We start from the raw sequence: 110,051 nt of genomic DNA, 5'->3' as shown, positions 1-110,051 counted from the left end.
CCCGGCGGCCGTTTCGCGATTCGGTCGGTGGAATGGTGCCCCTGGCCGGACTCGAACCAGCATGCCTTGCGGCGTTCGATTTTGAGTCGAATGCGTCTACCATTTCGCCACAGGGGCAGCGGTGCCGGGCCTAGGCGATGACGCCGGGCGCGGCAAGCCCGTCAGCGAAACGCCTCGGCCAGGTCCTCCTTGGGATCGGGGCCATAGCGGTTGGGGCCAGGGGTGCCCGGCAGGCAGGTGATGACGAGGAACCCCACCGACAGCAAAAAGCCGAGTACCGGCACCCACGACAGCAGATAGACGCCGAGCAGCAGCCAGCCCGACAGGTTGCGATCGTGCAGGCGGCGCACCTGTACCGCGATCGAGGGCAACAGCATCGCGAGATAGAACAGGCCGAACGGCGCGAGGCCCAGCAACGCCAGCGGCGAGCGCTCGCCCGATCGGCCGAATCCGCCGGTCAGGATCGCCCCGAGGAGCACGAGGCCGACGCCGACGATCGTGATGCCCAGCAGGAACATCCAATACTCCTTGCGGCGTGAACGTCCCTTGAAGTCCGTGTAACGGCGCAGCGGCATCAGTGCCCAATTCATCGGCAGCGCTCCCTTTTCGGCCGTAATCTGCACAGGTGCAAAGTGACGCGCAATCAGCTTCGCGGCGCCGTGCGGCGATAGGAGAGGGCCTCGGCCACGTGCAGTCGGCCAACGCGCTCGGCGCCCGCCAGGTCGGCGATGGTGCGCGCGACGCGGAGCACGCGGGTATAGCCGCGCGCGGACATGCGAGTGGCCTCGGCGGCTTGCGCGAGCAGCATGCGGCCCGCCTCGTCGGGGGTCGAATGCGCATCGAGCAGCGGCCCCTCCGCCTCGGCATTGGTGCGCGCGGGGCTGCCCCCATATCGGTGGGTCTGGATCGCGCGCGCGGCGGCGACGCGGGCGGCGACCTCGGCCGATCCCTCCGAAGGCGGCGGCAGGACGAGGTCGGCGGCGGTGACCGGCGCGACCTCGACATGGAGGTCGATGCGATCGAGGAGGGGACCGGAAACCTTGGCCTGATAGTCCGCCGCGCATTTTGGCGCACGCGCACAGGCGAGCGCCGGGTCGCCGAGATGGCCGCAGCGGCACGGGTTCATCGCGGCGACGAGCTGGACGCGCGCGGGAAAGGTGACGTGGGCGTTGGCCCGCGCGACGCTCACCACGCCGCTTTCGAGCGGCTGGCGAAGCGAGTCGAGGACTGCGCGCTGAAACTCGGGCAGTTCGTCGAGGAACAGGACGCCAAGATGCGCCAGGCTGACCTCCCCGGGTTTGACCCGAAGGCCGCCGCCGGTAAGCGCCGCCATCGAGGCCGAGTGATGCGGGCTACGGAAGGGACGGGTGCGGGTCAGCCGACCGCCCGAAAGCGTGCCTGCGACCGACTGCACCATCGACACTTCCAGCGCCTCGGCCGCACCCAGCGGCGGGAGGATGCCGGGCAGGCACGCGGCCATCAGCGACTTGCCCGCGCCGGGCGGCCCCACGAACAAAAGGTTGTGGCCGCCCGCCGCGGCGATCTCGAGCGCGCGCTTGGCGGTTTCCTGCCCCTTGACCTGGCGCAGGTCGGGGCCGTGACCGGCTTCCTCGACCTCGCCAGGGCGCGGCGTCGGCAGCAGCGCTGAACCCTTCAGATGGTTGATGAGGCCGATCAGGTCGTCGGCGGCGATCACTTCGATCCCGCCGGCCCATGCCGCCTCCGCGCCTTGCGCCGAGGGACAGATCAGCCCCTTGCCGATCGCGCTGGCATGCATCGCCGCGAGCAGAACGCCGGGCGAGGGCGCAATGCGGCCATCGAGGCCGAGTTCGCCGACGACGACGTAATCGGCGAGTGTCTCGACATCGACCACGCCCATCGCACCCAAAAGCGCGAGCGCGACGGGCAGGTCGTAGTGCGAGCCCTCCTTGGGCAGGTCGGCGGGCGACAGGTTGACGGTGATCCGTTTGGGCGGCAGCGCGAGGCCGATCGCCGCCACCGCGCCGCGCACCCGCTCGCGACTCTCGCCCACCGCCTTGTCGGCGAGGCCCACCATGACGAAGGCGGGGACGCCCGCGACGAGATTGCACTGCACCTCGACCGCGCGTGCCTCGAGCCCCAGATACGCCACCGTCGATACGATCGCGACCAACGCCGCTTCCCCCCTTGCCCGACGACCCTTGTGGAAGAAGGATCGGGCTTCGACAAGCGCGGCGCGACCGGGCATGCGTCATTGACTCGCGCGATCGCCGCCAGTAAGGGCGCGGGCTTGACACGGCCGTCTTCGGGCGGCCCTTTTTCGTTATGCCAGGGAATGAGCGATGAAGCGGACTTTTCAGCCGAGCAATCTGGTGCGCGCGCGCCGGCACGGCTTCTTCGCGCGGATGGCGACGGCGGCGGGCCGCAAGGTGATCCGCGCGCGTCGTGCCCGCGGCCGCAAGAAGCTGAGCGCCTGATCCGACTGACCGAACGCCGCGACTATCTCGCGGCGAACGGCGGCAGGCGCGCGGCGATGCCGGGTTTCGTGCTGCAGGCGCGCGACCGGGGCGACGGCGATGTCGTCATGCGGATCGGCATCACCGTGTCGAAGAAAGTCGGCAACGCCGTCGTCCGCAACCGGATGAAGCGTCGGTTTCGTGCGCTCGCCCGCGAAGTGCTGCCGCAGAACGGGCTGGCCGGACACGACCATGTGCTGATCGGCCGCGCGGGGGGCATTGAGCGCCCCTATCCCGATCTCGTCCGCGAACTCGAAAAGGCGCTGCGCCGCGTGGCGCGCCCGTGATCGCCCGTGCGCTGATTCTGATGGCGCGGTTCTGGCAGGTCGGGCCGTCGCGCATCCTCCCGCCCTCGTGCCGATACGCGCCCTCCTGTTCGGCCTATGCAATCGAGGCACTTGACCGCTATGGCGCGCTGAAAGGCGGCTGGCTCGCGCTGCGGCGCATTGCCCGCTGCCATCCATGGGGCGGTTGCGGCCATGATCCGGTGCCCTGAGGCACGGGATACCAGTCCAGCCAACCCATTTTGGGAAGTCGTTCGGTGAAGGAAGACAGCAAGAATTTCGTCCTGTTCGCGGTGCTCGCGGCGCTGATCCTGTTCGGCTGGCCGGTCATCTCGGGCTACTTCTTTCCCACCGCCAATCCGCCAGTGACGAAGATCGAGGGTGGCCAGACAAAGGTCGTGCCCAACCCGGCTGCCGATCCGACGTCCGACGCGCCCGGTGCCCTTCGCGATCGCCGTATCGTGCTGGCCGAGACGCCGCGCGTGCGCATCGACACTCCAGCTTTGGCGGGCTCGATCAATCTCAAGGGCGCGCGGCTCGACGACCTCATTCTGAAGAGGTACGACGAGACGGTGGCGAAGAACTCGCCGCCCATTCACCTCCTGTCGCCCGCTGGCGCGGCGGGCGCCTATTTCGGCGGGTTCGGCTGGCAGGGCGACGGTGCCCCGGATGCGAACACCGTCTGGACGGCGACCGGCGACGTGCTCGGCCTCGGCCGACCGGTGACACTCCAGACGACCAATGCCGCGGGCCAGCGCTTCCAGATCAAGCTGTCGGTGGACGAGAACTATATGTTCACCGCCGAGCAGACGGTGGCGAATGGCGGCACGGCGCCGATCACGGTGCGCCCCTACACCTATGTCCAGCGCGCCGAGAAATCGCCCGATCCCGACCAGTGGACCGCGCGCGTCGGCCCGATGGTCGTCGTCGATGACGACGAGACCAATCTGGAATGGGACGAAGTGACGCAGGCGGGAAGCCGTTTCGCGACGACCAAGGGCTGGGCGGGCTTCACCGACCATTACTGGCTGACCGCGATCATTCCCGACCAGCGCACACCCGTCGACCTTACGATCCGTCGGAGCGCCGCGGGCCGCTTCGGTGCGGAGGCGCTGGCGCAGAATCCAACTATCGTGCAGCCGGGCAGGGCGGCGGTGCAGACGGTGCGCCTGTTCGCGGGCGCGAAGGAAGTGAAAGTGCTCGACGCCTATGCCGAGCAGCTCGGCATCCGCAACATCGACAACGCCATTTACTGGGGCTGGTTCAAGGTCCTCGAGAAGCCGATCTTCTATTATCTCGACTGGCTGTTCCGCCTCGTCGGCAATTTCGGCGTGGCGATCATGCTGCTCACGCTGACGATCCGGCTGCTCCTGTTCCCGATCGCGCAGAAGCAGTTCGCATCGATGGCGGGGATGCGCGCGCTTCAGCCCAAGATGAAGGCGCTGCAGGAGAAGTACAAGGAGGACAAGCCACGCCTCCAGCAGGAGATGATGCAGCTCTACAGGACCGAGAAGGTGAACCCGATGGCGGGCTGCCTTCCGATGCTGCTCCAGATCCCGGTCATGTTCGCACTCTACAAGGTGCTGATCCTGACGATCGAGATGCGGCATCAGCCGTTCGTCGGCTGGATTCGTGATCTGTCGGCGCCTGATCCGCTGACGCCGGTCAACCTGTTCGGCCTGTTGCCGTTCACCCCGCCCGCCTTCATCGCGATCGGCGTCGTGCCGATCCTGCTCGGCGTGTCGATGTGGCTCCAGTTCAAGCTCAACCCGCAACCCGCCGACGAGATGCAGAAGCAGGTGTTCGCGATCATGCCGTGGATGCTGATGTTCGTGATGGCGCCGTTCGCGGTGGGCCTTCAGGTGTACTGGATCACCTCGAACGTGCTGACGATGGCGCAGCAATGGTGGCTGTATCGCCAGCATCCCTCGATGAAGGTGGCGACCGCGAAGTGAACCCCGCCTTCGACGAGGATCTGACGGAGAGCGCGCGAAAGCTGTTCGCGGGGCCGGTTTCGTTCCTGAAATCGGCCCCCGAGCTGCGCTTCCTTCCCGATCCGGAAGTGCCCGAGGTGGCGTTCGCGGGTCGGTCGAATGTCGGCAAGTCGTCGCTGCTCAACGCGCTCACCAACCGCAGCACGCTGGCTCGTACCTCGAACACGCCGGGGCGGACGCAGGAATTGAACTTTTTCGACGTCGGCGAGCCCTTGTCGCTCCGCCTTGTCGATATGCCCGGCTATGGCTTTGCCAAGGCGCCCAAGGACATGGTTCGCAAGTGGCGCTATCTCGTGAACGACTATCTGCGCGGACGACAGGCGCTGAAGCGCGCGCTGGTGCTGATCGACAGCCGCCATGGCATCAAGGACGTCGATCGCGAGATCCTGAAGATGCTCGACGATGCAGCGGTCAGCTATCGCATCATCCTGACCAAGGCCGACAAGGTGAAGGCGACCGAGCTGGTCGACGTGCGCTCGCGGACCGAGGAGGAAGCGAGGAAGCGCCCCGCCGCGCATCCCGATATCCTCGCGACGTCGAGTGAAGGGGGCATGGGGATCGCCGAACTGCGCGCCGCGGTGCTCGAGGCAATCGGCTGACGGGAGGGGGCGGCGGCGCGCGAAGCGGTGGCGTTAATGTCGTGCGCCATGCTTGGAACGGTCAGGGCAAGGACTTTTAAGGGTCTGGTAGCAATGATCGGCGCACTGGTATCGCTGCCATGCGGTTGGTCACCGGTTCCTTGGAGCAGTCGTCGTGGCGGTCTGACGCTGTCGACGCAGAATGCACGGGAACGCGCAACATGGACGACCGGTTTTTCTCGATAGAACACGATATCACCCGGCGGCTGGCGCGGATTGAGCTGCGAGGCTTCTGGACCACCAGCACGATGGCAGCGTTCATGGCGGCTGCCGGCAAGGTACTTCAAAACGCCAAGGCGAAAGGCTTGTCACCGGGCGAGGGGCATATTCTGGTCTCGATCCTCGACCTGCCAGTCCAGGACAAGGCCCTGACCGATAGTCTCTCTCAGCTCATTCCGATGTTCGGTGCCCTTTCGAAGCGGGTCGCACTCGTCGCCCCGCCGTCATCGTTGATCCGGCTTCAGGCGAAACGGCTGGTCGGTGCCAACGCCTGCCTGTTCGATACCGAACAGGAAGCGCTCGACTGGCTCTACGCGGCCTGACATTAGTTTCAGTGCCAAGCGCCTGCCTGGCATCTTTTATGGTGCCGGCTGCAGGGATCGAACCCGCGACCCCCTGATTACAAATCAGGTGCTCTACCAACTGAGCTAAGCCGGCGCTCAGCGCTCTTTGCGTCAGGTGATTCCGAAGGTCCAGCCTTCGGTTGCGGCGATCTGCGGCGTCATGTCCCTCGGTGTCCATAGTTCGGGCCGGTGCGCGTCGCGGCGGAGCCAGGCGGCGGTGAGGATCGCGTCACTCTTGTGGTCATCGATCGGGCCGGTGCCACGGGTCGGCTCGCTGCCCAGCACGGTAAGCGCGGCGTCGAGTGCGGCGTGGTCGCGCATCTTGGCGCGGCCCTTGGGGCGACCCGCGACGACGGCAGCGAGGCTGGTGTAGATTTCCAGAACCACCGGCCCCGCCATCGGAAGCGTATCGAACGGCCAGATTGCGATCCTCGGGGGCAGGCGATGGAGTACGCGCATCCCCGTCAGGCTCGACTTGCCCACCTGCGCCGCGCCGACGAGGTTGAGGTTGCTATAGGGATTGAGCCCCTGCTCGCGCTGCCTGACCTCGGTCAGGCGGAGGCGGCCGCGGCCCGAGAAATGCTCGCCCTTGCGCCCGCCATGGCGGCGAAGGTGACGGGCGACCTCGGGATGATCGACGAAGCTGCTCGCTGAGAGATGCGGATCGTCTGCTGTGATGCCGTCGATCAGCGCCCAAAGCGCATGCGCGTCATGCGGGCTCTCGACCCAGCCGGGAAAGAAGGCGCCCATATCGGCAAAGGGCAGCGAAGCGCCAAGGTCGAGGCCGACGATCGCATCGTCTGGCGATTCGCTCGAAAGCCAGTCGAGCACCTCCATCCTTGACCAGACATGGCCGGGCCGGACGAGCGTCGGCACCGCCTTTCCCTGCGCGCAGATCGCCACGGCGATGCCTCGCTGCCGCTCGCCCGCGGCGCCCGACCAGTCGATCCCGACGAAATGGCCGAATCGATCAGGGGCGGGGACCAAAGGCGCTCCGCTCTACCCGCTTCGCCACGTCCCACCAGCGGCGCGCGATCAGTGCCTCGATCCGCTCGCGTTCGCCGCTGCCATATCGCACGAGCACGGCGGGCCAGCCGCGATAATGGTCGGTTTCCCAGAATGTGTCGGGATCGGTGTCGATCAGCATCGCCTTCTCCTCCGCTCCGATCATCATTACGAAGCTGTCGGGCTCGCGGCCCGGCGCGACGAGGGCCTTGCCGTTGTGCTTCGGCACCGGCGATCCGTAGTAGCTGTCCATGATGACGCCCGGCAGCGTGCGGGCGTGGGCGACGACCACGTCCCAATCCTCCATCACCGCGCCTCCAGCACGGCCTTGGTAAAAGCGGCGATGTTGAAGCTGTTGCCGGTCCCGTCCTCGCCCCGGCGGACGACGACGAGGCGGGCGGTTGGCACAACCATCACATATTGCCCGCGATTACCCTGTGCGGCGTAGCTGCCGGCGGGCAGGCCCTGCACTGGGCCGAACAACCACAGCGTCGCGCCGTAGCCGGGGCCGGTCCTCGGCTGCGGCCCAGCGGGGGTGGTCATCCGCTTCATCCACCCGGAGGGGAGCAGCCGCCGGCCCTGCCATACGCCGTCGTCGAGCCAGAATTGGCCAAGCCGGGCGAGATCGCGCGCGGTGGACCAGACCTGGCTCGACAGGATGTAATTGCCGCGCCAGTCCTGTTCGGCGACGGTGTGCGTCATGCCCAGCGCGCCGAAGAACTGCGGCGGCAGCGCCTGATACTGGCGTTCGCCCAGCCCCTCGCGCAGATGCCGGACGGCCAGCAATGTGTCGTTGTTGGCGTAGCGGAAGCGGCTGCCGGGCACGGCCTCCAGCGGCCAGCCGGTCGCCTGTTCCTCGACCGCAGTGCCGCCGAAATAGAGCGCGTCGGTGCGGTTGCCCGCGGTGTCGCTGTGCAAACCGCTTGCCATCCGCATCAGGTTGTCGAGGGTGATTGCGCGGCGTGGGTCGCCGGCGGCCTGCCATGCGGCGATGCTTGCGGGCCGGTCGGGATCGACGCTCCGGAAGCCGATCAGCGTGCCGGCGATGCTCTTGGCGACCGACCAGGTGCGGTTGGAGACGAACGGCCCCCAGCCCTCGGCGTAGCGCTCGCCCACGACCTTGCCGTCGCGGAGGATCACGACGCCGATCGTCTTCGCGTTCTTGCCGAAGTCGCCCTTGAAGGCGCGGTCGATCGCCGTCGCCAGCGCGGGCGAGTGGGCAGGGGCGATCCCGGCGTCACCCAGCGGCCATTGGCGCGGATCGGCGCCGTGCACCGGTGGCGGCGGGGTGCCGGTGGCGGGCGGGGTCCAGCCGATCGGCTCGCTGCGACACCCGCGGCCCGCCGCAAAGGTCGAGACACGCGGCGGCAGCTTGTCATCGAACGTGACGCTCACCCGTCCCCGCGCGCGGTCGATCGTCGCGGGCAAGCCGGCGATCAACGGCTGATATTCGGGATAGATGCCGGCGAGTTCATCGCGCTCAACCTGTGCCTGCGAACGGCCTGCGTTGAAGAGGCCGCTGCACAGCATCGCCGCCTTGTACCCCGCGGCGATCGCTTTGGCGTAGGGGGCGGGGGCCTCGCTGACCTGCTGCGCCGGCGCCGCCGCGCTAAGCGTCGCCAGTGCCGCGATGCTCAGTGCGGCGCGCGTCCCACCACGCCATGCGTTCGGAGATGCGCTTTTCATACCCGCGGTCGGTCGGCTCGTAATAGGTTTCGGCATCCATCTCCCCCGGCCAATAGTCGGCGCCTGAAAATCCGCCTTCGCGGTCATGGTCATAGGCATAGCCTGACCCATAGCCGATATCCTTCATCAGCCTTGTCGGCGCGTTGAGGATGTTGGCGGGCGGCATCAGCGATCCGGTGGCACGCGCCGACTTGAACGCCGCGCTCTGCGCCTTGTACGCCGCGTTCGATTTGGGAGCAGTGGCGAGATAGAGGCACGCCTGCACGATCGCGAGCTCGCCCTCGGGGCTACCAAGAAAGTCGTAGGCGTCCTTGGCAGCGAGGCACTGGGTAAGCGCCTGGGGATCGGCAAGGCCCACATCCTCACTGGCGAAGCGGACGAGGCGCCTGAGGACATAGAGCGGCTCCTCCCCCGCGGTCAGCATTCGCGCCAGATAGTAGAGCGCCGCCTGCGGGTCGGAACCGCGCAAGCTTTTGTGGAGCGCGGAGATGAGGTTGTAATGTCCCTCGCGGTCCTTGTCGTACACTGCCACGCGGCGGTGAAGCAGTGCCGACAGGCCGGCGGGGTCGAGCGTTTCGGTCAGATCGACCGCAAACAGCGTCTCGACCTGGTTGAGGAGGAAGCGCCCGTCGCCGTCCGCACTGGCGATCAACGCGGCGCGCGCTTCCGCCGTCAGCGGCAGAGTGCGTCCGACCTCGACCTCGGCCCGCGCGATCAGTTCGCCGAGCGCGGCGGCGTCGAGGCGGTGAAGGATCAGCACCTGCGCGCGGCTGAGCAATGCGGCGTTGAGCTCGAACGACGGGTTTTCGGTCGTCGCGCCCACCAGCGTGACGGTACCGTCCTCGACATAGGGCAAAAAGCCGTCCTGCTGCGCGCGATTGAAGCGGTGGATCTCGTCGACGAACAGCAGGGTGCGACGACCGGCGCGCGCATGCTCGCGCGCCTCGGCAAACACCTTTTTGAGGTCGGCGACGCCGGAAAACACGGCGGAAATCTGCGCATAGGCAAGGCCGACCGCGTCGGCGAGCAGCCGCGCGATCGTCGTCTTGCCCGTGCCGGGCGGTCCCCAGAGGATGATGGAGGAGAGCCGGCCCGCCGCGACCATCCGCCCGATCGCGCCCTCCGGCCCGGTCAGGTGGTCCTGCCCGACCACCTCTCTCAGATCGCGCGGACGCAGGCGGTCGGCGAGCGGCGTCTCGACGGCGGCGGGCGGGGTCGGCGGGGCGAGGTCCCCGAAAAGATCGGCCATTCCGCGAACATAGCGAGTCCGGGCGAAATTTTCAGCGGGGCTTGCGCAACCGCTATCAAGATATATCTTGAGCGCTTCAAGAATCATTTAGGAACGACAATGTTCGGACGACATCATCATCGGGGCAGCGGCCATGGCCGCTTCGCCGTGCGCGGCGGGCGGCACTTCGGGCCGTTCACCGTCGAATTCGACATGGGCGAGGGGCCGCGTCGCGGCGGCGGGCGGCGGCGCTTCGACGGCGACGAGCTGCGACTCATCCTCCTGAAGCTGATCGCCGAGGCGCCGCGCCACGGCTACGACCTCATCCGCGAGATCGAGGCGCGGACGGGCGGCGCCTATGCTCCCAGCCCCGGCGTCGTCTATCCGACGCTGACATTGCTCGACGAGATGGGGCTGATCGCCCAGCAGGCGAGCGAGGGTGCGAAGAAGCTGTTTGCGGTGACGGCGGAGGGCGAGGCGCTTCTGGCCGCGCAGGCCGAGCAGGTCGAGGCGCTGATGGCACGGCTGGCCGACCTGTCCGACGCACGCGCGCGCGGCGAGGGCGGGCCGGTCAGGCGGGCGATGCACAATCTGAAGGCCGCGGTGATTGGCCGCGTCGCACAGGGCGCGGAGATCGAGACGCTGCATGCGATCACCGACATCCTCGACGACGCGGCGCGCCGCATCGAGCGGCTTTGAGGGACGAGCCCATGACCTATGTGACCACCACCGACGTGCCGACCGCGAGCGGCGCCAAGTATCTCCAGCAGCTCTGCAAGCACTGGAGCCACAACCTCGCCGTCGAGTTCGACGACAGCCACGGTCGAGTTGTCTTTCCCAGGGATGCGCGCGGGGCCGAATGGCCTGGCGATGCGGTCGTCACCTTTGATGCGGCTCCAGAGGCACTGACGATCCGCATCGGGGCAAGCGCCGACGGCCAGCGGCAGGGCTTGAAGGGCGCAGTCGAACGCCACCTCGACCGCTTCGCCTTTCGCGAGGCGCCGCTGGCATATGATTGGCGCGACAGCTGAACGAAAAAGGAGCGCGATCCCCGATCAAGTCCGGGGTGAAGAAGAGGTTAGCGACCTCGTTCCGTCATGAGCTCCAGATATGCATCCAAGACCGCCTGGTTCGCGCTGTCCCACACGTACTTCTGCGCCGCCAGGTGCCCCGCAGCGCCTGCCGCGCGGCGAAGACCCTCGTCCTCGACCAGCCGCTGGATCGCATCGGCATAGGCGGCGATGTCGGTCGGGGGCACGAGAAAGCCCGTGACGCCTTCCTCGACAAGGTCGATGGCGCCGGTCGCGCGTGCGGCCACGACGGGGACGCCGGCGGCCATCGCCTCGGTCGTGACGTTGCCGAATGTCTCGGTGACGCTCGGCATGAAGAACACGTCCATCCCCGCGACCGCGCGGCCGAGATCGTCGCCCGACTGGAAGCCGGTGAAGACCGCATCCGGCACGCGCTCCGCAAACCACCCGCGCGCCGGCCCCTCGCCGATCACCAGCACCTTGTGCGGCACGCCGCGCCGACGGAGTTCGCCAACCACCTCGGCGAAGATGCCAAGCCCCTTTTCGAGCACCAGCCGGCCAAGGAAGCCCACAGCGACCTCACCGTCGCCGATTCCCAACGAGCGCCGCCACGCATCGTCGCGGCGGCCGGGATTGAAGCGGTGGTGATCGATCCCGCGCGACCAGATCCCGATCGGGCTGGTCACGCCCCACTCGCGCAGCAAGCTCGCCATGCCCGGGCTCGGCACCAACACGCGATCCGCGCGATTGTAGAAGCGGGTAGAGAGTGTGACCGCCAGCGGCTCGAGGAATCCGATGCCGTAATAGCGTGGATAGGTCTCGAACCGGGTATGCAGCGACGCCAGCGTCGGGATGCCCTGTCGCTTCGCCCAGGTCAGCATCCGGTGTCCGGTCCAGTCGGGCGCGGAGACATGGACGATATCCGGCCGATAGGCGGCGAGATCGGCGCGCACCGCGGCGGGCAGGCCGCGCCCCAGCTTGTACTCGCCGCGCCCAGCGGGCAGCGGCACCGCTGGCACGTCTACCAGCTCGCCCGTCGCGGGGAAGGCGGGGTTCGCCACCGTCGGCGAATAGGCGCGATAGGTCACGCCCTTTGAAAGCAGAAACGCCGCCAGCCGGTTGAGCGCCTGATTGGCGCCATCCCGGACATAATTATAGTTGCCGCTATAGAGCGCGATCCGAAGGTTTTCAGGCTGCATCGCGCGCTCGCTTAGACCGGATACGGACCTTTGGCCATTGGAACGAAGCAACCGAAAACAGGTTAGCTTTGCAACTCACGCCATTGGAGCAGCCGAATGTCGAATGCCTTTCGCAAGGGTCAGACGGTAAAGTGGGAATGGGGCAAGGGCACCGCCAAGGGCAAGGTCGCTGACAAGTTCACGCGCCGCGTCCAGCGCACGATCAAGGGATCGAAGGTCGTCAAGAACGGGACCGAGGATAATCCAGCCTATCTGGTCGAGCAGGATGACGGCGATCAGGTGCTCAAGCGCGGCAGCGAGCTGAGCGCGGGCTGATCGGGCTCGATTGCGTCGACCGCCCAGGCGAGCGCCGCCTCGCGCGTGGAAACGATCCGCACGATCCGGAAGGGCAGCTCGCGCTGGATCTGCAGGCGGTGAAGCGCACTTCGGGTGACAACGGCGATTCGGCTCGCCCGCGGAAAGTCGGCGAAGGTCGTCCGGAACTGTAGCAGCGCCTCCTGCGGCTGGACGCCCGTCGCCGCCATGTCGATGACCACGCGATAGCCCGCTTCGAACCCGTGAGCGGCGAAATCGGCGCGCAGTGCCGCATCATATGCGGCAATCGAAGCGGCATCGAACAGGCCGCGCCATTCGATGTCGAGCAGATTCGCGGGTTTGTCGAAACAATAGCGGTACACGAACAGCCCCTCAGCAGCCCGGCAACGTCTAGCGCGGTCGCGGTTGCGGGACAGTTAAGCGGCATCTATTCCCCTTTCGTTCCGCGCCTGCTAAGCCGCCGCCATGGCCAAACCCCGCAAGCGCTATGTCTGTCAGGCCTGTGGCAGCGCGACGTCGCAATGGGCGGGGCAATGCACCGATTGCGGCGAGTGGAACACGCTGGTCGAGGAGGCGCCGGTCGCGGTCACACCCTTCCAGCAGAAGCACAATCTCCAGTCGGGCGGGCGCGCGATCCTGCTCTCGGGGCTCGATACCGACGTGGCGCTGCCCGACCGGATGGCGACGGGGATTGCCGAGCTCGACCGGGCGCTGGGCGGCGGCTTTGTCGAGGGGTCGGCGACATTGATCGGCGGCGATCCCGGGATCGGCAAGTCGACCTTGCTGCTGCAAGCCACCGCCAAGCTGGCACTCGCGGGCAAGCGGGTCGCCTATGTCTCGGGCGAGGAGGCGGCGGACCAGGTGCGGCTGCGTGCGCGCCGCCTCGGCCTGGGCAACGCGCCCGTGCAGCTCGCCGCGGCGACGTCGGTACGCGATATCCTGACGACGCTGGGCGGCGCGAACCCGCCCGACCTGCTCGTGATTGATTCGATCCAGACGATGCATTCCGACCTGATCGAGGGCGCCCCCGGCACCGTCAGCCAGGTGCGCGCGGCCGCGGGGGAACTGATCCGCTTCGCCAAGGAGCGGGGGACCGCCGTGGTGCTGGTCGGCCATGTCACCAAGGACGGTAGCCTCGCTGGCCCGCGGGTGATGGAGCATATGGTCGATACCGTGCTCGCCTTCGAGGGCGAGCGCAGCCACCAATATCGCATCCTCCGCGCGATCAAGAACCGTTTCGGTGGCACTGACGAGATCGGCGTCTTCGCGATGGAAACGCAGGGGTTGAGCGAGATCGCCAACCCCTCCAGCCTGTTCCTGACCAGCCGGGACGAGGGGGTGACGGGCACCGTCGTCTTCCCTGCGCTGGAGGGCACGCGGCCGGTGCTGGTCGAGGTGCAGGCGCTGACCGTGCGACTGGCGAGCGGGGCCACCCCGCGGCGCGCGGTGGTGGGCTGGGACAGCGGGCGACTGTCGATGATCCTCGCGGTGCTCGAGGCGCGGTGCGGCCTCAGCTTCTCCTCGGCCGAGGTCTATCTCAACATCGCCGGCGGTTATCGCGTGTCCGATCCGGCGGCGGACCTCGCCGTTGCGGCGGCGCTCGTCTCGGCGCTCAGCGAGCGCGCCGTGCCCATCGACGCCGTGGCCTTTGGCGAGATCGCGCTGTCGGGCGAGGTGCGGCCGGTCGCGCATGCCAATCTGCGGCTGAAGGAAGCGGCCAAGCTCGGCTTCGGGCGGGCGCTGGCGGCGACGGCGCCGGGCGTGGACGAGGCCGGCATGCGGCTCCAGTCGTTCCGGACGCTGGGAACGTTCGTCGAGCATCTGCTGGGGCGGTGATTTTCTTCGTCATCGCGGATCAAGTCCGCGATGACGAAGGAGTATCGGGTCAGCGGCAAGCCCGCCAGCCGCTTGTCCCTCGCTCCGCCTGGTCGAGGTGGAAGTGGTCGGCGTGCGCCGCGTTATAGTCCGGCGACAGCACCGTCGCGAACAGGTCGCACCCGCCGTCGCGCACCTCGCGCAGGAACGCGCCCTTCGCGCCCGCGTCCTTCCAGTCGCCGAGCACGGTGATGCGCGTGCCGTCGGACAGGCGGAAGCCGGCCACGTCCACCGCGTCGGCGGTCGCGTGCTCCGAATAGTCGCCGGTGTCGCGGCCATACATGCGCCGGCAGTTATAGCTGCCGAGATGGTCGATGCGCCGGACCTTGGCTCCGAAATGCTTCTGCGCGGCGGGCTGCACCACATTCCACTCCCACATCGCCAGCGCGGCCGCGACCGGACAGGAGACGCCGAGATCGGCCGGCGAGAAGGCGATGCCGCGCGCGCCGCCCGCGGCGAACCGCACGCCGTCGCGATAGCCGCACGACGGCCCGGCATCGACCGGCGCAAGCGCGGTGTAGCGGACGCCCGCCCTGGCCAGCAGCCGCCGGCACTCGGCGAAATCCTGCGTCAGGCCGGTGAGCTTGCGCCCGGTGAACAGGCCCACGGGCTGGGCGAGGTCGAGCGGAGTCCAGGGAAGGTCCTGCGGCCGGCTCTTCATCCAGGCATAGACTGCGAAGGCCGCCGCAAGGATCAGCCCCGCGATCATCACCGCACTGACGATGCGCCGAATCTCGCTCATGCGCGCTTCGCCGACGTCATCGGCTCGGCGGTGACGGGGTAGCCGAGATCGGCGGGGATGCAGAGATGCTCGACGCCGCCGCGATCCTCGACGAAGGGCACGATCGTCCGCACCGGCCGCGCGCGCGCATCGGCGAACGCGGCATCCACGCTGGCATAGGTCGCGAGTCGCTCCAGATTGCGACGGGTCGGGAAGATCACGTGCTCGTCGCCCGCCAGCACCTCGGCGGGGCGGGTCCAGAAGGCGCGGACATTCTCCTCGCCATCGGCCACCGGCTCGCCGTCGCCGCTTGCGAGGTAGAAGCGCGTGTCGAAGATACGATGCGAGAGCCCCAGCGGGAGCCAGCGGGCGAAGGGCACGAGCGCGTCGAGCCTGAAGGCATCGGCAGGCAACAGCGACTCCGCCGGCTCGCCCGCCAGCAGCGCCTCGCGATGCGTTGCCAGCGGCGGATCGATGCCGATGGCGAGGCCTACTTCCTCGATCGTCTCGCGGATCGCCGCCACCCGCGCGGCGGTGTCGTCGGGCTCGCCGCCGATCGCGCGGGCGATGGCATGGTCGCCGGCATCGACCCGGCCGCCCGGAAACACGAGCGCGCCGCCGGCAAAGGCGAGCATCCGTCCGCGCTCGACCATCAGCACCTCGGGGCCGCCGAGCCGGTCGCGGAGGATGACGAGCGTGGCGGCGGGAATCGGTTCGCTCACCAGAAGCGCGATCCGGGGCCGCCCTTGAACGGTCCGGCGAGGTCGGCGGTCACCCAGCCGCCATAGAAACCGCCCGGCTGCGCCACCGCGCGCTCGCCATCGACCAGGCAGGTGTCAAAGAGGTGCGGGTAAAAAGCGAAGTGGCCGGCGATCGAGGCGAAGGCGGGCGTCGGCGCGGGATAGCTCCAGGCGCCCTCGCCGATCGTCTCGTCCCCCACGCGAATATTGAAATAGCGCGCCTGTCCCTTCCATTCGCACAGGCTGCGGTGCGGGGTGGGGATGAAGAGGTCGGTCGCGACGTCCTCGGGCGGGAAATAGTAGCTTGGCGGGTGACTGGTTTCGAGCGTGCGAATGCCGCGGCGGGTGTCGGCGATCGTGACCCCGCGATGGCGGACGATCAGGTGCCGCGGCGTCGGCTCGGCGATGGCGGGGCGCGGATAGTCCCAGACGCTTTCCTGCCCGGGCAATGCCTTGTCGGGTATCGGCTTCATGCCAGCCACCGCTGGAGCCGGGGGCGGACGGTGAGGAAGCGGTCGTAGAGCCGGTCGAGCAGCTTCAGGACCATAGGGCTGCGCGCGGCGAGCCCGAACGGGCGCAGGAGCGGGATCGCGCGCCACATCGCGGCGAAGGCGGCCGCACCGGACAGCAGCCGCCCGTCCTCGACCGCATGGAAACGCGCGAGCGCCGCGCGGCGGTCGATCGGGCAGGTGGCGGCAGGGTCGGCCACATCGACGAACGCGATCGCGCCGCGCCGGTCGAGCCGCCGCATGAGCGCGATCTCGCGTGCGCAAAGCGGACAGGCGCCATCGTGGAAGACGGTGAGTTCGGACATGGACTGAAGGTGGCGACCGGCAGCGAGCGGCGCAAGCACGGGCGAAAGGTGGGTATTCTTCTTCGCGTCATCCCGGATCCAAGTCCGCGATGACGCGGGTTGAAAGGATCAGGCCGCCCGACCCATCTTCAGGAACTTCTCGCGCCGAGCCTTCCGAAGTGCGTCAGGTGACTTGTCGTCGAGCGCCGCCAGCGCCGCCTCGATCGCGTCGCCGAGCGACAGGATCGCCGCGGCCGAGTCGCGGTGGGCGCCGCCCAGGGGCTCGGGCACGACGCGGTCGATGACGCCCAGTGAGATGAGGTCCTGCGCCGTCACCTTCATCGCTTCGGCCGCGTCGGCGGCGCGGTCGGCGGTGCGCCACAGGATCGAAGCGCAACCCTCGGGCGAGATCACCGAATAGACCGCATGCTCCATCATGAGGACGGTGTTGCCGGCGGCGAGCGCCACCGCACCGCCGGAGCCACCCTCGCCCAGGATCGAGGCGACGAGCGGGACGCCGAGATTGAGGCACGCCTCGGTCGCGCGGGCGATCGCCTCGGCCTGGCCGCGCTCCTCGGCCTGCACGCCGGGGAAGGCGCCGGAGGTGTCGACCAGGGTGATGACGGGCAGACCGAAACGGTCGGCGAGCTGCATCAGGCGGATCGCCTTGCGATAGCCTTCGGGCTTGCCCATGCCGAAATTGTGGCGGAGGCGGCTGGCGGTGTCGTCGCCCTTTTCGTGGCCGATCACCATCACCCGCCGACCGCGGAACCGGCCGAGCCCGCCGATGATCGCCTGATCGTCGGCAAAGGCGCGGTCGCCGCCCAGCGGCATGAAATCCTCGATCAGCGCGGCGACATAATGGGTGAAGTGCGGCCGCTCGGGATGGCGCGCGACCTGCGTCTTCTGCCAGGGCGTGAGCCGGGCATAGGTCTCGCGCAGCAGCTTGTCCGACTTGGCCTGAATGCGCGCGACCTCGGCGTCGATATCGACCTCGCCCTCGGCCGCGGTGTCGCGCAATTCGTCGATCCGGCCCTGAAGCTCGGCGATCGGTTTTTCGAAGTCCAGAAAGCTTGCCATTCGACCCGCGCGGTTAGGCGCTGGGCACGGGATCGTCAACTTGGGCCGGGTAGAAGCTCGGCGAGGGGGTGTCGCGCATTGACCAGCTCGACCAGACGGCGGCTGTCGACATGGGTGTAGATCTCGGTCGTCGCGATATCGGCATGGCCGAGCATCGCCTGCAGCGCGCGAAGGTCCGCGCCGCCCTCGAGCAGATGGGTCGCGAAGGCGTGGCGCAGGACGTGCGGGCTGACGCGGTCGGGGGCGATGCCGGCGACCGCGGCGAGTGCCTTGACCAGCTGGTAGAGGCGGACGCGCGACAGATGCCCCTTGCCCGACGGGAAGAGCCAGGCGGCATCGGCGGAGACATGCGCGCGCCACGCGGCGACGGCAGCGCGGGCTCGATCGGAGATGGGGACGAGGCGCTCGCGCCCGCCCTTGCCCTTGAGGATCAGGAATGGCCGGTCGGGATGCACCGCGCCGCGCGGCAGCGAGACGAGCTCGGTCGCGCGCAGGCCCGAGCCGTAGAGCAGCTCGATCAGCGCCGAGAGGCGCAGGTCGAGCGGGTCGGGCGGAACGCGGCCGATACGATCCTCGATCGCGGCGAACAGGCGATTGACCTCGGCAGCGCTCAATATCTTGGGCAGCGGCCGGCGGGTGCCGGGGCGCGGGAGCGCGTCGGAGGGGTCGTCGGCGCGCAGCCCCTCGTCGAGGAGGAAGGCGAAGAAGCGCCGGAGCGCCGCCGCCTTGCGCGCGACCGTCGCCGGCGCGAGCGCGTCCCAGCCGTCGGCGAGGCGCGAAAGCGCGGCGGCATCGGCCTCACCCAGCGCGCCGCCGAGCGCTTCGGAGGCGAGGCGAAGGTCGGTGCCATAAGCCGCAAGGGTGTTGCGCGCCGCCCCGCGCTCGGCCGCGAGCATTTCAAGGAAGCGGTCGACAAGCACGGGGTCGTTCATGGCGCGACTAGTCCGTCCCTTCGCGGGAGAGGAGCCGGTCATACGGGCGGCGTGCGATTGCGCGAAAACGGGCGTCTGATGGCAACTCGCGGGCGCACGGCCAGCGCCGCGTCACGCTCTCGACACCGCCTCGGCGGCGATCATTCGCGCCTCGCCCTCCAGCCCCACCTGACGGAGCGCGGCGACGATGTGGAAGAGGGCGGCGGGGGCGACGCCGCCCCAGTCGGGGGTCTGCATGCCGACTGCGGCAAGCAGCACGACGGTCGCCGGCTCGCGCCGCTCGGCCGCGCCGCGGATCGCACGGACCCAGCCGTTCTCGGCATTGATCGGCACGCCGAACGCCTGGGCAAGCGCAGGGATGTCCCCCGCCTCGACCCGGCCGAGCCCGGCTACCCCCGCGAAGAAGAGTTGCGCACGCCGCTCGTCGACAGCGCCGCGATAGGCGTTGACCTCGCTCTGGCCCACTGCCGCACCCGCATCGGGATCGGTGAGCGCGATCAGCGCCCAGCCCTGGCTGCCCGCCTCGACGAAGGGGCGCCAGCGCGCCGCAGGCCGGTCGAGCCCGGCGGTCAGCATCGACGCGATCAGGTCGCCCGCGCTCGCCGCCTGCGCTTCGGCAGGGCGTATCCCCGCGGCGGCGCGAGCGGCCAGCACCATGCGCGCATGGCGCTGGCGCGGATCCGACGCCTCGCTCCAGAGCTGGGCCAGGATCGACACCCGCTCGGCCATGTCGGCGCTGGTATAGGCGGCGCGCAGGTCGCGCGCGATCGAGGCGTCGCTGTTCGAGGTGCCGTCGGCATCCTCGACCTGACTCCACAGATCGACCATGGCGAGGTTGGAGAGCACGCCCTGCGACGCGGCCCAGTCGGCGTCGCGCAGCCGTGCGGGCGGCGCGATCGACGCGGCGCGTGCCGCCCAGCCGCGCACCTGCGGCCCCGCGCTCGCCAGCAGCGTGTCGGGAACCGCGACACCGCTCGCAGTGGCGAGGCCCCAGCGCCATGCCGACAGCCGATCGACGCCGTCCCATTCGATCGTCACTGCGCGGCGCCCTTGCGCGCCCGCGCCCAGCACCTTCTCGGCGAGCAGCAGGTCGATGCCCGTCGCGGCGCGCTGGCGCCGGGCGGCGTCGATCAGCTTGCCCGCGCGCGACGGCTCGCCAGACAAGCCCGCGCACATCGCCTCTGCCAGCCGCCAGCCGGTGTCACGCGTGCGCGCCATCGCAAAGGGCTGGAGCGGGCAGAGCATCGCCGGGTCGGCGGTCGCGAGCGCCGCCTGCATCGCCACCTGGTCGAGCTTGGGGGTGAAGTTTTCGGTATCGACGCCGTTGACGACATCGCGCGCCGCCTGCGCCTCGCCCATACGCAGGAGGAGCCAGGCCCGTTCGGCGGCGAAGTCCGCACCGTTCACGTTCGCCGGCGTATCGAGCCGCGAGACGAGCATCCGCCGGAGCGTGATCGACAGCCAGCGCGAGGCGATCGGTGCGTCGAGGCGGCGCATCAGCCCCTCGAGAAAGCGCCCGTCGCTCCGCCCGAAGCCATTGGCGGGCAGGCCCCCCTCAGCGAGCCCGATCGCGCCGACCCGCGCCGTCGAGCGCCGGGCATAGTCGGGCAGGTCGTACTGTAGGAGTTCGGCAGCGGTCAGCGGGGTCGCCGTTGGCGTCGGCGTAGGGCTGGGCGTCGGCAGCCCCGGTGCGGTGGGCAGGCCGGGCAGCGGCTGGACGATCTCGCCGGGCCGCGATGCGGGGGGCGGCGTGCCCGCGGGCGGTGGCGGTGTCTGGGGCCGCGGACGATCGGCGGGAGGCGGCGGCGCGGGGTCGCCGAACCCCTCGGGCAGCAGCGATTCGGGGGCGTCCTGGTCCTGCGACTGGGCGGCCAGCGCCGCGCCGGCCCCCGCCAGCGCGATCGCGCCCAGCGATGCCACCCAGCGCCCCGGCATCGGCGTCAGTTCGCCAGATTCTCGAGCGCGACGGGCTTTTCGACCGTGACCGGCGGCTTCTCGGTCGCGCGGCCCGACAGGAAGAAGAGCGCGCCGACCACCACCGCCACGACGACGGCGAGGATGATGAAGGGCCGCGCCGGGGACGGGCGCGACGAGGCGGAACGCGACAGGGACGAGCGGGGCACGGGGGACAGGTTCCTTTCGGGCGGTCGAACGCCCCGCGGCTTTTGCCGCAGGCGAAGGGGCGCTGTATAGCCCCCGCGCAAATGCTGCAAACCCGTGAGAGCCCGCGCCGAACCGCCTTTGACCGACCGATCGTGCTTGTCGGGCTGATGGGCGTCGGCAAGTCGACCGTCGGCCGCCGGCTGGCGGCGCGGCTCGGCCTGCCCTTCGTCGATGCCGATCACGAGATCGAGGCGGCGGCGGGGATGACGATCGCCGACATTTTCGAGCGCTTCGGCGAACCCTATTTCCGCGATGGCGAGCGGCGGGTGATCGCGCGGCTGATCGACGGGCGGCCCAAGGTGATCGCGACCGGCGGCGGCGCCTTCGTCAACGACGAGACGCGCGCGCTGATCCTGCGCGATGCGCTCGCCGTCTGGCTCGATGCCGAGCCGCGCGTGCTCGCCAGCCGGGTCAGCCGGCGTGACACGCGGCCGCTGCTGCGCGGGCGCGATCCGCTTCAGGTGCTGACCGAGCTCGCCGCCAAGCGGAACCCCTTCTATGCGCTCGCGCCGATCCACGTGACCAGCTACGACGCGCCGCACGAGGCGACGGTGAACGCCATATTGGAGGCGATCGAACGATGACGAGCGTGCATGTGGCACTGGGGACGCGCGGCTACGACATCCTGATCGAGGCGGGGGCGCTGGGCCGGGCGGGCGAGCTGCTCGCGCCGATCGCCAGGGGGCGGCCGATGCCGATCGTCACCGATGAGAATCTGCGGCCGCAGATGGACGCGCTCGTCGCCTCGCTGGCGGCGGCCGGCATTGCTGCCGAGACGATCGTCGTGCCGCCGGGCGAGGGGTCGAAGAGCTGGGAGACGCTGGCCTTCGTGACCGAGCGGCTGCTCGATCTGGGGCTCGAGCGGTCGGACCATGTCCTTGCCTTGGGCGGCGGGGTAATCGGCGACCTGGTCGGGTTCGCCGCGTCGATCCTGAAGCGGGGTTGCAAGTTCGTGCAGGTGCCGACGTCGCTGCTCGCGCAGGTCGACAGCTCGGTCGGCGGCAAGACCGCGATCAACGTGGCCATGGGCAAAAATCTGGTCGGCGCGTTCCATCAGCCCTCGTTCGTGCTGATCGACCCGCTGGTGCTTGAGACGCTACCGCCGCGCCAATTGCGCGCGGGCTATGCCGAGGTGGTGAAATACGGGCTGATCGACGACGCCGGCTTCTTCGCCTGGTGCGAGGCGAACGGCGCGGCGCTGCTGGCGGGCGATATTGAGGCGCGCGAGGTCGCGATCGCCCATTCGGTGGCGGCCAAGGCGCGCATCGTCGCCGAGGACGAGCGCGAGACGAGCGGGCGGCGCGCGCTCCTGAACCTGGGCCATACCTTCGGCCACGCGCTGGAGGCGGAGACGGGCTTTTCAGAGCGCCTGCTGCATGGCGAGGCGGTGGCGGCGGGCATGGCGCTCGCCTTCGCCTTCTCGGCGGCGGAGGGGATTTGCGACCCCGCCGAGGCGGCGCGTGTCGCAGCGCACCTGAAGGCGGTGGGGCTCCCGCACGACCTCTCGACCGCGGGCATCGACGCGCCCGGCCAGCGCCTCGTCGAGCATATGCGACACGACAAGAAGATGGAGGGCGGGACGCTGCCCTTCCTCCTCGCGCGCGGGATCGGCGCGACCTATCTCGACCGCACCGTATCGCTGGAAAAGGTGGCGGCCTTCCTCGACCGGCAGCTCGTCCCGGCTTGAGTCGCTGATCCTCAAGGGACTCTTGCCAGCGCGCGGCGCATCATGTTTAGATTCGCACCGGCCGATCCGGTCGAGCCGGTTTGAAAAGTCGCCGAAATGATCCTCGAATGCACCCAGTGCCGCACGCGCTACCTGGTTCCCGACACCGCCATCGGGGCCGAGGGCCGCACCGTCCGCTGCGCGAGCTGCAAGCATAGCTGGTTTCAGCCGCCGCCGGTGATCGCGCTGGCGCCGCCGCCCGCGCCCAAGGTCGAGGCCAAGCCCGCTGCGCCGAAGCCGGTGGCCGCGCCCATCGCCGAAGCGCCGAAGCCCGCGCCGCCCGCCGCCGCGCCCGAGCCTGCCACGAGCGAGCGCGTCTTTTCATATGTCGATCCCAATATCGACAATCCGAACTTCGATCCCTTCGCGCATCGCCCCCCTTTTCAGCCGACGCGCAATCCCGCGCGGCGCTGGACGATGGCCGCGGCGATCGCGGGCACGTCGATGCTGCTGGGCGCGGGCGCGATCCTCTATACCGGCGCGCCCGGCATCGCCGCGCAGCTCGGCCTGCCGCTGCCCGGCGCCGAGACGCCGCTGCGCTTCACCGAGCGCGCGATCGAGCGGCGGTACCTGTCGAGCGGCAACGAGCTGTTCGTCGTGTCGGGCAAGGTGTCGAACCCCAGTTCCAGCGCGCAGCCGGTGCCCGACATCCGCGCCGAGCTGCGCGATCCGCAGGGGCGCATCGTCTATAGCTGGACGATCACGCCCGAGATGCGGCGGCTGGCCCCCAATGCGACGGTGGCGTTCAGCAGCGGGAAGCTGGATGTGCCGGCGAACTCGAAGCAGCTCGACCTGAGCTTCGCTGGCGGGATTTGAAGGGGCAACCCAACCCCGTTCGTCCCGATTAGCGCCGGCGACCCAGTCGCTCCTCGGGACGAACGGGGTAAGCAAATCGTGCGGTTGAGCGCGTTACACCCGCTGCGCCCGCGCCGCCTTTACCGCGTCCTGCATCGCCTCGAGCGTCACTGCGCCCGACAGCACGCGATCGCCGACCACCCAGCTCGGCGTGCCGGTCATGCCGAGCTGTCCGGCGGTCTGGAGGTTGCGCGAGATCTCCTGCTCCGCCGCCGGCGTCTTGACGAAGGCGGCGCCGCGCGCACGGTCAAGTCCGGCGCGGGCGATCGCGGCATCGACCGCGCCTTGGCTCAGCTGGCCGCCCGCGAACAGCGTGTCGTGGAACGGCCTGAACTTGCCCTGCTCGGCGGCGGCGAGGCTCCATTCGGCGGCGACCCGACTTTCGGCGCTCAGCACCGGCAGCTCGCGAAAGACCACGCGGACCTTGGGGTCGCTCGCGATCAGCCGGTCGAGCATCGGCAGCGACTGGCGGCAGTATCCACAGGCGTAGTCCATATAGGCGACGACGGTGACATCGGGGTTCGCCGACCCCTTCCACGCATCGCCGAAGGGGGTGACGATGCCCGCGCGGTTGGCGGCGACCGTCTTGCCCGTCTCGCGGTCGCGCAGCGCCTGCATCGCCTCGGGGATCATCTCGGGCCGTTCGAGCAGCGCGGCGCGCACTGCATCGGCGCTCACGCCGCCGGGCGCGGCGGGGCGGACGAGCGCATAGACCGCTGCGCCCGCAAGGCCAGCGAGCAGGAAGGCGAGCACGAGGACGACCGGGCGGCCGAGCATTCTTGCCATCATCGCTCGCGCCGCCTGTTCTTCTTGTCCTGCTCGACCGCCACCTCGGCGGTCATCTGGATGTCCTGGGCGCGGATATAGTCGGGGGTACCCTGCGGCAACCCGGCGAGCGCCGCGCGCGCCGAAAACAGAGCACGGGCATTGTCGCCGGTCAGGCTCGCCTGCTCGGCGGCGGCGAGCGCGGTGCGCGGACCGTCGCCCTTGCGCTCATAAACGGTGCCGAGCTGGTACCAGGCAAAGGGGTTTTGGTCGTCGCGTGCCACCGCCTGCCGAAGCACCTTCTCCGCCTCCGGCAGATTCGCGGGGTCTTCGGTCGCGACGAGCGCATGGCCGAAGGTGGTGGCGATGAGCGGCTGGTAGTTGGTCCGAGCGGTGGCGACGCGCAGCGCCTTCAGCGCCTCCGCCGGCTTGCCCGATTCGAGCAGGATCTGGCCCTCGAGCTCGAGGAAATAGGGATCGTTGGGCGCGGCCTTCACCAGCGCCGCGGCCTCGGCCGCGGCCTCGGTCGGATAGCCCGAACGGTGATAGGCATAGGCGCGGGCATAGCGGGCCGGGATCGAGGTGTCGCTCGCCGGATATTTCCTGAGCGTATCCTTGGGATCGTCGACATAGCCGCGAAGCTTCGCCTGGATGCGCTTGAACCGGTCGTCCCAGCCCGCGGGCGTCGGCACGCGCCAGCCGGTGCCCTGCGACAGGTCATTGGTCAGGTTGGCGATACGCTGGCCCGACAGGGGGTGGGTGCGGTTGTATGGGTTGTTCTGCGGAATGGCGAGGCGAAACTCCTGGTTCTGGAGCTTCTTGAAGAACTCGAGCATCCCCTTGCCGCTGATCTTCGCGGTGTTGAGATAGCGCACGCCGGCCGCGTCCGCCGACGATTCCTGGTTGCGCGAGAAGGCGAGGACGCTGCCCATCGCCGCCTGCTGTCCGGCGGCGAGGATGCCGGCCCCCGCCTCGCCCGCGCCTGCCGCCATCGCCGCGACGCCGAGCACCAGGCTGAGGATCGAGATGCCGGTCGCCTGCTTGAACATCTGCCCCGACAGGGGCGCGTGGCCGCCGGTCACGTGTCCGAGCTCGTGCGCGATGACGCCCTGCACCTCGTTGATGTTATCGGCGGCGTCGATCAGGCCCGAATGGATATAGACCGCCTGTCCCCCCGCGACGAAGGCGTTGATCGAGGAATCGTTGATGAGGACGATGCGGACGTTGCGCGGGGAGAGCCCCGCCGCCTCGATCAACGGGCGCGAGGCGTCGTTGAGCAGCGCCTCGGTCTCGGCATCGCGCAGGATCGACTGCGCCCGCGCGGGTTGCACCGCGACCAGCATCAGGAGCGCGAACAGGGCATACAGGCGCTTCATGGGCCGGGGTATCGGCGGATTCGACGCGAGGCGCAACCGGGGCATCCGCCCCCGTCATGCCGGACATGATCAGGGATCCCGCTTCTTCCTCTGACTGACGGCGGAAGACAGCGCGATCCCGGATCCGATCTGGGGTGACGCAGATGGACGCAAGCTAGGCTTAACGCCGTCGCAACGCCTCTCCCGCTACGACCCCATCGATGCGCGTGCGCCCGCCCCGTTCCGCGATCGGCTGACCGGCCGATGCGCGACCTGTTCTTCGTCGGATTTCTCGGCGCGCTGCTGCTGCTCGGGCTGCGGCGGCCGTTCCTGCTGGTGCTTGGCTATGTCTATATCGACCTCGTCTCGCCGCAGCGGCTTTCCTATTACCTGCTGTCCAGCGTCCCCATCTCGCTGATCTTCTTCGCCGCGGCGTTCCTCGCCTGGATCGCCGCCGATCCGAAGGAGGGCAGCCGGTTCAGCGTGCGGCAGGGGATCATGCTGGCGCTGCTGCTCTGGGCCGGCTGGACGATGAAAGACGCCGACTTTCCCATCGAGGCCGCGCAGAAATGGGATTGGGTATGGAAGACGCTGGTCTTTGCGATCTTCCTCCCCTTCACGCTGCGTACGCGACTTCGCATGGAGGCGCTGGTCGTCTTCATGAGCCTGTCGGCGGGGTGGATCATCGTCACGGGCGGCCTCAAGACCGCGCTGTCGGGCGGCGGATACGGCACGCTGAGCCTCGGCGTCGACAACAATGCGGGCCTTTACGAAGGCTCGACGATCGCCACGATCGCGATCGCGATGATCCCGCTGATCCTCTGGGCGGTAAAGCATCAGACGATCTTCGAGCAGAAGGGGCTGGTGCGCGCCTTCGGCTATGCCCTCATCTTCGCGTGCATGCTGATCCCGGTCGGGACCGAGGCGCGCACGGGCCTGATCTGCCTGGCCGTGCTCATCATCCTGAGCTTGCGCGATACGAAGCGACGGCTGACCTACATCGCGCTGATCGCCGCCGCCGGGCTGATCGCGGTGCCGTTCCTGCCCAAGAGCTTTACGCAGCGGATGGACACGATCCAGGGCTATCAGGGCGACCAGTCGGCTTCGACACGCATCCGGGTCTGGCAATGGACCTGGGATTTCGTGCGCGAACATCCCTCCGGCGGTGGGTTCGCCGCCTATCAGCAGAATCAGTTCGAGGTGACGACCGTCGATGTCGGTCCCGACGGGACCGTCCGGTCGATGCGCGTGATCGACAGGGCGCGCGCCTGGCATTCGAGCTATTTCGAGCTGCTGGGCGAGCTCGGCTTCCCTGGCTTCGGTCTGTGGGTGCTGCTCAACCTTGCCGGCCTCGTTCGGATGGAGATGCTGCGCCACCGTTTCGCGCGCGCGGGGCCGGAGGATCGCTGGATCCGCGACCTCGCCGCTGGGCTGCAGGTCGCGCATGTCATCTATCTGGTCGGCTCGCTGTTCCTTGCGCTCGCCTTCCAGTCCTTTTTCTACATGTGGTTCGGGCTGCAGATCGCGCTCGACACCTATGCGCGGCGGCGGCTGGCAGCGGACAAGCCCACCGGCTTCGTCAGGGCGAAGCCCGCGGCCGCCTGAGCCGCGCGGCGAGCCAGCGGGCGGCCTCTTCGGGGCTGCGCTTGTCCACGTCGCGATCGACGAGGAGATTGGCCTCGCGCATCGTCTCGACCGGGATCGCGCCGATCAGCGGGCGGAGCGCCGCGACGAACCGGGCGTCGTTCGCGCGGGCGGGCGACAGGAGGAGGATCGCGTCATAACCGGGCAGCGCGCCCTTCGGATCGGCGAGCACGCGCAGCTTGTCGGCGGCGATCCGCCCGTCGGAGGAGAAGGCGGGGATGACGTCGGCCTGCCCGCTTGCCAGCGCGCGGTACATGAAGGTGGGGTGATAGGCATTGGCGCGCGCGAAGCGGAGGCCATAGGCGCCCTGGACCGACCGCCATTCCGGCCGCTCGAGGAATTCGACATCGCTGCCGAACGCGAGCCGCGGCGCCACACGGGCGAGGTCGGCGATGCTCGACACGCCCAGCGCGCGTGCGCGATCCTCGCGCATCGCAAAGGCATAGGCATTCTCGAAGCCGAGCGTGCCGAGCAGCCGCACACCATGCTCGCGCGCCGCCCAGTCGGCGACGCCCTTTACGATCGCGGGCCGCGGCGGCACGTCGGTGCGCTGTATCTGGTTGGTCCAGAGCGTGCCCGAATAGTCGACCGACACGTCGACCTCGCCGCTGGCCACCGGCCCGAACGCCACCGAGGAGCCCAGCCCCTCGCTGTAGCGCACGCGGTATCCCGCGGCGGTTAGCCGATCGCCGATCAGCCGGGCGAGGATGAACTGCTCCGAAAAGCCCTTGGCACCGATTGTCACCGTGTCGCCGCCGCGCACGGGCCAGAGCGGCGCGAGCGCGAGCGCCATCCCCGCCGCCAGCACCGCCAGCGCGCCGCGCACCTGCCAGCGGCGGCGGCGGGCGAGGCCCCGTTCGACCGCGGCCAGAATGAGGTCGACCGTCATCGCAAGGCCCGCCGCAGCGATACAGCCGGCAAGGACGAGTGGCCAGTTCTGCGTCTGGAGCCCCGCGAAGATGAGGTCGCCCAGGCTCGCCGCGCCGACCGTAGTCGAGAGCGTCGCCGCGCCGATCGTCCAAACCGCCGCGGTGCGGACGCCCGCCATCACGATCGGCGCGACCAGCGGCGCCTCGACCCACCACAGCCGCTGCCGACGGGTCATGCCGACGCCCTCCGCCGCCTCGATCACTGCGGGATCGAGGCCGAGAAGGCCGGTGACGCCGTTCCGGAGGATCGGCAGCACCGCATAGAGGGTGAGCGCGAGGAGCGCGGGGAGGAAGCCGAGCGCCGGCAGCGCACCGCCGGTCGCGAGTAGAAGGGGATAGAAGAGCGCGAGCAGCGCCAGCGCCGGGATCGTCTGGACGAGGCTGGCGAGGCCGAGCGCGACGCGCGCCACCGCCGGATGCCGCGCCGACCAGACAGCGAGCGGCAGCGCGAGAAGCAGGCCGAGCGCCAGTGCGCTGAGCGACAGGAGGACATGCGCCGCAAGCAGCTCGGGCACGCGGGCGAGCGCGTCGCTCATTCGCGATCCATCGCCGCAAGCGCGCGCGCCTGTTCGCGCGGCACCGCGACCAGCGCGTCGGCGATCGACCCGCCGCGCCCGGCAAGAAGCTCGGCGGGCGTCGCGTCGGCGACGATGCGGCCCGCGTCCATCACCAGCACGCGGTCGGCGAGCAGCAGCGCCTCCGCCATGTCATGCGTGACGAGCAGCGTGGTGAGGCCCAGCTGGTCGTGCAGGCCCCGCACCCGCCGCCCCAGCGCGTCGCGCGTCAGCGGATCAAGCGCGCCGAAAGGTTCGTCCATCAGCAGCAGCTTGGCTTCCCCGGCGAGCGCGCGGGCGAGGCCGACACGCTGGCGCTGCCCCCCCGACAGCTGCGCGGGGGAACGGCTCGCCAGCTCGCGCGGCAGCTCGACCTGGTCGAGGCGCGCGGCGACGTCGACCGGCGCGCCGCCGATCCGCTGCGGCATGGCGATGTTCTCCGCCACCGTGAGGTGGGGGAATAGCCCGACATTCTGGAAGACATAGCCGATGCGGCGGCGAAGCGCTGGGGCGGGACCGTCGCTCACATCGGCGCCGTCGATGGTCACGCGGCCGGCATCGGGTTCGATCAGGCGGTTGACCGTCTTGAGCAAGGTCGACTTGCCCGATCCCGACTGGCCGACCAGCGCGACGAACTGGCCGGGCTCGATCGCGAGCGTCACGTCATCGACGGCGCGCATCGCCCCATAGGCTTTGGTCACGCCCTCGAAGGCGAGGCGGGGCGGGGCTGGCATCGCCGCCGGTTGTGCGGAATGATGCGGCCAAGGTCAAAACGAAAGGGATGAGGATGGCGGGCAAAAGGCTGTTCGTGACGGGCGGCGCATCGGGGATCGGGCGCGCGGTCGCGCACCTGTTCGCGGCGCGGGGCTTCACCGTCGGGCTCGCCGACATCAACGAGGCGGGGCTCGCGGCCGTCGCGGCGGAGCTGCCCGCGGGGCAGGCGAGCACGCATGTCCTCGACGTCCGCGACCGCGAGCAGTGGGACCGCGCGCTTGCCGATTTCGCGGGCGCGGGCGGGATCGACGTGCTGTTCAACAATGCCGGAATCGCTGTGGGCGGGCCGTTCGCGGCGACCGACCCGGTCGAGCTCGACCGCTGCATCGCGATCAATTTCATCGGTGTCGTCAACGGCGCGCATGCGGGCTTCGCCTATCTGAGGCGCAAGCCGGGCTCGTGCCTGCTCAACACCGCGTCGGCTGCGGGCATCTATGGCTCGGCGGGGCTCGCCGTCTATTCGGCGACCAAGTTCGCGGTGCGCGGGCTGACCGAGGCGCTCGACGGCGAATGGCGGCGCGAGGGGGTGAAGGTGCGTAGCCTGATGCCGAGCTTCATCGACACGCCGCTGCTCGACGCCGGGGTGGCGGGATCGAACGAGAATGCGCGCGAACGGGTGCGCGCCGCCGGCCTGGAGTTCACGCCGGTCGAGAAGGTGGCGGAGGCGGCGTGGCGCGCGGTGCATGGGGACGCCGTCCACACCGTCGTCGGCAAGACCGCCGAGCGCATGCGCTTCGCCGCACGCTGGCTGCCGGGGCGCCTCCGCGCGCAGATGGCGCGGGGCGGGATGTGAGCGACCGCGCCAACCCGAACCTGCCCGCCCGCGACTTCGACGCGACCGAGGCTTTTTACGCCGCACTCGGCTTCGCGCGGGGGTTCCGCGACAATGGCTGGATGATCCTGGTCAAGGGCACGCTCGCGCTGGAGTTCTTTCCCTTCCCCGACCTCGACCCCGCGCAGAGCGCGTTCGGCGCGTGCCTTCGCCTCGACGATCTCGACGACATGGTTGCGCGTGTGGTGGCCGCGGGCGTGCCCGACAAGCGCGAAGGCGCGCCGCGTTTCCACCCGCCGAAGACCGAGCCATGGGGCGGGCGCATCGCCTATCTGCTCGATCCGGACGGAAGCCTCCTGCGGCTGATCGACAACCGGAGTTTGGGGGAGGTCCAGGCCGCTCGGTAGCCAGGGATTGTCATCCCGGGCTTGATCCGCAATCTCGCTTCTTCTTCTCTGTCGTCCAAAGGGCAGCGGGCCCCCGGATCAAGTCCCGGGTGACGAAGGGTGGGGCTTTATCGGCCTCAAGCCAAGATTGGCTGGTCCCCAACGCCCCGCATCCCCACATCCGTCGCATGGCCCGATACTCTCTCCTCGACCTCGTCCCCGTGCGCGAGGGTTCGTCGGTCGGCACCGCGCTCGCCGAAGCCGCCGGCCTTGCCGCCCATGCGGAGGCGCATGGCTTCACCCGCTACTGGGTGGCCGAGCATCACGGCATGCCGGGAATCGCCGGCGGCGCGACTGCGGTGGTGCTGGCGCATGTGGGTGCCGCGACCTCGACGATCCGGATCGGCGCGGGGGGCATCATGCTGCCCAATCATGCCCCGCTCGCCGTCGCCGAGCAGTTCGGAACGCTCGACGCGCTCTATCCGGGCCGGATCGATCTGGGGCTGGGGCGTGCGCCGGGGTCGGACCAGCGGGTGATGCGCGCGATGCGCCGCACGCTCGACGCGGGCGGCCCGGACGCTTTCCCGCAGGACATTCTCGAGCTCCAGAGCTATTTCGCGAACGACGGCCGCACCGGGATCGAAGCGACGCCGGGCGCGGGCGCCAACATCGAGATGTGGGTGCTGGGCTCGAGCCTCTACGGGGCGCAGCTCGCCGCGGCGCTCGGCCTTCCCTATGCCTTCGCATCGCATTTCGCGCCCGATGCGCTCGATCAGGCGGTGCGCGCCTATCGCGAGCTGTTCCGCCCCTCGGCGCGGCTCGACCGGCCCTATATGGCCGCGGGCTTCAACGTCTTCGCCGCCGACACCGACGAGGAAGCGCGCTACCTTGCCAGCTCGATGGAGCAGAGCTTCGTGGCGCTGCGCACCGGCAATCCCGGCCGCCTGCCGCCGCCCGTCCGCGACTATCGCGAGGGGCTGGGGGCGCAGGGCAATGCGATCCTCGACCATGTGCTCGCCTGTTCAGGCATCGGCGCGCCGCGCACCGTGAAGGCGGCGATCGATGCCTTTGTCGAGCGGACAGGCGTCGACGAGGTGATCCTGACCGGCGCGACCTTCGACCCCGAGGCGCGCAAGCGCAGCATGGCCATCGCCGCCGAGTTGATGGACGCGCGCGTCGCCGCCTGAAAGCTGCTATGACGGTCCCGCATCCAGGGGGGCCGTCATGCCGCAACTCGTCTTCGCCGTCGCCGCGTTCGTTGGCACGCATTTCCTCCTGTCGCACCCGCTGCGCGCGCCGATCGTTGGCCGCGTCGGCGAGCGCGGGTTCATGGGCATCTATTCGCTCGTCGCCTTCGCGACGTTGGGCTGGGTCTATCTGGCATGGCAGGGGGTGCCCGAGCAGGCGCCGCTCTGGCCGGTCGGCGACGGCCTCTGGGCGGTCGCGACCCTGATCATGCTGCTGGCGAGCGTGCTGCTGGTCGGCTCGCTGATCGGCAATCCGGCGCTGCCTGACCCCGATGCGGCGGCCAAACCCGTGCCCGCGGCGCGCGGCGTCTATGCCGTCACGCGCCACCCGATGATGTGGGCGTTCGGCCTGTGGGCGCTGGCGCACATCCTCGTCTATCCGACCCCGGCGCAGGTCGTGCTGGCCGTCGGCATTGCGATCCTCGCGCTGGTGGGTGCCGCCCTTCAGGACTCTAAGAAGCGCGTGCTCCAGCCGGAGCGGTGGCGCGAGTGGGAGGCGCGGACGAGCTATCTGCCCTTCGCCGCCATCGCTGCCGGACGCGCGCGATTCGGCGGGTTCCGGCCGCACGACCTGGCGGGCGGGGTAGTCGTCTGGCTTGCCGCGACCTGGGCGCATATCCCGCTCGCTGGTTGGGCGGCGGGCATCTGGCGCTGGGTGGGCGCGTGAGCGACGATCCGCTCGCCGAGCGGCTTGCCGCGGTCGAGGCGAAGCTGGCTGCCCCGCCGCCGCGGCCGATCGCCGACCGGGTGCTGCGTCTGCTCCCATGGTTGTCACTCGGTCATCTGCTGGTGGGCGTGCCGACGCTCGTCATCTCGCTCGTCGTCGCCTGGGGCACCTTCGTCCAGGCCGAGGCGACGCAGAAGATCCAGCAGGCCTCGGCCTGGCCGTTCCTCGGCTACACCACCGGCAATTACAACGAGCGGGGCGAGCGCGAGCTCTACTTCGAGCTCGCCAATAACGGCGTCGGCCCCGCGCTTCTGCGCGCGGTCGAGCTGAGCTATAGGGGCAAGCCGGTCCCGGCCCCCGCCGAGCTGCTCGCGCGCTGTTGCGGGCGTGCCCCCGATGCGCCGGTGCGCTTCGGCACCGCGCCGATCCGCAATATCGCGCTGAGGCCCGGCGACGCCGTGCGCTTCCTGTCGGTGCCCGACCTGCCGATCAATCGCGGGCTGGTCGAGGCGCTCGATCGCGAGCGGTGGAAGGTGCGGGTACGCGCCTGCTATTGCTCGGTTTTCGAGGATTGCTGGACGATCGACGGCGGCGAGAGCGAGCCGGTGCCGGTCAGGCAGTGCCCCGCTGACTGGACGCGCTATCGGGAGCGATAGCTAAGTCCGTCACCCCGGCGAAGGCTGGGATCTGGCGGTGGCGGCCATCCGTGCGGGGGCTGGAGGCGCTACCCGCCACCCAGTGCATCGAGGGCAAAGGCGAGCACGACCCCCAGCGCGGTCGCGATGCCGGCCCAGTTGCGATCCTCCTTGTACGCCTTGGGGAATACCTCGGTCGCGAGGCTGGCGACGACGGCGCCGGCGGCGAAGCAGCGGATCGTCGCGAGGAGATGCGGGCTGGCGCCCACCAGCAGCAGGTTGCCGACGATCGCCGCCGCCGAAAGGAGCGCCGCGGTCGCCGCCCACAGGCCGAGGACTGCGGCCTTCGACCGCCCCTCCTTCATCTCGCGCGCGCCGCCCGCCGCCTCGGGCAGGTTGGACAGGAAAATCGACCCCGCCAGCGCTGCAACTTCGGGTGCGCCGGCACCGATCAGTGCGACGCCGAGCGCGAGATTCTCCGGCACGCCGTCGAGCGTGATCGCCGCGAGCAGCCCGCCGCCCGAATCGGCGCCGATCTTCTCGTCGATCCAGTAATCGACCAGGGCAAACACGATCGCCCCGGCCGCCAGCGCGGCGAGCGCGACGGGCAGCGCGCTTTCCTCGATCGAGGGTTCGACCAGCTCGGTGACGAGCGAGACGAGCAGCGCCCCGCCCGCCATCGCGATCAGGAACCCCTCCAGCCCCGGCCGCAGCCGCCCGTAGATGCCCCAGGCCGCGCCGATCATCAGCGCGCCCGAGACGACGAGCACGGTGATCGCCATCGTCAGCATCGCACCACGCTGTCAGCGCCGGCCCGTGCCCGCCACAATCTGGATCAGCGCGTCACGCGGTTCTCGACCAGATCGTCGACCACGGCGGGATCGGCGAGCGTCGAGGTGTCGCCGAGCGATCCCACGTCGCCCTCGGCGATCTTGCGCAGGATGCGGCGCATGATCTTGCCCGAGCGCGTCTTGGGGAGGCCGGGGGCGAACTGAAGCGCGTCGGGGGTGGCGATCGGGCCGATCTCTCGCCGCACCCATTTGCACAGCTCGTCGCGGAGGTCGTCCGACGCCTCCACCCCGGCGTTGAGCGTCACATAGGCGTAGATGCCCTGGCCCTTCACCTCGTGCGGCATGCCGACGACCGCGGCCTCGGCCACCTTCGGGTGGGCGACGAGCGCGCTCTCGACCTCGGCGGTGCCCATCCGGTGGCCCGAGACGTTGATGACGTCGTCGACCCGGCCGGTGATCCAATAGTAGCCATCCTCGTCGCGGCGGCAGCCGTCGCCGGTGAAATACTTGCCCTTGTAGGTCGAGAAATAGGTCTGGAAGAAGCGGTCGTGGTCGCCCCAGACCGTCCGCATCTGCCCCGGCCACGATCGGGTGAGGACGAGATTGCCGTCGGCCGCTCCCTCCAGCACCTGCCCCTCGGCATCGACCAGCTCTGGCGCGACCCCCGGCAGCGGCTTGGTCGCGGAGCCAGGCTTGAGGTCGGTCGCGCCGGGGAGCGGGGCGATCAGCACGCCGCCGGTCTCCGTCTGCCACCAGGTATCGACGATCGGGCAGCGGCCGTCGCCCGCCACGTCGTGATACCAGCGCCACGCCTCCGGGTTGATCGGCTCGCCGACGCTGCCGAGGAGCTTCAGCGACTTCCGGCTGGTCGCCTTCACCGGCGCCTCGCCCTCCTTCATCAAGGAACGCAGCGCGGTGGGCGAGGTGTAGAGCGTGTCCACTTCATATTTGTCGACGATCTGCCAGATGCGGCTGGCATCGGGCCAGTTGGGCACGCCTTCGTGCATCAGCGTCGTCGCGCCGTTGGCGAGGGGTCCGTAGACGATGTAGCTGTGCCCCGTCACCCAGCCGATATCGGCCGCGCACCACCACACCTCGCCCGGCCGATAGTCGAAGCACCAGTGATGCGTCAGGCTGGCCCAGAGCAGATAGCCGCCGGTGGTGTGCAGCACCCCCTTGGGCTTGCCCGTCGAGCCGCTGGTATAGAGGATGAACAGCGGGTCCTCGGCGTTCATCGGCTCGGGCGGGCAGTCGGTATCGACGCCGGCCGCCGCGTCATGGAACCAGACGTCGCGGCCTCCGGTCATCGGCACGTCGGCGCCCGTCGCGCGGACGACGAGCACCTTCTCAAGGCTCGGCGCGCGCTTGGCCGCCTCGTCCACATTGGCCTTGAGCGGCACGCGCCGGCCGCCGCGGCAGCCCTCGTCGGCGGTGACGACGATCTTCGAATCGCAGTCCTCGATCCGGCCCGCCAGCGCCTCGGGCGAGAACCCGCCGAACACCACCGAATGGATCGCGCCGATCCGCGCACACGCAAGCACCGCGAACGCGGCCTCGGGGATCATCGGCAGGTAGATGGTCACGCGGTCGCCCTTCGCGACGCCTTGCGCCTTCAGGACGTTGGCGAAGCGGCAGACTTCGCCATGCAACTCGCGATAGGTGAACCGCCGGCCCTCGCCATCGGGGCTGTCGGGTTCCCAGATGATCGCGGTCTCGTCACCGCGCGTGGCGAGGTGCCGGTCGATGCAGTTGACCGACACGTTGAGCACGCCGTCCTCGAACCATTTAATGCCGAAATCGGCCTCGTCGAACGACCAGTTGCCCGCTACCGTCGGCGCCTTCACCCAGTCGAGGCGCTTCGCCTGTTCGAGCCAGAAGGCGTCGGCATCCTCAAGGCTTGCCCGGTACAGTCGCTCGTACCCCGCCGCATCGACATGCGCGCGGCCTGCCCATTCCGGGGGCACGGGATAAAGGGCGCGGTCGGGCATGGGGTCGCTCTCCGATGATCTGGGTTGCCTTCTTCCAAACGCGCGAAATCCGCCGGGTCAACCCGCTTGGCGCTGAACGGGCACGATCCGGCCGATACAATTCGCGACACAAAAGCGGTTGCCGCTCCGGCGGCGCGTCGGCATCAACCTTGTCGATGACCGCCCGTGCCCTTTCGCTGTTGCTCGCCTGCGCCGTGCCGCTCGCCGGATGCGCGGCCGGGCCGGATTATCGCCCCGCATCGCCCTCGGCACTCGGCGTGCCGCAGGCCTATTCGGTGCCCGGCACCGCCACGGCCGAGGATCTGACCCGCTGGTGGGAGCGGTTCGACGATCCGCTGCTCCAGCGCCTCGTCGCGCAGGCGGCGCCCGACAATCTCGATGTCGCGCAGGCCGTCGCCCGCCTTCGGCAGGCGCGCGAGCAGCTGGTGCAGGCGCGCGCCGACTTCCTCCCCTCATTGTCGGGCTCGGGCGGCTATTCGCGGCGACAGGTGCTGCGCGGCGGCAGCCAGCAGACCCAGCTGCCTGACGGTACGATCATCAATACCGGGCAGGGCAGCTCGGACAATTTCTCGCTCGGGCTCGACGCCAGTTACCAGGTCGACCTGTTCGGCGGCGTGCGCCGCTCGGTCGAGGGTGCGCGGGCGAGCTACGAGGGTGCAGGCTACGACTATGCGACGGTGCTGGTCAGCACCCAGGCCGAGATCGCGCGCAACTACATCCTCGCGCGCGCGGCGCAGGCGCAGATCGCCAATGCTCGCCAGAGCCTTCAGATCCAGGACGACAATCTGGAGATTGCCGGCTTTCGCGTGCAGGCCGGCCTCGTCTCCTCGCTCGATGCCGAGCAGGCGCGCGCACAGCGGGCACAGACCGCGGCGACCATCCCCAGCCTGGAGGCGAGCTACAACAGCGCCGTTTCGCGCCTCGGCGTATTGACCGGGCAGGCGCCGGGCGCGCTCAAGGGCGAGCTGGCCGCCGTCCGCCCGATCCCGCGCGGCCCCGCCGCGGTTGGGACGGGGATACCCGCCGACACCCTCCGTCAGCGCCCCGACGTGCGCTCGGCCGAACGCGCGCTGGCCGCGGCGACCGCACAAATCGGCGTGACCGAGGCGCAGCTTTATCCCTCACTTGGCCTGTCGGGCGGTATCGACAGCGCGGCGAGCACGATCGGCAGCCTGGGCGAGATCATCACGGGCACGCTGTTTGCGGGGCTTCAGCAGCTGATCTTCGATGGCGGCCGCACCCGCGCCGCCGTCCGGGCCCAGCGCGCTGCGGCCGACGCCGCCTTCCTCGCCTACAAGTCGAGCGTGCTGACGGGTCTCGAGGAGGTCGAAAACGCCGTAGTGGCGCTGCGCACCGCGCAGGACCGCACCGTCCAGTTCCGCATCGCCCTCGACGCCGCGAACAACTCGGCGATCCTTGCGCGCAGCCAGTATCGCGCGGGCCTCACCGACTTCACGACGCTCAACCAGACCGAGACGCAGCTTCTGTCGGCCCGCAACAGCCTCACCACCGCGGCGAGCGACGAGGCGACCGCGCTCGTCCAGCTGTTCGCGGCGCTGGGTGGCGGCTGGGACGCGGGCACCGTGCCGACGACCGAAAACACGACGACCCGCGCGCTCGATGCGCGGCAGCAGGACTGACTCCCTTATGGCCGACCAGACCCCCGCCGATCTCGACGCCTTTCTCGGCGCCAAGTCCGAGCCGAAGTGGCGCCGCTACGCCAAATGGGCGCTGGTGGCGCTCGGCCTTGTGCTGCTCGTCTGGGGCACGATGTCCTTCTTCCGCGGCGATGCCCGGACCGAATATGCGACGGTCCCCGCGCGGCAGGGCAATCTGGAGGTCACCGTGTCGGCGACGGGCAAGCTCGCCCCCACCAACCAGGTGACGGTCGGCTCGCAGCTGTCGGGCCTCGTCACTGAGGTCGTGGTCGACGTCAACGACCGCGTGCGCGCGGGTCAGGCGCTGGCGCTGATCGATCCCGAGCAGCTCGACGACCAGATCCGCCAGAACCAGGCGAATCTCGCCGCGCAGCAGGCGGCGGTGCAGCAGGCGCAGGCGACCCTGACTGAGGCGCGCGCGACGCTCGCCCGGTTTGAGGAGGTGAGCCGCCTGTCGGGCGGGCGGGTGCCGGCCAAGACCGAACTCGATACCGCCCGCGCCGCGGCCGCACGCGGCGTGGCGGGCGTCCGCACTGCCGAGGCGAACGTCGCCGCCGCCCGCGCGCAGCTCTCGGCCAGCCAGACGCAGCGCGAGCGTGCGATCATCCGCTCGCCCGTCAACGGCGTGGTGCTGGCGCGCCAGGTCGATCCGGGCCAGACCGTCGCCGCCTCCTTCAATACGCCTACGCTCTTCGTCATCGCCGAGGACCTCAGCCAGATGGAGCTCGAGGTCGCGATCGACGAGGCGGACGTGGGCAGCGTCAAGAACGGCCAGCGCGCGACCTTCACCGTCGACGCCTTCCCCGGCGAGCGCTTTCCCGCCACGATCAGCCGCGTCGATGTCGGTTCGAACCTGTCGGTGTCGGAAGCGAGCGCGTCCTCTTCGAGCACCGGGACGACCGGCACGACGACGGGTCAGGTGGTCAGCTATGCCGCCAAGCTGTCGGTCGCCAATGCCGAGCTGCGCCTGCGTCCCGGCATGACCGCGACCGCCGAGATCGTCACGACCGAGCGGCAGAATGTCCTCCTGATCCCCAACGCGGCGCTCCGCTTCCAGCCCGCGACGGGCGGCGGCGCGGATGCGAGCAAGGGCGGGCTGGCCAGCCAGATCATTCCCGGCCCGCGGCGCCGGCGCGGCGGCGGTGGCGGCGGCGAGCGAACCGCAACGATTGGCCGCGGTTCGCAGCAGACCGTCTATATCCTCGGCGAGAACAACGAGCCGCAGCCCGTGCGCGTGACCGTGGGCGAGAGCGACGGGCAGGTGACCGAGATCCTGTCGGGCAATCTGCGCCCTGGCATGAACATCATCACCGGCCAGCTTGCCGGCGACAATGCGCGCAAGACCGGCGGCCAATTGAGCAAGAAGGGCGGCAGCGGCGGCGGGCAAGGACGCAGCGGCGGGGGCCAGCGTGGCGGCTGATCCCATCATCCAGCTGCGCGGCGTCACCAAGACCTATGGCGACGGGCCGACCGCGTTCCAGGCGCTGAAGGGTGTCGACCTCGACATCGCGCGCGGTGATTTCGTCGCCGTCATGGGTCCATCGGGGTCAGGCAAGTCGACGACGATGAACATCCTCGGCTGTCTCGACGTGCCGACTGGCGGCGCCTTCACCTTCAAGGGGGTTCATGTCGAGACGCTCGACCGTGATCAGCGCGCGCTCCTCCGCCGCAAATATCTCGGCTTCGTGTTCCAGGGGTTCAACCTGTTGAGCCGGACGAGCGCGCTCGAGAATGTCGAGCTGCCGCTCCTCTATCGCGGCGAGGACAAGAAGCTCAGGCGCGAGCGCGGCATGGCGGCGCTCGACAAGGTGGGCCTCGCCGACTGGTGGGACCATACCCCCGCCGAGCTGTCGGGCGGCCAGCAGCAGCGCGTCGCCATCGCCCGCGCGATCGTCACCAGCCCTGACGTGCTCCTCGCCGACGAACCCACCGGCAACCTCGACAGCGAACGGTCGATCGAGATCATGGAGCTCCTGACCGACCTCAACCAGGGCAGCGGCATCACTGTGCTGATGGTCACTCACGAACCCGACATGGCCGCGTTCGCGCACACCGTGGTCCATTTCAAGGACGGTCTCGTCGAGCGCATCGACCGCAACCACCGACAGGGCGAGGCGGTCTGATGCTCTTCACCACTTTCACGCTCGCGGTGCGGTCGATCCGGCGGCATTTGCTGCGTTCGTTCCTCACCATCCTCGGCATCGTCATCGGCGTGGCGGCGGTGGTGACGATGGTGACGCTGGGACAGGCGACGACGGCGGCGGTGCAGCAGCAGATCGCCAGCCTCGGCACCAACATCCTGCAGGTGCGCCCGGGCCAGGGCTTCGGCCGCGGCGGCGGCGGGCCGCGCCCGCCCGACTTCGAGCAGGAGGATGTCGATGCAGTGCGCGAGCAGATCGGCGGCGTGACTGCGGTCGCGCCGCAGGCGCAGTCGACGGCAACGGCGATCTACAACGGCGCCAACTGGTCGACGACGGTCAACGGCACCACCGATGCCTATTTCAAGGTGCAGCCGTGGAACCTGACCGGGGGGCGTACTTTCCTGCCGGCCGAGGAGGAAGCGGGCAAGGCGGTGTGCATCATCGGCAATACCGTGCGCACCAACCTGTTCCGCGACACCGACGCGATCGGCAAGCGGATGCGCGTGAACGACATCAGCTGCGACGTGATCGGCACGCTGGAAACACGTGGTCAGGCGGGGTTCGGCGGCGATCAGGACGATGTCGTCATCATGCCGATCAAGACGGTGCAGCGCCGGCTGACGGGCAATCGCGACATCCGTCTGATGCTGGTGGGTGTAGACGGCGATTACGATTCGGCGCAGGTGCAGGACCAGCTCTCGACGCTGCTGCGCGAGCGGCGGCGGATCCAGCCCGGCGCCGAGGACAATTTCAACATCTTCGACACCGCGCAGATTTCGGCGACGCTGACGGGCACGACGACGCTCCTTACCAGCATCGTGACGGCGGTGGCGGCGATCAGCCTGGTCGTCGGCGGCATCGGCATCATGAACATCATGCTGGTGAGCGTGACCGAACGCACCCGCGAGATCGGCATCCGCCTTGCGATCGGTGCGGTCGCGCGCGAGGTGCTGCTCCAGTTCCTGGTCGAGGCGATCGTGCTGTCGATGCTGGGCGGGCTTGTCGGCCTGATCCTCGGCCAGATTGCGATCGCGCTGCTCGCGCCCGTGATGCAGGTGCCGTGGATCTTCGTGCCGCAGATCAACCTGATCGCGTTCCTCATTTCGGCGGTGATCGGCGTGGTGTTCGGCTTCTTCCCGGCGCGGCGGGCGGCGGCGCTCAACCCGATCGACGCGCTGCGGCACGAGTAGCCGACCGTTCGGTTCGAGCGAACTCGAGAACTTCTCTCGAGCGGTAGCGAGAATGCCTCGACTGCGTTCGGCGGGGGTTCCCGACTACGCTCTAACCAAACGGGACGATTATAGACGCCCCTCCGCGATCTCCGCCCCCTCGCGCAGCGCGGCGAGCTTCTTCCAGCTGATCGCGGGGTCGATCTTCCCGTATCCGGCAAAGGTGCCGAAGCCGCAGTCGGTGCTCGCCACTACCCGATCCTTGCCGACGATGGCGGCGAAGCGCTCGATCCGCTGGGCGATCAGCTCGGGATGCTCGAGATAGTTGGAGCAGGTGTCGATCAGGCCCGGCGCCAGCAGCTTGTCGTCGGGGATGCGGGCGCCGGCCCAGACCTTCCACTCATGCTCGTGGCGCGGGTTCGCCGCCTCGAACAGGATCGTCGCGGGGCGGGCGCGCAGGACGATGTCGATGATCCGCTCGAGCGGGATGTCGTGGTCGTGCGGCCCCTCGTAATTGCCCCAGCAGACGTGCATCCGCATGGCGGCCGGGTCGATGCCCGCGGTCGCGGCGTTCAGCGCCTCGACATTCGCCTCGATCACCTTGAGGAAATCGGCTTCGTCCATGTCCTGACAGCCGGTGTGGCGCGACATGGCGAGGTCGGGGCAGTCGAGCTGGAGCTCGAACCCCGCCGCGACGATCGCCTCGTACTCGGGGGTCATCGCGGTCACGAGATCGGCGAGATAGGCCTCGTGGCTCGGGTAGTGCCGGTTGACCTGAAAGGCGGTGATGAGCCCCGGCGAGGCGGCATTCATGAACGCGCGCGGGCGGGTCGGCAGCTTGGCCAGCGCCGCCTCGAACCGGCGGATATCGTCGTGGAGTGGCTGGAGGTTCACCAGCCGCACGTCGCCGATGCACGAGGCGCGGGTGAACTCCTGCGATCCCATGATGTGCGCGAGCTTGGCGCGAAGCTCGGGCAAGGGCGCGAGGTCGGCGGCGGGCTTGCGGTCGGTGTGGCCGCCGAATCCCGACAGCCGCTCGATCATGTAGGTCGAGTAGCCGACCTTGCCGAGCTCGCCGTCGCTGACGATCGTCACGCCGGCTGCGACCTGCCGCTCGACGGCATCGGCGACGGCGGCCTGCACGGCCGAATCGAAGGCATCGGCGTCATAGGGTTCGCCATGATCGCGCGCGAGCAGCAGCGGGGTCAGTTCCGGCCCGCGCGGCAGGCTCCCGACATGCGTCGTCGCGATCGTCATGGCCTTCCCTCCCCGGCGCCGATTTCTTTCGTCCTTCTGTAGGTTCCGCATACGCGAAGAGCAATCGCGTCCGAAAACGCTTGATTATTGTTTCATGCTATTACATTCTTCCACCAACGGCTCGTCAAAGAGGCCGCAGCCAGGGGATGGATGATGACGGGATTGCTTCGCGTGGCGCTCGTGTCGGGCGCCGGACTGGCCGCCTTGGCCACACCGCTGTCGGCATATGCGCAGGATCAGGCACCGAGCGGGATCGCCGCGGCCGACCCGGCCGAAGAGAGCGGCGACGACATTCTCGTCACCGCGCGCCGCACCACCGAGCGGCTGCAGGACGTGCCCGTGGCGATCACTGCGCTGAGCGGCGAGGCACTGGCCGCACGCGGAATCGACACGCTCGACCAGGTGGCGAAGTACACGCCCAACATCCGCTTCGACGGGGCCGCGGCACTGTCGGGCGGCAATTACAACGCGACCGTCTTCGTGCGCGGCGTCGGCCAGAACGACTTCGCGATCTTCTCCGACCCCGGCGTCGGCTTCTATGTCGACGACGTCTATTATGCCCGCTCGATCGGCGGGATCATGGACGCGGTCGACATCTCGAGCGTGCAGGTGCTGCGTGGGCCGCAGGGGACGCTGTTCGGCCGCAACACGATCGGCGGCGCGGTGCTCATCACCACCGCCGCGCCCGAAATCGGCGAATGGTCGGGCCGGGTCGAGGCCACGACCGGCAGCTTCAACCGCATCGACGTGAAGGGCGCGGTCAACATCCCCCTTGGCGACATGGCGGCGCTCCGCATCTCGGGCGCGACGCTCAACCGCGACGGCTATGTCACGCGGCTGCTCGACGGGGAGACGCTCGGCAACCGGAACTCGGACATGATCCGCGCCAAGTTGCGCCTGAGGCCCGCCGACAACCTGACGATCGACATCGGCGGCGACTATACGCGCGCGCGCGAGAATAGCGCGCCGAGCAAGCTGCTGGCGGTGGGCAACCGGCCGGGCATCACCGGCATTCCGTTCCTCAACAACTACAACCGCTTCGTGGCGCCCACGCGCGGCATCGTCGCGCCCAACGGGCAGCCGACGCTCAATCCCAGCTTCATTACCGACGACCCCTTCACCACCTGGGCGGGCGGGCCGAACCGCAACGACCTCGACCTCTGGGGCGTGCAGGGGACGATCGCCTGGGACTTTGCCGAGGGGCTGACGCTCAAGTCGATCAGTGCTTATCGCGACATGCACGCCGTCTTTAACCGCGACGGAGACAACACGCCCTTCGTGTTCCGCGAAACGGGCAATGACGACCGCCAGTGGCAGTTCAGCCAGGAAGTCCAGCTGTCGGGCAACCTCCTCGACGACCGGCTGACCTTCGTGCTCGGCGGCTTCTACTTCAAGGAAAAGGCACAGGACCTGGCGCGCGCCGACCTCGCCGTCGGGCTCGACCCGCCGTTGCCGCCGCCGTTCAGCCCGGCGGCCTTTCCCAACAACTTCACCGACAACGAAAGCTACGCCGTGTTCGCGCAGGCGAGCTTCGAGATCTTCCCCGATTTCTCGATTGAGCTCGGCGGCCGCTACAGCTCGGATAAGAAGACTTTCCGCACCTTCGTCGTGCGCCAGCGCGACAATGTGACCTTCATCGACGCGACGCGGTCGGACACGTTCGACGACTTCACCCCGCGCGTCGGCGTCAACTGGAAGCTGTCGCCCACGGTGCTCGTCTATGCGAGCTACTCGCAGGGGTTCAAGCAAGGCGGGTTCAACGGCCGCCCGCTCGTCTCCAACGACGAGGTCACGCGCTACGAGCCCGAAACGCTCGACAGCTATGAGGTCGGCATTAAGGCCGAGACGGCGAACCGAGAGCTGACCGCCAATGTCGCCGTCTTCCGCGGCGACTATAACGACATCCAGCTGACGGTGAACCAGACGCCCTTCAACTTCGTCGCCAATGCCGCGCGCGGGCGCGTCGAGGGAGTCGAGGCCGAGTTCGTCGCGCGCCCCGCCGATTGGTTCACCGCCAACGCCTCACTCGGCCTCCTGCGCGCACGCTATACCGAGGTGGGGCAGGGGCTGGGCCCGACCCAGGTGCTGCCGATCACGACCAATAGCAAGTTCGTCAAGGCGCCCGAGGTGACGGCGACCGCGGGGTTCGAGGCGAGCCGTGAGATCGCCGGCGGCAAGGCGTCGCTGCGCGGCGACGTGAGTTATTACAGCCGCACCTTCCACGACGTCGCCAACACCCCGCTCATCACCGACGACGGATATGCGCTGGTCAACGCGCGACTTTCGTACACGCTGCCGGGCGAAGCAATCACGGTGTCGGTGTTCGGCACCAACCTGACCGACACGCTGTACCTCGTCTCTGGCAATGCCAGCCCGGCGTTCGGGCTGGCCGAGGTCAGCTATGGCAGGCCGCGCGAATGGGGCGCGTCGGTGGGGTACAAGTTCTGACCTTTGCGTCAGCCCGGCTCGGACGCCGGGTGACGATGGGGTCGGATGAAGGCGGCGGGCCGTTCTCAGGCGATCACGCCATCACGTTCCGCCGGCGTGCGACCGTCGCCTTGTGGCCGACGCTCGCCGCCGGGCGCCGCTCGCGCACCGTATCGACGAACAGCCATTCGTTACTCGCCGTCTCGGGCGTCAGCGTCAGCGCCATGTAGCCACGGCGCGAGGTGTCGCACCATTTCAGCTCGGGATTGGCGGCGACCATCGCCGCGGCGACGCGCTTCGGATCGACCGAGATCGCGCTCTCATAGCCGGGCGAGGTGACCCCCTGTCCGGCGAACTCGGTCGCAGCCGGGCGGCCGTCCTGTGCCAGGTCATAGGCCCAGGCATTATGGCTGTCGCCCGCGATGACGATCGTGCTGCCGCCATGGGCCTGTGCCGACTTCAGGAACCGCGCGCGCGCCGCCGGATAGCCGCCCCAATTGTCGAGGTTGGAGGGCAGGCCGAGCTTGCTCGCCATGACCCCCGCCTTGACATAGGCCTGCGTCCGCGCCGGCGCGTCGGCCTTGATCCAGCCGAGCGCTTCTTCGGGCGCACGGGTGTTGCCCATGATCGTGCCGAAGCCGACCACCTGCCAGGGCGTGCCGCTCCGCACCGACGCGGCCATGGCGGCATCGAGCCAGCGCTCCTGCTCGGTGCCCATCATCGTCACCGACGGATCCTGCCACGGCCCGTCGCGGAACGCCTTGAGCGCGGGGACCGGATCGCCGCCCTTCATGAACAGCGGCGCGAGCTCGGGCGGCTGCGAGCGGGCGAACAGCCGCGTCTCGGTGCGATAGAGCGTGGCGAGGCTGCCGATGTCATAAGCCTTCCACGGTTCCTCGCTGACGGGCAGCCATTCGCGATAGGCCTGCACGGCAGCTGCGCGACGGGTGCTCCAGTTGCCTTCCTCCGGCTGGTGATTCTGGGCGCCGCCCTCCCACGAATCATTGGTCGATTCGTGATCGTCCCACTGGACGACCATCGGCATCGCGGCGTGCAGTGCCTGAAGGTCGGGGTCGGCGCGATAGCTGGCATAGCGCAGGCGATAGTCGGCAAGGGCGACGATCTCCTTGAACGGCTGCGGCACGCGACCCGCCACCACCTCGTTCGCCGCCGGATAATTGGCGGGCGCGTATTCATAGATATAGTCGCCGAGATGGATGGCGAGGTCGAGGTCGCCGCGCGCCGCCGCATGCGCATAGGCGTTGAAGAAGCCGAAGCCGTAGTTCGAGCAGGAGAAGATCGCTGCCTTGAAGCTCGGCGTCGGCCCCTCGGGCAGCGTCTTCGTGCGGCCGACGGGCGAGCGGCTGCCGTCGGGGGCGACGAAGCGATAGTGATAGCGGGTGGCGGGCTTGAGGCCGGCGACGTCGATCTTGACCGTGTGGTCGCGCCACGGCCCGGTCACCATCTCGCCGCCCGCGATGACGCGCGCGAAGTCGGCCGTCTCGGCGATCTCTACCTTCACCTTGGCCGGGGCGCCGTCCGCGGGGACGTAGCGGGTCCAGAGCAGCATCGTCGTCGCCCCCGGCTCGCCGCTCGCCACCGAGTGGCTGAAGCCGCGCGCCGACAGGACCGTCGCCTGCCGCGCGAAGCCGGGGAGGGCAAAGGCGCCGAGGCCCAGCGTGCCGGTGACGAGAAGCGAGCGGCGGTCGATGCGAAGGGTCATGGTTGCGTCCTCGAAACGGGTGCCGCGATCCTTGGCGCGGGCATGTGGCGTCTGCGTGACAGCGCCGTTAAGGGGCGCAGGTGCGCACCCGCCCGATCCTGCTGCTATTGCTGATCCTGCTGCTCGCGCTCGCGATGGCGCGGCCGGTCGATCACGACGAGAGCCAATATGTCGCCGCCGCGACGCTGACCGCAAAGGGCCTGCTGCCCTATCGCGACTATGCCTATCTCCAGACCCCGCTCCAGCCACTTCTGTTTGCGCCCGTGGCCGCACTGGCCGGGGTATGGGCCTGGCTGGCACTGCGACTTATCAATGCGCTGCTCGGGTGGCTGACCGTCGTCGGCGTGTTCGTGGCGGCGCGGCGAGCGGGGGCGGGCAAGCGAATGGCGCTGATCGCGGCGCTGGGCCTCGCGGCGTGCGACATCCTGCTCTTCAGCGCGGCGATGGCGCGCAACGATGCCCTACCCGCGGCGATGCTGGCGGGCGCGATGGTGGCTATGGCGGGGGATCGCACGCGGACCAACGCCCTGTCCGCGGGCTTGCTGCTCGCCGGCGCGGCGGCAGCAAAGATCAGCTATGCGCTGCCCGCCGCGGCGTTCGGGCTTTGGGTGCTGTGGCGGCAGAAGCGGCCGGGCTGGGTGGCGCTCGGCGCGTTGCTGCCCGCGGCGCTCGTCGCTTGGCTGTGCTGGCTCGCGCCGGCCGATGCGCTGTTCGGCATTCTCACCTTCCCGGCCAAGGCGCCGGCCGACTTCTACGCCGGCCGTCCGTGGAAGCTGTCGCTGGCGGCCAAGGTGGTCGACACGCTGAAGTTCCTGGCGCTGGGGCCGGCGCTGCTGGCGCTGGTCGCGGCGTGGCGCGGACGGGCGGCGGCGGGGCCTTGGCCCTGGCTCGCGTTGGCAGGTTTCGCGGCAGCGCTGCTGCCCGAGCCGACCTGGCGGCAATATCTTTTGCCTGCGCTGCCGCCGTTGTTCGTCATGGCGGCACTGGGGCTCCAGCGCGCGGTGCCGACGCGGACGATGCGGCTGGCGGTGGTGCCGTTGGTCGCGGCGGGGCTGACGCCCAGCCTGATCGCCTTGGTACAGGGCGGCGGCATCCTGCCTGCGATGCGCGAGCGAGCGGCGATCGCGCGCGTCCTGGCGGGACGTGGTCCCGTCGCGACGCTGTCGCCGCAGTTCGTCGCCGATCCCGACTCGCGTTTCGCCACCGGGCCGTTCGCCTTCCGCATTCGTCGCTTCCTGTCGCCTGCCGACGAAGGTGCGCGGCGGATCGTCACGCCGCGCACGCTAGCGGCACAGTTCGCCGCCCGGCCGCCGGCGGCGATCCTGGTCGGGGGCGAGGGAAAGTGGACCAGCGGCGACGATGCATTGGAGGCCCCGCTGGAAGCATGGGCGCGGGGGCAGGGGTGGCGGCAGGTTCCGGTGTCGGCACGTTTCCGGCTCTGGGCCCCGCCCCGCTGAAATTCGCCCTGTCAGCGAAAGCTGGGGCCGCTGGCTGTCGGCCTTCGCTTGGATGACGCCGGGTCGAGTTCAGGCGGCGCGTGTCCGCCGCGCCGCCAAGAGCGTCTCGTAATAGGCGACAAGGTCGCGGGCGTGGTCGATGTCGGTGCGCACCCTCGCCGCCGCTGCCACGCTCGCGGCGCGCAAAAGGCGCGGCTCGCGCGCGAACAGGCGGCCGATCGCCTCCGCCGCCGAGCGGGCGTCGCGCGCGCGATAGGTTTCGGCAAAGGCCGGCTCGGCGATCTCGGCGCAGCCCCCCTCGTCGGGCACGATCAGCGGCAGGCCGCTCGCCAGCGCCTCGGAGGCGACGAGGCCGAACGGCTCGACGTCGGAGCCGTGGATCAGCGCGTCGGCGCTCGCGAGGATGCGGGTGAAGCGATCGGCGTCGTAGACGGGGCGGAACAGGCGGACATGCGGGCTCTCCGCGACGCGCTTCGCGAGCGCCCGACGCTCCGGTCCGTCGCCCAGCAGGATCAGCCCCACGGGCAGCTCGGCGCCCGCGCGCTCGACCGCGTCGATCACCAGCGGCCAGCGCTTCTCGCGGTGGTGCCGGCCGAGTCCGAGCAGCAGGTGCCCCTCGGGCGGCAGGCCGATCTGCGCGAGCAGCGCGCGGCGCAACTCCTCGTCGCGCTTGCCCGGCGAGAAGACGCCGCGCGGGATGCCGAGCGGCATCGAGGCGTGGACGCGATGCCCGCGGGCGGTGAACCGCTTGGCGAGCGCCGGGCCGTTGGTGACGAAGGCGTCGAATTGCGCCAGGAACCGGTCGTAGCGGCGCGTGTACCAGCCGAACGCCCGCTCGATGTTGCGGGGACTCGCCAGCCCCTCGAACCAGCGGAGCGGATAGGCGGCCATATTGTCGTTGTGCGCGAAGAAGACCTTGACCGCATCCCCCTGCCAGTCGCCAACGATCGTCGCCGGACGCCAGGGCGAGCTCGTCTCGACCACGTCGGGCTTGAGCTGATCGAGCAGCCGCACGATCGGCTCGCCGTCCCAGAACAGACAGTAATTCTTGTCGACCACCATCGGCAGCGCCTTCACCCAGAAGATGCGGCCGCCGCCGGGGCGTTCCTCGACCCAGTCGGGTTCGGTGGTCGCGGCGATGACGATCAACTCGTGCCCGAGATCGGCGAGGATGCCCATCTTGCGGTCGATATAGGTGCGCACGCCGCCGCCGGTCGGCGAGTAGAATTCGTTGACGTCGACGATGCGCATGGCCGTGCTGCTCAGCCGCCAACCGGGCCGAAGCCGCCGAGACCGCGCAGATACTGCGCGCGGACGTTGGTGGTGGTCACGCCCGCGCCCACCTCGATCACCGCCTGCACAAGCTTGGGGCGGCTGCGGCCAAGGCGCTTGTTGCTCGGAAAGCCCGCGCCGTCCTTCCAGAAGTCGAACTTGTTTCGGCCGTCGCGGTCGTGGGTGAAGAGCAGGGCATAGCGGCCCGGCCGCGGCGCCTTGATGCACATTGCCACCTGGCCGTCGGCGGGCGTGTCGGCCCAGACGCGGCGGAAGAACTTCCCCTCCTTGATGAGGTCGCGGTCGTCCTTGAGGAAATCCTCCTCATTGGCGGGATAAAGCTCGAGCTTCAGCCGGCCGCTCCGGTCCTTCAGGCCGAGGACGTTGACGCGGATGGCGGGGCCGCCGCCGCCGAGGCACGCGGCGCGGTCGCTGCCCAGCATGTCGGCCTGCGCGCCCGCAGGCGCGGTGAAGGCGGCGACGGCCAGCGCGAGCGCCGGCAGGGTGGACATGGACTTCATCGATCTTTCCTCGTCACGGCAATGAGGCCGAAGACGACGATCAGAACGACGTGCATCAGCAGCGTGAACGCCGCCGTCAGTGCCACCAGTTCCGAAAGCGCCTCCCCCTGGCCGATCAGTATGATCGCGAAATTGGCGAAAAGAAGGTCTTTGCTGGGCACCAGCGGCAGGCGCGACACCAGCAGCCGCCCGGCGGCGAGGAACAGCCACATGCCGATCGACACCTCGGGCATCGCGAAATGCCAGGCGAGGGCGATGAGGGTCGAGCCGCAGAGGAGGCGGACGCAATGGATGCCAAACACCCACCACAGGTCGCGCTTCTCGAGCGAGAAGACGCGGCGCGAGAAGAGAAGGAACGGCAGCGACATGCCGATGATGACAACGGTGGACCAGGCGAGGGTGCGAAACTGGTCCGGGGTAAGCAGGCCCGAGGCGAAGGGCAGTGCGACGACAATCATGCCGAGCGTGATCGCGTTTCCGGCGATCGCCGACAGGATCGACACGTCCTTGACCGCGCCGAAGGGAGCGGCGACCATCTTCATCCGCTGCCGTGCCCAGGCGTAGAAGAAGGCCTCGCCCGAATAGCCGAACACCACCTCGTTCGCGATCCGCTTCTTGTGGAGCGCGATCAGGCCCGACAGCGGTATGCGCCACAGCCGCCGGAAAATGACATAGTCGAAGGTTGGGGGTGACATGTAGAGGAGGAGGAAGCAGAGGTAGAAACCGGGATGCGTCGGCACCGAGCGTTCGAGCGCGAGCAGCCCCTCGCCGAACAGCTCGATCCCGAGACCGACGACCATCGCGACGCTGAGCAGCGCGCCGAGGATCGCCGGCCAGCGCGAACGGATCTGCCGAATCGGTTCAAGCGCCTCGATCTCGGGCACCGCAATGCCGGGCGGCGTCGCCGCCGGATAGACGCCAATTTCGGGTTGCTTCACGGGGTCGATCGTTCCGTTCAGGGCCATGACTTCACACGAAAAGGCGTGCGCCGCGGCTACCGGCGCACGTCCGCACTGGCCCCCAGTCGGCCGCTTCTCCCCGCTCCCTAGCGGCGGATTGCGGTTCCATTGCGCGACGATTTGGGCTTTTGCAGGGCACAAGGCAAGCCCATGACCATTCCATCCCCCGCGCCCGCGGGGCACATCCTCTCGTTCGCGCAGACGCTGAAGGGCGGCGGGGTCGAGCGCGTGCTGCTGCGGCTGGCGGGCGAATGGACGGCGCGGGGCCGGCGGGTGACGCTGGTGATCGGCGACGCGAGCGGGCCGCTTTCGGCCGAGCTTTCGCCGGGCGTGACGGTGGTTCATGGCGGCGGGGGCGGCTATGGCGCGCTCGTCCGCGCTGCGAACGGGCAGGTGCGGGCGCTTCGGCCCGACCTCATCTTATGCCCGGGCAACCATTATACCGGCGTCGCCGCGCTGATGCGTCCGTTCGCTCGCGCGCCGATTATTGCCAAGCTGTCGAACGCGCTGGAGGGGACGCATCGGGGCCTCACCGATCTCGGCTATCGCCGCTGGCTGAGGCTGCATGCGGCATTTCTCGACCATCTGGTCGCGATGTCACCCGCCTCGGCGGCCGAAGCGCACAGGGTGATGCGGATGCCGGCCGATCGGATCAGCGTCATCGCCAACCCGCCGGCGCGTCGTCGGACGGACGCTTGGCCGGTTGCGCTGCCGCCGGGGCGCTTCGTGCTCGGCGTCGGTCGCCTGGTGCCGCAGAAGCGCTGGGATCGGCTGGTGGCGGCGGTACCGCACCTGCCGCCCGACGTGACGCTGGCGATCCTGGGCGAGGGGGGCGAGCGCGCCGCACTGATGGCGCAGGCCGCGGCGCTGGGTGTCGCCGGGCGCGTGCTTCTGCCCGGGCACGCCGCCGATCCGCTGCCGGCGATGGCCGCCGCGGCGGTGGTGGCGCTCACTTCCGACCACGAGGGGGTGCCGGGCGTGCTGCGCGAGGCGCTGGGCGAGGGAACGCCCGTCGTCTCGAGCGACTCGAGCGTCGCGATCCCCGAGCTCATCGATTCGCCGGCCAAGGGAACGATCGTCGCGCGGGACGATGCGGCGGCGCTGGTCGCGGCGCTGAACCAGTGGCTGGCCCCGGGCGCGGTGCGTCCTGCTCCCGTTCGCGCGGCAGGCGATCCGGCGGGCGATTATCTGGCGCTGTTCGACGACCTCGTCATGCGACGGCGTCGGGGTGCGCGGCGCTGACCGCGGGGATCGCCAGCATCGCCGCCTCGATCGACGTCAGCCGCGGATAGGGCGAAAGGTCGAGGTCGAAGCGGCGCGCATTGAACAGCTGCGGCACGAGGCAGACGTCCGACACGTCGGGCGCGTCGCCGCCGAGAAACCGGCCGTTGCCTGCCATTGCCTCGAGCGGGGCAAGCCCCTCGGCCACCCAGTGCCGATACCAGTCGTTGCGGCCTTCGTCGTCAGCGTCGAACTGGTACTTGAGCCGCTTGAGCACGCGCAGATTGTTGAGCGGGTGAATATCGCACGCGATCATCAGCGCGCGCGCCATCCCGTCGGCGCGGAGGAGCGGGTCGGCGGGGGTCAGCCGCAGCTCGGGGTGCGCGGCGTCGAGCCAGTCGATGATCGCGAGACTCTGCGTCAGCATCCGTCCGCCCGGCAGCTCGAGCACGGGAACGAATCCCTGCGCGCTGCGGGCGAGATGCTCGGGGCTGCGCTGCGACCCGTCGAGCAGCGAAACGTCGTGGCGCCTATAGTCCACGCCCTTCAGATTGAGCGCGATGCGGACGCGGTAGCTCGCCGAGGAGCGGTAATAGTCGTGGAGGACGTAGCCGCTCACGACGCCGGCCGTTCGGGATGAAGCGACAGGCCGGTCCGGCCCGGCCGCAGCGATCCCCACCAGCTCAGCGGGTTCCAGCTGGCCGTTCCGTCGAGCGAGAAGGTGATGAACTCGGCGCGGCCGCCGATATTCTCCCACGGCACCGGCCCGCCCAGCCCGCCCTGGTCGAGCGGGAAGCGGCTGTCGGCCGAATTGTCGCGATTGTCGCCCATCAGGAACACATGCCCCTCGGGCACCGTCACCGGGCCATAGGCGTCGCCGTAGCTGTATTCGATGTCGGCGGTGTCGTAGCTCGCGCCGCCGGGCAGCGTCTCGCGCCAGATGGCGATTCGGCAATAGGGCTTGCCGTCGTCGCCGCGGACCAGCGCGCCGGGATAATGGTCGGGGTCGCAGCGCGTGTTGGCATCGACGGGGATCAGCCGCTCGCCCATCGACCGGCGCGCCACCGCGGTGTCGTTGATGAACAGCTGGCCGCCGCGCATCTCGATCGTGTCGCCGGGCAGGCCGATGACGCGCTTGATGTAATCGGTTCGCGACCCCGGCGGTGTGACGATCACGACGTCGCCGCGCGTCGGCAGCCGGCCGAACAGCCGCCCGGCGATCGGCGGGAGAAGGTGGAAGGTCGGCGAGATGAACGAATAGCCGTACGGATACTTCGTCACCACCAGCCGGTCGCCCACCAGCAGCCCCGGCATCATCGATTCGGACGGGATGTAGAAGGGCTTGGCCACGAAGCTGTGGAAGCCGAGCACGACGAGGATGAGCACCGCGATGCTGCGCAGCTCGGCGAGCCAGCCTCCATCCTTTTTCTTGGTGGGCGCGGCGGGCAGCGCCTCGTTGTTGTTCAACGCCAGATCGTCGGATGCCATCAGGCCTTCATCTCCATCGGCACCGCTTCGATCACGACGAACGCCTGTGCCCAGGGATGATCGTCGGTCAGCGTCAGATGCACGCGGGCGAAGTGGCCCTCGGGCGTCAGGGCGTCAAGCCTCGCCTTTGCACCTCCGGTCAACGCGAGCGTCGGCGCGCCGCTGGGGGCGTTCACCACGCCGATGTCGCGCATGAACACGCCGGCCTTGAACCCGGTGCCGACGGCCTTCGAGAACGCCTCCTTGGCGGCGAATCGCTTGGCGAGGGTGCCGGCGCGGGTGAAGGGCCGGCGCGCGGCCTTTGCCTGTTCCCGTTCGGTGAACACGCGATCCAGGAAGCGCTGCCCAAACCGGTCGAGGGAAGACTGGATGCGCTCGATGTTGCAGAGGTCGGAGCCGAGGCCGATGATCACCGTGCCTCGTCCATGAGCGCGCGCATCCGCCGCACCACGGGTCCCAGCCCGTCGAAGATCGCCTCGCCGATCAGGAAATGGCCGATGTTGAGTTCGCGCAGCTGCGGGATCGCGGCGATCGGGACGACATTGTCGAAGGTCAGACCGTGGCCGGCATGCACCTCGATCCCGTTCTTGGCGGCGAGCGCCGCGGCGTCGGCGATGCGGCGGAGTTCCGCCACCTGCGCCTCGCCCGTGAGTTCGCAATAGCGGCCGGTGTGGAGCTCGACGACGGGCGCCTTTAGGCGCACCGCCGCTTCGATCTGGCGCGGGTCGGGTTCGATGAAGAGCGAGACGCGGATGTTGGCGGCGGTGAGCTCGCTCACCATCGGCGCCAGGTGGTTGAGATGGCCCGCGGCATCCAGCCCGCCCTCGGTCGTCCGCTCCTCGCGCCGCTCTGGCACGATGCAGGCAGCGTGGGGGCGGTGGCGAAGCGCGATGCCCAGCATCTCCTCGGTCGCCGCCATTTCGAGGTTGAGGGGAATCGTCAGCCCCTCCGCCAGCCGGGCAATGTCGTCGTCGGTGATGTGCCGCCGGTCCTCGCGCAGATGCGCGGTGATGCCGTCCGCCCCCGCCTCGGCGGCGAGCAGCGCCGCGCGAACGGGGTCGGGATAGCCCGACCCCCGCGCATTCCGGACGGTCGCGACATGGTCGATGTTCACGCCGAGGCGAAGGTCGCTTGTCATGGACAGGCTGCCGCTGGGAGAAGGTCGTGGGAGAAGCCCTTGCCCTGCCCCGCGCAATAGCCGGTCAGCGGATCGCGGCTGCCCTTGTATGCGGCGGTGTAATAGGCGGGCGTCGCCTCGGGATCGGCGGCGGTATCGTCGGGATTGGGCAGCCCCGACTGGTGGCGCAGCAGCTGGCGGATGGTGACGGTGCCGGCGTTCGCACTCTTGAAATCGGGAAGGTAGCGGGCGACCAGCACGTCGGCGTCGGTCCCGATCCCGGCGCGGGCCACGACCGCGGCCGGTCCCGCCTGCGCGGCCAGCGCCGATGCGGCGAGGGCGAGCGCGACGCTCATGCCGCCGCCCGGCTCCCGGGCTTGATCGCGGGGATCGCCGCGAGCTCGGGCGGGAGCGCGTCGGCGGTGTAGGTGGGCACGTCGATCCGGATCAGCGGGTGGAAGGGGACGCCCAGTTCGGCCGTGCCGCCCGAGCGGTCCACCAGGCTGGCCGCCGCAACCACCTGACCGCCGGCACGGCCGATCGCGGCGATCGCTTCGCGGCTCGACAGCCCGGTGGTGACGACATCCTCCATCATCAGCACGCGCGTGCCGGGGGCGAGGCGAAAGCCGCGGCGGAGTTCGAACACCCCCTCCGGCCGCTCAAGGAACATCGCCGGCACGCCCAGTGCGCGGCCCATCTCGTGCCCCGCGATCACCCCGCCCATTGCCGGCGACACGACTGCCTCGATCGACTCGCGAAGCTCGGCGGGCAGGCGCCCAACCAGCGCCTCGGCCAGCCGGGCCCCCCGCCGCGGGTCCATCAGCACCCGCGCGCATTGGAGGTAGCGCGGGCTGCGCAGCCCCGAGGAGAGGATGAAATGCCCCTCCAGCAGCGCGTCGGCGGCCCGAAACTCGGCAAGGATCTCGTCGTCAGTCATCGACCGGCTGATTAAGACGCGCGGCGCGCGGCGGCAACACGGCGCTTTGACCTTGGTCCAAAGAAGGGGTGCAGCGGCGCTTGAGGCTGACGGAAAGCCTGCGTATAGGCCCGAAAAGAAGCGTCCTTCGCCGGGCGTTTGGGCGCGCGCGCCGCGCCCGTCGACAAGCATGTGGGATGACCTGAGACGATGCGCAAACAGGGACTGACGATTTTGGCGCTGGCAGGCGCGCTGGCCCTGGCCGGCGGCGCCGCGGCGCAGACGCCGCCGCCGACCGCCGCTGCCGATGCGCCCGCCGCGACTCAGTCGAGCGCGCCCGCGCCGGGTGCGCCGGCCGCCGGTGCGCCTGCGGCCTCGCCCGCGACCGCACCGGCCCCCGCCGCCGTGGCCAAGCCCGCCGACCCGACGCTCAGCGCCTCGGGCCAGCCGCTGCTGACCCCGCGCGACGGCATCGGCCAGCCGAGCGACCGCGCGATCGGCATCCAGCATCAGGCGACGGACCTGGGCGAGGGCGCCAAGTGGTTCCACAACGCCATCCTGCTGCCGGTCATCACGATCATCTCGCTGTTCGTGCTCGCGCTGCTCGGCTGGGTCGTCATCCGCTATCGTCGCGGGGCCAACCCGACGCCGTCGAAGACCAGCCACAACACGCTGATCGAGGTGATCTGGACTGCCGCGCCGGTCATCATCCTTGCGCTGATCGCGATCCCGTCGATCCGGTTGCTCGCGGCGCAGTACACGCCCGCCCCCGCCAACGCCGTGACGCTCAAGGCGATCGGCAACCAGTGGTTCTGGAGCTACGAGTTCCCCGACCATGGCGGCTTCTCGGTCACGGCGAACATGCTGAAGGAGCAGGGCGAGGTGCCCGCGGGCCAGCGCTATCGCACCGCCGCCGACGGCCCGCGCCTGCTGGCGGTCGACAACCGCATCGTCCTGCCTGTCGGCGTGCCGATCCGCCTGATCACCACCGCCAACGACGTGATCCACAGCTGGGCGATGCCCGCCTTCTGGGTGAAGCTTGACGCGGTGCCCGGCCGCCTCAACGAGACCAGCTTCACGATTAAGGAGCCCGGCCTCTATTTCGGCCAGTGCTCCGAGCTGTGCGGTGCGCGCCACGCCTATATGCCGATCGCTGTTGAGGCGGTGGCCCCTGAGGTCTTCGCGCGCTGGGTCGCGTCGAAGGGCGGCACAATGCCGGGCGCGGCCGCTGCCCCGTCGGCCGCGCCGGTGCCGCAGCCGGCGGCCGACAATGCCGACGACACCGCGACGCCAGCGACCGGCACCGCCCCCACCGTCGATGCCGCCGCCCAGGCGGTGACTTCCAATCAGTCTGCCGAAGGCGTCGCCGGCGGCAGCGGTCGGACGGAAAACTGAGAACCATGACCGACACCGCACTCAATCCCAGCGCCTTTCAGGCACATCACGATCATGGTCATCACCATGACGCGGCGCACGACCATCCGGGCTTCTTCGCCCGGTGGTTCATGTCGACCAACCACAAGGACATCGGCACCCTCTACCTGATCTTCGCGATCTTCGCGGGGATCGTGGGCGGCGCGATCTCGGGCCTGATGCGCGCCGAGCTCGCGGCGCCGGGCGTCCAGTATCTGCCGACCTGGGCGGCGATGCTGTCGGGCGGCGACGTGACGTTCGACCAGGCGCTGAACCTGTGGAACGTGCTCATCACCGCGCACGGCCTCATCATGGTGTTCTTCATGGTGATGCCGGCGATCATCGGCGGGTTCGGCAACTGGTTCGTGCCGATCATGATCGGGGCGCCCGACATGGCGTTCCCGCGCATGAACAACATCTCGTTCTGGCTGCTGCCGCCGTCGTTCCTGCTGCTCCTTGCCTCGCCCTTCTTCGGCTCGGGCGCGGGGACGGGCTGGACGGTCTATGCGCCGCTCTCGACCTATGGATCGCCGGGGCCGGCAGTCGACATGGCGATCCTGTCGCTCCATTTGTCGGGCGCCAGCTCGATCCTGGGCGCGATCAATTTCATCACCACCATCTTCAACATGCGCGCACCGGGCATGACGCTGCACAAGATGCCGCTGTTCGTCTGGTCGGTCCTCGTCACCGCTTTCCTGCTGCTGCTCGCACTGCCGGTGCTGGCCGCGGCGATCACGATGCTGCTGACCGACCGCAATTTCGGCACGACCTTCTATGATCCGGCCGGCGGCGGCGATCCGGTGCTCTATCAGCACCTGTTCTGGTTCTTCGGCCACCCCGAAGTCTACATCATGATCCTGCCGGGCTTCGGCATCGTCAGCCAGATCGTCGCGACCTTCAGCCGCAAGCCCGTCTTCGGCTATCTCGGCATGGCCTATGCCATGGTCGCGATCGGCGTGGTCGGCTTCGTCGTGTGGGCGCACCACATGTTCACCACCGGCCTCTCGGTGAACACCAAGATGTACTTCACCGCCGCGACGATGGTGATCGCGGTGCCCACGGGCATCAAGATCTTCAGCTGGATCGCGACGATGTGGGGCGGCTCGATGAGCTTCAAGACCCCGATGGTCTGGGCGATCGGCTTCATCTTCATGTTCACCGTCGGCGGCGTGACCGGCGTCGTGCTCGCCAATGGCGGCGTCGACGATTACATGCACGACACCTATTATGTGGTCGCGCACTTCCATTATGTGCTGTCGCTGGGGGCGGTGTTCGCGCTGTTCGCGGGCTTCTATTACTGGTTCCCCAAGATGTCGGGGCGGATGTATTCGGAGCTGCTCGGCCAGCTGCACTTCTGGGTGTTCTTCGTCGGCGTGAACGTGCTGTTCTTCCCGATGCACTTCCTGGGTCTGCAGGGGATGCCGCGGCGCTATCCCGACTATCCCGACGCCTTCGCCTATTGGAACCACATTGCCAGCGTGGGCTACGGCATCATGGCGATCGGCGTGGTGATCTTCCTGGTCAACATCTTCTACTCGCTGTTCGCGGGGCGGAAGGCCGATGGCAATCCCTGGGGCGAGGGCGCGACGACGCTCGAATGGACGCTCTCGAGCCCGCCGCCTTTCCACCAGTTCGAGACGCTGCCCGTGATCGAGGACGGCAAGCGCCACTGATCGGAAGATCAGCGACCGATCATCGAAGCGGGCGGTCCGAAGGGGCCGCCCGCTTTCGTTCGCAGCGAGGGGATCGGGTAGGCAAGGCGGCGTACCAGGATCGCGGCAGTACCCGTGCCGGGACGACGGACCTGTGTATGGTGACAGGTCGCTAACCCACGTCTCTTCCCCCTCGCGCTACTTGACGTTATGGGAAGCGCCCATGACCCCCACCGTCACGCCCCTGTCGGCCGCGCCGCCGGTCGCCGACTGGCGCGATTTTGTCGCGCTGACCAAGCCGCGCGTGCTGACGCTCGTCGTCTTCACCGGACTGTGCGGGCTGCTTGCGGCGCCGGTCAGCGTGCATCCGGTGATCGGCTTCACCGCGATCCTTTGCATCGCGATGGCGGCGGGCGCGGCAGGCGCGCTCAACCAGTGGTACGAATCGGACATCGATGCGCTGATGAAGCGGACGCGCGCCCGTCCGTTGCCCGCAGGCCGGATGGCGCGCGAGTCGGCGCTGCATTTCGGCGTCGGCCTCGGCGGCTTTTCGGTCGTGCTGATGGGGCTGGCGACCAACTGGGTGGCGGCGGCGATCCTGCTCGTCTCGATCCTCTTCTACGTCATGGTCTATACCGTCTGGCTCAAGCGCCGGACGCCGCAGAACATCGTCATCGGCGGCGCGGCGGGCGCGTTCCCGCCGATGATCGGCTGGGCCGCGGCGACGGGCGACGTGACGCTCCTTCCTGTCCTCCTCTTCGCGCTGATCTTCCTCTGGACGCCGCCGCATTTCTGGGCGCTCGCGCTGTTCGTGCAGACCGATTACGGCAATGCCGGCGTGCCGATGCTGCCGGTGGTCGCGGGTGAGCGGGTAACGCGCCATCAGATCGGGCTCTACACCGTGCCGATGGCGGTGGCGGCGATCGCGCCCTGGCCGCTGGCGCTGACCGGGTGGATCTATGGCAGCGTCGCGGTCGCGACCACGGCGATCTTCGCCGCGATGGCCGCAGTCGTCACCTTCCGCACCAGCGACGAGGGCATGAAGCCCGAGAAGCAGCTATTCAAATATTCGATTCTCTATCTCTTCATCCTGTTCGGCGCGCTGGTCGCCGATCGCTGGGTGCTGGCATGAGCCCGGAGGAGGAACGGGTGATCCGCGCGCGGCAGGGCGGCCGGGCGAAGGTCATGGCGCTGCTGCTCGGCGCGTTCGTGCTGCTCGTCTTCGCCATCAGCATCGTCAAGATGACGCACTGAAATGGATCGCAACGCCCGCACCGCCCTGCTCGCCGTGATCGGCGTCGCCAGCATGACCGGCCTCGGCTTTGCCAGCGTGCCGCTTTACCGCGTCTTCTGTCAGGTCACCGGCTTCAATGGCACGACGCAAAAGGCGGATGCCGCTCCCGGCGCGGTGCAAGGCAAGATCGTCACCGTGGCATTCGACAGCAACGTGTCCAAGGACATGCCATGGCGGTTCGCGCCCGAACAGCGGAGCGAGCGAGCGGCGCTCGGCGCACGCAAGATGGCGTTCTTCACCGCGAAGAACCTCAGCGACAAGCCCGTCACCGGCACCGCGACCTTTAACGTCACGCCCGATCAGGCGGGCAAGTATTTCAACAAGATCCAGTGCTTCTGCTTTTCCGAGCAGACGCTGAAGCCCGGCGAGGAAGTGCGCATGCCGGTTGTCTATTTCGTCGACCCCGCCATCGCCGAGGATCCCGATGCGGCGAGCGTGCAGGAGATCACCTTGAGCTACACCTTTTACCCGGTGGATTCGGGTAAAAAGGCAAGCTAGAGCACCCTCAAAGCGTTGCCTGAAAAGGGCGAGAAGGACAGGGACGAGTAGATGGCCGGCGCCAAGAACCACGATTACCATATTCTGCCCCCCAGCGCGTGGCCGCTGATCGGTTCGCTGTCGGCGCTGGGCATGGCGTCGGGCGGCATCATGTGGATGCACGAGGCGGTGGGCGGCGGCTGGCTGTTCCTCGCCGGGCTCGCGGGCGTGCTCTTCACCATGTATTGCTGGTGGGCCGATGTGGTGCGCGAGGCGCATGCCGGCGACCATACTCCCGTCGTCCAGCTCCACCTGCGCTACGGCATGATCCTGTTCATCGCCTCGGAAGTCATGTTCTTCCTCGGCTGGTTCTGGGCGTTCTTCGACTATACGCTGTTCCCGGTGCCGGTCGAATATGCCGAGGGGGTGGTCTCGGTCGCTGCCGATGCGGTGGCGCAGTGGCCGCCCAAGGGCATGGAGGTGATCAACGCCTTCGAGTTCCCGCTGCTCAATACCTTCATCCTGCTCCTGTCGGGCACGACCATCACTTGGGCGCACCACGCGCTGATCCATAACGAGCGTGGTGGCGAGAAGACGGGTCTGTGGGGCCTGATCGGCGTCGGCAATCGCGACGGCGTGCTCAAGGGCCTGTGGCTGACGGTGCTGCTCGGCCTCCTGTTCAGCGGCATCCAGGCCTATGAATATGCGCACGCGCCGTTCGATTTCGGCAAGTCGAACTACAGCTCGGCCTTCTACATGGCGACCGGCTTCCACGGCTTCCACGTCGCGGTCGGCACGATCTTCCTGATCGTCAACCTCGTCCGCGCCTATCGCGGCCACTTTACCCCGCGCCAGCATTTCGGGTTCGAGGCGGCGGCCTGGTACTGGCACTTCGTCGACGTGGTGTGGCTGTTCCTGTTCGTCGTCGTCTATGTCTGGGGCGGCTGGGGCGCGCCGACGCACGGCGGTTGAGCACCGAGGATCATCAGGGGGTCGGCGTGCCGGAAGGTGCGCCGGCCCCCTTGTTCGTTCAGGCGACGCGCGGCCTGTGCCCGCGCTGCGGCGCGCCGTCGCTGTTCGCGGGCGTACTGCGCTTTGCCGATCGGTGTTCACGCTGCTCCCTCGACTTCAGCGCGTTCAACGTCGGCGACGGCGCCGCCGCGTTCCTGACGCTCGGCATCGGCACGATCGTCACGATCCTGGGGATCGTCGTCGAGCTGGCGTATCAGCCGCCGTGGTGGGTGCATGTCGCCTTGTGGCTGCCGCTGACGCTCGTGTCCGTCACGATCACGACGCGCTGGACCAAGGCGGCGCTCGCCGCGCTCGAATGGCGCAACGGCGCGGGCGAGGGGCGGCTGAAGTGACCCGCCGCGTGCCGGTGCTCGCGACGCTGGTGGTGGTCCTCGCCGCAGCGGCGATGGTGGGTCTGGGCCTCTGGCAACTTCAGCGGCGCGAGGCGAAGCATGCGCTGCTCGCCAGCTTCGCTCGCAACGCCGCGCTGCCCGAGCGGGCGCTGGCGCTGCCGACGCCCGATGAGACGCTGTTCTCCCGCGTCACCGCCACCTGCACCGCGCCCACGCCGCCGACGCGCTCGGCCGGGCGCAGTTCAGGCGGCGCGAGCGGCTATCGCTTCCTCGTGACCTGCCGCGAGGGGTTCGTGGTCGATCTCGGCGTCGCCAGCGACCCGCGGCTGACGCCCGTCTGGACCGGCGGCTTCGTGCGCGGCATCCTGACCCGCGCACCTGACGCGACCTCGTTCCTCGAACGCCTGTTCGGTGCGCGCCCGGAACTCAAACCGATGATCGTTCCCGCCACCGCGCTTGCGCCCGGCCTGTCGGCGAGCCGTGCGCCCGACCCTGCGAGCGTACCCGACAACCACCTCGCCTATGCCGTCCAGTGGTTCGCCTTTGCCGGTCTCGCGCTCGTCATCTACGCCTTTGCGCTGCACCGGCGGCGATAGCGCCGCCACGCGCGGCCCAATCAACCCTTGCATTGCCCAGCGGCCCCCGCGCGCCTAAGCGATCCGGCCATGCGGTATGTGAGCACCAGGGGGAGCGCGCCGGTCCTCGATTTCGAGGGCGCGACGCTGGCGGGGTTGGCGGCGGACGGCGGGCTCTACGTGCCCGAGGCGTGGCCGAGCCTGACTCGGGAGGAGATCGCCGCGCTCGCCGGCCTCGACTATGTCGAGACGGCAGTGCGCGTGATGGCGCCGTTCGTCGCGGGCAGTTTGAGCGAGGACGAGCTGCGCGAGCTCTGCACCGCCGCTTATGGCCGGTTCGCGCACCGGGCGGTGACGCCGCTCGTCCAGCTCGATCACGACCAGTGGCTGCTCGAGCTTTTCCATGGCCCCACGCTCGCGTTCAAGGATGTGGCGCTGCAGCTTGTCGGGCTGCTGTTCGAGCGGTTCCTGAAAGGCGCGACCGAGCCGCTGACGGTGATCGGCGCGACCAGCGGTGATACGGGCTCGGCGGCGATCGACGCGCTGGCGGGGCGGATCGGCGTCGACATCTTCATGCTCCACCCGCATGGCCGCGTCAGCGACGTGCAGCGGCGGCAGATGACGACGGTGCTCGCCCCCAACGTCCACAACATCGCGATCGAGGGCGACTTCGACACCGCTCAGGCGCTGGTCAAGGCAATGTTCCGCGATTCCGCCTTCAGCACGCGCTTCAAGCTGTCGGCGGTCAACTCGATCAACTGGGCGCGGCTGATGGCGCAGGTGGTCTATTATTTCTACGCCGCCGTCCGCCTCGGCGCGCCCGAGAGGCCGATCGCGTTCAGCGTGCCGACGGGCAATTTCGGCGACGTGTTCGCTGGCTATGTCGCGGCGAAGATGGGCCTCCCCATCGAGCGGCTGGTGGTCGCCACCAACGTCAACGATATCCTCCACCGCGCACTGTCGTCGGGCGACTATTCGAGCGGCACGGTGACGCCGACTGCGACGCCGTCAATGGACATCCAGGTGAGCTCCAATTTCGAGCGACTGCTTCACGATCTCGCTGATCGCGATGGCGGAGCGATCTCGGCACAGATGGCGGGGTTCGAATCGACGCGGGCGATGCGGCTGACCAATGCGCAGTCGCAGGGCGCCGCCTCGCTGTTCCGCAGCATCGCGATCGACGAGAGCGGCATGGCCGCGGCGATGGCGGGTGCGCACGAGGGGGCGGGCGAGGTCCTCGATCCGCATACTGCGATCGGCTACGCGGCGGCAGTTGCGCTCAAGGGCGAAGCGCCGATGGTGACGCTCGCCACCGCGCATCCGGCGAAATTCGTCGATGCGGTCGAGCGGGCGGTGGGCGTCCGCCCCGCGCTTCCGCCGCGCGTCGGCGACCTGTTCGAGCGTGAGGAGCGCTACGACGTGCTTCCCGCGACGTTCGCGGCGGTAACGGCGTACATCGCCGAGCGGGCGAAGCCGCGCGCGCGATGACGCTCGTCACGCTCACCGGCGAACCCTGGGCCGATTACGGGCTGATCGATTCGGGGAACGGGCGAAAGCTCGAACGTTATGGCCGCTTCCGCTTCATCCGGCCCGAGCCGCAGGCGATGTGGGCACCTGCCAAGGACGATTGGAAGGCTGACGGCGAGTTCATTCCCGGCGCCGACGAGGATGGCGGCGGACGCTGGCAGCTTTCGCCCGAGGTGCCCGCGGGCGGCTGGCTGCTGGCGTGGCGCGAGGCGAAGTTCACGGCGAGCAACACGCCCTTCCGGCACCTCGGATTCTTTCCCGACATGGCGCCCGTCTGGGACTGGATGCGTGGCCGGATCGAGGGGGCGGCGGCGCCCGAATGCCTCAACTTGTTCGGCTATACCGGCGTCGGCACGCTGGCACTGGCGGCGGCGGGCGCGCGGATGGTGCATGTCGATGCCTCGAAGAAGTCGGTCGAGGCGGCACGCGGCAATGCCGCGCTGTCGGGCATGGCCGACAAGCCCGTTCGCTGGCTGGTCGAGGACGCGGGCAAGTTCGTCGCGCGCGAGGTGCGGCGCGGGCGGCGCTATGACGGCATCATCCTCGACCCGCCCAAATGGGGCCGTGGCCCCAATGGCGAGGTGTGGAAGCTCGAGGAGGGGCTGCCCGGGCTGATCGCCGATTGCCGACGGCTGCTCGATGCCGACAGCCGCTTCCTGTTCCTGACGGTCTATGCCGTGCGCCTGTCGGCCATCGCGATCGGCGAGCTGGTCCGCCAGCACTTCGCCGATCTGCCGGGAAAGGTCGAGGCTGGCGAGCTGACGGTGCGCGAGGAAGCGCGCGGGCTGGAACTGCCGACGGCGATCTTCGCACGCTGGTCGAACGATTGAGGCTTGGCGCGGTCGGCAGGTCGTGAGAGGATTGCCGCGCTTTCGGGAGATCCCGCGATGACCCTGACCCATGACCATCGCTGGCGCGCGCTGCTCTGGGGCGCGCTCGGCGGGCTTTTCCTCCTTCCCGTCCTTGCCATGATGCTGACGAGCGAGGTCCGCTGGACCGCGTTCGATTTCGTCGCGGCGGCGGTGCTGCTCGGCGGGCTGGGCCTCGCGATCGAGTTGGCGATCCGGTTCGGCGAGACGCGGCGGGCGCGGGTCCTGCTGTCGCTGGCGGCGGTGGCGGGTGTCGCGACCGTCTGGGCCGACGGGGCGGTCGGAGTCTTTTAATCGCGAATGACGAGTGCGAGCGGGAAGGCGATCCATTAGAAGCGCTTCCACTTGCGCATCACCCCCGCCCCATCCGCATCGCCGCCCCCGCGACGAAGGGCGCGCCGGCGAGCAGCAGCAGCGACACCGCGCCGAGCAGCTTGACCGCGCCCGGCCCCTCGCCCGCGCCGAAGATCAGGAGCGGCAGGGCAAGAGGCAGCATCACCAGCCCTGCGACTGCACCCGCGCCGCGCAGCCCGGCGGTCAGGGCGCCCGTGGCCACCGCCAGTGCGGCCAGCCCCGGCGTGCCGATCGCAAGACCGATCAACACCCGCACCAGCGTCGCCCCGTCCATCCCGAGCAGCCCCGCGGCAACGACGCTGGCGAGCATCAGCGGCGGGCCGAAGCCCAGCCAGTGACCGGCCGTCTTGGCGAGCGCGACGCCCGCGTCGGACAGCCCGCGCGCCGCGAACTGGTCCAGCACGCCGGCTTCCACGTCCGGGCCTACGAGGCGCTCAACCGGCATCAGCGCGGCGAGCAGCGCGGCGGACCAGACGACGCCGCCGGCGATCCGGCCGAGCAATTTGGCATCGGGACCGACCGCGAACGGAAACAGGATCGAGACGAGGAGGAAGAACGCCACCGGCAGCATCACCCCGCCGCCAACCCATGCGCGGCGCAGCTCACGCCAGGCGATCGCGGCAAAGGCGTTCACAGGCGAAGGTCCTGCGCGTTGGGCAACGCGACGGGCACATGGCTTGCCACCAGCACCGCGCCGCCGTCCGCGCGGTGCCCGTCGATCGCCGCCTCCAGCGCGGCGACCGAAGCGGTGTCGAGTCCATTGGCCGGCTCGTCGAGCAGCCACAGGCCTGCACCGCTGGCGATGACGCGCGCGAGCGCCGCGCGCTTGCGCTGACCGGTCGAGAGGAAGCGGACGGGTACCTCGGCGAGATGGTCGATGCCCATGGCCGCGAGCGCGGGCTCTACTCGGTTTCTGGTTCCGTCGAGGCCCGCCCAGAAGCCGAGCGCAGCGGCCAGCGGCAGTTCCAGATCGAGGGCCGCCGCCTCGCCAGCAAGCGCGGCCGGTGCGCCGCGTTCGATCCGGCCCGCGGCAGGCGCCGACAGCCCGGCGGCGAGGCGGACGAGGCTCGACTTGCCGATGCCGTTGGGCCCGGTCAGAAGCGCCGCCTCGCCCGCGCGCAGCGCGAAGCTCAGTCCCGCAAACAGCCGCCGTCCGCCACGATCGCAGGCGACGTTGTGAAAGGCGAGGAGGGTCACTCCGCCGCGGCCTCCAGCGCGTGCATGTCATCGTCGGACAGGCCGAAATGATGGCCGACCTCATGAACCACGACATGATGGACCAGCGCATCGATCGCGACCCCGGTCTCGATCCATTCCCACAGGATCGGCAGGCGATAGAGGTGGATGCGGTCAGGCATCCCGCCGCTGTCGAAGCTCGACTTCTCGCCGATCGGGCGCCCGTGATAGATGCCGGTCAGCTCGATCGGATCCTCGATGCCTAGATCGTCGAGCGTCTCGTCATCGGCATAATCCTCGACGACCAGGACGACGTTGGTCAGGTGCTCGGCGAACGGCGCCGGGATGCGGGCGAGCGTCGCCCGTGCCAGCGCCTCGATCGCGGCAGCGTCGGGGGCGACTTGGCAAGCGGGGGCGGGTTCGGCCATGAGGGGGGCATATAGCGATTTCGAGGCAGGTGAAATCACCTGCCGACGCGGAAATCGCGCCTGGAAGAAGCAACGACTGGGGTCGAAGGGGAGCGGCATGATCGAGGCATTGAGCGAGGCCGAGCGCGTCGAGGCGCTGGAGGGGCTGCCCGACTGGGACCATGACGAAGCGCGCGATGCGATCACGCGAAACTTCGCGTTCAAGGATTTTTCGGAGGCGTTCGCGTTCATGACGCGCGTCGCGCTGCTTGCGGAGAAGGCGGATCATCATCCCGAATGGTCGAATGTGTACAACCGTGTGGACATCCTGTTGACGACCCACGACGCCGGCGGCCTGTCGGAACGCGACGTCGACATGGCGCAGGCGATCGACGCGCTGGTGGATTGAGGGTTCACTAAGCGCTCCCACCGGTACGGGGAGGGGCACCATGCGGCGCACGGTGAAGGAGCGTGCCGCGCGCGGTCCGTCCGTGCCAATTTTGCTGCAACCCGCCTTCGGTCGCCGTCCGCCTCCCGGTTGGGAGGAAGTTCTGGCAGTTGCCCCCTTTGCCGCTCCCCCCTAAAGCCCGCGGCGACATGCACCCGCGGCTGCGCCACATCGACACCTGGATCTTCGATCTCGACAACACGCTCTATCCGGCGGGTGCTGACCTGTTCGGCGAGATTGTCTCGCGGATCACCGACTATGTCTGTCGTCTCGAGGGGTGCGACCGGGAAACGGCGTTCGCAATCCAGAAGCGCCACTTCGCCGAGCACGGCACCACCCTGTCCGGGCTGATGGCCGAGCGGGCGATCGACCCGCATGACTTCCTCGCGTTCGTCCACGACGTCGACATGGACCGGCTCAGCCCCAACGACCGGCTGGTCGAGGCGATTGCGCGGCTGCCTGGGCGCAAGCTGGTCTTCACCAACGGCGATGCGCCATATGCGACGCGCGTGCTGTCCCGGCTGGGGCTGCACGAGAGCTTCGAGGCGATCCACGACATCCACGCGACAGGCTATCTGCCCAAGCCGCACGCTGCGGCCTATGACGGCCTCTGCAAGGCCTGGGACATCGACCCGGCCACCGCGCTGTTCGTCGAGGACATGGCCCGCAATCTTGCACCCGCCAAGGCGATCGGCATGACCACGGTCTGGATCGACAACGGGTCGGAGCAAGTGGGCGTCGACGCCGCACATATCGATTTCGTCACCACCGACCTGACCGCGTGGCTGACCGACCTTTGGGAGGACCAATGACCGAGCAACTGCAGAGCGTGATCGAGGCGGCGTGGGAGGATCGCGCCGCGCTGTCCACCGCGACCACGGGCGAGGTGCGCGAGGCTGTGAGCGAGGCGCTGGCACAGCTCGACGCCGGCGAGGTCCGCGTCGCTCAGCCGGGCGAGGGCGGCCAGTGGACGGTCAACCAGTGGCTGAAAAAGGCGGTGCTCCTTTCCTTCCGCCTCAACGACAACGAGGTGATGGAGGGTCCGGGCGGGGCCAACTGGTTCGACAAGGTGCCGTCGAAGTTCCAGGGCTGGGACGCCGACGCCTTCCGCTCGGCCGGCTTTCGCGCCGTGCCGGGCAGCGTCGTGCGCCGCGGCAGCTTCATCGGCAAGGGCGCGGTGCTGATGCCGAGCTTCGTCAACATCGGCGCCTATGTCGGCGAGGGGACGATGGTCGACACCTGGGCGACGGTGGGCAGCTGCGCGCAGATCGGCCGCGACGTCCACCTCTCGGGCGGCGCCGGAATCGGCGGCGTGCTCGAGCCGCTTCAGGCCAATCCGGTCATCATCGAGGACGGCGCCTTCATCGGTGCGCGCGCCGAGGTGGCCGAGGGCGTGATCGTGCGAAAGGGCGCGGTGCTGTCGATGGGCGTTTATCTCGGCGCGTCGACCAAGATCGTCGATCGCGCGACGGGCGAGGTGATCACGGGCGAAGTGCCCGAATATGCCGTCGTCGTGCCCGGCTCGCTGGGTGGTGGCGAGGGCAAGCCCGCGCTCTACTGCGCGGTCATCGTGAAGCGGGTGGACGAGCAGACGCGCGCGAAGACCAGCATCAACGAGCTGCTGCGGGCGTAGAGCCGATCCTCCCCGGTATGTGGAGGTAGCACGCGCTGCGTGACGGAGGGGGCGGGCCGCCAAGGCAGCATTTGCGGCGATCCCTCTCCACCATGTTCCATGATCCTTCTCCCGATGCCGGGAAGGAGGATCAGCCCAGCGCCTCGACCTGTTCGGCGAGTTCTAGCCAGCGCATCTCGGCGGCGTCTTTTTCCCCGGTCAGGCGCGCGACGTCTTTCATCAGCGCATCGAACCTCGCCGGGTTCTTGGTGAACAGGTCGGGATCGGCCATCGCTGCCTCCGCCTTGGCGATCTCGGCGTCGATCGCCTCGATGCGGGCGGGCAGCAGGTCGTAGTCGCGCTGGTCCTTGTAGCTGAGCTTGGCCGATTTGGGTTTCGCCACCTCGGCGGCTTTCGGTGCGGCCTTCTTCGCCGCAACCTGGCGCACGCGGCGCTTGGCGTCCCAGTCGGCATAGCCGCCCGCGACCATGTCGGCGACGCCCGATCCGTCGAGCCCCAGCGTCACCGTCACCGTCCTGTCGAGGAAGTCGCGGTCGTGGCTGACGATCAGCACCGTCCCCTCATAGTCCCCGATCACCTCCTGAAGCAGGTCGAGCGTTTCGAGATCGAGGTCGTTGGTCGGCTCGTCGAGCACCATCAGGTTCGAGGGCCGCGCGAACTCGCGCGCCATGAGGAGGCGCGAGCGCTCGCCGCCCGACAGCGTGCCGACCTTGGCATCGATCAGCTCGGGCGCGAACAGGAACTCCTTGAGATAGCCGTGGACGTGCTTGCGCACCCCCAGCACGTCGATCCACTCGCCGCCATCGGCCAGCACCTCGCGCACCGTCTTCTCGGGGGCCATGCGGCTGCGCTGCTGGTCGATGATGACGGGTTCGAGCGTCTTGGCGAGCTTCACCTCGCCGGTGTCGGGCTCGATCTGGCCGGTCAGCAGCTTGATGAGCGTCGACTTGCCCGCGCCGTTGGGACCGACGATGCCGATCCGGTCGCGGCGAGTGACGCGCAGGGTAAGGTCCTTGAGGATCGTGCGGTCGCCATAACGCTTCGACACGTGCTTGGCGTCGATCACCACCTTGGTCTTGGCATCGTCGGTGCCGACCGACAGCGCCGCGGCGCCTTGTGGTCCCTGCATCGCCGCGCGCTCGGCACGCATTTCGAGGAGCTTGCTGAGGCGCCCCTGGTTGCGCTTGCGCCGGCCGGTGACGCCGCGCTGGAGCCAGTGCTCCTCGAGCTTCAGCTTCGCGTCGAGCTTCTCGGCGGCCCGCTGCTCCTCGGCCGCCACCTGCTCCGTCCAGGCCTCGAACCCGCCAAAGCCAACCTCGGCCCGCCGGATGCCGCCGCGGTCGAGCCACAGCGTCTGGCGGGTGAGGCGGGTCAGGAAGGTGCGATCGTGGCTGATGACGACGAACGCGCCGGTGTAGCGGCCCAGCCAGTCCTCCAGCCATTCGATCGCGGTGATGTCGAGATGGTTGGTCGGCTCGTCGAGCAGCAGCACGTCGGGCTTCTGCGCAAGCGCGCGGGCGATCGCCGCCCGCCGCCGTTCGCCGCCGCTCGCCGTCGCAGCCTCTCGGTTCAGATCGATGCCGAGCTGGTCGGCGATCGCCTCCGCCTCGTGCCGCGCCGGCGCGTCGTCGCCCTTGAGCACGAAGTCGAGTAGCGTCGCGCAGCCGGCCACCTGCGGATCCTGCTCCAGCATCACGACATTGGTGCCCGGCACGATCGTGCGCCGCCCCTCGTCGGGGTCGAGCCGACCACCGATCAACTTCAAGAGCGTCGTCTTGCCCGCCCCGTTTCGGCCGATCAGCGCCAGTCGGTCGCGCGCGCCGATATGGATGTCGAGGTTGCGGAACAGCCAGCCCGATCCCTGGATCAGGCCGAGATCTTCGTAGGAAAGCACCGGTGCGGCCATGGCGCGCCACCTAGGGGCTTTGGCGTGGGGCGGCAAGGATGGGCCGCTGTGGCGTGGCTGCAACGTTGGCGTTGCGGCAAGGTGACGGATTTATTCAGAGGCTGTTCAACGCAACGACCCTATGCGATGCGGCATGTGGATGACGGGGCTTGGCGCTCTTGTGGCGATGGCGTGCGCGTGGACGGCGGCGGGCGGTGTGCCTGCGGCCGCTGCCGAGCAACGCCAGAATGACCACCGGGCGGCGCGCGCGGCGCGCATGGAGGGCCGCATCCTGCCGCTGCGCGAGCTCGAGCGGCGCGTCCTGCCGCGCATGAAGAACGCGCGGTACCTTGGGTTCGACTTCGATTCGGGAACCGCGATTTACACATTCAAGTTCCTGCGCGATGGAAACTTGATCTGGATCGATGTGGACGGGCGTTCGGGGCAGATTCTCGGTCGCTCGGGCAACTAGAAAGCTTTTAGGGGAACGCGATGCGCGTGCTGATCGTCGAGGACGAACCGAACCTTCGCCAGCAATTGTCGAACACGCTGACCGGCGCGGGCTATGCTGTCGACACCGCGAGCGACGGCGAGGAGGGGCATTTCCTCGGCTCGACCGAACAATATGACGCCATCATCCTCGATCTCGGCCTGCCCGAGATCGACGGGCTAACCGTGCTCGACCGCTGGCGGCGCGAGGGGCGGACCGCGCCGGTGCTGGTGCTGACCGCGCGCGACAGCTGGTCGGACAAGGTGGCGGGGCTCGATGCAGGCGCCGACGACTACGTCGCCAAGCCCTTCCAGACCGAGGAGCTGATCGCCCGCCTGCGCGCGCTGATCCGCCGCGCCTCCGGCAATGCCTCGGCCGAGCTGACCGCGGGCGACATCCGCCTCGACACCCGCTCGGGCAAGGTCACCAAGGCGGGTGACCCGGTCAAGCTGACCGCGCAGGAATACAAGCTCCTCAGCTACCTCCTTCACCACAAGGGCAAGGTGGTCAGCCGCACCGAGCTGATCGAGCACATCTACGACCAGGATTTCGACCGCGATTCGAACACGATCGAGGTGTTCGTGACGCGCATCCGCAAGAAGCTGGGCGCCGACGTCATCACCACGATCCGCGGCCTTGGCTACAGCCTCGACGATCCGTCGGGCGCGCCGGCCGCGGCCGACTGAGCGCGCGCGAGGCCGACCTGTGAGCGAGGCCGCGCCCGACCGCCCGCGCCCGTATGTGCGCGTGACCGGTTCGCTCAGCCGGCGGATGATCGTCATCGCCTCGGCGTGGATCCTCCTCCTGCTGGCGGGCGGCGGCTTCGCGCTCGACCGCGTGCTGACCGGTGCGGTCACGCGCAATTTCGACGACCAGCTCGACTATCTGCTCACCTCGATGATCGTCTCGGCCGAAATCGACAGCGAGGGTGAGGTGAGGTTCAACCGCGAGCTCGCCGACCAGCGCTTTTTCGAGCCCTATTCGGGCCTCTACTGGCAGGTATCGGGCAAGGGGTTCCGGCCCTTCCCCTCGCGCTCGCTCTGGGACCGGGTGCTGCGCGTCCACGCCCATGCGCCCAACGGCTCGGTCCACACCTATGATTCGGACGAGTTCGCCGACGAGGAATTGCGCGTCGCCGAGCGCGACGTGAAGCTGCCGCGGTCGAATGTCTGGTGGCGGTTCCAGATCGCGCAGAGCCGCGCGATGCTCAACGCGCAGATCGCCGCGCTCCGGCAGACGCTGATCCGCAGCTTCCTGCTGCTCGGCCTCGGCCTGATCGTCATGGCGGCGCTCCAGACCTGGTACGGGCTCTTGCCGCTCAAGAAGCTGCGCCGCGACCTCGCGGCGATGCGCGGCGGCACCTCGCCGCGGATCGAAGGGCCGCTGCCGGCCGAGGTGGCGCCGATGGTCGAGGAACTCAACGGCCTCATTCAACACAATGAGCGGCAGGCGGAGGAAGCGCGGCGGCATGCCGGCAACCTCGCCCACGCGCTCAAGACGCCGCTGACCGTCGTCATGAATGCAGCCGCGGCGGGTAGCGACGACCTGCCAGAGACGGTGGTGCGCGAGGCGCGGACGATGCGCCGCCAGATCGACCACCATCTTGCCCGCGCTCGCGCAGTCGGGCGGCGCGGCTCAGCGCACAGCCGGGCGGAGGTCTGGCCCTCGATCGAGGCGGTCGAGCGCGCGGTTGCGCGCCTCTATCGCCACGTGCGCATCGACGTCGACGGGCGCCGCGACCTGTCGGCGCATATCGAGCGGCAGGACCTCGATGACCTGCTCGGCAATCTCGTCGAGAATGCGGCCAAGTATGGCGGCGGCAGTGTGTTCATCACCGTCGGCGCGACGGCGGGCTTCGTCGAGATCCTGGTCGAGGATGATGGCGCGGGTATTCCCGAGGCCGACCGCGTCCGCATCTTCGACCGCGGCGTGCGGCTCGATAGCGGCAAGCCGGGGACCGGGCTTGGCCTCGCTATCGTCCGCGACGTGGCGGAGATCTACGAGGGGACGGTCAGCTTGGAGGAAAGCGAGGATCTGGGCGGCCTCCTCGTGCGGCTGCGGTTGCCGATGGCCAATTAGCCTCCTTCGTCATCCCTGACTTGATACGGGCTGACGAGTGACCCGAGCGAACATAAGTCGTTGGCCCGGTGAAGGCTGGGCCCGCGTGACCCGGGCTTCGCCGCGGTGACGACCTGTGCGACCTTTCGTCGACGCCGCCGCTGCCGAGCGCTGCAAAGGCTTCCTTGTCCGTCGCCGCGCTCAGCAGAGGGCCGGGGATTGCGTTTCGTAGCGCCGACGACGGCCTCTCCTCAGTAATCAAGCCTCGAGCTCGACGTCCCAATAGAGCCAGTCGTGCCAGGTCTCGTGCAGGTAATTGGGCGGAAAGCGCCGGCCATTTTCCTGCAGGTGCCAGCTCGTCGGGCGGATCGGCTGTTCATAGAGCGGCATGTGCGCCTCGCGCGGGGTGCGTCCCCCCTTCTTGAGGTTGCACGGCGCACAGGCGGTGACGACATTCTCCCACGTCGTCCGCCCGCCATAGGCGCGCGGAACCACATGATCGAAGGTCAGGTCGCTGCCTGTCCCGCAATATTGGCAGCTGAATTTGTCGCGCAGGAACAGGTTGAACCGGGTGAACGCCGGGAACTGCGACGGTTTCACATATTGCTTGAGCGCAATCACCGACGGCAGCTTGATCGAGGCGCTGGGGCTCCTGATCTCGCGCTCATAGTGCGAGACGATGTTGACGCGGTCGAGGAACACCGCCTTGATCGCGGTCTGCCACGGCCAGACCGACAGGGGATAGTAGCTCAGCGGAGTGAAATCGGCATTGAGCACCAGCGCCGGGCAACCGTCCGGATGGCGGATCAGATCGGGATGGTACATGGAAACTCCCAGTCACCAACACGCGGGCCACGCTGTCGCCGAACAGCATGACAGGGCCATGACAGCACGCCCGGCGACTCGCGGTCAAGCCCGCCAGTGAGCGTCGTCACGCGGTTTGCGCCGAGCCCCACGGGGGCGTTGCACCTGGGTCACGCCTGGTCCGCGGTGCAGGCGCATGCGCGCGCGAGGGACGCGGGCGGGCGCTTCCTGCTGCGGATCGAGGATATCGACGGTACGCGTAGCCGGCCCGGGCATGTCGCCGCCATCCTCGACGATCTCGACTGGCTGGGGCTCGATTGGGACGGCGAGGTCGTGTTCCAGTCGCAGCGCCTCGCCCTCTACGCCGCCGCGCTCGACCGGCTGGCCGACAGCGGCCTCGCATATCGCTGCACCTGCACCCGCGCTGACATCGCCGCGGCGGCGAGCGCGCCGCACGGGGTGGGCGGCGTCCTCTATCCGGGTACGTGCCGCGGACGCGAGGTCGATCCGGCGCAGCCGCATTGCTGGCGGCTCGACATGGCCCGCGCGGTCGAGGCGGCGGGGCCGCTCGACTGGACCGACGAGATTGCGGGGCGAGTAGCGGCTGATCCGGCGATACACGGCGACGTCGTGCTCGCGCGCAAGGACGCGCCGTCGAGCTATCACCTCGCCGTCACCGTCGACGATGCGGCGCAGGGCGTGACGCATGTGGTGCGCGGGCGCGACCTGTTCGCCGCCACGCATGTCCACCGTCTGCTCCAGGCGCTGCTCGGCCTGCCGACGCCGGTCTATCGCCATCATCCGTTGCTCGCCGGGCCGGACGGCGAGCGGCTGGCCAAGCGGCACGGCGCGCCTTCGCTTGCCGCGATGCGCGCCGAGGGCGTTGCCGGGCGGGCACTCGCCATGGACCTAAAGGCCGGGCGGCTGCCGCTTGGTTTCGGGGTGCTGGATGACTAGATAAGGTGCATGAACACCTTCCTCGTCATCCTCCTGATCGCCGCGATGATCGCGACGGTCGTCGCGCTCATCCGCGGCATCGTCGCCTTCCTCAAGGTGACCGAGGCCGAGCTGAAGGGCGAGGGGCCGCCGTCCGCCGCGTCGCTCAAGTCGAACAAGATGATGCAGTTCCGCATCTTCTTTCAGGCGATCGCGGTGCTGATCGTCGTCGTCATCATGTTCGCCGCCGGGCGGACCTGACGCCGTTGGTCAAGCTCAACCGGATCTACACGCGGACGGGCGACGCGGGCACGACGGGCCTGGTTGATGGGTCCCGAGTGTCGAAGGCGGGCTCGCTGATCGCCGCGGTGGGCGAAGTGGACGAGGCGAACTCGGCCTTGGGCATCGCGCTGTCGCTGATGGAACCCAGCGAGTGGCGCGACGCCGCAGCGATCGTTCAGAACGAATTGTTCGACCTCGGCGCCGATCTTGCCACTCCCTGGCCGGGCAGCGAGCGTGACCTGCGCGTCACGCCGGCTCAGACCGCGCGGCTGGAGGCGGCGATCGACGCAGCGACTGCGGTGCTCGATCCGCTGACCAGCTTCATCCTGCCGGGCGGCACGCCGGCTTCGGCGGCGATGCACGTGGCCCGGGCGACCATTCGCCGCGCCGAACGCGCGATCGTCACCGCGGCGGCCGAACACGCGCTCAATCCCGAGGCCTTGATCTACGTCAACCGCTTGTCAGATTTCACATTTGTTGTTGCCCGATGTTTGAACCAAAATGCGGGCGGCGACGTTTTGTGGGTTCCGGGGGCCTCTCGCTGAACGTCTGACGCATCAGCGCGCCATGTCGCCGCGACGAGGGAGACGCGCCGTGCAGCCAGATCGCCAACTTGCCCCGCGGGTGCCGGAAACGGCACGCCGTTTTGAGCGCGTGCGCGCGCTGACCGAGGCTTTGGCCGCGCCGCTCTCCGACGCCGACGCCACCGTCCAGTCGATGCCCGACGCCTCGCCCGCCAAATGGCATCTGGCGCACACGACCTGGTTCTTCGAGACGTTCGTGCTGCGCGATCATGTGCCAGGCTACCGCCTGTTCGACGAGCGCTATCCGTTTCTCTTCAACAGCTATTACGAGGCGGAGGGCGCGCGGCATGCCCGCGACCGGCGGGGGATGATCACCCGGCCCAGCCTGTCCGAAGTGCTCGATTATCGCCATGCGGTGAACGCTGCGGTGGCCGCGGCGGTCGATACGCTGCCGCCCGGCGCGCTCGAGCTGGTCGAGCTCGGCTGTCATCACGAGCAGCAGCATCAGGAGCTGTTCGTCACCGACATCCTCCACCTCTTTTCCGAAAACCCCTGCGAGCCGGCGATGTTCGCGGCCGAACGCAAGCAGCCGGTGGCGATGCCCGGCCCGATCGGCTGGATCGGGCGTCCGGGCGGCATCGCCGAGATCGGCCATGACGGCGCCGGCTTCGCCTTCGATTGCGAAGGGCCGCGCCATTCCGTGCTGCTCAGCCCGCACGCGATCGCCGACCGGACTGTGACGAACGGCGAGTGGGCCGCCTTTATCGCCGATGGCGGCTATGCCGATCCGCGCCACTGGCTTTCCGACGGCTGGGCCTGGGTGAAGGCCGAGGGGATCGAGGCGCCGCTCTACTGGACGCGCGGGGGCGAGGGGTGGACGCGCTTCGGCCTCGACGGACGGCGGCCGATCGATCCCGCAGCGCCGGTCACGCATGTCAGCTTCTACGAGGCCGACGCCTATGCCAGCTGGGCGGGCGCGCGCCTGCCGACCGAGGCCGAGTGGGAAGTCGCCGCCGCGGCTGCTGACCCTGTCGGCGGCAACCAGATGGACGCCGCCGGCGCGGTCGAGCCGCGGCCCGCGTCAGGCGGCCCTGCTTTCATCGGTGACGTCTGGGAATGGACGGGCAGCGCCTATCGCCCCTATCCCGGTTTCCGCGCCGCCGAGGGCGCGGTCGGCGAATATAACGGCAAGTTCATGAGCGGGCAGTTCGTGCTGCGCGGCGGGTCGTGCGCGACCCCGCGCGGGCATCTTCGCACCAGCTATCGCAACTTCTTCTACCCGCATCAGCGCTGGCAGTTCACCGGCGTGCGACTTGCAAAGGATCTGGCCCCATGCTGAAGCCCGAGATCGAGGACGGTCAGGCGAGCCTTGCCGACCCGGCATTCCGCGGCGACGTGCTCGGCGGCCTCGCCCGCCGGCCGCGCGCCATCCCCGCGCGCTGGTTCTACGACCGGCGCGGGTCCGAGCTGTTCGAGGCGATCACCGATCTGCCCGAATACTACCCGACCCGCACCGAAGTCGCGCTGCTCGACAGCGCGTGTCCCGAAGTCGCCAAGCGCGTGGGGCAGGGGCGCGCGGTGATCGAGTTCGGGTCCGGCTCCTCGGCCAAGACGCCGCGGCTTTTGCGCTGCATTGAGCCTGCGGCCTATGTGCCGATCGACATTTCGGGCGACTTTCTGCGCGCGTCGTCGGCCGAGCTGGCGACGGGGTTTCCCGACCTGCCCGTGCTGCCGGTCGAGGCCAATTTCATGCATCCCGTGCCGCTGCCCGCCGAGGTTGCCGGCCTGCCCAAGCTCGGCTTCTTCCCCGGCTCGACGATCGGCAACATGACGCCGTTCGCGGCCGCCGACCTGCTCCGCGCAATGCGGACGAGCCTGGGCGAGGGGGCGATGCTGCTGATCGGCATCGACCGGGTGAAGGATGCGGGCGTGCTGGTGCCGGCCTATGACGACGCAGCTGGGGTAACGGCGGCGTTCAACCTTAACCTGCTCGAACGCATCAACCGCGAGCTGGGCGCGACGATCCCGGTCGATGCGTTCCGCCACCGCGCCGTCTGGAACGACGACGCCTCGCGCATCGAGATGCATCTCGAGGCGGTGCGCCACGTGACCTTTACCGTTGAGGGCCGCCCGTTCGAGATCAAGGCCGGCGAGACGATCCATACCGAGAACAGCCACAAATATGGCGAGCGCGGCGCGCGGGTGCTGCTGCGCGCGGGCGGCTGGACCCCGGTCGCCGAGTGGACCGACCCCAAGGGCTGGTTCTCGCTGATCCTCGCCGAGGCGCAGGCGGTCGAGGTCGCGCCTTGATTTCAGAAGAAGAAACAGGCCCCCGGATTAAGTCCGGGGTGACGGGTTTGGTTGAGGGTGCGCTTTCCCCACAAACGTCACCCCTGGCTTGAAGGGGCGTCCCGCTTCTTTACCGCCCCACCGCCTGCGCGCGCCAAACCGTCAGCCAGTTCACCGATCCCCGGCACTCGGGCATCACATGCTGTTCGACCAGACGGAAGCGCGTGCCGTTCCAGACATAAGCCGCGCTCGACCCGCAATCGCCGATGCCTCGCCCCTTCGCATAGGTTTCGAGCCGCCCCGTTGCCGCGTCGAAGCGCGCGTTGACGAGGTCGGGCGGCCCTTCGGGCGCCATGCCCGGCTCGCCGTCGAACGCCGCGACCACCGGCTTTGCACCGGCGCCGAGGAGGTAAGGACGGGTCGAGAAATTGTACGCTCCGCTGCCGCAGGGGAGCAGCACCAGCGTCTTGCCGTCGCCCAGCGCATGGCGCTCGACCGGGGGCAGGTCGCCTGTCCCGCCCTCATAGACGCTGCCGCACTCGCTTTCCTTGTCGACAGCGGCGCGCAGTTTGGCCGGGAAGGGCGCGGGCGTCCCGCCGGGTCTGACGAAGCGGACGGCCGGCAGCGGCGCTGCAGGGGGCACCGTCGTGGCGGGCCGACCACCCTTCGCCACCGCCGCCGTCACTGTTCCCGCGCGCCCCTGTTCGGCGTCGACGAAGCGCAATGCCGCCGATGATCCCTTCAGCGACACCATGCCCATCACCGACGTCTCGTCACCGACGCGCAGCCTCGTGCCCGTCGCCATCGCCGCGACGATCCGCCCCGCTTCGGCACCCGAGAAGCGCAGCATCCCCTCACGCGGGGTGCCGCGAACATCGAGCCCGGCCTCGGTCGTGACGCGCAGCGCGTCCTTGCGATCGTCGGAAAGCTGGAACTCGACCGTCCAGCCGCCCGTCGGCCCCGCCGCGCGCCGAGCCGAGGCCGCCAGCCGGTCATAGGGCGACCCCTCCTCGGGCTGTCCCTCGCCCGGCCAGAGCGAGGTCATCTCGCACGCCTTCACATTGTCGCAGGCGACCACCCAGTCACCGAAGGTGCGGATTGGCCCCGGCCGCGGCGCCTCGGCGCTCGCCTGGACCGCGATGAGGAGCGCCAGTGTCAGCATGGCTTCATCCTAGCCCTGTCGCGCCCGGCGCGATAGGAGGCACGCGAACGAGCGAAGTGGAGAGCGACATGAAGACCGTTGGCGTGATCGGCGCGGGCCAGATGGGGGCGGGGATCGCCCAGGTATCGGCGCAGGCCGGCTACCGCGTGCTGCTGTCCGACGTCGATCAGGCGCGCGCCGAAAAGGGCAAGGCGGGCATCGCCAAGCTGCTCACCCGAGCCGTCGAAAGGGAAAAGATCACCGCCGATGACCGCGACGCGGCGCTCGGCCGCATCGAATGCGTCGGCGGAGTCGAGGCGATGGCGGACTGCGACCTCGTAATCGAGGCGGCGACCGAGAAGGAGGCGATCAAGCGCCAGATCTTCGAGAATGTCGGCCGGGTGCTCTCGGATACGGCGATCCTCGCCTCGAATACCTCGTCGATCCCGATCACGCGGCTGGCGCAGGCGTCGCCCGATCCGGCGCGGTTCATGGGCGTGCATTTCTTCAACCCGGTGCCCGTCATGGGCCTGATCGAGTTGATCCGCGGCCTTGCCACCGCCAACGCGACGGTGGACGTGGTCGAGGCGTTCGGGCGGAGCCTGGGCAAGGAGATCGTCCATGCCAACGATGCGCCGGGCTTCATCGTCAACCGGGTGCTGCTGCCGATGCTCAACGAGGCGTGCTTCGCGCTGGGCGAGGGCGTGGCGACAATCCGCGACATCGACACCGCGGTGAAGCTGGGTCTGAACCACCCGATGGGGCCGCTGACGCTGGCCGACTTCATCGGCCTCGATACCTGCCTCGACATCTGCCGGGTGCTGTTCGAGGGGACGGGCGACCCAAAGTTCCGCCCCGCGCCGCTCTTGGTGAAGTATGTCGAGGCGGGCTGGGTCGGCAAGAAATGCGGGCGCGGCTTCTACGACTGGACGGGGCCGGAGCCGGTGCCGACGCGCTGACCCCCTTGCTGCGCGGAGGCCACCGGTCTATCGGCAGCGCGGCGCGGGTATAGCACAATGGTAGTGCAGCAGCCTTCCAAGCTGAATATGCGGGTTCGATTCCCGCTACCCGCTCCAGCAATCGCTGTGGATGAGCGGCGCTAATCCAGGAAACTGCGATTCGCTGCGGCCGGTGCCCGAAGGGTGACCGACGACGCGGTTTTGCCGCGGCGTGCTCCCTTATGAAACCGGCGGCGCGATCAATCCCCAGCCTTGCATGACCGCCGCCTGCACCAGCATGACCGCGAGCCAGTGCGCGCAATCCGTCCCGATCGCCCGCCAGCGCACGCCGCGCACCCGCAGCGTCACGATGAGCGCCGGCACCACGAACCCGATCCAGATGACGAAGGCACTGCCCAGCGCCATCGTCCACGCGCTCCCCCGCGGCGGCGCGAGGATCAGCGCGCCAGCGAGGATCGCGGCGAGCCAGAACTCGGCGACCAGCGCTACCGGCAGGAGGCGGCGCAGCGCCGCGTCGCTCGCCGCTTGGCGCCAGACAACCGCGCCGATGGCCAGCCCGGCCAAGGTGGCGATCAGGATCGGGACAAGATTGAGGACGATGTAGATCATGCCGCCTCCCCGCTCCCGATCGCACTAACCCTCAGATCGCCCCGAGCGCCTGCTCGAAATCGGCGATCAGGTCGTCGGCATCCTCGACGCCGATCGAGATGCGCACGAGATTGTCGGTGATACCGAGCGCCGCCTTGCGCGCGTCGGGCACCGACAGGTGCGTCATCGCCGCGGGGGCGGAGGCGAGCGTCTCGGTCCCGCCGAGGCTGACGGCGAGCTTGGCGATCTTGAGCGCGTCGAGGAAGGCGAACGCCTCGCGCTCGCCGCCCTTCAGGTAGAGCGAGAAGGTCGAGCCCGCGCCGGTGCAGTGGCGGGCATAGATATCCGCCTGACGGTCATCCTTCAGGAAGCCGAGATAGCCGATCCGCTCGACCTTCGGATGGTCGCGAAGCCATTCGCAGACCTTGGCCGCATTCTCGCCCGCGCGGGTCATGCGGAGTTCGAGCGTCTCCAGGCTGCGCAAGAGCATCCACGCGGTATTGGGGTCTAGGATGGTGCCGAGCGTGTTCCGGATCGCACGCACCATGTCCATGTGCTTGCGCGAGCCGAGTACGCCGCCCGCGACGAGGTCCGAATGGCCGCCCGCATATTTGGTGAGGCTGTAGACGACGAGGTCCGCGCCGTGCTTCAGCGGCTGCTGCCACAGGGGCCCGAGGAACGTGTTGTCGATCGCGATCGGCGGCTGCTCCTCGGCATCGCCGAACACCGCGTCGCGCGCCGCCGCCACCGCCTCGACATCGACGAGCACATTGGTGGGATTGGCGGGGCTTTCGAGATAGATGAGGGGCACACGGCCCTTCGCCCTGGCCTGCTCGAGCACCGCCTCGATCTCGTTCTGCGTTGCGCCGGCGGGGAAGTCGAGCCACTCGACCCCGAACTTGCCGAGCAGCCGCGCGATCATCGTCTCGGTCGCGGCATAGAGCGGGCCGGAATGGACGATCACGTCGCCGGGCTGGACGAAGGCGAGGAAGAGCGTCCCGATCGCCGACATGCCGCTGGAGAAGGTCAGCGCATCCTCGGCATCCTCCCAGACGCCGAGGCGATCCTCGAGGATCTCCTGATTCGGGCCGTTGAAGCGCGAATAGACGAGGCCTTCGGCGCCGCCCGGCCGCTTGCCCGTCACACCCTCGAAATGGCGCTTGCCCGCGGCGGCGTTGGGAAAGACGAAAGTCGAGGTGAGGAACACCGGCGGCTTCAGCGACCCCTCCGACAGCGCGGGGTCAAAGCCGTGGCCCATCATGAGCGTCGAGGGCTTGAGGCGGCGATTGCCGATCGTCTCGACCGCGGGCTTCGGATTGCGGCGGGGCGTTGTGCCGGTCAGGTCGGCTTCGGTCGGCTCGGTCACGGCATTCTCCTTGGTATCGTTTGTAACGATCCTAGCGCGCCCGAACGCTTCCGATCAATTCAAACCGATCAGGCTGATCTGGCGGCCATAGTCGGGCTCGCCCGCATGCATCGAGCGACGATAGCTGTAGAAGCGCGACGGGTCGGCATAAGTATCGAGCCCCAATGCCTCGACCCGGCCGATCCCGGCGTCGGCGAGGCGCGCGGCGACATAGCCTTCAAGGTCGAACTGGAAATGCCCGTCGCGCCGGCCCTCGGTGAAGAAGCGCTCGTTGGCGGGATCGTCGGCGCAGAAGCGGTCGGCGAAACCGGCATCGACCTCGTAGCTTGCGCGCGCGATACACGGCCCGATTGCCGCAGCGATGCGAGCGCGTGAGGCGCCGAGCGCCACCATGGCGGCGATCGTCGTGTCGGTGACGCCCCCGATCGCCCCCTTCCACCCGGCATGCGCCGCGCCGACCACGCCGGCCTCGCGGTCGGCGAACAGCACCGGCGCGCAATCGGCGGTGAGGATGCCGATCAGCAGGCCGGGCGTGCGCGTCACCAGCGCGTCGGCCTTTGGACGGTCACCGGGAAAGGGGGCGCTGACCGTTACCACCTCTGGCGAATGGACCTGATGCACCGTCACCAGCGCCGCGCCGGGCAGCACCGCAGCGACGGCGAGGTCGCGGTTGCGCGCGACGGCCTCGCGCGCGTCGCTCGATCCGGTGCCGACGTTGAGACCGGCGTAGATCCCTTCCGACACGCCCCCGCGCCGGCCGAGAAAGCCGTGCGTGACACCCTCCAGTGCGGCGGCACGGATCGCCTCGACGCCGCTCACAGCGTCAGCCGCATGATGATGTCGTGGTCCTCGTGATTGCCGACCCTGAAGATGTAATCGCCGACCTTCACGAACCCAAGCCGGTCGTAGAAGCGGCGCGCGCGGGTGTTGTCGATATAGACGCTGAGATAGAGCTCGCTGCCGAGCACCTGCGCCGTCTCCAGCGTCCACGCCATCAGCCGCTTGCCGACGCCATCTCCATGATGCGCCGACAGGACGTAGAGCTGGTGGAGGCAGGGCGCGGCGGGATCGAAGCCGTCGAAGTAATTGGCGCCAAGCTTTGCAAACCCGATCGGCTGCCCCTCGACCGTGGCGAGGTGAACGCGGTAAGCGGGGTCGGCGAGCTGCCGCGCATATGCGGCGGGCGACATTGCCTGATCGAGGAACAGGTCGAGGTCGGCAGGTGCGTAGAGCGGGCCGAAGGTTTCGATGAAGCTCTGCTGCGCCATCGCCGACAGCGCGGCGGCATCGTCGGGGCGGGCGTCGCGATAGGCGATCATGCGCTGAACCCCTCGGGCACCGGCCAGCCGGGTGCGGTGACGGCGAGCACCTTGAACAGCTCGCCCATCTGGTCGGCCCCCGTCAGCCGGGCACGGTCGGCCGCGATCCCCTCGGCCCGGTCGGGCGCGGCGGCGGCGAGCGCGGCGGCGCGCGGACCGATGCCGAGCGCCTCGAGGAACGCGCCCTGCCCCACCGGTCCGTGGACGACGGCGCCCTCGGCCCGCGCGGCCTCTGCCAGCGTGCTGAAATCGACATGCGCGGTGAGGTCGCGCTCGCCCGGATCCTCGAATGGGTTGGCGAAGGCGTGGCCGCTGACTGCCTGCAGCGTGTCACCCACCGCCGGCCCGTCATAGCCATAATCGATGACGATCGCCGCGCCCCCCTGCGCCACGATCCGGCGCGCGAGCACGCGCATCACCGCGACGCTCGCAGGCGAAGTTTCGAGGATCGAGCCGTTGGGAGCGCCGCGCAGCTGATGCGGGACGATCGGATCGAACACGGTGTTACCGACGATCGGCAGGAACAGTGTGTCCTGGCAGGCCACCAGCCGCTCGCGCCAGCCTTCCCCGGTCTTGACCAGCTGGCGGATGGGAAGCGCGTCGAAGAATTCGTTCGCGACGACCAGCAGCGCGCCGTCCTCGGGCACGCTCATCAGGTCGAGATGCCATTCGGCGCCGGGCACTGCCGCCGCCTGTTTCTCCCGCAGCGTCCCCGACGCTTCGATCAGGTGCACGGGGGGCTTCAGTCCCACCGTCGCCATCGCGCGCAGGGCATCGGCGGCGAGCGTGCCGCGGCCGGGACCGTATTCGACATAGCGCGCCGTCGGCTGGCCTGCGCGGTGCCAAAGGTCGGTGAGCGCCAGGCCGATCAGCTCGCCGAACATCTGGCTGATCTCGGGCGCGGTGGTGAAGTCGCCGCGCGCGCCCAACGGATCCCGCGTGTCGTAATAGTGCGTGTTCGCCGCCGCCATGAACTGCGACAGCGGAATCGGCCCGCCGAGCGTGATCGCACGCGCGATCCGCTCGGGCAGGGGGCCTTCGCCGGCGCTCACTTCAGGCGACGCTCTCGCCGACGATCGGCTCGACTCGCTGGCGCCGCCCCTTCGAGGTGGCGATCAAGTAGAGTCCACCGAGGATCATCGGCATGCACAGATACTGGCCCATGTTGAGCCCGGTCATGTCGTGGAGCCACATCAGCTGCTCGTCGGCCTCGCGGAAGAACTCGACGAAAAAGCGCGACGCACCGTAGCCAAGCAGGAAGATGCCGACGAGCCGGCCGGGATAGTAGCGCGCATCGGTGCGCCAGAAGAAGAAGGCGAGGACGAGCAGCAGCGCCAACCCCTCGAGCCCCGCTTCGTAGAGCTGGCTGGGATGGCGCGGCACGTCCATCCCGGTGCGCGGAAAGACGATCGCCCAGGGCACGTCGGTTGGCCGCCCCCAGAGCTCGCCGTTCACGAAGTTGGCGAGCCGGCCGAAGAACAGCCCGATCGGCACGACGCAGGCGACATAATCGTGGATACGCAGCCAGTTGAGCCCGTGCTTGCGCGCCATCAGGACGATGCCGAGGGTGACGCCGATCACGCCGCCATGGAACGACATGCCTCCGTCCCAAAGCTTAAGGATGCTGAGCGGCTTGGCGAACAGGTCGGGGCGATAGAACAGGATGTAGCCGAGCCGCCCGCCTGCGATGATGCCGATGGTGGCATAGAAGACGAGGTCGTCGGCATGCCGCCGCGCCATCGGCGCGCCGGGTCGATCAAGAAGCTTCAGCAGATAGAACCAGCCGAGCAGGATGCCCGCGATGTACGCGAGCGAATACCATTTGAGCTGGAAGAAGCCGAGGTCGAGCGCGACCGGATCCAGCCCCAGCGACCGATAATCGAGATAGCCGCCGGCAGCGGCAAGCGTGGTGACGAGCAAGCGGCGGTTCCTTCGCGGGCGTGGCGTGCGAAGCGTGCTTTAGGGGGAACGGCGCGGCGTGTCAGCAGCCATGAGGGCCGCGGTCGCCGATCAGCCGCCATGCATCGGGCTGGCCTCCGGTAGCGGCTCCGAGGCTTCCGCCGGCCGGCGCCGGACGTGAAGTGCATCGAACCGGCGGTTGATCGCTCGTCCAGCGCGCACCGCCGGCGCCTCGACGAAACGCTGGACGGCCCAGGCGACGACCAGGCTGCCGACGAAGATCAGCGGCGTCAGCAAGGCGATCCCTGCCCGCCAGTCCATCGTCGGCCATAGCGCCACGTTGAGCTGCATAAAGATCGGATGGAAGAGGTAGACCGAATAGCTGAGGAGCCCCAGCCAAGCGAGAAATCGCCCGCGGAACCAGCCCCGGGCCGCGCAGCCGAGGAACAGCGCCAGCCCCGCCAGATAGCCGGTATTTGCCGCCATCCAGCCGACCAGCTCGTTGCGGGCGTAAAGATAGGCGAGCGTGTTGGCCACCGTTACACAGATCGCGAGCATCGCCGCCGCCGGCCAGAACAGGCGTGCCGCAAGACGGTCCCGTTCGATCAATGCAAGTCGCGCCAGCGTCCCGAAATGCATGGCCGCCAGATAGGTCGGCAGGCCGACCGGCAATCCGCTGGTGGGATGAAGCCAGCGATAAAGGCCGATCAGCAGCGCGAGGCCGAGAAAGCCGGCCATCATCGCCAGGTTGAAGCGCGCGCTATGCAGCAGCCGCCCGGCGAAGGCGAGGAAACAGATGCCGTAGAAGATCAGCTCGATGAACAATGTCCAATAGACGCCGAGCATATCGGGTTGCCGAAGCAGCGGCTGTACCATCGTCAGGTTGGCGGCGACCTGAAGCGCGTCGAAATGGATGCCGGCGATCAGCGGAAAGAGGAGCGCTGCCGCGGCAATCGACACCCAATAGGCGGGATAGAGGCGGAAGATGCGGCTGACGATGAAGCTGCGGAGCGGGTGGGTGCCGCTGAAGCTGAAGGGAATGACGAAGCCGCTGATGCAAAAGAACGCGACGACGCCGAGTCGGCCTGTATTGAACCCTTCGCGGAACAGCGCGGTCAACCCGGCGTGGAGCGCCGGATTCGGCACCACATGGCCGACATATTCGGCCCAGTGGCCAAACACCACCATCTGTGCAGCGATACCGCGAAGGCCATCGATGTGGTCGAGCCGCTGTCTCGCCACAGGTCGCATCCTTGCCAATTAACTATGCAAGGTTGTTAACGCGAATTATGCTGCACTGCAAGGTAGCCTGAGCGATGGGCTATCGACCCGCCGCGTGGTTTAAACCTCCCCCAGCAACGCCTTCGCCTCGTCCCCCGTCCACTCCATTGCGCCGGCCACGCGCCACACTTCCTTGCCGTCCTTGTCGTAGAGGATCGTTGTGGGCAGGTTCACCCCCATGCCGGTAGTAAAGCGCAGGTCGCTTTCGCTCCACGGTTCGATCGTCGTGAAGCCGGCTTTCTTGAAATAGGGCACGACCTTGGCCGGGCCGTCCAAATCCTGCGAGATGGTCAGCACCTCGATCCGGCCGCTTTCGCGCTTCGCCAGCGCCTCCAGCGTCGGCATTTCCTTGACGCAGGGCGCGCACCACGTGGCCCAGAGGTTCACCAGCACCGGCTTGCCGCGATAGTCGGCGAGCGTCTTCTTCACCCCCTCAGGATCGGCGAAGGGATAGTCGGGGGCGGCCTCGCCCTTGTGGCTGCGGTCGACCTTGCCGCCGGCGGCGGGTGCGGCGGCGGTGCTCTCGTTCGCAGGGGCGACGGCGTTCGCTTGCCCGTCCGCGGGGGTTTGCGTATCGCACGCGCCGACCATCGCCGCGAGCGGGAGAAGCAAGATCAACGAGCGCAAGGACAGCTCCAATCAGATGTGGGGCGGGCGGTTCGCCGAAGGCCCCTCTTCGGTGATGCGCGAGATTAACGCCTCGATTCCGTTCGACAAGCGGATGTGGCGACAGGACATCGCCGCGTCGAAGGCGCACGCCGCGATGCTGGGTGCGCAGGGCATCGTCGCGGCGGAAGACGTGGCGGCGATTCTAGACGGTCTCGATGCGGTGGCGGCGGATTACGAACGCGACGGCCCGGCGAACGACCTCGCGCTCGAGGACATCCACATGCAGTCCGAGGCGCGACTGGCCGAAAAGATTGGGCCGGGGGCGGGACGCCTGCACACCGCGCGCAGCCGCAACGATCAGGTGGCGACCGACTTCCGCCTGTGGACGCGCGACGCGATCGACGAGGTGCTGGCGGCGCTCTACGCGCTTCAGGACGCCCTGCTCGCGCGCGCGGACCAGCATGCCGCCGACGTGATGCCGGGCTTTACGCATCTTCAGTCGGCACAGCCGGTGACGCTCGGCCACCACCTGATGGCCTATCACGCGATGCTGGCGCGCGACGTCAGCCGCTTCGCCGATGCGCGGGCGCGGATGAACGAGTGTCCGCTCGGCTCGGCGGCGCTCGCCGGCACGGGCTTTCCGATCGACCGCGAGGCGACGGCGAAGGCGCTCGGTTTCGACCGGCCGATGGGCAATTCATTGGACGGGGTGAGCGACCGCGACTTCGCGCTCGATTACCTGACCGCCGCGACGCAGTGCGCGCTGCACCTCAGCCGGCTGGCCGAGGAGTTCGTGCTCTGGGCCTCGCAGCCCTTCGGCTTCGTGGCCTTGAGCGATCAATGGTCGACGGGCAGTTCGATCATGCCGCAGAAGCGCAACCCCGACGCGGCCGAGCTGGTGCGCGGGCATGCGGGGCGGATCATGGGCTGCATGACCGCGCTCATGGTGACGATGAAGGGCCTGCCGCTCGCCTATTCGAAGGATATGCAGGACGACAAGCCGCCGGTGTTCGAGGCGCACGACCTGATCGGCCTGTGCCTCGCCGCGATGACGGGGATGGTCGAGAGCGCGACCTTCCGTACCGAGCGGATGCGCGCGGTCGCCGACGCGGGATTCGCCACCGCTACCGATCTCGCCGACTGGCTCGTGCGCGAGGCGGGCTTGCCGTTTCGCGAGGCGCATCACGTGACCGGCCGCGTCGTCGCCCGGGCGGAGGCGCTGGGGGTGAAGCTCGAGGCGATGCCGATCGAAGAGCTGACCGCGATCGATGCGCGGATCACGCCCGCGGTTTTCGACGTGCTGTCGATCGATGCCTCGGTCGCCAGCCGGCGCAGTTTCGGCGGCACCGCGCCCGAACGGGTTCGCGAGGCCATTGCCCGCGCGCGCCGGGCAGGCGAAAAGGCATGATGCGCGCGCTCATTCTCCCCGTCCTGATCCTGTCGCTCGCCGGCTGCGGCGCGCGCGGCACGCTCAAGCTCCCCGAGGGCGAGGCGCCGCCGCCTGCCCCCTATGGCGCCGCCGCGACGCCCGGTCCCGACGACCTGACGACGGCGACGACACAGCAGCGCCCGCAGCGCAGCGACGAGCTGCTGCGCAATTCGGAAGAGCGGCCCAACGACCCCTTCCAGCTCCCGCCGCAGCGCTGATGGCACGCTGATGGACCATTTCCAGCACCGGGGCGGCGCGCTGTTTGTCGAGGATGTGAGCGTCGAGGCGATTGCGGAAGCGGTCGGCACGCCGGTCTACATCTACTCGCGCGCCACGCTGGAGCGGCATGCGGCGGTGTTCCGCGAGGGGCTGTCGGGCGTCGCGGACAAGCATATCGCCTATGCGGTCAAGGCCAATCCAAACCTTGCCGTGCTGCGCGTGTTGGCGAAGGCCGGCTACGGCGCGGACGTCGTGTCGGGCGGCGAGATGGCGCGTGCGGTCGCGGCCGGGATGGCGCCCGGCGACGTGGTGTTCTCCGGCGTCGGGAAGACGCGCGCCGAGCTGATCCAAGGGCTGGATACCGGCATCGGCCAGTTCAACCTCGAGCTTGAGGAGGAGGGCCATGTCCTCGCCGCGCTGGCGGCCGAGCGCGGGCTGACCGCGCCCGCGGTGCTGCGCGTCAATCCGGACGTGGACGCGGGCACCCACGCCAAAATCTCGACCGGCAAGGCCGAGAACAAGTTCGGCGTCGCGATCGGCGAGGCCCCCGGCATCTTCGCGCGGCTGGCGGGCAAGCCGGGCATCGAGCTGCGCGGCATCGCCGTCCATATCGGCAGCCAGCTGGGCGACCTCGCGCCGCTGGAGGCCGCGTACCGGCGGGTTGGCGAGATGGTGGCGACGCTGCGGGCGGCGGGGCACCGCATCACGCATGTCGACCTCGGCGGCGGTCTTGGCGTCCCCTACCGCCCCGGCGAGACGATGCCGTCGCCCGCCGCGTTTGGCGAGATGGTGGCGCGAGTCACTGCAGGCTGGAACGTGAGGCTGATGTTCGAGCCCGGACGCGTCATCGCGGGCAATGCCGGCGTGCTGCTGACGCGGGTTGTCTGGGTCAAGCCGTCGGGCGGGCACCCTTGGGTCATCGTCGATGCGGCCATGAACGACCTCGCGCGGCCGGCGCTCTACGATGCGTATCACGACTTCGTCGCGGTACGGCCGACCGGCGAGCGCCTCGTCGCCAATATCGCCGGCCCTGTCTGCGAAAGCGGCGACACCTTCGCCAAGGCGCGGGAGATCAACGCGGTGGCGGCGGGTGACCTCGCCGTGTTCCGCACCGCCGGCGCGTATGGCGCGACGATGGCGAGCACCTATAACAGCCGCGCCAAGGTGCCCGAGGTGCTGGTCGACGGCGCCCGCTTCGCCGTCGTGTCCGACCGTATCGAGCCGGCGGCACAGATGGCGGGCGAGACCGTGCCCGACTGGCTGTGACGACGGTGTGTGACCCTTGTGCTCCCGCGAATGCGGAAGCCCGGACCCACTTGAACCGCCCTTCCTCCCGCTTGGCCCCAGGCTCCCACCTGCGCGGGTGCACGGGGGCGCACGGCTGATGCGCGAGACGGGCCTGCCGATCGTCGTGCGGCTCGACGGCAAGCCCGTCATCCTTCTTGGCGAGGGCGAGGCGGCCGACGCCAAGCGCCGGCTGATCGAGCGGGCAGGCGCCGTTGCGGTCGCCGACGATCCGGACGCGCGCCTCGCGATCGTCGCGATCGAAGACGAGGGCGAGGCGGTGGCGGCCGCCGTGCGGCTCAAGGCGCGCGGGTTGCTCGTCAACGTCGTCGATCGGCCGGCGCTCTGCGACTTCACGCTGCCCGCGATTGTCGACCGCTCGCCGGTGCTGGTGGCGGTCGCGACGGGCGGCGCGTCTGCGGGCCTCGCCGCGGCGCTGCGCCAGCGGATCGAGGCGTGGCTGCCCGCGAATGTCGGCGACCTCGCAAGGGTGCTGAGCGCAGCGCGCGACGCGATGCGCGCGCGCTTTCCCGAAGGACCGGCGCGGCGGCGGGCGTTGGCCCGGGCGCTGGAGCCGGGCGGGGTGCTTGATCCGCTCAGCGGGGCCGATGGTGCCAGCGTCGAGCGATGGCTCGATCAACCCGAGGCCGAAACCGGCGACCGGGTCGAGACAATCGTCCTGACCTCCCCCGACCCCGACGACCTGACGCTGCGAGTTGCGCGGCTGCTCGCCAGCGCCGACCGCGTCTGCCACCGCGCCGACGTGCCCTCCGCGGTCCTCGCGCGCGCAAGGGCCGACGCCGAGCGGTTGCTGTGCGAGGCGGTCGAGCCCGGGTCGGGACTGACGGTCGACCTGTCGATGGCGCTGCCCGATGCCGTCTAGATGTGCGGAAGCCGGATTGCGACTTCGACCCTCCACGACTGCGACGAGCGGTCGGCCGCCGTTCCAGCAGGCTCCGTCCTGCACGCCGAAGGCGGTGAGTTCGCGACCCTTGTCACCGGCTTCCCGCGAATGGTCGATAATACTCACCACATCACAAGCTAGGGGGCGGGCCCCTCAACAACGCAGGAACCCCGCGATCTGCCCCATCATCAGCTCGATCTGCGGGCGCGCCTCGGCCACCACGTCGCCGCCCGCGGCTGAATTGACAGCGATGCCGATCGGCGTCGGCCAGCCGCGCAGCGCGTGGACGATGCCGCGCAGCGCCTGGAGCGTCGTCACCGCCGCCTGCCATCCCGCCGCCGTCGCGACCAACCCCACGGGCAGGCCGTCGAAATAGACGCGATCGTCGCCGCGGGTCATCTCGACATGGTCGAGGGCGTTCTTGACGAGGCCCGACAGCGTGCCGTGATAGCCCGGTGAGCCGATCAGCAGCGCATCGGCCGAGCGGATCGTCGCGACGAAATGCTCGACGCGGGGGTTCGGCGTGCTCGCCTCCGGATCGTAATTGGGGAAGTCGATCGCTTCGCCGGTGAGCAACGTCGTGCGCGCGCCCGCCGCCGCTGCATGATCGAGCGCCGCGTCAAGCAGCCGCGAGGTGGTGGAGGTGGGGCGGAGCGTCCCGCCCAGCCCGACGACGTGAAGTCCCTGCATGGCGCCCGCGCTAGCCGATCCGCGCGGCGGGCTCCAGCGCGTTGATGCCGGCATGGATGCGCGCCTCCGCCGCCTCGCGCGGCAATGCCGGATCGAGCGGCTCGCCGAAGCGGAAGGTGACGACGCCCGGCCGCTTCGGCCCGCGCCGCGGCCAGACGCGCGCGCTGTCGAGTGCCACTGGCACCGTTGGCAGTGACAGCGCCTTGTAGAGCGCGGCGAAGCCCGCGCGGACGGGCGGTGCCTCCCCCGGCAGGACGCGCGTCCCCTCCGGAAAGATCAGTACCGATCGTCCCGCGGCGCGCGCCGCCTTCGCCTCGCGCAGCATCTGGCGCAGCGCCGTCGCCGAACCCGACCGATCGACGACGATCACGCCGTATTGCCGCGCCGCCCAGCCCCAGAGCGGGATGCTCGCCAGCTCGGCCTTCATCACGATCGCCGGGCCGCCGAGGATCAGCGCCAGTTCGAAGGTTTCGTAGAACGCCTGATGCTTGGCGACGTAAAAGCCGGGGCGATGAAGCGGCGCGCCCTCTACCTGCGTGCGCATACCCATGATGACATTCGCGCAGAAGCGGTGCCAGCGCAGCCAGCCCATCACGACGCCGAGCAGCGCCCGGCGGCTGAACAGCGCGGCGACGGGCGCCGCCAGCACGAACCCCACCGACCCGCCGTAAAAGGCCGCGTCGAACAGCCATGACCTTATCCGCCCGATCATCCTCGATAGCCGGCGATCAGCGCGACGCGGCGGATCAGCAGCTTGTTGTATTCGCTGAACAACATGCCGAAACGCGCGTTGGTGCGGACGGGGTCGCCGAAAATCTCGACCTCGCTGCCAAGCGCATTCTGAAGCTCCAATTGGGCGCGGGCCATGTGCCAGTCGGAGGTGACGAGGCGGACGGTACGGAAGCGGTTCGTCCGCACCCAGGCAGCGGTTTCGTCGGCGTTGGAGCGCGTGTCGATCGCCTCCTGCCCTAGGTCGACGCAGCAGTCGAAGACGCGGCGCGGCGTCGCCTCGTAGACGGCGGCGAGTTCGCGCGGGCGGACGCTCGGATCGACGCCGGTCACGAGCATGCGCTTGGCCTTGCCCGCTTCGAGCAGCGCCAACCCCCGGTCGATCCGGCCCGCGCCGCCGGTCGGCACGACGATCGCGTCGGTCCGCTGCCCCTCGAGCGGGTGGCCGAGGCCGAGCAGGAACAAGGCGAAGCCGAGCGCATAGGCAAGCGCCATGAAGGCCACGATGCGCAGCAGCACGCTCACAGCCGCTTGGCCAGCGCGCGCAGCACCGCCCAGCGCGCCGCGAGCGCCGCCATCAGCGCGAAGAGGAGTGGCAGAATCGCCAGCACCGCCCAGTCGCCCGCGCGAAGCCCGATCCCTGCGACGATCTCCGCTCCCAACGCCCCGAGCCGCGTGCCGAGAAAGCCAAGGAATCCGAGCGCCGCCAGCGTCCCGATGGCACCGCCCATCAGCGTGTCGGTGGCGATCCGCCGCGCGAACAGCCGCGCGAGCTGGACGTCGGTCGAGCCGAGCATGTGCAGCACCTCGATCGTCTCGGCATGGGTGTCGAGCCCAGCGCGCGCGGCGAGCAGCACGACCGATGCGGTCGCCGCGGCGACGAGCAGGACGAGGCCCGCCGCCAGTCCTGCCAGCGTCGCAATGAAACCGCGGACCGGCGCCAGCCAGGTGGCGTGCCGATCGATGCGGGCGGTTGGCGCGGCGGCGCGCACGATTCGCTCGACCGCGGCGATCTCGGTCGGATCGGCCAGGTCGACGTCGATCATCGCCGGCATCGGCAGGTCGGCGTCGAGTCCTGCCTCGCCCAGCCAGGGCTCGAGCAGCGCCGCAAGGCGTGCGCGATCGACCGCCTCGGCGCGCGTCACCTGCGGCAGCGCGCGCAGCCGCGCGGCGAGCGCCGGGCCGCCGCTGCCGTCGGTCAGTTGCACCGTCAGCCGCCCCGCCAGCTCGGCATCGAGCGCGCGCGTCGCCGTCCAGGTCGCGAGGCCCAGCGCCGCGGCAAGTACCGTCAGAAACAGCATGATCGCCATGATTGCGCGCATCGCCCGCATCGTGCGCGCATCGTCGAGCCAGCGATGCTCGGCGGCGGGACGGGTCATCGTCCGGCCTCGGCCGGTGGGTGACGCAGATTGCCGGTCGGGTCGATCAGCCGGCCCTTCTCGATCCGCATCATCTGCGCATCGGGCACGCGGCCGAGCAGGTGCAGGTCGTGGGTCGCGACGACGACGGTGGTGCCGAGCTTGTTGAGGCTGTCGAACAGATGGAGCAGCCGATCGGCCATTTCGGGATCGACATTGCCGGTGGGCTCGTCGGCGACCAGCATCTCTGGCCGGTTGATGACCGCGCGGGCGATGGCGATGCGCTGCTGCTCGCCGCCCGACAGCGTCGCCGGGCGCGCATCGGCGCGGTTGGACAGGCCGACCCAGGCGAGCATCTCGCGCACCGCCTCGTCCAGCTCGCCCTCGTCATGGCCGGCGAGGCGGAGGGGGAGCGCGATATTCTCATACGCCGTCAGGTGCGGCAGCAGGCGGAAATCCTGGAAGACGACGCCGATCCGCCGCCGGAACCCCGGCAGGCGCCCGCGAGGCAGCGTCACCGCATCCTCGCCGAACAGCCGGATGACGCCGCGGCTCGGCCGCTGGGCGAGATAGAGGAGGCGCAGGAGCGAGGTCTTGCCGGCGCCCGAGGTGCCGGTCACGAAGTAGAAGGCGCCCGCCCGCAGCGCGAACGACAGGTCGGACAGCGTCTCGGGGCTCGATCCGTAGCGCAGGCCGACATTCTCGAACTGGACGATATTGGCCATGCCTGATGCTTGCGCGCCCTTTCAAGGCTGCGAGCCATCGCACGCCGCACGCGGCCGCTCAAGACATGCACTTGGCTTGCGGTGCCGGTGCCGCCATCCGGCTCAGCGGCTCAAAAGGGCAGCCACTTCGACTTTTCAGTGAAGTTCATATAGCCGACATTGGCGCCCAGCCGCCAGCCGACGCCCAGCCGGATCGGGATCAGCACCACGTCGCCGCGGCGCAGATAGGTGGCGGCGAACCCGCCGACGAAATAGACGCGCCCCTCGGCGGCGGGAAAGCGGCGGTAGAGCTCCTGCGAATCATAGAGGTTGTAGACGAGCACGAACACCTTGTTGGCGTCGCCGCCCACGTCGAAGCCCAATGACGGCCCCGTCCAGTAGACCGGCCGTTGCCCCTCGACCCTGTGCGTCATTATTCCCGAGCCGTAGCGGACGCCGACGACGAACGCGCCCGACGCCTCGCGCCCGGCGATATAGGCGTTGGGGCGCCCCTGTTCGGACAACAGCTTTTCGAGCATGCCGGCCAGGCCCTGCGCGCCTTTGCCGAACACCCCCTCGGCCGCGCTCATCAGGTCGTCGCGGGCGAAGGTCTCCTCGGCGGCGGCGGTCCGATCGGCGGCGACGGGGGCGCCGGTGGGGGCGGGCGCCTGCGTCGTCACGGGGGCGGCCGCGGGCGGCGGGGCCTGATCGACGGGCTCCTGCGGACCCGGATCGACGGTCATCTCGTCCTGGCTGAGCGGCGCCTGCGCGGGCGGCGACGTCTGTCCATTGAGGTCGGCGTCGATCGCGCTGTTGGGATCGATCGTGCGGACCTGCGCCGACAGCGGCGCCGCCGCCATTGCCGCACTTGCCAGCGCGATCAGCCATTTACCCGCCATCGTTCTTCCCCCAAGTCCCGATGGCGAAACGCACGCCATGCCCCGAAACGATACACGTTTCCAAGGTGAAGCCGCAATGAACGGGCGACAGGGCGACCCCATGCCGCGCCGGAACGAATCGCCGCCGCCAAAATGCAATCGCGGTTGATCCCCCTTCTACCCCTCGCTATAGCCGCGCCTTCAGCACCGATCGGACCCGGAGACGTGGGTGAGTGGCTGAAACCAGCGGTTTGCTAAACCGCCGTATGGGTAAATCCCGTACCGAGGGTTCGAATCCCTCCGTCTCCGCCAGCGGCTTGGCCAAGTAGCCAAGTTCGCTCAATATTTCTGCTTTTCCGACTCTCCGACCATCAATCTAGCCAACAACCTGTCTCGCTGATACCTGCATGCAATAGCATGCCGGCCGATATGCGATCGTCCGCTGAGGTTGGACCGGGCGGCGAAACGTGAAACGCTGCAGGAGGGGAGCTTGACGAAAGCTGATAGTTTTTCTGGTAAAAGCCTTGCCGAATATGCGGGTGATATCCAGACGGGTATCGGTGCCTTCGAAGTCGGTGACTTCGACGACCTCCGTATGCTTGGAATGGCAGCATCGCTAGCTGTACAGATTCGCGGCCTGCCGGAAATCGAATACCCGGTGCTTGCTAGGGTTTCGGACAGCCTTTTCAACATACCCACGGTAGCGCTGAAACCGGTACTTCGAACGCTTGAAGAGGTCGGAATGGTTCGTCTGTACGAGACGGGCAAAACAATCACCAAGGTTGACCCCGAGGTGCCTTACTTTGAGGACGTTTACCAGAAGATTGGAGACTACTCCTCAGAGTTCCGTCTTAACGAGACTGAGCAAGCCATGGTGAGGATCATGGCGGAGCTGCAAAAGAAGCCAGAGAATAAGGACAGGCTACTATCAAGAACCGGAATGGAATCGAGTCTTCTCGATAGATGCCTGGCGATTGGTAGCGAAAGTGGTCTAATTGCTGATCACCGGGTCAGGGGGACAAACCGTACTCTTGAGTCCTGTATACTTCGCTGACAATAATGCCGGCCTTGCCGACTTACTTGCTAAAGTCGGAGGAACAGACTTTGAGTATGTTGTCTCCGTCTTGAAGGCACATCAGGGCTGGCCCCTTAGTCTGATCATTGCGCAGCAGCGCGTTTCAGGCCGCCCGCTCACCACCGTTCAGGTGGAGCTTATACGTATGCTGGCGTCCGAAAATATCCTTAAGCCTCCTACGATTGAAATCGGCAGTTTTGCCGAAACCTTCCTGTTCACACCGCGGCCTGGCGCCGCGCGACTCTCGCCAGGTAAGCGTGACATCTATGAGCGCGCGATGGCTTTGCTTTCGGCGGTTCGGAAAGGGCAACTTTTGCCGTTTGCATATCCTATACGGAAGCCAAGCGTTGTGCTCAGCACCTTACTCACCGACGGATATTTGGGTGCGAATACAGAGGCTCGCAGGCAGTACGGAAAAGTCGCTTCAACTTTCAATATCGGGTATTTTGTTGAGACTAAACCGGGTTGGCACAAGTTTCACCTTCGCCGCACAGAAGAGAATGTGGAAGCGGTCGAACTGGCTATCATGTTGGCCGATGGTGGAGAAGCTCGAGTCGAAATGCGACGAGACGATGAGGCAAGATCGCTTCTGCAGATGGATGACAAGTATGTAAGCTCTGTGCTTGGCAGCAAAACTCTCAGGGAGCGGCAAAAGATTAAGCCGAGTGCGGCAGCAAAAGAGCAATGGGATCAACTCACGCTGAATTTGGTGTAAAGATGGCGCGATCGGACCAAGACAATCCCGCTAAGGAGCACGCACTTAGATTTTGTGTAAGCTCCGGTCTTCTCCCTTTTCTCGAGGTTGACGTGTTTACTGGCGTCGATCTGACTGCGACCCCCAAAAAGATCACGGATCTGGATGTCCTTGGGATTTCGCTGCGCGAAGATGGCACGGTGGGGAAGAGCATATTCGACTGCAAAAGCGCCGGGGGGCCGGCCTTCGCACGTGCGCTTTGGCTCTCGGGCCTGATGCGATATGTTGGAGCACGCGAAGGTATAATCATAATGGGCAAGCCGGCGGAACCCGCACATCGCCTTGCAGCCCGCAAGTTGGATGTTACCATTTTCGGCTCGGGGGCTTTTGACTCTTATGCCGCCGCGACAAATCCCGAATATCGCGTGCTCCAATCCTATGCCGGAAACCTTGAAAACTGGCATAGAATTAATGATGCGGCCCTGAAGCAGCCAGCTGTGGCAGAAATCCTTCTGGCAATTCAGCAGGAGGTTCCACTTTGCACTGACCCAGCCCGTGCTTTTCGCAGATTTATATCGCGACTTCTGCAGCACAAGGGGGAGTTAAACCCAGCAAAGCCGCTGCATATGGCTGCTTTTGTTGAGTGTGTCGTAGGGTTCTCTTACCTTTTTTTATTGATGGTGCAAGATCTTCGGTTGGTGATAGATTTAGCAATTGGAGAAAAGGAGTTTAGCACCTTCCTCCGGTACTATCTGTGGGGCGGCCCAGAGGGCGTCGCCAATCTTCGCCGAATGTATGAGCTTCTTGCCGCTCACGAGGGAACAAGTGAGCAGGGAATCTCCTTAGTGCTTTGGCCCCAATTGATTCAATTGGTGCGTGGATTGCTGGAGGCGCCAACACAAGTACATAACTGCGTGATTGCGCTCCGAGAACTTAGTCTGCGCCAAATGGCGAATATTGATAGCGCTTCCGACTTACGTGCTGGTAAGTTATTTTTAACGCCTCGGGCTCGGCAATTCGCCAAGCGGATCGGTTTCTATGCCGCGGGCGTCATGAAGCTACCTAGCGAGTTTGCGGAACGAATGGATCAACAGATCGATGGTTTGGTGTCAGCTGTAAGGTGAGTTTCAGGATTGGTGGCGGCTGATCGTCCATTACTCGGGGTCTCGTGGGGTATGATCAAACGCGACACTGTCGACCTCCAACTAAATCCCGGAGGGCTGGCAACCCGATAGCAACCCAGTTTGAGTCGTGGATCAGCGCGGATCGAAGCGGATCTATGGGATCCAGACTCAATCGAGACCACCGCTCAACCGGTTAGATCACGCAGCCTTCATAGACCGTCTCGCGGCGGTTGTTGGAGAAAAGTATTACGCCGTACTTATCGGCAAACCAATCTATTAAGTTGGCCTCAACATACTTTAACATCTCAGTGACGTTCTTTCGCTGAATCCGGTAGGCGCCGATTGCGATGCGCACGACTTTCTCGAAACCGTCGATCTCGTGGAGCTACCGCAGAAGGTGAGAGGACAGTCTACTAAGGGCGGAGCCGCGCCCGATGTAGTGCACTGGCGACCGCCTGAGCGGATAGGCAATTACGGAGTCGCCCTTCCTACGGATGACGTAAACGCGCCGCTTGAGGTCCGCGGCGACCTAGCCCTGCGCGGTCGGCGCCTCGACTAATCCCTCCAAAGCGTCTTCACGATTGCAAGCACGCTACCCAGCAAGCGGTCCGGCGTGAGCTCAATTTGCTCGAGACAAGTCATATCGACTTTGGGCTTCGCCAAGGCAATTCACGCCTTCGCCACCGACAGTGGCCTTGGCCGTAAGACCTTAGCTGCGCGAAGATCTCTGTCTGGCCTTCTGCCGGGTGCTGACGTTCTTGCAGCTTCACCGGAATGGCGCGAGTTGGCCGCTACCTGCCCGTCCGCTTCTACCCAGAGAGCCGGGAAACCGGACGGCGCGACGAGTCTGTCGCGGTCTGTTGCCAGTCTGGTGCAGCAATTACACGACCCGTAAAAAGGGGCGGTGGGGATTGTGACCCATGGCATTCTTCCCCACAAGTAAATATGGTCTGCTACGGCAATATGTTCCTATTTCCTCATTTAGAAGGCAATTCGATAGCGCTTAATGATCCATGTTAATGCGCTTTCATCTCGCTTGAACTGTCAGCTGGCCTAGATGATGGCGTAGTGGCCGTATTGTTCTTAGCAGTGTGACGAGGGTGTCGGTGACCAGCATTAACGGCACGCACGACCACCATCTCGTTCTCCTGTCGATCGCGGTCGCGGTGCTTGCTTCGTTCACAGCGCTTAGCTTGGCGAACAGAATCCGCGCGTCTAAAGGGCGAGCACGCAATATCTGGCTGATGGCCGCTGCGGTCGCATTGGGCGGGGGCATCTGGTCGATGCACTTCGTCGCGATGCTGGCATTCAGCGTGCCCGGCATGTCGATCTCCTATAACCTGATCCCGACCTTTGCATCTCTGGCGCTCGCGATCGGGTTTACGGGCGCAGGGTTGGCGGCGTTCAACTGGCACCAGGTGTCGCCGCCGCGTATTGCAATGTCCGGCGCGCTCATCGCCATGGGTGTGGTCGCGATGCATTATCTCGGCATGGCGGCAATGCGGATGCCCGCCGCACTGAGCTATGATTGGCGCTGGGTCGTGATCTCCGTGATCATCGCGCTCGCTGCCGCCACGGTTGCCATGTGGCTGGCATCGCGCGATCAGCAGATCGGAGTCCGCTGGCTCGCGGCCGGGGTCATGGGTGGGGCGATCTCTGGCATGCACTATTCGGGCATGTATGCCGCTGACTTCGTGATGAACTCGCAAGTCGATGAAGCAAGAGGGGCGGCGAGCTTCGGGCAGACATATTTGGCAATCGCCATCAGCTTCATCACGGTTCTCATCCTGCTTTTATCGCTGGGCGCAGCGCAGCTTGAGCGGATGTTCAGGCGTGCAGCCCGTCGCGAGGCGCGCACTACATTGCGGCTCAAAGTCGCCGATATTCTGCGCGGTGCCGATGCCGACGCAGCCCTGCAGGATGTAGCGTCGCTGCTCGGCGAGCATTTCGGGGTCGCGAGGGCAGGCTTCGGCGATCTCGATCCGGATGAGGATCAGTTCGATTACCGCATATGCTGGACGGATGGCGTGGTTCCGCCGTTGATAGGTCGCTATCCGGCGGCGGCGTTCGGGGTGAAGATTGTCGCCGCCCTAAATGCAGGAAAGACGATCGTGATCGAGGATTTGCTCACGTCGTCGCTCAGCGATGAGGCGCTCACGCACGAAACGGCGCGGGACGTCGATACACGGGCGATCCTCGTGGTGCCGTTCGTGCGCGAAGGTCGATTGCGCACGATCGTGTATCTCAACGATTGCGGGCCGCGCAGGTGGCGCGCCGACGAAGTGGCGTTCATGGAAGAAATGGCCGAGCGGATCCGATTGGTCATCGAACGCGTCGCGATCGAGGACCAGCTGCGCGAGCTGAACGCGACGCTCGAGGCACGGGTGGAAACGCGCACCCGGGAGTTGCAGCTTGTCGAGACAGCCAGGCGCGAGGTCGATGCCCTTTACCAGGCATATTTCGAGAACACCCCCGATCCCCTCTTTGTGATCGGCGTCGATCCCGACATGAATTTTGTGGTCGAGCAGATCAATCCGGCGCACGAAATCGGGGTCGGATTTAGGCTCGAGGAAATTCGCGGCAAGCGAGTTCAGGATTTCATGCCGCCGGAACTCGCGACGCGGGTCATCCAGACTTATCGCCATGCCGCAGAAACACGCCAAATCTATCGCTATCGCGAAATCTTCACGCTCAACGGCGAATTGCAACACTGGGACACGACGCTGGTACCGCTTTGCGACCAGTCCGGTCAGGTCACCCGGATAATCGGGTCAAGCCGCAACGTGAGCGCCCAGATTGCGGCGGAGGAGGCGCTGCGCCAGTCCCAGAAAATGGAGGCCATGGGGCAGTTGACCGGAGGCGTTGCGCATGACTTCAACAACCTGCTGACGCCGATCATGGGAGCCCTTGACCGCCTCAACCAAAAGGGCCTGGGGGACGAGCGTGATCGACGTATTATCGCCGGGGCGCTGCAATCGACCGAGCGCGCCCGAACGCTGGTTCAGCGACTCTTGTCATTCGCCCGGCGGCAGCCCCTCCAAGCCGTGCCGACGGACGTCACCGAGCTCGCGCGCGGCATGATCGAGCTGATCTCGCGGACGCTCGGCTCGCGAATCCAGGTCGAATTCGATCCAGAACCCGATCTTCCCGCGGCACTGGTCGATCCAAATCAGCTCGAGATGGCGCTGCTCAACTTGAGCGTGAACGCGCGCGACGCCATGCCGAATGGCGGGACACTCCGAATTTCCGTCGCCCGCGCTACGGTCGAGGCGGAGGCGGCCGGCAACCTTCGTTCGGGGGACTATGTCCGCCTTTGCATCGCCGACAATGGCACCGGGATGGACGAGGAGACGAGGCTTCGCGCTGTGGAGCCGTTCTTCTCGACTAAGGGCGTGGGACGCGGAACCGGGCTCGGTCTGTCGATGGCTCATGGCCTCGCCGCCCAACTCGGCGGCGCGCTCACCATCAACAGTGCGCTTGGTGAGGGCACGGAGATCTGCTTGTGGGTTCCGACAACCACGCTCCCGTTGCCAAAGCGCGCGAATGTCCAAGAAACCGAGCCAACGCACGGCCAGGGCACAGTGCTGCTGGTCGATGACGACGATGCCGTGCGAGCATCGACCGAAGAGATGCTTCTCGATCTTGGCTATACCGTCGTGGGAGCTTCTTCGGCCGCGCAAGCGTGGACATTGATCGACCAAGGTTTGATGGTGGACTTGCTGATTACCGACCACATCATGCCTGGCATGACCGGAACCGAACTGGCGCGCGCGGTCCGCCAGCGTGACCCCAAATTGGGGATGCTCGTAATCTCCGGTTATGCTGACGAGGCTAGCATCGATCCTGAACTCCCCAGGCTGCATAAGCCGTTTCTGCGGGCCGATTTGGCCGAGGCCCTGAACAAAATCTACAACTGAAGATGCAAAGCCAAGAGCTGCCTCAGCAAAAGGTATCCTCAGTCGACGTCTCGTGGAAAAGCAACGCCGAAATGTATCTTTGACTTCAAAGCGCACGGAGTCGAATGCGGCATTCGACTCACTATCAGAACGCAATCTTTGTTCCGACGGCGAGTGATGACTGTTTTCGTTTGAAGCGCAACGTGTCGCAAAGGTCGGGAGTGGGGGCATAGCCGCCGTTGGAGGCCGCGATGAACGGCCGTCCGATTCTGGCGAGCGGGAGGGGCAGTTTGAACGTCCAATCTTGGTCAATGGACATGCGAGCGATCTGAGGCATTTGTGCCCTTGATGCTGACGCTCCCCCAAATGCTCTCGATCGCGACCCTACTCGGGATGATGGGGCTCTTTATGTGGGGGCGGTTTCGCTACGACGTGACCGCGATCATTGCGCTGCTGGCAGCGCTGGCGCTGGGCATCGTCAAGCCCGCGGATGCGTTCAAGGGCTTCTCCGACGACATCGTCATCATTGTGGGGTCTGCACTCGTCATTTCGGGTGCGGTTCAGCGGTCGGGGGTGATCGAGCGGGCGCTTCGGCGGCTCGCCCGGCGCGTCACGCGGGTAAGGAGCCAGCTTCTCGTCCTCACTGCCTCGGTCGGGTTCGCGAGTGCGATCGTCAAGAATATCGGTGCGTTGGCGATGCTGATGCCCGGCGCGTTCCAGATGGCGAAGAAGAACGACGCCAGCCCCTCGGTCTTCCTGATGCCGATGTCGTTCGCGGCACTGCTCGGCGGATTGATGACGCTGGTCGGCACGTCGCCCAACATCATCGTCAGTCGATCGCGCGAGCAGATGACGGGGGCGCCGTTTGGCATGTTCGACTATACCCCCGTCGGCCTCGGGTTGTTTGTCATCGGCCTGATCTACCTGCGTTTCGCTTATCGGCTGCTCCCGCGCGGCCGGCGGGCAGCGCCGACGATGGGGGAGGCGCTCGATGTTACCGGCTATGTGACCGAGGTCGTCCTACCCGCCGAATCGGCGGCGGTGGGTGAGACGGTGCGTGAATTTCTGGACCGGCACGAGGGCGAGGTCTCGATCACCCGCATCTTGCGCGCAGGCATCCGCAGCTTTCCCGAGCCTGATACTCAACTGGACGAGGGCGACACGCTGATCCTCGGCGGCGAACCCGATGCGCTCGAGCGTGTGATCGCGGGCGATCGCTTGGCCTATGAAGGCGAAGCACGCGACATGACGCGCGAGCGAAATGAAGGCGAGGGGGCCAGCGTCGGCGGCGAGATCGGCGTGATCGAGGCAGTCGTCAATTTCGGCTCGCGGCTGGAGGGGCAGACCGCGGGAGGGCTGGATCTTCAGCGCATCTATGGCGTGAATCTGATTGCGATGTCGCGGCGCGGAGAGCGATTGTCCCGGCGGCTTGCCAACATCGTCCTGCGCGCGGGCGACGTGGTCGTCCTGCAGGGACCGTTGGAGGCGATGCCCGAGCGGCTGCGTGAGCTCGGCTGCCTGCCGCTCGCCGAGCGCGACCTGCGGCTGGGATCGAAGCGTGCTCGGTGGTTGCCGATCTCGATCCTCGCGGGCGCGATGTTCCTGACCGCGATGGGGTGGGTCCCGGTGGCGGTCGCCTTCTTCGCCGCCGCCGGCCTGGTCATCGCGACCGGCGCGATCACCCCGCGCGAGGCGTATGACCATGTCGAATGGCCGATCCTCGTCATGCTTGGCGCGCTGATCCCGGTGTCGGACTCGCTGCGCACGACCGGCGCGTCGGACGTGATCGCGACGCAGCTGGCCGGCGTCGCGGCGGCGCTGCCGCCATGGGGCGCGGTGGCGCTCATTCTTGCCGCGGCGATGGCGGTGACGCCGTTTCTCAACAACGCGGCCACCGTCCTGGTTATGGCGCCGATCGCCGCGCAGTTTGCCGGTGACCTGGGCTATCGGCCCGAGGCTTTCCTGATGGCGACGGCGGTAGGAGCGGGCTGCGACTTCCTCACGCCGATCGGCCATCAGTGCAACACGCTGGTGCTGGGGCCGGGCGGCTACCGCTTTGGCGATTATGCGCGGCTGGGCGCCCCATTGTCGCTGCTGGTGCTTGTATTTGGCACACCGCTGATCCTGTTGTTTTGGCCGATTTGATGACCGGGGAGCGCCGTCTGGGCTACCGGATCGACCCTAGCCTGCAACGTCGACGGCGATGAACGAGCGTCCGATTACGGGCGGCATTAAGGAAGCACTGGACGGCCGGATCTGGGTCAAAGGAACCCGGCGCTGGATCGCGCGACGGGTAGCGACCTGCTCCTCCTCCCCTCCGCCGCCCACAAGGCATTGGCGAGCGCTGCGGCGGTCGGTCCTTGCGCACACTCGCCGGTGCCCAAAAACGGCATGCCAGGTCGGTCTACGACGTCGACTACGACGCTACGCGGCGCATCGCCGAAGCGGAGGATGGGATACGTACTCCAGTCGTAGTCGCTGCGGCGCGTGCCGTCATGGCCAGCCGACTCGTAGGCGCTCCAGCTAAGCGACTGGACAATGCCGCCCTCCACCTGGTTGCGGATGCCATCGGGGTTGACGGCTTCGCCGCTGTCGACCGCAGCAACGGCGCGATGGACGATCAGGCGGCCTTCGTCCGGCACGCGTTCGACATCGAGCGCGACGGCTAGGTACGCACCGTGGTTCTTGTAGCGGGCGAAGGCGAAGCCGCGCCCGCGGTGCGGCATCGCCCTGTAGCCCTGCCAGTCGAAGCGCGTCGCGGCGCGGCGGATGACTGCCGCCGCGCGCGAGTCGTCAAGGTGCGCGAGGCGGAAGGCGACGGGATCTCGCCCCGCCGCTGCAGCAAGCTCGTCCATGAAGCTTTCGAGCGCGAAGATGTTGAGATGCGCACCGAGGCCCCGCAGCGCCGAGACGCGGATCGGCATGTCGGGAAGGAAGTGGCTGACCACTCGGCTGTTGGGAAATGCGTAGAGCGGGATGGCGTTGCGGTCGCCGCCTCCGTTCGGTTGCGGAATAGGCTTTGGCGGGGTGGCGGGGAAAGGAGGGATGATCTCGCGACCCGCGAGGAGATCGCCCGCGGCGGTTGGCCGCGTGCTGTGGGTGTTGCTCCAGACCTGATGACCCCATGACACGATGCGCCCGGAGGCGTCGAGGTTCCCGTCGAGCTGCGCCATCATGGCGGGGCCGAGCGGCTCCCAGCCATGCTCCTGCTCGCGGCTCCATTGCAGGCGGACTGGCACGCCGGGCATGGCAACTGCGACGAGCGCGGCGTCGCCCGCGACATCGTCGGCGCCATTGTGGCCGTAGCAGCCCGCGCCCTCGCGGTGAACGCAACGGACCCGTTCGGCCGACATGGCCAGCAGTTCAGCGATGGACGCGCGCAGTGGCTCGACGCCCTGACTATGAGTCCAAACGGTGAGTCGCCCGTCCTCGAAGAGGGCTAATGCGCAGGAGGGGCCGATCGCACCGTGCATCAGGTATGGTCGATCGTAGCGCGCCGACAGGCGCCGCAGTGAGCGAACGTTTGGCTCGTCGTACCGTTCTTGGATCGTCTGGGTTTCACGGCGCATCCGCAGCAAGGCATCCGGCAGCGCGCCCGGCGCGTTGGCGCCCGACTCTGCGGTCCAGCCGCTTCGGCCTGCCGCGTGCAGTGCGCGCTCGAGCGGCCACTCGCGCGGGCCGACTATCGCGGCGAAGCCGCCGCGGCGCACGATCCGCTCGACGCCGGGCAGCCTCGCGATTGCCGACAGGTCGAAGCGCCCCTTGGTGCCCGAGCTCGGCCCGCGCAGCACGCGCGCGTGCATCATGCCGGGGAGCCGCATGTCGTGGACATAGGCGGGGAGCCCGGTGAGCTTCGCGGGCAGGTCGACGCGCGGTACCGGGCGTCCGATAACCCGGCGAGCGTCCCGGCGCTTGCGCGGCACGTCCGCACGTGCGCGCACGGCGAGTGAGGTCGTGCCGGCGAGGTCTGCATAGCTGGCGCTCCGGCCCTTGCCGTCCAGCACCGCACCATCGCGTGTGAACAGGGCGGTGGCGGCCACGCCCCAGCGCGCCGCAGCCGCCTCGGCCAGGAGCAGCCGTACGTTGGCCGCGGCGTTGGCGACGGCGGTACCGCTCTGCTCCAACGTCTGGCTACCTGCGGTCACGCCCTCGTTCGGGGTCAGACCCGTGTCCGCGGTGATAAGGTCGATCCGATCGAAGGCAACGTCAAGTTCGTCGGCGGCAAGCTGCGCGATGGCGGTTTTGATGCCGGTGCCGAGCTCCGCCTTGCCCGTGAACACGGTAACGCGGCCGTCGGGCGCAATGCGGATCCAGGCATCGAGATCGGGAAACTTGGCGAGCGTGCCGGCCAAGTCGGGGGCAACGGTCGGCGGCCCGCCGCTTCCCTCCCCGCCGCCGGTTTGCGCGTGGACTGCCGGCGCTAGCGTGAAGGCGACCAGCAGCCCGCCGAGCATTTCGCGGCGTGACTGGGTCATGCGACCGGCTCCGCGGGATCGACGATGCCGCCACCGCGCGCGACCGCGGCCCGGCGCACTGCGCGCAGAATCCGCATATGGGTGCCGCACCGGCATAGCGAAGGTGCCATGGCGGCACGCATTTCCTCCTCGGTCGGCGTCGTCGTGCGTCGCAGCAGCGCCTCCGCGCGGGCGATCATGCCCGGGATGCAATAGCCGCATTGTCCCGCCTGCTCTTGGAGGAAGGCGCGCTGGACGTCACCCGGCTCGACGGTGGTGCCGAGCCCCTCGACGGTCGTCACGGCGCGTTCACCGATCGCGCCGACGGGAAGAAGGCACGCGAAGACCGGGCGGTCGTCGACGAGGACCGTGCATGCGCCGCACTGGCCGAGCCCGCAGCCGAACTTCGCGGCGTGCAGCCCGAGGTCGTCGCGCAGGACATAGAGGAGCGGGGTTGCGGGATCGACGTCAGCCCGAGCGACACCGCCGTTGACGTTCAGTTCGATCACCGGCCCTCCTCCCGCGCCTTCGCCACTTCCTTCTCCAGATCGTCCCACGCCGATCCCGAGCCATGCCGCACCTTCAGATAGCCGACGATCTCGGCGATCTGCCTGTCGGTCAGCGCGTCGGCATAGGCGGGCATGTAGGGGCCGCTCGCCTGCACTGGCGGACGCAGGCCCTGGAGGATGATCTGGATGGTGTCGCGCGGATTGTCCTCGTGCAGCGGCGTGCCGAGCGGCAGCACCGGACGGCCCGCGACGACCATCGGCGCGCCGGGCTCGTGACAGGTCGCGCACGCCCCTTCGTAGAGCCGCGCACCGGCGGGATGCTGCCGCTCCGCCAGAGCGCGGCGATCGGGTAGCGGGGGGTCGACTTTCGCCGCCGGCGCGTTGCGCATCCACCATGCGTAATAGCGCGCGAGTGCCCGCACGTCCGCCGGGTCAGCCCGGGCCAGATTGTAGGTCACCGGGCCCATGGGCCCCGCGGCCGCGGCGTGATCGCGGCTCAGCCCGGTGCGGAAATAGGTTTCGAGGCGCTGCGGCGTCCATGTGCGGACCGCCGGCGAGCGGGCGTTGATCGGCGGCGCATACCAGCCTCCAGACCAGCCCCCGGCATAGGCTTCCGCCCCGCGTTGCTCCTGCTGCAGCAGCCCGCGCGGACTGTGACAGGCGGAGCAGTGCGCAAGCGTCTCGCCGAGATAGCGGCCGCGGTTCCACTCGGCCGATTGCGACGGATCGACGCGGATCGGAGCCGGCTGGAAGAACAGAAGCTTCCATCCCGCCAGCAGGGGACGGAAGCCAAGCGGCGGGATCAGGTCGTTGTCGGGCGGCGTCGCCCGTACTGCGGGGCGCGTCATCAGGAAGGCGTAGAGCGCGTCCACATCACCATCGGTCACGCCCGCATAGTGGGTGTAGGGGAAGGCGGGATAGAGATGCCTCCCGTTGCGGCCGATACCCTCGCGCATCGCACGGGCGAACGCTGCGCGCGACCAGTGACCGATGCCGGTGTCGGGATCGGGGGTGATGTTGCTGCCGTAGATAGTGCCGAACGGCGTTGTCACCGGATAGCCGCCGGCATAAGGGCGGCCGCCTTCGGCCTGATGGCAGCTGACGCAATTGCCGATCCGCGCCAAATTGGCGCCGCGTGCGACCACCGCCGGGTCGAACGAGCGCGGATCGGGACGCTCGATGGACGCGATGGCCGGGCGATGCGCGATGGCCAGCAGGATCGCGAGTACCGCACCAGCGATCGCGATGCCGACTCCGGCGATCTTCAGGCGGCGACCTCGCATCACGGCGTGGAGGGGACCTGGACGCGGCTCACTTCGGCTCGGCATATGTGCCGACGAGGTTGCCCGTCGCGATCACATGTCCGGCGGCGGCGGCGAGCAGCTGGTCGCGCGTCGCCCCGAGCGGCAGATCCAGCTGGCGATCGAGCGCGAGCACCTCGAAGTGATAATGATGCGGGGCGTCGCCCTTCTGCGGGCGCGGGCCGTACCAGCCCACGGTGCCGAGGCCGCCGGCGCCTTGCATGATGCCTTCCAGCGGCCCGCCGTCAAGGCGGTCGCGCTCCTGCAACCCCTCCGGCAGGCGAGTGGTGCCCGCGGGTATGTTCCAGGCGACCCAATGGACGACCGGCTTGGCCGATCCGTCCGGGTCCTCGACGAGGATCGCATAGGAGGCGGCGTTCGGGACCGCGGACCAGTTCAGCGCGGGCGAGATGCCGAGCCCGTATTCGCTATGCTCGCGCGGGATCGAACCGTTGGCGGAGAAGGCGGCCGCGCCGACGGTAAGCCTCGCCGAACCGCTTGCTCGCGTCTCCGGACGCGCGAGCGCCAGTGGTACGTTTGTGCCGCGCGCGGCCTGTTCCAGCATCGGGCCGGACGGCGCGGCGAGCGGCGCAGCCCGTCCGCTCGCGCCGTCGTAGGTAATGCGATAGATCACGCCATTGGCATCGTCCGAAAGCAGGATCGAGCCGTCGCGCATCACCGCTACGCCGCATGGTCGGCCGTACTGCCCAGTGCCGTCGCGGCTCATGAAGCCGCTGACGAAGGCCTCGACGCGCGTCGCCTGACCTTCCGCGTCGAAGCGGATGCGCGCCAGTCCGTAGCCCGACGCGGGCTTGCGGTTCCAGCTTCCACGCAGTGCGACGAAGGCATCACCGGCGACGTCCGGCCCGAAGCCGCCACCCGGATGAAAGGCCATCTGCATGCCCGCTGAGTGGGCGACGTGCATCAGCGTCGGATCCGTCGACGCCGCCGCCCATTGCGCGGCGGTGAGGCCGCCCGGCGGCTCGTCCTGCGGGTTTCGCTTGCCATCTTCGAAGACGTAAGGCCACCCGTAGCGCTTTCCGCGCTCGATCTTGTTGACCTCCTCGCGCTGAAGGTCGTTGCCCAGCCAGTCGATCCCCTGGTCCCAGCCCCACAGTTCACCGGTTCGCGGGTGCCATCCGAACCCGATCGTATTGCGCAACCCCGATGCCCATAGCTGCCTCGTTTTACCGTCCAGGCTTGCGCGGACCAGCGTCGCGCTCTCCTGGCTGGTTTCGTCGCAGGCGTTACAGGTCGAGCCCGCGCTGATGTAGAGCATCTGGTCCGGGCCCACCGCCAGCGTTCTGTTAGGGTGCTGTCCAGCATCCGGCAGGTCGTCGATCAGCGTCTCGACGGCGCCGATGCCGCCGTCCGGACGCAGCGGCGCACGGAACACTTCCTTTGCTGTCATGAAATAGAGCATGTCGTCGTGGATCGTCAGCCCGTGCAGGCCAGGACGATTGACAATGACCCTTGGCGGCCCGTCCGCGCGACCGTCTCCGTCCGCATCCATCAGGCGGACGATATCGGCCTCCGAGCGCCGGCTCACGTAGACAGAGCCGTCCGGCGCCAGCGCCATGACGCGCGAGTTGCCCAGATCGCTCGCCCAAACGGCGGCGCGGTAGCCGGCTGGCACCTTCAGCGAAGCGGCAAAGTCGGGTCCCGGTTTCAGCGGCGTCAGTTCATAGAAGTGGGCCTGCACCGGCAGCTTGTCGTTGTCCTCCGGACTGCTTTGCGAGAACGCGGGCGCAGCGGCGAGGACGAGCGTCGAAGCGAGCAGTGCAATCTTCATGAAATGCTACCCCTTGTTCGGGGCTACAATGCTTTAACCGCCTTGTCGGGCGCACGGGGCCGGGACAGCGCATCGCGATGAAGGAATGGCTACTTTCGGACAAGTTCGTACCGCCGCCGAACGGCCGATTGTGGGTCTACAACGCCGATGCAGGATTCTGGCTACGGCCCTGATTTACGCGATTTTATCGAACGGCGAGCAGACCTTCTGCATGACAACGGACCGCTACCCGGGTG

General features: G+C 68.3%; 116 protein-coding genes and 4 tRNA genes (1 of these 120 cut by a window edge). 60 read left to right on the top strand and 60 right to left on the bottom strand.

The window, feature by feature from the left end:
- Positions 1–33: 33 nt before the first annotated feature.
- The 3 genes from COC42_RS09155 to COC42_RS09145 all read right to left on the bottom strand — a co-directional run bounded on the left by COC42_RS09155 (position 34) and on the right by COC42_RS09145 (position 2,152).
- A tRNA-Leu gene (locus COC42_RS09155) sits at positions 34–117 on the bottom strand.
- 44 nt (positions 118–161) lie between these two features.
- On the bottom strand, positions 162–590 hold the full coding sequence (locus COC42_RS09150; protein WP_096343206.1) for a DUF805 domain-containing protein: 429 nt from the start codon (positions 588–590) through the stop codon (positions 162–164).
- A 53-nt stretch (positions 591–643) separates the two neighbouring features.
- Entirely contained in the window at positions 644–2,152 is a 1,509-nt protein-coding gene (locus COC42_RS09145; protein ID WP_096342812.1) for a YifB family Mg chelatase-like AAA ATPase, read from the bottom strand.
- 169 nt (positions 2,153–2,321) lie between these two features.
- On the opposite strand from COC42_RS09145, the gene rpmH reads away from it, so the two are divergent.
- The 6 genes from rpmH to COC42_RS09115 all read left to right on the top strand — a co-directional run bounded on the left by rpmH (position 2,322) and on the right by COC42_RS09115 (position 5,953).
- Positions 2,322–2,456 (top strand): 50S ribosomal protein L34, encoded by a 135-nt coding sequence (gene rpmH / locus COC42_RS09140; RefSeq protein ID WP_096343204.1) that lies wholly within the window; start codon positions 2,322–2,324, stop codon positions 2,454–2,456.
- A complete protein-coding gene (gene rnpA / locus COC42_RS09135) occupies positions 2,453–2,782 on the top strand; it encodes a ribonuclease P protein component (RefSeq protein ID WP_342747303.1) in 330 nt (109 codons plus the stop codon). The genes rpmH and rnpA overlap by 4 nt, the downstream gene beginning before the upstream one ends.
- Positions 2,779–2,991, top strand: a complete 213-nt coding sequence (gene yidD / locus COC42_RS09130) for a membrane protein insertion efficiency factor YidD (protein WP_096342811.1) — start codon at positions 2,779–2,781, stop codon at positions 2,989–2,991. Before rnpA ends, yidD begins: the two co-directional genes overlap by 4 nt.
- Before the next feature lie 45 nt (positions 2,992–3,036).
- A complete protein-coding gene (gene yidC / locus COC42_RS09125) occupies positions 3,037–4,734 on the top strand; it encodes a membrane protein insertase YidC (protein WP_096342810.1) in 1,698 nt (565 codons plus the stop codon).
- Positions 4,683–5,372 carry a ribosome biogenesis GTP-binding protein YihA/YsxC gene (gene yihA / locus COC42_RS09120; protein ID WP_096342809.1) on the top strand — a complete coding sequence of 230 codons (690 nt, stop codon included), beginning with the start codon at positions 4,683–4,685 and terminating at the stop codon, positions 5,370–5,372. Before yidC ends, yihA begins: the two co-directional genes overlap by 52 nt.
- A gap of 200 nt (positions 5,373–5,572) precedes the next feature.
- A complete protein-coding gene (locus tag COC42_RS09115; RefSeq protein ID WP_141395821.1) occupies positions 5,573–5,953 on the top strand; it encodes a hypothetical protein in 381 nt (126 codons plus the stop codon).
- 39 nt (positions 5,954–5,992) lie between these two features.
- Here COC42_RS09115 and COC42_RS09110 read toward each other — a convergent pair.
- The 5 genes from COC42_RS09110 to COC42_RS09090 all read right to left on the bottom strand — a co-directional run bounded on the left by COC42_RS09110 (position 5,993) and on the right by COC42_RS09090 (position 9,914).
- A tRNA-Thr gene (locus COC42_RS09110) sits at positions 5,993–6,068 on the bottom strand.
- A 17-nt stretch (positions 6,069–6,085) separates the two neighbouring features.
- Positions 6,086–6,961, bottom strand: a complete 876-nt coding sequence (locus COC42_RS09105; RefSeq protein WP_096342807.1) for a hypothetical protein — start codon at positions 6,959–6,961, stop codon at positions 6,086–6,088.
- The gene (locus COC42_RS09100; RefSeq protein WP_096342806.1) at positions 6,945–7,286 is read right to left on the bottom strand and encodes a hypothetical protein; all 342 of its coding nucleotides are present in this window, start codon (positions 7,284–7,286) and stop codon (positions 6,945–6,947) included. Before COC42_RS09100 ends, COC42_RS09105 begins: the two co-directional genes overlap by 17 nt.
- Complete coding sequence (locus COC42_RS09095) at positions 7,286–8,665, bottom strand: serine hydrolase domain-containing protein (protein WP_096342805.1); 1,380 nt, start codon at positions 8,663–8,665, stop codon at positions 7,286–7,288. The genes COC42_RS09100 and COC42_RS09095 overlap by 1 nt, the downstream gene beginning before the upstream one ends.
- Positions 8,589–9,914, bottom strand: coding sequence for a replication-associated recombination protein A (locus COC42_RS09090; protein WP_096342804.1), 1,326 nt, complete (start codon positions 9,912–9,914; stop codon positions 8,589–8,591). The genes COC42_RS09095 and COC42_RS09090 overlap by 77 nt, the downstream gene beginning before the upstream one ends.
- 99 nt (positions 9,915–10,013) lie before the next feature.
- Here COC42_RS09090 and COC42_RS09085 point away from each other — a divergent pair, with 99 nt between their 5' ends.
- Together COC42_RS09085 and COC42_RS09080 are read left to right on the top strand one after the other, a co-directional pair.
- Entirely contained in the window at positions 10,014–10,592 is a 579-nt protein-coding gene (locus COC42_RS09085) for a PadR family transcriptional regulator (RefSeq protein ID WP_096342803.1), read from the top strand.
- 11 nt (positions 10,593–10,603) lie between these two features.
- Positions 10,604–10,924 (top strand): DUF2218 domain-containing protein, encoded by a 321-nt coding sequence (locus COC42_RS09080; RefSeq protein WP_096342802.1) that lies wholly within the window; start codon positions 10,604–10,606, stop codon positions 10,922–10,924.
- A gap of 47 nt (positions 10,925–10,971) precedes the next feature.
- Here the strand turns inward: COC42_RS09080 and COC42_RS09075 are convergent, their stop codons facing one another.
- Positions 10,972–12,123, bottom strand: a complete 1,152-nt coding sequence (locus COC42_RS09075) for a glycosyltransferase family 4 protein (RefSeq protein ID WP_096342801.1) — start codon at positions 12,121–12,123, stop codon at positions 10,972–10,974.
- A gap of 96 nt (positions 12,124–12,219) precedes the next feature.
- Here COC42_RS09075 and COC42_RS09070 point away from each other — a divergent pair, with 96 nt between their 5' ends.
- Entirely contained in the window at positions 12,220–12,438 is a 219-nt protein-coding gene (locus COC42_RS09070; protein WP_096342800.1) for a hypervirulence associated TUDOR domain-containing protein, read from the top strand.
- On the opposite strand, the gene COC42_RS09065 is transcribed toward COC42_RS09070, so the two are convergent.
- Positions 12,399–12,800 (bottom strand): hypothetical protein, encoded by a 402-nt coding sequence (locus tag COC42_RS09065; RefSeq protein ID WP_096342799.1) that lies wholly within the window; start codon positions 12,798–12,800, stop codon positions 12,399–12,401. The two genes, COC42_RS09070 and COC42_RS09065, sit on opposite strands and share 40 nt — an antisense overlap.
- Positions 12,801–12,903: 103 nt before the next feature.
- Between COC42_RS09065 and radA the strand changes: the two genes are divergently transcribed.
- The gene (gene radA, locus COC42_RS09060; protein WP_096342798.1) at positions 12,904–14,274 is read left to right on the top strand and encodes a DNA repair protein RadA; all 1,371 of its coding nucleotides are present in this window, start codon (positions 12,904–12,906) and stop codon (positions 14,272–14,274) included.
- A 49-nt stretch (positions 14,275–14,323) separates the two neighbouring features.
- Here the strand turns inward: radA and COC42_RS09055 are convergent, their stop codons facing one another.
- The 8 genes from COC42_RS09055 to COC42_RS09020 form a co-directional block, all read right to left on the bottom strand.
- A complete protein-coding gene (locus tag COC42_RS09055) occupies positions 14,324–15,022 on the bottom strand; it encodes an extensin-like domain-containing protein (protein WP_245844018.1) in 699 nt (232 codons plus the stop codon).
- A 29-nt stretch (positions 15,023–15,051) separates the two neighbouring features.
- Positions 15,052–15,756, bottom strand: coding sequence for an NUDIX hydrolase (locus COC42_RS09050; RefSeq protein WP_176484600.1), 705 nt, complete (start codon positions 15,754–15,756; stop codon positions 15,052–15,054).
- Positions 15,753–16,247, bottom strand: coding sequence for a DUF427 domain-containing protein (locus COC42_RS09045; protein WP_096342795.1), 495 nt, complete (start codon positions 16,245–16,247; stop codon positions 15,753–15,755). The genes COC42_RS09050 and COC42_RS09045 overlap by 4 nt, the downstream gene beginning before the upstream one ends.
- Positions 16,244–16,588, bottom strand: coding sequence for a thiol-disulfide oxidoreductase DCC family protein (locus COC42_RS09040; RefSeq protein ID WP_096342794.1), 345 nt, complete (start codon positions 16,586–16,588; stop codon positions 16,244–16,246). The genes COC42_RS09045 and COC42_RS09040 overlap by 4 nt, the downstream gene beginning before the upstream one ends.
- A gap of 108 nt (positions 16,589–16,696) precedes the next feature.
- Positions 16,697–17,647, bottom strand: a complete 951-nt coding sequence (locus COC42_RS09035; protein ID WP_096342793.1) for an acetyl-CoA carboxylase carboxyltransferase subunit alpha — start codon at positions 17,645–17,647, stop codon at positions 16,697–16,699.
- Positions 17,648–17,682: 35 nt separating this feature from the next.
- A complete protein-coding gene (locus COC42_RS09030; protein ID WP_096342792.1) occupies positions 17,683–18,579 on the bottom strand; it encodes a tyrosine recombinase in 897 nt (298 codons plus the stop codon).
- 111 nt (positions 18,580–18,690) lie between these two features.
- Positions 18,691–20,514: a hypothetical protein gene (locus tag COC42_RS09025; protein WP_096342791.1), complete on the bottom strand. Its 1,824-nt coding sequence runs from the start codon at positions 20,512–20,514 to the stop codon at positions 18,691–18,693.
- Positions 20,515–20,519: 5 nt separating this feature from the next.
- The gene (locus COC42_RS09020; RefSeq protein WP_096342790.1) at positions 20,520–20,702 is read right to left on the bottom strand and encodes a hypothetical protein; all 183 of its coding nucleotides are present in this window, start codon (positions 20,700–20,702) and stop codon (positions 20,520–20,522) included.
- An 81-nt stretch (positions 20,703–20,783) separates the two neighbouring features.
- On the opposite strand from COC42_RS09020, the gene COC42_RS09015 reads away from it, so the two are divergent.
- The 3 genes from COC42_RS09015 to COC42_RS09005 all read left to right on the top strand — a co-directional run bounded on the left by COC42_RS09015 (position 20,784) and on the right by COC42_RS09005 (position 23,284).
- On the top strand, positions 20,784–21,326 hold the full coding sequence (locus COC42_RS09015; protein ID WP_096342789.1) for a shikimate kinase: 543 nt from the start codon (positions 20,784–20,786) through the stop codon (positions 21,324–21,326).
- A complete protein-coding gene (gene aroB / locus COC42_RS09010; RefSeq protein WP_096342788.1) occupies positions 21,323–22,429 on the top strand; it encodes a 3-dehydroquinate synthase in 1,107 nt (368 codons plus the stop codon). The genes COC42_RS09015 and aroB overlap by 4 nt, the downstream gene beginning before the upstream one ends.
- 96 nt (positions 22,430–22,525) lie before the next feature.
- Entirely contained in the window at positions 22,526–23,284 is a 759-nt protein-coding gene (locus tag COC42_RS09005) for an MJ0042-type zinc finger domain-containing protein (protein WP_096342787.1), read from the top strand.
- 93 nt (positions 23,285–23,377) lie between these two features.
- Here the strand turns inward: COC42_RS09005 and COC42_RS09000 are convergent, their stop codons facing one another.
- Both COC42_RS09000 and COC42_RS08995 read right to left on the bottom strand, forming a co-directional pair.
- Positions 23,378–24,109, bottom strand: a complete 732-nt coding sequence (locus tag COC42_RS09000; RefSeq protein WP_245843951.1) for a DsbA family protein — start codon at positions 24,107–24,109, stop codon at positions 23,378–23,380.
- Positions 24,109–25,464, bottom strand: coding sequence for a M48 family metalloprotease (locus COC42_RS08995; protein ID WP_096342785.1), 1,356 nt, complete (start codon positions 25,462–25,464; stop codon positions 24,109–24,111). Before COC42_RS08995 ends, COC42_RS09000 begins: the two co-directional genes overlap by 1 nt.
- A 243-nt stretch (positions 25,465–25,707) precedes the next feature.
- Here COC42_RS08995 and COC42_RS08990 point away from each other — a divergent pair, with 243 nt between their 5' ends.
- A complete protein-coding gene (locus tag COC42_RS08990) occupies positions 25,708–27,048 on the top strand; it encodes a putative O-glycosylation ligase, exosortase A system-associated (RefSeq protein ID WP_096342784.1) in 1,341 nt (446 codons plus the stop codon).
- Here the strand turns inward: COC42_RS08990 and COC42_RS08985 are convergent.
- A complete protein-coding gene (locus tag COC42_RS08985; RefSeq protein ID WP_096342783.1) occupies positions 27,023–28,552 on the bottom strand; it encodes an ABC transporter permease/substrate-binding protein in 1,530 nt (509 codons plus the stop codon). The genes COC42_RS08990 and COC42_RS08985 overlap by 26 nt on opposite strands.
- Positions 28,549–29,304, bottom strand: a complete 756-nt coding sequence (locus tag COC42_RS08980) for an ATP-binding cassette domain-containing protein (protein ID WP_096342782.1) — start codon at positions 29,302–29,304, stop codon at positions 28,549–28,551. Before COC42_RS08980 ends, COC42_RS08985 begins: the two co-directional genes overlap by 4 nt.
- Before the next feature lie 53 nt (positions 29,305–29,357).
- On the opposite strand from COC42_RS08980, the gene COC42_RS08975 reads away from it, so the two are divergent.
- From COC42_RS08975 to COC42_RS08955, 5 genes are all read left to right on the top strand, one after another.
- On the top strand, positions 29,358–30,137 hold the full coding sequence (locus COC42_RS08975) for an SDR family oxidoreductase (RefSeq protein ID WP_096343203.1): 780 nt from the start codon (positions 29,358–29,360) through the stop codon (positions 30,135–30,137).
- Positions 30,134–30,523, top strand: a complete 390-nt coding sequence (locus COC42_RS08970; RefSeq protein ID WP_096342781.1) for a bleomycin resistance protein — start codon at positions 30,134–30,136, stop codon at positions 30,521–30,523. Before COC42_RS08975 ends, COC42_RS08970 begins: the two co-directional genes overlap by 4 nt.
- A gap of 167 nt (positions 30,524–30,690) precedes the next feature.
- A complete protein-coding gene (locus COC42_RS08965; protein ID WP_096342780.1) occupies positions 30,691–31,689 on the top strand; it encodes an LLM class flavin-dependent oxidoreductase in 999 nt (332 codons plus the stop codon).
- A gap of 37 nt (positions 31,690–31,726) precedes the next feature.
- Positions 31,727–32,416 (top strand): NnrU family protein, encoded by a 690-nt coding sequence (locus tag COC42_RS08960; RefSeq protein WP_096342779.1) that lies wholly within the window; start codon positions 31,727–31,729, stop codon positions 32,414–32,416.
- Entirely contained in the window at positions 32,413–33,072 is a 660-nt protein-coding gene (locus COC42_RS08955; protein WP_141395820.1) for a hypothetical protein, read from the top strand. The genes COC42_RS08960 and COC42_RS08955 overlap by 4 nt, the downstream gene beginning before the upstream one ends.
- A gap of 68 nt (positions 33,073–33,140) precedes the next feature.
- Here the strand turns inward: COC42_RS08955 and COC42_RS08950 are convergent, their stop codons facing one another.
- Positions 33,141–33,842 carry a ZIP family metal transporter gene (locus tag COC42_RS08950; protein ID WP_096342777.1) on the bottom strand — a complete coding sequence of 234 codons (702 nt, stop codon included), beginning with the start codon at positions 33,840–33,842 and terminating at the stop codon, positions 33,141–33,143.
- Positions 33,843–33,886: 44 nt separating this feature from the next.
- Entirely contained in the window at positions 33,887–35,830 is a 1,944-nt protein-coding gene (acs, locus tag COC42_RS08945; RefSeq protein WP_096342776.1) for an acetate--CoA ligase, read from the bottom strand.
- A gap of 155 nt (positions 35,831–35,985) precedes the next feature.
- Here acs and COC42_RS08940 point away from each other — a divergent pair, with 155 nt between their 5' ends.
- The 4 genes from COC42_RS08940 to COC42_RS08925 are packed head-to-tail and all read left to right on the top strand — an operon-like array spanning position 35,986 to position 40,819.
- Positions 35,986–37,470, top strand: coding sequence for an efflux transporter outer membrane subunit (locus tag COC42_RS08940; RefSeq protein ID WP_096342775.1), 1,485 nt, complete (start codon positions 35,986–35,988; stop codon positions 37,468–37,470).
- Between the two features lie 7 nt (positions 37,471–37,477).
- Positions 37,478–38,908: an efflux RND transporter periplasmic adaptor subunit gene (locus COC42_RS08935; protein WP_096342774.1), complete on the top strand. Its 1,431-nt coding sequence runs from the start codon at positions 37,478–37,480 to the stop codon at positions 38,906–38,908.
- Positions 38,898–39,611 carry an ABC transporter ATP-binding protein gene (locus COC42_RS08930; protein ID WP_096342773.1) on the top strand — a complete coding sequence of 238 codons (714 nt, stop codon included), beginning with the start codon at positions 38,898–38,900 and terminating at the stop codon, positions 39,609–39,611. The genes COC42_RS08935 and COC42_RS08930 overlap by 11 nt, the downstream gene beginning before the upstream one ends.
- On the top strand, positions 39,611–40,819 hold the full coding sequence (locus COC42_RS08925) for an ABC transporter permease (protein ID WP_096342772.1): 1,209 nt from the start codon (positions 39,611–39,613) through the stop codon (positions 40,817–40,819). Before COC42_RS08930 ends, COC42_RS08925 begins: the two co-directional genes overlap by 1 nt.
- Positions 40,820–40,927: 108 nt before the next feature.
- On the opposite strand, the gene COC42_RS08920 is transcribed toward COC42_RS08925, so the two are convergent.
- A complete protein-coding gene (locus COC42_RS08920) occupies positions 40,928–42,055 on the bottom strand; it encodes a cobalamin-independent methionine synthase II family protein (RefSeq protein WP_096342771.1) in 1,128 nt (375 codons plus the stop codon).
- A 153-nt stretch (positions 42,056–42,208) separates the two neighbouring features.
- On the opposite strand from COC42_RS08920, the gene COC42_RS08915 reads away from it, so the two are divergent.
- Positions 42,209–44,503, top strand: coding sequence for a TonB-dependent receptor (locus tag COC42_RS08915; protein WP_176484599.1), 2,295 nt, complete (start codon positions 42,209–42,211; stop codon positions 44,501–44,503).
- Positions 44,504–44,576: 73 nt separating this feature from the next.
- Here COC42_RS08915 and COC42_RS08910 read toward each other — a convergent pair whose 3' ends face one another.
- On the bottom strand, positions 44,577–46,205 hold the full coding sequence (locus COC42_RS08910) for an alkaline phosphatase D family protein (RefSeq protein ID WP_096342769.1): 1,629 nt from the start codon (positions 46,203–46,205) through the stop codon (positions 44,577–44,579).
- 80 nt (positions 46,206–46,285) lie between these two features.
- Here COC42_RS08910 and COC42_RS08905 point away from each other — a divergent pair, with 80 nt between their 5' ends.
- On the top strand, positions 46,286–47,662 hold the full coding sequence (locus COC42_RS08905) for a DUF2029 domain-containing protein (protein ID WP_245843948.1): 1,377 nt from the start codon (positions 46,286–46,288) through the stop codon (positions 47,660–47,662).
- A 69-nt stretch (positions 47,663–47,731) separates the two neighbouring features.
- Here COC42_RS08905 and COC42_RS08900 read toward each other — a convergent pair whose 3' ends face one another.
- From COC42_RS08900 to COC42_RS08890, 3 genes are read right to left on the bottom strand one after another with little or no spacing between them, the layout of a single operon-like run.
- Positions 47,732–48,913 carry a glycosyltransferase gene (locus COC42_RS08900; protein WP_096342768.1) on the bottom strand — a complete coding sequence of 394 codons (1,182 nt, stop codon included), beginning with the start codon at positions 48,911–48,913 and terminating at the stop codon, positions 47,732–47,734.
- An 11-nt stretch (positions 48,914–48,924) separates the two neighbouring features.
- Positions 48,925–49,455 carry a DUF2141 domain-containing protein gene (locus COC42_RS08895; protein WP_096342767.1) on the bottom strand — a complete coding sequence of 177 codons (531 nt, stop codon included), beginning with the start codon at positions 49,453–49,455 and terminating at the stop codon, positions 48,925–48,927.
- The gene (locus COC42_RS08890; RefSeq protein ID WP_096343201.1) at positions 49,452–50,393 is read right to left on the bottom strand and encodes a hypothetical protein; all 942 of its coding nucleotides are present in this window, start codon (positions 50,391–50,393) and stop codon (positions 49,452–49,454) included. The genes COC42_RS08895 and COC42_RS08890 overlap by 4 nt, the downstream gene beginning before the upstream one ends.
- Positions 50,394–50,564: 171 nt before the next feature.
- Between COC42_RS08890 and COC42_RS08885 the strand changes: the two genes are divergently transcribed.
- Entirely contained in the window at positions 50,565–51,656 is a 1,092-nt protein-coding gene (locus COC42_RS08885; protein WP_096342766.1) for a glycosyltransferase, read from the top strand.
- On the opposite strand, the gene maiA is transcribed toward COC42_RS08885, so the two are convergent.
- Genes maiA through pyrE form a run of 6 tightly spaced genes read right to left on the bottom strand, consistent with a single transcriptional unit; the run spans position 51,625 to position 55,177 of the window.
- Positions 51,625–52,254, bottom strand: coding sequence for a maleylacetoacetate isomerase (gene maiA / locus COC42_RS08880; protein WP_096342765.1), 630 nt, complete (start codon positions 52,252–52,254; stop codon positions 51,625–51,627). The two genes, COC42_RS08885 and maiA, sit on opposite strands and share 32 nt — an antisense overlap.
- Positions 52,251–53,123 carry a signal peptidase I gene (gene lepB, locus COC42_RS08875; RefSeq protein ID WP_096342764.1) on the bottom strand — a complete coding sequence of 291 codons (873 nt, stop codon included), beginning with the start codon at positions 53,121–53,123 and terminating at the stop codon, positions 52,251–52,253. The genes maiA and lepB overlap by 4 nt, the downstream gene beginning before the upstream one ends.
- Positions 53,123–53,536, bottom strand: a complete 414-nt coding sequence (gene acpS / locus COC42_RS08870; protein ID WP_096342763.1) for a holo-ACP synthase — start codon at positions 53,534–53,536, stop codon at positions 53,123–53,125. Before acpS ends, lepB begins: the two co-directional genes overlap by 1 nt.
- A complete protein-coding gene (locus COC42_RS08865) occupies positions 53,533–54,261 on the bottom strand; it encodes a pyridoxine 5'-phosphate synthase (protein WP_096342762.1) in 729 nt (242 codons plus the stop codon). The genes acpS and COC42_RS08865 overlap by 4 nt, the downstream gene beginning before the upstream one ends.
- Complete coding sequence (locus COC42_RS08860) at positions 54,258–54,596, bottom strand: serine hydrolase (protein ID WP_096342761.1); 339 nt, start codon at positions 54,594–54,596, stop codon at positions 54,258–54,260. The genes COC42_RS08865 and COC42_RS08860 overlap by 4 nt, the downstream gene beginning before the upstream one ends.
- Positions 54,593–55,177 carry an orotate phosphoribosyltransferase gene (pyrE, locus tag COC42_RS08855; RefSeq protein WP_096342760.1) on the bottom strand — a complete coding sequence of 195 codons (585 nt, stop codon included), beginning with the start codon at positions 55,175–55,177 and terminating at the stop codon, positions 54,593–54,595. Before pyrE ends, COC42_RS08860 begins: the two co-directional genes overlap by 4 nt.
- A gap of 189 nt (positions 55,178–55,366) precedes the next feature.
- Here pyrE and coxB point away from each other — a divergent pair, with 189 nt between their 5' ends.
- The 11 genes from coxB to COC42_RS08805 all read left to right on the top strand — a co-directional run bounded on the left by coxB (position 55,367) and on the right by COC42_RS08805 (position 64,621).
- The gene (gene coxB, locus COC42_RS08850; protein ID WP_096342759.1) at positions 55,367–56,551 is read left to right on the top strand and encodes a cytochrome c oxidase subunit II; all 1,185 of its coding nucleotides are present in this window, start codon (positions 55,367–55,369) and stop codon (positions 56,549–56,551) included.
- Positions 56,552–56,556: 5 nt separating this feature from the next.
- On the top strand, positions 56,557–58,242 hold the full coding sequence (gene ctaD, locus COC42_RS08845) for a cytochrome c oxidase subunit I (RefSeq protein ID WP_096342758.1): 1,686 nt from the start codon (positions 56,557–56,559) through the stop codon (positions 58,240–58,242).
- Positions 58,243–58,444: 202 nt separating this feature from the next.
- Positions 58,445–59,353, top strand: a complete 909-nt coding sequence (locus COC42_RS08840; RefSeq protein WP_096342757.1) for a heme o synthase — start codon at positions 58,445–58,447, stop codon at positions 59,351–59,353.
- The gene (locus COC42_RS18080) at positions 59,350–59,475 is read left to right on the top strand and encodes a hypothetical protein (protein ID WP_281253084.1); all 126 of its coding nucleotides are present in this window, start codon (positions 59,350–59,352) and stop codon (positions 59,473–59,475) included. Before COC42_RS08840 ends, COC42_RS18080 begins: the two co-directional genes overlap by 4 nt.
- A 1-nt stretch (position 59,476) precedes the next feature.
- Entirely contained in the window at positions 59,477–60,013 is a 537-nt protein-coding gene (locus COC42_RS08835; protein WP_096342756.1) for a cytochrome c oxidase assembly protein, read from the top strand.
- A gap of 51 nt (positions 60,014–60,064) precedes the next feature.
- Positions 60,065–60,964 carry a cytochrome c oxidase subunit 3 gene (locus tag COC42_RS08830; RefSeq protein ID WP_096342755.1) on the top strand — a complete coding sequence of 300 codons (900 nt, stop codon included), beginning with the start codon at positions 60,065–60,067 and terminating at the stop codon, positions 60,962–60,964.
- Entirely contained in the window at positions 60,961–61,356 is a 396-nt protein-coding gene (locus COC42_RS08825) for a DUF983 domain-containing protein (RefSeq protein WP_245843946.1), read from the top strand. The genes COC42_RS08830 and COC42_RS08825 overlap by 4 nt, the downstream gene beginning before the upstream one ends.
- Positions 61,353–61,952 carry an SURF1 family protein gene (locus COC42_RS08820; RefSeq protein ID WP_176484598.1) on the top strand — a complete coding sequence of 200 codons (600 nt, stop codon included), beginning with the start codon at positions 61,353–61,355 and terminating at the stop codon, positions 61,950–61,952. Before COC42_RS08825 ends, COC42_RS08820 begins: the two co-directional genes overlap by 4 nt.
- A 69-nt stretch (positions 61,953–62,021) precedes the next feature.
- Positions 62,022–63,419, top strand: a complete 1,398-nt coding sequence (thrC, locus tag COC42_RS08815; protein WP_096342753.1) for a threonine synthase — start codon at positions 62,022–62,024, stop codon at positions 63,417–63,419.
- Positions 63,416–64,288 (top strand): class I SAM-dependent rRNA methyltransferase, encoded by an 873-nt coding sequence (locus COC42_RS08810; RefSeq protein ID WP_096342752.1) that lies wholly within the window; start codon positions 63,416–63,418, stop codon positions 64,286–64,288. The genes thrC and COC42_RS08810 overlap by 4 nt, the downstream gene beginning before the upstream one ends.
- A 57-nt stretch (positions 64,289–64,345) precedes the next feature.
- Positions 64,346–64,621, top strand: a complete 276-nt coding sequence (locus tag COC42_RS08805; RefSeq protein WP_096342751.1) for a hypothetical protein — start codon at positions 64,346–64,348, stop codon at positions 64,619–64,621.
- 58 nt (positions 64,622–64,679) lie between these two features.
- On the opposite strand, the gene COC42_RS08800 is transcribed toward COC42_RS08805, so the two are convergent.
- The 3 genes from COC42_RS08800 to COC42_RS08790 are packed head-to-tail and all read right to left on the bottom strand — an operon-like array spanning position 64,680 to position 66,285.
- Entirely contained in the window at positions 64,680–65,315 is a 636-nt protein-coding gene (locus tag COC42_RS08800; RefSeq protein ID WP_096342750.1) for a heme exporter protein CcmB, read from the bottom strand.
- Positions 65,312–65,878 (bottom strand): heme ABC exporter ATP-binding protein CcmA, encoded by a 567-nt coding sequence (ccmA, locus tag COC42_RS08795; protein ID WP_096342749.1) that lies wholly within the window; start codon positions 65,876–65,878, stop codon positions 65,312–65,314. The genes COC42_RS08800 and ccmA overlap by 4 nt, the downstream gene beginning before the upstream one ends.
- Positions 65,875–66,285 carry a metallopeptidase family protein gene (locus COC42_RS08790; RefSeq protein WP_096342748.1) on the bottom strand — a complete coding sequence of 137 codons (411 nt, stop codon included), beginning with the start codon at positions 66,283–66,285 and terminating at the stop codon, positions 65,875–65,877. The genes ccmA and COC42_RS08790 overlap by 4 nt, the downstream gene beginning before the upstream one ends.
- 97 nt (positions 66,286–66,382) lie before the next feature.
- Between COC42_RS08790 and COC42_RS08785 the strand changes: the two genes are divergently transcribed.
- From COC42_RS08785 to dapD, 3 genes are all read left to right on the top strand, one after another.
- The gene (locus COC42_RS08785; protein WP_096342747.1) at positions 66,383–66,673 is read left to right on the top strand and encodes a 4a-hydroxytetrahydrobiopterin dehydratase; all 291 of its coding nucleotides are present in this window, start codon (positions 66,383–66,385) and stop codon (positions 66,671–66,673) included.
- Between the two features lie 188 nt (positions 66,674–66,861).
- Positions 66,862–67,524, top strand: a complete 663-nt coding sequence (locus tag COC42_RS08780; RefSeq protein ID WP_096342746.1) for a pyrimidine 5'-nucleotidase — start codon at positions 66,862–66,864, stop codon at positions 67,522–67,524.
- Positions 67,521–68,345 carry a 2,3,4,5-tetrahydropyridine-2,6-dicarboxylate N-succinyltransferase gene (dapD, locus tag COC42_RS08775; protein WP_096342745.1) on the top strand — a complete coding sequence of 275 codons (825 nt, stop codon included), beginning with the start codon at positions 67,521–67,523 and terminating at the stop codon, positions 68,343–68,345. Before COC42_RS08780 ends, dapD begins: the two co-directional genes overlap by 4 nt.
- Positions 68,346–68,475: 130 nt before the next feature.
- Here dapD and COC42_RS08770 read toward each other — a convergent pair whose 3' ends face one another.
- Positions 68,476–70,251 carry an ABC-F family ATP-binding cassette domain-containing protein gene (locus COC42_RS08770; protein WP_096342744.1) on the bottom strand — a complete coding sequence of 592 codons (1,776 nt, stop codon included), beginning with the start codon at positions 70,249–70,251 and terminating at the stop codon, positions 68,476–68,478.
- A 133-nt stretch (positions 70,252–70,384) separates the two neighbouring features.
- On the opposite strand from COC42_RS08770, the gene COC42_RS08765 reads away from it, so the two are divergent.
- The 3 genes from COC42_RS08765 to COC42_RS08755 are packed head-to-tail and all read left to right on the top strand — an operon-like array spanning position 70,385 to position 72,799.
- Positions 70,385–70,702 carry a hypothetical protein gene (locus COC42_RS08765; RefSeq protein WP_342747297.1) on the top strand — a complete coding sequence of 106 codons (318 nt, stop codon included), beginning with the start codon at positions 70,385–70,387 and terminating at the stop codon, positions 70,700–70,702.
- 20 nt (positions 70,703–70,722) lie between these two features.
- Positions 70,723–71,406, top strand: coding sequence for a response regulator transcription factor (locus COC42_RS08760; RefSeq protein ID WP_096342743.1), 684 nt, complete (start codon positions 70,723–70,725; stop codon positions 71,404–71,406).
- 19 nt (positions 71,407–71,425) lie between these two features.
- Positions 71,426–72,799 (top strand): sensor histidine kinase, encoded by a 1,374-nt coding sequence (locus COC42_RS08755; protein ID WP_245843944.1) that lies wholly within the window; start codon positions 71,426–71,428, stop codon positions 72,797–72,799.
- A gap of 237 nt (positions 72,800–73,036) precedes the next feature.
- Here COC42_RS08755 and COC42_RS08750 read toward each other — a convergent pair whose 3' ends face one another.
- Positions 73,037–73,603, bottom strand: coding sequence for an HNH endonuclease (locus COC42_RS08750; protein WP_096342741.1), 567 nt, complete (start codon positions 73,601–73,603; stop codon positions 73,037–73,039).
- A gap of 96 nt (positions 73,604–73,699) precedes the next feature.
- On the opposite strand from COC42_RS08750, the gene gluQRS reads away from it, so the two are divergent.
- The 5 genes from gluQRS to egtD are packed head-to-tail and all read left to right on the top strand — an operon-like array spanning position 73,700 to position 77,634.
- On the top strand, positions 73,700–74,539 hold the full coding sequence (gene gluQRS, locus COC42_RS08745; protein WP_096342740.1) for a tRNA glutamyl-Q(34) synthetase GluQRS: 840 nt from the start codon (positions 73,700–73,702) through the stop codon (positions 74,537–74,539).
- A 9-nt stretch (positions 74,540–74,548) separates the two neighbouring features.
- Positions 74,549–74,779, top strand: coding sequence for a twin transmembrane helix small protein (locus COC42_RS08740; protein WP_096342739.1), 231 nt, complete (start codon positions 74,549–74,551; stop codon positions 74,777–74,779).
- 5 nt (positions 74,780–74,784) lie between these two features.
- Positions 74,785–75,345 carry a cob(I)yrinic acid a,c-diamide adenosyltransferase gene (locus COC42_RS08735; RefSeq protein WP_096342738.1) on the top strand — a complete coding sequence of 187 codons (561 nt, stop codon included), beginning with the start codon at positions 74,785–74,787 and terminating at the stop codon, positions 75,343–75,345.
- Positions 75,346–75,394: 49 nt separating this feature from the next.
- A complete protein-coding gene (egtB, locus tag COC42_RS08730) occupies positions 75,395–76,663 on the top strand; it encodes an ergothioneine biosynthesis protein EgtB (RefSeq protein WP_425442832.1) in 1,269 nt (422 codons plus the stop codon).
- The gene (egtD, locus tag COC42_RS08725) at positions 76,657–77,634 is read left to right on the top strand and encodes an L-histidine N(alpha)-methyltransferase (protein ID WP_096342736.1); all 978 of its coding nucleotides are present in this window, start codon (positions 76,657–76,659) and stop codon (positions 77,632–77,634) included. The genes egtB and egtD overlap by 7 nt, the downstream gene beginning before the upstream one ends.
- A gap of 109 nt (positions 77,635–77,743) precedes the next feature.
- On the opposite strand, the gene COC42_RS08720 is transcribed toward egtD, so the two are convergent.
- Positions 77,744–78,775 carry a DUF1176 domain-containing protein gene (locus tag COC42_RS08720; protein WP_096342735.1) on the bottom strand — a complete coding sequence of 344 codons (1,032 nt, stop codon included), beginning with the start codon at positions 78,773–78,775 and terminating at the stop codon, positions 77,744–77,746.
- A gap of 68 nt (positions 78,776–78,843) precedes the next feature.
- On the opposite strand from COC42_RS08720, the gene COC42_RS08715 reads away from it, so the two are divergent.
- Both COC42_RS08715 and COC42_RS08710 read left to right on the top strand, forming a co-directional pair.
- The gene (locus COC42_RS08715; RefSeq protein ID WP_096343198.1) at positions 78,844–79,713 is read left to right on the top strand and encodes a 3-hydroxybutyryl-CoA dehydrogenase; all 870 of its coding nucleotides are present in this window, start codon (positions 78,844–78,846) and stop codon (positions 79,711–79,713) included.
- A 43-nt stretch (positions 79,714–79,756) separates the two neighbouring features.
- A tRNA-Gly gene (locus COC42_RS08710) sits at positions 79,757–79,830 on the top strand.
- Between the two features lie 102 nt (positions 79,831–79,932).
- On the opposite strand, the gene COC42_RS08705 is transcribed toward COC42_RS08710, so the two are convergent.
- The 8 genes from COC42_RS08705 to COC42_RS08670 all read right to left on the bottom strand — a co-directional run bounded on the left by COC42_RS08705 (position 79,933) and on the right by COC42_RS08670 (position 86,793).
- Positions 79,933–80,322 (bottom strand): hypothetical protein, encoded by a 390-nt coding sequence (locus tag COC42_RS08705; protein ID WP_096342734.1) that lies wholly within the window; start codon positions 80,320–80,322, stop codon positions 79,933–79,935.
- A gap of 31 nt (positions 80,323–80,353) precedes the next feature.
- Entirely contained in the window at positions 80,354–81,667 is a 1,314-nt protein-coding gene (locus tag COC42_RS08700) for a cystathionine gamma-synthase family protein (RefSeq protein WP_096342733.1), read from the bottom strand.
- 54 nt (positions 81,668–81,721) lie between these two features.
- Positions 81,722–82,486, bottom strand: coding sequence for a peptidoglycan editing factor PgeF (gene pgeF / locus COC42_RS08695; RefSeq protein WP_096342732.1), 765 nt, complete (start codon positions 82,484–82,486; stop codon positions 81,722–81,724).
- Positions 82,483–82,986, bottom strand: coding sequence for a GNAT family N-acetyltransferase (locus COC42_RS08690; protein ID WP_096342731.1), 504 nt, complete (start codon positions 82,984–82,986; stop codon positions 82,483–82,485). The genes pgeF and COC42_RS08690 overlap by 4 nt, the downstream gene beginning before the upstream one ends.
- Positions 82,983–84,038, bottom strand: coding sequence for a class I SAM-dependent methyltransferase (locus COC42_RS08685; protein ID WP_425442831.1), 1,056 nt, complete (start codon positions 84,036–84,038; stop codon positions 82,983–82,985). Before COC42_RS08685 ends, COC42_RS08690 begins: the two co-directional genes overlap by 4 nt.
- 1 nt (position 84,039) lies before the next feature.
- On the bottom strand, positions 84,040–84,906 hold the full coding sequence (lgt, locus tag COC42_RS08680; protein ID WP_096342730.1) for a prolipoprotein diacylglyceryl transferase: 867 nt from the start codon (positions 84,904–84,906) through the stop codon (positions 84,040–84,042).
- A 90-nt stretch (positions 84,907–84,996) separates the two neighbouring features.
- Positions 84,997–86,127, bottom strand: a complete 1,131-nt coding sequence (locus tag COC42_RS08675) for an acyltransferase family protein (RefSeq protein ID WP_176484597.1) — start codon at positions 86,125–86,127, stop codon at positions 84,997–84,999.
- A gap of 99 nt (positions 86,128–86,226) precedes the next feature.
- Entirely contained in the window at positions 86,227–86,793 is a 567-nt protein-coding gene (locus tag COC42_RS08670; protein WP_342747296.1) for a TlpA family protein disulfide reductase, read from the bottom strand.
- A gap of 16 nt (positions 86,794–86,809) precedes the next feature.
- Here COC42_RS08670 and argH point away from each other — a divergent pair, with 16 nt between their 5' ends.
- From argH to COC42_RS08650, 4 genes are all read left to right on the top strand, one after another.
- Complete coding sequence (argH, locus tag COC42_RS08665; protein ID WP_096342728.1) at positions 86,810–88,183, top strand: argininosuccinate lyase; 1,374 nt, start codon at positions 86,810–86,812, stop codon at positions 88,181–88,183.
- Positions 88,180–88,422 (top strand): hypothetical protein, encoded by a 243-nt coding sequence (locus tag COC42_RS08660; RefSeq protein WP_342747295.1) that lies wholly within the window; start codon positions 88,180–88,182, stop codon positions 88,420–88,422. The genes argH and COC42_RS08660 overlap by 4 nt, the downstream gene beginning before the upstream one ends.
- A gap of 10 nt (positions 88,423–88,432) precedes the next feature.
- Positions 88,433–89,689 carry a diaminopimelate decarboxylase gene (lysA, locus tag COC42_RS08655; RefSeq protein WP_096342726.1) on the top strand — a complete coding sequence of 419 codons (1,257 nt, stop codon included), beginning with the start codon at positions 88,433–88,435 and terminating at the stop codon, positions 89,687–89,689.
- Positions 89,690–89,807: 118 nt separating this feature from the next.
- On the top strand, positions 89,808–90,590 hold the full coding sequence (locus COC42_RS08650) for a precorrin-2 dehydrogenase/sirohydrochlorin ferrochelatase family protein (RefSeq protein WP_096342725.1): 783 nt from the start codon (positions 89,808–89,810) through the stop codon (positions 90,588–90,590).
- 174 nt (positions 90,591–90,764) lie between these two features.
- Here COC42_RS08650 and COC42_RS08645 read toward each other — a convergent pair whose 3' ends face one another.
- The 6 genes from COC42_RS08645 to COC42_RS08620 all read right to left on the bottom strand — a co-directional run bounded on the left by COC42_RS08645 (position 90,765) and on the right by COC42_RS08620 (position 94,991).
- Positions 90,765–91,301: an NADPH-dependent FMN reductase gene (locus COC42_RS08645; protein ID WP_096342724.1), complete on the bottom strand. Its 537-nt coding sequence runs from the start codon at positions 91,299–91,301 to the stop codon at positions 90,765–90,767.
- 10 nt (positions 91,302–91,311) lie between these two features.
- Complete coding sequence (locus COC42_RS08640; protein WP_176484596.1) at positions 91,312–92,013, bottom strand: lysophospholipid acyltransferase family protein; 702 nt, start codon at positions 92,011–92,013, stop codon at positions 91,312–91,314.
- Positions 92,010–92,549 (bottom strand): YdcF family protein, encoded by a 540-nt coding sequence (locus COC42_RS08635; RefSeq protein WP_096342723.1) that lies wholly within the window; start codon positions 92,547–92,549, stop codon positions 92,010–92,012. The genes COC42_RS08640 and COC42_RS08635 overlap by 4 nt, the downstream gene beginning before the upstream one ends.
- 2 nt (positions 92,550–92,551) lie before the next feature.
- On the bottom strand, positions 92,552–93,409 hold the full coding sequence (locus COC42_RS08630) for a cell division protein FtsX (RefSeq protein WP_096342722.1): 858 nt from the start codon (positions 93,407–93,409) through the stop codon (positions 92,552–92,554).
- On the bottom strand, positions 93,406–94,113 hold the full coding sequence (gene ftsE, locus COC42_RS08625) for a cell division ATP-binding protein FtsE (protein WP_096342721.1): 708 nt from the start codon (positions 94,111–94,113) through the stop codon (positions 93,406–93,408). The genes COC42_RS08630 and ftsE overlap by 4 nt, the downstream gene beginning before the upstream one ends.
- Positions 94,114–94,223: 110 nt before the next feature.
- Entirely contained in the window at positions 94,224–94,991 is a 768-nt protein-coding gene (locus tag COC42_RS08620) for a DUF1134 domain-containing protein (RefSeq protein ID WP_096342720.1), read from the bottom strand.
- A gap of 198 nt (positions 94,992–95,189) precedes the next feature.
- Here COC42_RS08620 and COC42_RS08615 point away from each other — a divergent pair.
- The 6 genes from COC42_RS08615 to COC42_RS08600 all read left to right on the top strand — a co-directional run bounded on the left by COC42_RS08615 (position 95,190) and on the right by COC42_RS08600 (position 103,904).
- Positions 95,190–95,282, top strand: a tRNA-Ser gene (locus tag COC42_RS08615).
- Positions 95,283–95,460: 178 nt separating this feature from the next.
- Entirely contained in the window at positions 95,461–96,024 is a 564-nt protein-coding gene (locus COC42_RS08610; protein ID WP_141395819.1) for a hypothetical protein, read from the top strand.
- A complete protein-coding gene (locus tag COC42_RS17435) occupies positions 95,966–96,760 on the top strand; it encodes a hypothetical protein (protein ID WP_176484595.1) in 795 nt (264 codons plus the stop codon). The genes COC42_RS08610 and COC42_RS17435 overlap by 59 nt, the downstream gene beginning before the upstream one ends.
- A gap of 92 nt (positions 96,761–96,852) precedes the next feature.
- Entirely contained in the window at positions 96,853–97,863 is a 1,011-nt protein-coding gene (locus COC42_RS17430; protein WP_141395817.1) for a hypothetical protein, read from the top strand.
- A 1,106-nt stretch (positions 97,864–98,969) separates the two neighbouring features.
- Positions 98,970–101,780: an MHYT domain-containing protein gene (locus tag COC42_RS08605; RefSeq protein WP_141395816.1), complete on the top strand. Its 2,811-nt coding sequence runs from the start codon at positions 98,970–98,972 to the stop codon at positions 101,778–101,780.
- A 387-nt stretch (positions 101,781–102,167) separates the two neighbouring features.
- A complete protein-coding gene (locus tag COC42_RS08600) occupies positions 102,168–103,904 on the top strand; it encodes an SLC13 family permease (RefSeq protein WP_245843943.1) in 1,737 nt (578 codons plus the stop codon).
- 116 nt (positions 103,905–104,020) lie between these two features.
- Here COC42_RS08600 and COC42_RS08595 read toward each other — a convergent pair whose 3' ends face one another.
- The 5 genes from COC42_RS08595 to COC42_RS08575 all read right to left on the bottom strand — a co-directional run.
- Complete coding sequence (locus tag COC42_RS08595; RefSeq protein WP_096342717.1) at positions 104,021–106,234, bottom strand: molybdopterin cofactor-binding domain-containing protein; 2,214 nt, start codon at positions 106,232–106,234, stop codon at positions 104,021–104,023.
- Positions 106,231–106,722: a (2Fe-2S)-binding protein gene (locus COC42_RS08590; protein ID WP_096342716.1), complete on the bottom strand. Its 492-nt coding sequence runs from the start codon at positions 106,720–106,722 to the stop codon at positions 106,231–106,233. Before COC42_RS08590 ends, COC42_RS08595 begins: the two co-directional genes overlap by 4 nt.
- Positions 106,719–108,005: a cytochrome c gene (locus COC42_RS08585; RefSeq protein ID WP_096342715.1), complete on the bottom strand. Its 1,287-nt coding sequence runs from the start codon at positions 108,003–108,005 to the stop codon at positions 106,719–106,721. The genes COC42_RS08590 and COC42_RS08585 overlap by 4 nt, the downstream gene beginning before the upstream one ends.
- A gap of 28 nt (positions 108,006–108,033) precedes the next feature.
- The gene (locus COC42_RS08580; protein WP_096342714.1) at positions 108,034–109,815 is read right to left on the bottom strand and encodes a YbhB/YbcL family Raf kinase inhibitor-like protein; all 1,782 of its coding nucleotides are present in this window, start codon (positions 109,813–109,815) and stop codon (positions 108,034–108,036) included.
- Between the two features lie 161 nt (positions 109,816–109,976).
- Positions 109,977–110,051, bottom strand: partial view of an alpha/beta hydrolase family protein gene (locus COC42_RS08575; protein ID WP_096342713.1) — the 3' portion only. Its footprint extends 657 nt past the window's final position; the window shows 75 of its 732 coding nt (coding positions 658–732); its start codon lies beyond the right edge, outside the window; the stop codon is at positions 109,977–109,979.

Origin of the sequence: Sphingomonas spermidinifaciens, assembly GCF_002351485.1 — a bacterium.
GTDB classification, from domain to species: Bacteria; Pseudomonadota; Alphaproteobacteria; order Sphingomonadales; family Sphingomonadaceae; genus Sphingomonas; species Sphingomonas spermidinifaciens.
This window is presented reverse-complemented; position numbering and strand designations above follow the sequence as displayed.

What these genes read in the sequence shown, in the direction of transcription:
- COC42_RS08995 (WP_096342785.1), bottom strand. Translation starts at nt 25,464, where the DNA reads ATGAAGCGCCTGTATGCCCTGTTCGCGCTCCTGATGCTGGTCGCGGTG.
- COC42_RS08580 (WP_096342714.1), bottom strand. Translation starts at nt 109,815, where the DNA reads ATGAAGATTGCACTGCTCGCTTCGACGCTCGTCCTCGCCGCTGCGCCC.
- COC42_RS08960 (WP_096342779.1), top strand. Translation starts at nt 31,727, where the DNA reads ATGCCGCAACTCGTCTTCGCCGTCGCCGCGTTCGTTGGCACGCATTTC.
- COC42_RS08840 (WP_096342757.1), top strand. Translation starts at nt 58,445, where the DNA reads ATGACCCCCACCGTCACGCCCCTGTCGGCCGCGCCGCCGGTCGCCGAC.
- COC42_RS09045 (WP_096342795.1), bottom strand. Translation starts at nt 16,247, where the DNA reads ATGAAGCCGATACCCGACAAGGCATTGCCCGGGCAGGAAAGCGTCTGG.
- COC42_RS09090 (WP_096342804.1), bottom strand. Translation starts at nt 9,914, where the DNA reads ATGGCCGATCTTTTCGGGGACCTCGCCCCGCCGACCCCGCCCGCCGCC.
- COC42_RS09115 (WP_141395821.1), top strand. Translation starts at nt 5,573, where the DNA reads ATGGACGACCGGTTTTTCTCGATAGAACACGATATCACCCGGCGGCTG.
- COC42_RS08770 (WP_096342744.1), bottom strand. Translation starts at nt 70,251, where the DNA reads ATGGCCGCACCGGTGCTTTCCTACGAAGATCTCGGCCTGATCCAGGGA.
- COC42_RS08975 (WP_096343203.1), top strand. Translation starts at nt 29,358, where the DNA reads ATGGCGGGCAAAAGGCTGTTCGTGACGGGCGGCGCATCGGGGATCGGG.
- COC42_RS08785 (WP_096342747.1), top strand. Translation starts at nt 66,383, where the DNA reads ATGATCGAGGCATTGAGCGAGGCCGAGCGCGTCGAGGCGCTGGAGGGG.
- COC42_RS08715 (WP_096343198.1), top strand. Translation starts at nt 78,844, where the DNA reads ATGAAGACCGTTGGCGTGATCGGCGCGGGCCAGATGGGGGCGGGGATC.
- COC42_RS09015 (WP_096342789.1), top strand. Translation starts at nt 20,784, where the DNA reads ATGCTGCAAACCCGTGAGAGCCCGCGCCGAACCGCCTTTGACCGACCG.
- COC42_RS08750 (WP_096342741.1), bottom strand. Translation starts at nt 73,603, where the DNA reads ATGTACCATCCCGATCTGATCCGCCATCCGGACGGTTGCCCGGCGCTG.
- COC42_RS09025 (WP_096342791.1), bottom strand. Translation starts at nt 20,514, where the DNA reads ATGCCGGGGCGCTGGGTGGCATCGCTGGGCGCGATCGCGCTGGCGGGG.
- COC42_RS08660 (WP_342747295.1), top strand. Translation starts at nt 88,180, where the DNA reads ATGATGCGCGCGCTCATTCTCCCCGTCCTGATCCTGTCGCTCGCCGGC.
- ftsE (WP_096342721.1), bottom strand. Translation starts at nt 94,113, where the DNA reads ATGGCCAATATCGTCCAGTTCGAGAATGTCGGCCTGCGCTACGGATCG.
- COC42_RS08830 (WP_096342755.1), top strand. Translation starts at nt 60,065, where the DNA reads ATGGCCGGCGCCAAGAACCACGATTACCATATTCTGCCCCCCAGCGCG.
- acs (WP_096342776.1), bottom strand. Translation starts at nt 35,830, where the DNA reads ATGCCCGACCGCGCCCTTTATCCCGTGCCCCCGGAATGGGCAGGCCGC.
- lepB (WP_096342764.1), bottom strand. Translation starts at nt 53,123, where the DNA reads ATGGCATCCGACGATCTGGCGTTGAACAACAACGAGGCGCTGCCCGCC.
- COC42_RS08835 (WP_096342756.1), top strand. Translation starts at nt 59,477, where the DNA reads ATGGATCGCAACGCCCGCACCGCCCTGCTCGCCGTGATCGGCGTCGCC.
- COC42_RS08705 (WP_096342734.1), bottom strand. Translation starts at nt 80,322, where the DNA reads ATGATCTACATCGTCCTCAATCTTGTCCCGATCCTGATCGCCACCTTG.
- COC42_RS09030 (WP_096342792.1), bottom strand. Translation starts at nt 18,579, where the DNA reads ATGAACGACCCCGTGCTTGTCGACCGCTTCCTTGAAATGCTCGCGGCC.
- COC42_RS18080 (WP_281253084.1), top strand. Translation starts at nt 59,350, where the DNA reads ATGAGCCCGGAGGAGGAACGGGTGATCCGCGCGCGGCAGGGCGGCCGG.
- COC42_RS08630 (WP_096342722.1), bottom strand. Translation starts at nt 93,409, where the DNA reads ATGACCCGTCCCGCCGCCGAGCATCGCTGGCTCGACGATGCGCGCACG.
- thrC (WP_096342753.1), top strand. Translation starts at nt 62,022, where the DNA reads ATGCGGTATGTGAGCACCAGGGGGAGCGCGCCGGTCCTCGATTTCGAG.
- COC42_RS09085 (WP_096342803.1), top strand. Translation starts at nt 10,014, where the DNA reads ATGTTCGGACGACATCATCATCGGGGCAGCGGCCATGGCCGCTTCGCC.
- COC42_RS08810 (WP_096342752.1), top strand. Translation starts at nt 63,416, where the DNA reads ATGACGCTCGTCACGCTCACCGGCGAACCCTGGGCCGATTACGGGCTG.
- COC42_RS08620 (WP_096342720.1), bottom strand. Translation starts at nt 94,991, where the DNA reads ATGGCGGGTAAATGGCTGATCGCGCTGGCAAGTGCGGCAATGGCGGCG.
- COC42_RS09005 (WP_096342787.1), top strand. Translation starts at nt 22,526, where the DNA reads ATGATCCTCGAATGCACCCAGTGCCGCACGCGCTACCTGGTTCCCGAC.
- COC42_RS08600 (WP_245843943.1), top strand. Translation starts at nt 102,168, where the DNA reads ATGTGGGGGCGGTTTCGCTACGACGTGACCGCGATCATTGCGCTGCTG.
- COC42_RS09070 (WP_096342800.1), top strand. Translation starts at nt 12,220, where the DNA reads ATGTCGAATGCCTTTCGCAAGGGTCAGACGGTAAAGTGGGAATGGGGC.
- COC42_RS09080 (WP_096342802.1), top strand. Translation starts at nt 10,604, where the DNA reads ATGACCTATGTGACCACCACCGACGTGCCGACCGCGAGCGGCGCCAAG.
- radA (WP_096342798.1), top strand. Translation starts at nt 12,904, where the DNA reads ATGGCCAAACCCCGCAAGCGCTATGTCTGTCAGGCCTGTGGCAGCGCG.
- COC42_RS08690 (WP_096342731.1), bottom strand. Translation starts at nt 82,986, where the DNA reads ATGATCGCCTATCGCGACGCCCGCCCCGACGATGCCGCCGCGCTGTCG.
- COC42_RS09150 (WP_096343206.1), bottom strand. Translation starts at nt 590, where the DNA reads ATGAATTGGGCACTGATGCCGCTGCGCCGTTACACGGACTTCAAGGGA.
- COC42_RS08595 (WP_096342717.1), bottom strand. Translation starts at nt 106,234, where the DNA reads ATGACCCAGTCACGCCGCGAAATGCTCGGCGGGCTGCTGGTCGCCTTC.
- COC42_RS09000 (WP_245843951.1), bottom strand. Translation starts at nt 24,109, where the DNA reads ATGGCAAGAATGCTCGGCCGCCCGGTCGTCCTCGTGCTCGCCTTCCTG.
- COC42_RS09055 (WP_245844018.1), bottom strand. Translation starts at nt 15,022, where the DNA reads ATGATCGCGGGGCTGATCCTTGCGGCGGCCTTCGCAGTCTATGCCTGG.
- pyrE (WP_096342760.1), bottom strand. Translation starts at nt 55,177, where the DNA reads ATGACTGACGACGAGATCCTTGCCGAGTTTCGGGCCGCCGACGCGCTG.
- COC42_RS08985 (WP_096342783.1), bottom strand. Translation starts at nt 28,552, where the DNA reads ATGAGCGACGCGCTCGCCCGCGTGCCCGAGCTGCTTGCGGCGCATGTC.
- COC42_RS08980 (WP_096342782.1), bottom strand. Translation starts at nt 29,304, where the DNA reads ATGCCAGCCCCGCCCCGCCTCGCCTTCGAGGGCGTGACCAAAGCCTAT.
- COC42_RS08805 (WP_096342751.1), top strand. Translation starts at nt 64,346, where the DNA reads ATGACCCTGACCCATGACCATCGCTGGCGCGCGCTGCTCTGGGGCGCG.
- COC42_RS08925 (WP_096342772.1), top strand. Translation starts at nt 39,611, where the DNA reads ATGCTCTTCACCACTTTCACGCTCGCGGTGCGGTCGATCCGGCGGCAT.
- COC42_RS09075 (WP_096342801.1), bottom strand. Translation starts at nt 12,123, where the DNA reads ATGCAGCCTGAAAACCTTCGGATCGCGCTCTATAGCGGCAACTATAAT.
- COC42_RS08950 (WP_096342777.1), bottom strand. Translation starts at nt 33,842, where the DNA reads ATGCTGACGATGGCGATCACCGTGCTCGTCGTCTCGGGCGCGCTGATG.
- argH (WP_096342728.1), top strand. Translation starts at nt 86,810, where the DNA reads ATGTGGGGCGGGCGGTTCGCCGAAGGCCCCTCTTCGGTGATGCGCGAG.
- COC42_RS08740 (WP_096342739.1), top strand. Translation starts at nt 74,549, where the DNA reads ATGAACACCTTCCTCGTCATCCTCCTGATCGCCGCGATGATCGCGACG.
- ctaD (WP_096342758.1), top strand. Translation starts at nt 56,557, where the DNA reads ATGACCGACACCGCACTCAATCCCAGCGCCTTTCAGGCACATCACGAT.
- aroB (WP_096342788.1), top strand. Translation starts at nt 21,323, where the DNA reads ATGACGAGCGTGCATGTGGCACTGGGGACGCGCGGCTACGACATCCTG.
- COC42_RS08865 (WP_096342762.1), bottom strand. Translation starts at nt 54,261, where the DNA reads ATGACAAGCGACCTTCGCCTCGGCGTGAACATCGACCATGTCGCGACC.
- COC42_RS08920 (WP_096342771.1), bottom strand. Translation starts at nt 42,055, where the DNA reads ATGACGATCGCGACGACGCATGTCGGGAGCCTGCCGCGCGGGCCGGAA.
- COC42_RS08895 (WP_096342767.1), bottom strand. Translation starts at nt 49,455, where the DNA reads ATGAAGTCCATGTCCACCCTGCCGGCGCTCGCGCTGGCCGTCGCCGCC.
- COC42_RS09100 (WP_096342806.1), bottom strand. Translation starts at nt 7,286, where the DNA reads ATGGAGGATTGGGACGTGGTCGTCGCCCACGCCCGCACGCTGCCGGGC.
- COC42_RS08935 (WP_096342774.1), top strand. Translation starts at nt 37,478, where the DNA reads ATGGCCGACCAGACCCCCGCCGATCTCGACGCCTTTCTCGGCGCCAAG.
- COC42_RS08860 (WP_096342761.1), bottom strand. Translation starts at nt 54,596, where the DNA reads ATGAGCGTCGCGCTCGCCCTCGCCGCATCGGCGCTGGCCGCGCAGGCG.
- lysA (WP_096342726.1), top strand. Translation starts at nt 88,433, where the DNA reads ATGGACCATTTCCAGCACCGGGGCGGCGCGCTGTTTGTCGAGGATGTG.
- COC42_RS08915 (WP_176484599.1), top strand. Translation starts at nt 42,209, where the DNA reads ATGACGGGATTGCTTCGCGTGGCGCTCGTGTCGGGCGCCGGACTGGCC.
- COC42_RS08900 (WP_096342768.1), bottom strand. Translation starts at nt 48,913, where the DNA reads ATGCGCATCGTCGACGTCAACGAATTCTACTCGCCGACCGGCGGCGGC.
- COC42_RS08720 (WP_096342735.1), bottom strand. Translation starts at nt 78,775, where the DNA reads ATGCTGACACTGGCGCTCCTCATCGCGGTCCAGGCGAGCGCCGAGGCG.
- COC42_RS08990 (WP_096342784.1), top strand. Translation starts at nt 25,708, where the DNA reads ATGCGCGACCTGTTCTTCGTCGGATTTCTCGGCGCGCTGCTGCTGCTC.
- COC42_RS08940 (WP_096342775.1), top strand. Translation starts at nt 35,986, where the DNA reads ATGACCGCCCGTGCCCTTTCGCTGTTGCTCGCCTGCGCCGTGCCGCTC.
- COC42_RS08645 (WP_096342724.1), bottom strand. Translation starts at nt 91,301, where the DNA reads ATGCAGGGACTTCACGTCGTCGGGCTGGGCGGGACGCTCCGCCCCACC.
- COC42_RS08760 (WP_096342743.1), top strand. Translation starts at nt 70,723, where the DNA reads ATGCGCGTGCTGATCGTCGAGGACGAACCGAACCTTCGCCAGCAATTG.
- dapD (WP_096342745.1), top strand. Translation starts at nt 67,521, where the DNA reads ATGACCGAGCAACTGCAGAGCGTGATCGAGGCGGCGTGGGAGGATCGC.
- COC42_RS08780 (WP_096342746.1), top strand. Translation starts at nt 66,862, where the DNA reads ATGCACCCGCGGCTGCGCCACATCGACACCTGGATCTTCGATCTCGAC.
- COC42_RS08885 (WP_096342766.1), top strand. Translation starts at nt 50,565, where the DNA reads ATGACCATTCCATCCCCCGCGCCCGCGGGGCACATCCTCTCGTTCGCG.
- COC42_RS08910 (WP_096342769.1), bottom strand. Translation starts at nt 46,205, where the DNA reads ATGACCCTTCGCATCGACCGCCGCTCGCTTCTCGTCACCGGCACGCTG.
- COC42_RS08765 (WP_342747297.1), top strand. Translation starts at nt 70,385, where the DNA reads ATGTGGATGACGGGGCTTGGCGCTCTTGTGGCGATGGCGTGCGCGTGG.
- coxB (WP_096342759.1), top strand. Translation starts at nt 55,367, where the DNA reads ATGCGCAAACAGGGACTGACGATTTTGGCGCTGGCAGGCGCGCTGGCC.
- COC42_RS08965 (WP_096342780.1), top strand. Translation starts at nt 30,691, where the DNA reads ATGGCCCGATACTCTCTCCTCGACCTCGTCCCCGTGCGCGAGGGTTCG.
- egtD (WP_096342736.1), top strand. Translation starts at nt 76,657, where the DNA reads ATGCTGAAGCCCGAGATCGAGGACGGTCAGGCGAGCCTTGCCGACCCG.
- COC42_RS09035 (WP_096342793.1), bottom strand. Translation starts at nt 17,647, where the DNA reads ATGGCAAGCTTTCTGGACTTCGAAAAACCGATCGCCGAGCTTCAGGGC.
- rpmH (WP_096343204.1), top strand. Translation starts at nt 2,322, where the DNA reads ATGAAGCGGACTTTTCAGCCGAGCAATCTGGTGCGCGCGCGCCGGCAC.
- COC42_RS09040 (WP_096342794.1), bottom strand. Translation starts at nt 16,588, where the DNA reads ATGTCCGAACTCACCGTCTTCCACGATGGCGCCTGTCCGCTTTGCGCA.
- COC42_RS08640 (WP_176484596.1), bottom strand. Translation starts at nt 92,013, where the DNA reads ATGATCGGGCGGATAAGGTCATGGCTGTTCGACGCGGCCTTTTACGGC.
- COC42_RS08790 (WP_096342748.1), bottom strand. Translation starts at nt 66,285, where the DNA reads ATGGCCGAACCCGCCCCCGCTTGCCAAGTCGCCCCCGACGCTGCCGCG.
- yihA (WP_096342809.1), top strand. Translation starts at nt 4,683, where the DNA reads ATGGTGGCTGTATCGCCAGCATCCCTCGATGAAGGTGGCGACCGCGAA.
- COC42_RS08585 (WP_096342715.1), bottom strand. Translation starts at nt 108,005, where the DNA reads ATGCGAGGTCGCCGCCTGAAGATCGCCGGAGTCGGCATCGCGATCGCT.
- COC42_RS08650 (WP_096342725.1), top strand. Translation starts at nt 89,808, where the DNA reads ATGCGCGAGACGGGCCTGCCGATCGTCGTGCGGCTCGACGGCAAGCCC.
- COC42_RS09095 (WP_096342805.1), bottom strand. Translation starts at nt 8,665, where the DNA reads ATGAAAAGCGCATCTCCGAACGCATGGCGTGGTGGGACGCGCGCCGCA.